We start from the raw sequence: 115343 nt of genomic DNA, 5'->3' as shown, positions 1-115343 counted from the left end.
GGCTCTGCGCGTCCACCAGCTCCGGGCTGCGCAGCTCGGCCAAGACCTGGCCGACCTCGACCCGCTCGCCCTCGGCGACCATAAGACTCTCCAGCACGCCGCTCTGCGGCGCCGCCACCACGCGCATCTGCCGGTTCGGCACCGCCACCTCGGCCGGGTAACGCCGGGTGAGGGTCTCGGCGGCCGGGAGCGGGGCGGTCAGGGTGATGCCGAACGCGCTCTGCTGGTCGGCATCCACGGCGATCAGGCTCGCGGATTGGGCGGTGCTGACCTGCGCCAGCATGGCCAGGAGCAAGCAGAGGGTCGGCGTTAGGGGGAGCCTCCAGCCTCCTGCCTTCAGCCCCCGGCCTCCTGCCTCCAGCCTCCTGCTGCTTTCCGCAAGCCGGATGGCGCGGCGACTCTGACGGGACCTGACCTCGGACACGACAATGCAGGCCAACCCCATAGCTGGAGGCTGGCGGCAGGGGGCTGGCGGCTGCTTCACCCCCATTCCTGCGTCGGCAACACGACTGAGAAGGCTCATTCCGGGATCACTCCTAAGGCTTGATTGAGCCGGGCCAGGGCGCGGCCCTGCTCCAGGCGACGCAGCTCCAGATCCATGCTCGCCTCGCGAGCGCGGTCCTCGGCACGCAGCAGCTCGGCGAGATCGGTCTCGCCGAGATCGAAGGCGCGGCGCATCAGACGCAACGCGTCCTGCGTGAGGGCATGGCGGCGCTCGGCCACGGACAGGGCCTCGGCCGCACCGAGACGCTCGATGTCGGCGCTGGTCAGGGTCTGCTCTGCTTCCAGCCGGTTGCGATGCAGCTCGTTGAGGCGCTCGGTGTAGGCGCGCTCGGCCGACGCCAGTGCAGGCGCGGATTGGCTGGCCAGACCGAAGGGCATGCTGACCTCGATCTGCAATGAGTCCAGGGTGTCTTCGCCGCGCAGCTCCTGCGCGCGCTTCCCGCCGATGCTCAGGGTCGGATGGCCGCGCCGGTCCGCCCCGACCTGCTTGCGGTCGGCGCGCGCACGGGCCAGGGCGCCGTCGCTGTCGGCCAACAGCGGATGGTTTGGCGGCAGCACGGGCGCTGTATCGGATGTCGGCGGCGGGGATTCGGTGAGCGGCTCGGGCAGGCTGTCGGCGCCGGTCAGGTGCCGATAGGCACCATGCGCACGCCGGGACTCGACCTGCGCAGACTGCAGATCCACTTCACGGCCGAGAGTCTCCTGACGGGCCAGTAAGAGGTCGACCCGCGCAAGCTCCCCGGCATCCGTGCGTTTGGCGACCGTTGCCTCCAGGGCACGGGAGGCATCCAGCGCGATCTCGGCCTGGCGCAGCCGGCCCTCGGCGAAGGCGGCCTCCCAGGCGGCCTGTCGAACCCGCCCGGCCATCTCCCAGCGCAGCAGACGTTCCAGCGTCCCGGCTTGGCTGTCGACCGCGCCGGCGACGGCTTGGCGGGCACCGCGCTGACCCGGTAGCCAGAGCGGGAGATCCAACATCGCCTCCCATTCATTCGCCCCGCCACCCTCGGTCAATTCATCGGACAGATATTTCACCCGCAGCGCGGGATCCTGCGCGACGAGACTCCCCGCCTGCGCGCGGATCGCATCCGCCTCCTGCCGGGCGGCCGTCACCCGCGGCGTCTGCTCGGCAAGCGCCAGCGCGGCGCCGATCGCCTCGGCGAGGGTCGTCGACGCGGCACTGCCGGCACCGGTCAGCAGCAGACCGATCAACGGGATGATGAGAAGGGGACGAGACATGGCTCCGATCGCGACCTGCATGAGGTGGGCACGAGGGAGAGATTAGGGGGTCAAACTGAATCGGTGCTGAATCCAAATGTGGTTTAGACGTGATATGGCGATCTGATATCGTTGGCAGATGAACCGACGCCAGCGACTGATCTTGTCCCGGATCTTCACGGACCCCGTTCCCGCGGACATCCGATGGAGCGAGATCGAGGCACTCTTGCGGGCGCTTGGCGCCGAGGTCAGTGAAGGCGCCGGAAGCCGAGTGCGGGTTGCTCTCAAGGGTGTCCGCGCGGTGTTTCACCGCCCGCACCCGAGTCCACAGGCGAAGCGCGGGGCCGTGCGGTCCGTACGGGAATTCCTCGAAGCGGCGGGAATAACACCCGCCGGGGAGCACGACGATGCTTGAATATAAGGGTTATGTGGGAACCGTCGAGCCGGACGAGGGCGCGTTCATCGGGCGAGTGGTCGGGCTTAGGGACGTCATCACGTTCGAGGGTGAGACCTATCGCGAGGTCGAGCAGGCCTTTCGCGACAGCATTGACGATTACCTCGCCTTCTGTGCGGAACGTGGTGAGCAGCCCGACCGCACCTTCAAAGGCAGGATACCGCTCCGGCTAACGCCCGAGGTCCATCGTCGCGCCGCCGCGCGAGCCGAAGCCGAAGGGTTGAGCCTGAATCAGTGGATCGCCAAGCGCATCGAGGCCGCGGTCTCAAGGCCCTGATGAGCCCCGGCTTTTCGTTGGGGCCTGAGCGCGGGGGCATCGGGCGCTTGGCTTGAGCGATCCGGTTCCCGCGTCAACCGATCGAGGCGCGCCGTGGCTTCACCCTCATTTGACTGCCGACAGCGCTTAGGTTGTGGTGCGCGGCAGCGAACCGCAACGTCGCCATCCCGGCTTAAAACGTGCGCAACGTCAACAAGCAGCAGTTGCACCGCGTCCACCGAATGGCGAAACTCCCAACCGACCACTTGAGACCGGCTCGAGACCTGTCGCAAGCGCTCGGGTGGCCCGTCTCAGTCTAGGCCGGACGTGGCCCATGCCAACCTAGAACGCGTTGAATTCACGAAATAGAAAGGCGAATCGATGCCCCAGAAAATTCGTGACCTCTTGGCGGCCCTCAGGGATGCAGGCTTCGAAGAGATACCTGGCGCAGGCAAAGGCTCCCACCGAAAACTTGTCCATCCAAAGTATGCAGGTGCGGTAACCGTAAGCGGCAAGACCGGTGACGATGCAAAACGCTACCAAGAAAAGCAGGTCGCGCAGGCAATCGACATGGTGAGCAAATGAAAGATTTCGACAAATACCACAAATGGGTGGAGTGGAGTGATGAGGATCAAGTGTACATTGGAAAGTGCCCTGATCTAATTACCGGCATACATGGTGACGATCCCATCGCTCTCTATGGGGAGCTTTGCGACGTCGTACAGGATGTCGTAGAACATTTCAAAGCGGAGGGTCGGGCGCTCCCGCCGCCACGGGTTCGCCCCATGAGTGAGGTTGCTTAAATCGCTAAAAAAAGCGGTCATAGCAGCCTGGCAAGTCCGCGTGTTCTAGCGGGTGGAACTCCCGCCTATGTGATACTGCATCAGTTGGGCCGGTGGCGCGACGAAATGCAGAGAGATCGGGCTTGGCACGTGGCGGTGCTTCGCATGCTTGGTCAAACCAATGAGCTTGCTCGACGTGCCCAGTCCGACCTTCGACACGGGCCCGCTCATTCCTTCAGCTCTGCAGCCTGGGCGACCAGGTCGACGACTTTCCACCCTTGATCCACGGCGGGGCCCATCAGAACCGTTGCTTCGGATTTGCGCAGCGCGAGGCCTAGCAACTCGCGCGGCCTGGTTACGCCTACGAAGACGTTTGTCGCGGCGGTGAGCCTTACCCCCGTAAAGAGCTCGTCGGTCACGCCGAACGCGTGTGGAAGCACCGCGGTCAGGTCGATGCATTGCTTGTCTGCGCTGCTGCCTTTCCATACCTCGCTCTCGACAACGAGAATTCCGTCTACGCTCTTGCCCTTGACCGAGTGGATCGACCCCAGCCGCAATGTGAGATCGTCGAATTGAACCTGTTTCGTGGAGCGGCGCTCGGGGTCGGCAAGATCGGCCTTCTGCTCATCGACAAAGATGCAAAAATCCGCGATGTCGCCCTCGGCGCCCTGAGGAGCCGGACTGAAGAGCGGAAGCAATGCTTCCCCGAACGCCCGCCATGCCGACTCTTGCCACACCGTATCGCCGACAAGCACATGGTCCCGCAGCAGTCGTCGTATGGTGCGTGGCAACGCGAGGTCGCGATGCGCTAGTGCCGCCCAGACGTTTTGCGCGGTGATCGGACGATCATTCGCTGTTTTCCAACCATGAGCCCGCGCCAGTCCAGACACGCCCGCGGCGAGCATCTCACTGACCTCTGCGGGCGGTCGCGCCGAGGCGTGGTGGACCGCAGCCTTCTGAAGCTGCCGGCAAAGGAGGTTCGCTTTCGATCGAGATCCGCCTTCGCTGCGATACGCGGGATGGTAGTCGACGAGACTCTTCGGCCGCCACGCCCCTTTTTTGCTGGCCGGATTGTGACGCGACGCGACCGCCCAGACGTCGCGCGTGCTGCAATCACTGCCCCACAGCGCTCGTGCCTCTTCAGCGAAGGCTCCGAAAACCCGTCCGATCGTAGCTTCATCGAAAAGGAACATCACCCGCGACGCCGGCCGAGCGCCCAGTCCTACGATTGTCTGAGCCTGTCGCGCGGTCAGCCGGCTTGCAAAACCGGCGATCTCCCCACCGAACCTGCGACTCGTATCAAGAGGGATACAACCGGGACCCGGCGCCCAATAGGCCGGCGCTGCTCCATCGTCCTCATAGAGCGTTTGATTGCTGTCCCCGAGGCGTTGGAACGCCGCCCCGTCCTGCTTGAAGACGTGCTCCAGTAGCCGGAGCTGGTCGCCATAGGTGTCCTGCGCCTCATCAAGAATGACGAGCGGGAAGCGATCGCGAAGCCGCTCGGCCAGAGCCGGGTTTTCTCGGAGCGCACGCCATGCAAGCGCGGTCATGTCGGCGTAGCGATAGAGCCCGCTCTTGACCATCGAAGCCTTGAGCTTTGCTAATGCCTTGCCGCAATTTGTATCAGCACCGTGCTGGCCCTTTTGCCGCTGCACTGTCAGGCTTGCGGGTTCATCCCTTACGTCATCAAAGGCTGGGTCGAGTGTGAGATTGCCAACCCATTTGACTACAGTTGCGCTAGCCCTCTCTGCTTGCTTCTTCAATGCCCAGAACGACGGATAACGCCGCAACGCCTCGGCCGCGAAGGCATCGTCGTCAATCTGGCGCACGTGCCAGCCCATGCCTCGAAGATAGGGCAAGGCGAGATACTGGTTGATGAAAGCCGTGACCGTGCCGGTGAAATGAGGATAGGCCATCAGCCGCGCCGCGGTCGGATGACGCGCGATCAAGTCTTCGACCTCCGTTCGCGCGGCATTGGTGTGCGAGATGACGCAGACGCCCCGCCTGCGGGTCGTCCAGTTGCGCGAAAGTAGCGCGAGCTTCGCCGCCAGCAGCGTCGTCTTGCCGTTGCCGGGCGCCGCCTGGACGTCACATGGAGTAGCCTTCGCAAGGAAGTCGATCTGGCTCGGATCGGTGAAATCGCAGCCGCCCAGCTCGTCGCCAAGTTCGGCGAGCAGTTCAGGTGTGAGCGGCAGGATTTCGAACATGGCGCTACACCTCCGCCGCGGCCGCGTCTTCCATCCCGGCGACCCCGATCTCTTCGACTTCCGCCTCCGGCTCGGGAGCGGGCGCCGGCGCACCGGGGATATAGCCACCCGTCACGTAGTCGATCGCTCGCACCAGATATGGCGGGAGCCGATCGCGCATCTGCTCCGGCGTATCGGAGCGTTTACGCAGTATTGCGGCAAGTTGCTCAGCGACCGCGGCCTTAGAAGCCTCTTTGTTATGGACAGGTTTATAGATCTTGACGGCGATCTCGGTCGCAGAGAGCCCAGCCTCTTTCCAGCCTGCGTAGGTCGCGCTGGCCGTCTCCAAGATCTTGGCAAGTCGCTCGGGCTTGCGACTGCTTGTCTTTGCGAGCTGAACCGCCTGGTGAACGCTCTCGGCAAGCTCGGGCCGGAGCGCGAGATCGAACTCGAGCGTCCAGCAATCGGCGATGAAAGCGTCGACGGGGTCCCCGACGTCGCGCCGCAGCGTCTTCAGTCGTGCTGCGATCTCATCTGGGGTCAGCTCGTTCTCCGTCTTGCGGTCGCCGACGAGGTCTTTCGCCTCGGGCGGCGGGATGTCCCTATCGGGGATCAGTGCCACGGGCACCGCGATCGCGTTCCCAGCTTTACGCTGCAGAATCCGGCTGTATCGGAACAGACCGCGGTGACCAACATTGACGATCGACACGCCGTGGCCGCTGAGTGGGAGTCCAAGCTTCTCGGCGATCGGGGGCAGCAACAAGTGCTCCCCGTCGCCCTCGACCACAATCAGCGCGCGGGCGAAGAACAGGTTGGCTTTGGTTGCGTCGAGGAACCGACGAAGGAACTCATAGTCGTCCGCTTCGAGCCGGGTATGGGCCATGCCCAGCGGAAAGGCGCGGTGACCGACGATCAGCGTCATGGTCTCAAGCTCGGCACCGGCCGCGAGCTGCGGACTATGAGTCGTGAGCAGGACCTGCACCTGCTGATGGGTCTCTCCTTTTTCGGGATCTGGTTTGGCAGCGCGGGCTGCGAGCACCTCCATGAACAGCGTCTGGTGCTGAGGATGTAGATGCGCTTCCGGCTCCTCTATCAGCAGGAACGGGATCTGATCGGGATGCGACTGAAGCAACAGCAGCTCAGCCGCCATGAATAGCAGGTTGTTGTAGCCCAACCCGCGCTGTACTCGCTCGGTGCCTGCCCTGGCGTTGAGGTAGAGCTCAAACCGTTCGAGGATCTGATCGAATGACCCGCCCGCGCCTAGGTCCAGTGTCGCCACGAGGCGATCATCCACGAACGACAGTTTGTCGAGAAAATCGGTGTTCACGCTGCTGGCGACGCCTCCTACGACGGTGTTCGAGCGGACCGCCGTGTCCGCGGCAGCCAGCGTGTCGTGGAGTGTCGCGTTGGCGCCCGGGGCCGCCGGCTTGCTCTGGGATCCCATCGTGGGCATGGCGCCGAGAATGCGCGACAGGCGCGATCGGCGGCCCGCGCGCATCTCGCGCTCGGCGTCCCGCAGAGGCTTGAGATAGGTGGCCTTCAAATACTCGCGCAGCTCGCCGTCGAGCGGCAGGCCTTCGCCCTCGGCACCAGCGCGGTGCTGGCTGGAGATGACATTGCCGCCGCCTGGTGAGACACGCCGGGCGCCGCGCATGCAAACGTGCAGGCGAAGGTTTCCCTTTTCGTTGGTGCACCATTCGAGAAAGCGGGCTTCTTCGTCCGGGCTGAGGTTGTCGAAGGTGCAGCGAACGAGGAAGTCGCATCCACGGATGCCGTCCCCGCCGACATGGAAGTCGTGTTCGTCGGGGCGGATGTAATCGTCGCCGCGTGTCCATAGGACATAGCGGGCAGCATCGATGATCGCGCTCTTGCCGGCGTCGTTTGGCCCCACGAGGATATTGAGACCAGGCGAGAGCTTCAACTGCAACGGGGCAGTCGGATCGAAACACCGGAAGCCGCTCGCGTAGAATTCTGAAATGTACACTGCCGCCTCCCAGCCCGAGGTTCTTCTTATTCTGCCGCGCTGTTCGCTCGCGTGGCTATGTCTGCCAGATCCGGGGACAGTTTACTTAATTCCCGAGTTCGCCCGAGAGGAAGAAGAGAAGAAGGGGATCTATTAACTCAGCGAGCGAGGCTCAAGTGTTGGCGCGGAATGTTTCCTTGCTCCCCGGCAGCATGCCGAGACCGAGAAGGGAATTCGGTAAGCCGTCCCGGTACCTGGCGCGGATGGCGGAGGAGATGGGCGACCCCGACACACGTCCGCGTCCATCTCGCGTGCGAACCAAAGCGCCCGACTTATGCGGGAACTCGCAAGCCCTCCGGGTCATCAAAGCGTTTCTCATTCTTGACAGTAGGGACTATTTGCCTAGAATGGGAAACATTATGCCCGCTCGACCTCCCCTAACCAGCGCTGCTGCGACCGCTAAGCTCAAGGTGCTTGGTGAGCAGATTCGTGTGCGCCGCAAAGCGCTCGGCGTGAGTGCCACGGTAGCGGCCGAGGCTGCCGGGATGTCGCGGGTCACGCTGCATCGAATCGAAAAAGGCGAGCCTGCGGTTACGATCGGTGCCTATCTGAACGCCATCGTGGCATTGGGTCTGGATTTCGGCATCCTCGCGCCGGATCAACCGGCCGCCGCCGTCGGTGACCACGCGAAACCAGGCTGGATTCCAGTTCGCATTCGGCTCCAGGACTATCCACAACTCAAGCGTCTGGCTTGGCAAATTCATGGAACGGACGCTTTGACGCCCGTCGAGGCACTGGGGATCTACGAGCGCAACCGGCGCCATCTGGACCTCGACGCGTTGGAGCCACGCGAACGGGAACTGATCGATGCGCTATGCCGTGCGCTCGGGGAGCCGCATAGCCTTGTTTGAGCGGCCACATCACCAACGCGTCGCGCAGGTGTTGTCCGCGCTCGATGGACCCCTGTTGAGAGAGAACAAGTGCCTGTTCGGCGGAGGCACCCTAATCGCGCTGCGTTACGGAGAGTATCGCGAGTCGGTCGACATCGATTTCATGGTTTCGGATCTCGCCGGCTATCGCACCTTGCGCCAATTGCTCACCGGACCTCGCGGCATCGCAGCGATTGGTCGTCGAGACGCGATACCTTTGAAGGAAGCGCGAGAGTTGCGGGCCGATCAGTATGGCATTAGGACAGCGCTGCTGGTCGGGGAGGAGCCGATCAAATTCGAGATCGTCTTGGAAGGGCGCGTGGAGTTGGCCGCGCCGACCCCGAGCGACGAGGTCTGCGGCATTGCGACCTTGACTCCGCTAGACATGGTCACCGGCAAGCTTCTGGCCAACTCCGATCGCTGGGCCGACGATGCCACGTTCAGCCGCGACCTGATCGATTTGGCAATGATGAGCCCACCCCTGGGCCTACTGCGAGAAGCGGTCGCGAAGGCGGAGCACGCCTACGGGGGGTCCATCCTGCAGGATCTCGAAAACGCGAAAAAGGGTCGGAGCCCTTCGCCGATATGATCAGAGTCCTTGAAGCTGCTCTGCTGGCCGTTTGCGTCAGGCGTTTCGTGCGGTGTGTGGACCGGTTTTTTGGCCGTCCCCGCTGCGTCCTCCCGAAGCATTTTTCCAGCGCCGCCTCGATGTGCTCTCGAAACCGGTCGCTTTTCCCCGACCCTTTTTTCTCACTCGTGCTTCGCGTTGCGTTGGGACAACCAGATCATGAACCTCGGCCGACCGGCCCATCTAGGCGACCTGGTCCAAAGGTTGCGGTCGAGCACGCTTGCTCACGGACAGGATTTCGATCCCAACTAAGTGCCCGTCGGCGTCATAGTCAGCGATGATCCCTGGCTCGATTGCTTTGGTCGTTGCGACTTCCGCCGGGGAGATCTCGAAATAGGCGGCATCCGCCGCGGGATCGAATTCGAGCTTCATAGATCGGTCACCTCGTCGTCAAAGTATGCCGTCACGATGGACACTGGATCGACGGTCTCGTTATACATCACGCGTACGACGTTGGGCTCAGGTTGCTCCATGGTTTGGGGTCGCAATGGCCGTTGGGTATCCGACGTCTGTCGGCGGCGTCGACGGAATTGTCGCGCCGTCGAGGCATCATTCACTCACCGGCAAACTGACCTCTACGCACAAGCCGCCGAGCGCGGACGAGCGACCGAAGGCGATGCGCCCGCGGTAGCTCTCGACGATCTCCTTGGCGATCGCCAAGCCGAGTCCGTGGCCGCTGACCTCCTCGTCGAGACGCACGCCTCGACCGGTGATGTCGGCGATCTCGGTGTCGGAGCAGCCGGGCCCGTCGTCTTCAACCCTGAAGACCAGTGCCTTACCCTCCGTCAGCAGGCTGCACCTTACCCGCGTGTTGGCCCATTTGCAGGCATTGTCGAGCAGGTTGCCGAGCAGCTCCAGCATATCCTCCCGGTCGGCATTGAGCGGGCCGGAGGTGCGGATATCGACCTGGATGTCGAGGACCTTCGGGGCGTGGATGCGGCCGAGGAGTCGAGCGAGGGTCGGCAGCTCTTCGTCCGGGTCGAAGCGCAGTCCGGCACCGCCGGCACCCGCAAGGCGCGCGCGTTTGAGCTGGCGCTCGGCGAGACGGTGCAGGCGCTCGACCTGCTCGATCAGTGCCTCGCGCGTGTGCGCATCGACCGACAGCGCGGGGTCGAGAAGCTGTTGTCGCAACAGACCGAGCGGACCCTTGATCGCATGCGACAGGTTACCCGCCGCTGTGCGCGAGCGCTCCAGGCGTTGCGCGAAGAGCAGCAGCAGCCGGTTGAGCTTGCGCACCAGGGGGAGGATCTCGCTTGGCACCTGCTCGGTCAGGGCGACGGTTTGGCCGGACTCCAGGCGGCCGATGTCGCGGTAGACGGGGATCAGGGTCGCGAAGGCGCGCCGGACGACGAAGCGCTGCACCAGCAGCATCAGGATCAGCCCGCCGAGGGCCATCGCGGCGAAGAGCCGTTCGTAGTGAACCAGGGCATGATCGAGCGGCGTGACATCCTCGGCGACCGCAAGGGAGAAGTCGTCGCCATCCAACCGGTAGCCGCCTCCCAGCACCAGCAGTCGCTGCCGCTCCGGGCCGACGGCGCGCCAGTATTCCGACACGCCCGGTCCGAGCGGCCGACCGGCGAGATCCTGATCCCAGAGCGAACGCGATCGCATGCGTTGCCCGTCGTGCGTCTCGATCACGAAATAGTGCCCGGAATAGGGCTGGTGGTAGACCGGGGTGAGTCGCTGCTGGCCCAGCTCAAGTCCCCCATCGGCGTTCCGGGACAAGGCGCCGACCAGGGCCTCGGCATCGTGCTCGAGGCGCGAGAGCACGAAGGCGTCGGCTGTGCGGTGCAGGGCCGCGTGACCGATCCACCAGACCGCCCCGATCAGGACGACCAGGCTGGCGGCCAAGCCGAGCTGTAAACGGCCTTCCAGCGATCTCATCGGCGCGGGAACAGATAGCCTTGACCGCGCAGGGTCTGGATCCGCTCCTTGCCGATCTTCTCGCGCAGACGCCGCACATAGACCTCGATGAGATTACTGCCCCGGTCGGCCTCCAGATCGTAGACGTGATCCATGATCTGGGGCTTGGAGAGAATCCGGTCGGGATTAAGCATCAGGTAACGGAGCAGTCGAAACTCGGTGCCGGTCAGCTCTCTGGCGCTGCCGTCGGCAAGGACGACCTGCTGTAGGTCTTCGTCGAGACGAAGTCCGCCGACATCCAGACCGCTGCGCAGATTGCCCGCCGCGCGACGTGTTAAGGCATTGAGGCGCGCGATCAGCTCTTCCATGTGGAAGGGCTTGCCGAGATAGTCGTCGGCTCCTGCCTTGAGCCCGTCGACGCGCTCGTGCCAGGCATCGCGCGCGGTGAGCACCAGAATAGGTGTCTTCACACCGCGCCCACGCCAATTGCGCAGTACCGTCAGTCCGGGCCGCCCGGGGAGCCCGAGATCAAGAACGATGGCGTCGTAGGGTTCGCCTGCGCCGAGCGCCTCGCCCGTGACGCCGTCGGCGGCGTGATCCAGGACGAAGCCGGAGGATTTGAGTGCCTTTTGCAACTCGGCCGCGAGGGCTAGGTCATCTTCCACCAGCAGCAGCCGCATTAAATCGCGTCCCGAGCGACAAATGGCGTTTGCCTAGCTCTCCGACTCCGGAGCGACGGGAGATTCTTGGAGTCGACGCGATTGAAGATAAAAGAATTCAATATCCTGAACCGCGTCTGCTGCGGCGTCTTTTGGTGACCGAAGGATTGCAAAAAGATACAGGAGCGCATGTCGTGCCGGACGCGGTTCAGCAAGGCTTACTTCTCCTTCCGCTTGATCACCTCGCCGGTCGCGGCATCCAGATAGAGCTTGTGGACGGTCCCGTCGGCGGCGAGGATCTTGATTTCGTAGAGATAGGCGCCGTCCTCGCGCTCGAGCTCGGCCTCGACGAGCTGGCCGGGCTGCACGGTTTGGGCGCTGGTCATGACCTCGCCCATCGGCAGGATCTGCCCCGTCTCGCGCAGTTGCTTGATCTCGTCGTGGTCGAGCCGATCACCGGCGATGGCACCGCCCGTGACAGACAGGAGTCCAATCGCGACGGTGATTGCCGTCAGCCGTGGTCTCTGCATGAGTCTGGTCCCCTTGGGTTGGATGAGTGGTCTTTGCGGCTCGTCTTCCCATTGAGGCGGAGCGAGCCGACTCGGTCGAAGGCGATCCAGGTGTCGTCTTCGACCCGGATGCAGTCTCGTTCCCGAAACTGAATTGGCGCTGAACTGGAGTTCAAATCGAGCGAGGAGGTGAACGCGGGTGGGTTGTATGCCGCGAGCCGCGGCGTTCCAAGGCTAACCTTCGGTCATCCGTCATGCCGCTGCGTACAGGATCACCTGGTCACCGTCTCCGCGATCAGCACCTCGGCGGGAATGCCGAGGTGCCGGTGCAGCCTGCGAATCATGGGCAGCGTCAACGGCCGTTTGCGATTGAGGATTTCGTAGACCCGGTTGCTCTTGCCGATGAGGGGTTCCAGGTCTTTTACGGAAAGGCCACTCTGCTCCATCCGAAACTTGATGGCCTCGACCGGGTCGGGAGGATCGATGGGGGCGTGCTTGGCTTCGTATGTCTGAACGAGCGTTGCCAAGATGTCCAGTCGATCGCCCTCGGGAGTGCCCCAATCCGGATCAGCCTCCATGAGAGCCGAGATTTCGTCGAGGGTGGCTTTGTAATCGGCTTCGGTGTGAATCGGGCGGATGTCCATGGTGTGCTCTAGGTCGATGAGGTGCTGTCAATCGTTTCCGCGTCCACGGCATCGTATTCCTTCACCCGAACAGAATGGCGCGGCCTGTCAAAAATCAAGCGACGCCCGCGCCCACAACTGTCGTCCCGGTTCGTTGACCTGCACCGGACCTGGGTTGAATGGATCGACGTTCGCGCGGTTCACGGCATAGGCGTAAGCACGATCGAAGAGGTTGTCCACGCCGAGACTGAGCGTCGCGAACTTGGAGAGCCGTGCCTGACCATAGAGGTCGAGGATCCACCAGCCGGGCGTCGGGCCGACGTCCAGACCGCTTCCGGTGAGCGGGTCGTCGTCCACGCGGTCCTGAGTGTCGTTCCAGCTCAGGGTGGTGCCGACGGACCAACGCTCGGCCAGATAGTCGAGACTGACGGTGCCGCCGAGCGGCGGGGTCTGGGCGATGGGTGTGGAGTCGGTGCGATTCTGAGCATAGACGTAGGCCAGCGACGCGCCGGCTCGCCAGTGCCGGGCAAATTCGACCGAGCCGGTCCATTCACCGCCGGTGAGCTCGGCATCGACGTTCCGATAGATAAAGGTGCCGTCGGCCAGCAAGATCCCCGGCTGGCCATGGGCGCGATCCCGCAGGATGAAATCGTCGACCCGGTCGTAGAAAAGGTCGAGCTGGGTGTTCCAGTGGTTGGCGACCTTGGCCAGCGTCACGCCGATCTGATGATGCGCCTCGGGATCAAGGCCGGGGTTACCGACCCAGCGTTGATTGTTCGCAATCGTCGAGGGTGCGGCATTGGAGGCGATATAGCGTTCGGTGGCATCGGCCGAGCGCAGGGTGCGGCTGACCCCGACTGAAAAGGAGAGGCCGTCGTTCAGGTTGTGCGCGTAGTTCAGGAATCCGCCCAGATTGTCTTCGTCCGTGTCTTCGGCGCCGATACCATAGTAGGCGCGATACAAATGCTCGGCGGAACGCACCCAGGCCGGTCCGATCGGCACAAGCGCGGCACGCGAACGCGAGACGCTGGCCTCGGTGCGGTCGTAGCGCAGCCCGGCGGTGAGTCGGGATTGCTCGGTCAAAGGGCGTTCGATCTCGATGAAGAAGCCGAGGTCTGAATTCACCACCTCGGGCCAGAGATACGAGTTGGGGACATCGACCGCGGCGGAGCGGTAGTTCCAAAAGCGCGTGGCGTCGCGATCGACCTTGAGATAATCGGTCCCGAGGGTCCAATTCATCCCCATGGCGTCCAAATCCGCAATCAGACGCCCACCTGCGGTGTCCGCGGTGCTGGGTGCGCGCATCTTGAACATCGCGGTGAGCGGCCGGAGGCTGTAGTTGTCCATCAGGTGATCGACCGAGACGCTGTAGAGCTCCGCCTTCACCGAGGCGAAGGGACCGATTGGGGTGTCCTGACCCAGCCGCAAACGCCACTGGTCGCTGTCGCTGTAGATGCCGTCCATCCCGGCGCCGGCGTAAAGGACGTTCCAGTCATGGGTATGGTCGTAGCTCAGAACGGCACCCGCGTTGTCGTTCGGGGTGAGGCCGAGCGACAGACCGGCGCCTTCGGTATTGTAGGCACTGCGTACCGGGTTGCCGTTGCCGTCGTCGTAATTGCCGGCGGTCTGATACTGGCCGGTGGCGCGGGCAAAGCCCTCGGGGATGCCGACGGTCACGTCCGCGCCCAGGTTGCCGGTGTGCGAGTTGTCGGTGATGCCGCCGGTGAAGCGTGCGCGGAAGACCTCGCCGGGATCGAAACGGGGGGTGTCGCGTTCGAACAGAACGGTGCCGCCGCTCCCGCCGCCGCCGTAACGGACCGTCTGCGAGCCCTTGATGACGGTGACCGAGTCGTAGTTGTCCAGATCCACATAGACGGTCGGCGGGTCCATCCGGTTGGGGCAGGCGCCGAAGGCATGGGCGCCGTCGATCAGGATATTGAGCTGCCCGGCGGTCTGGCCGCGGATGATGGGGTCGATGCCGAGACCGCCCATCCGCGAGCCGCTGACGCCGGGGACGGAGCGCAGGAGGTCGCCGCTGTCCGCCGGCAGGCCGGGTGTGACCTCGACGATGGGTGCGACGAAGGTCGCGGGCGGGAGAGCGTCCAGGCGATCCGCGGTCACCTCCAGCTCGGGCAGGACCACGCCGCTGTCGTTCGGGGTTTGCGCGGTCGCCGCTTCGGCCCGGAGCACGACCGAGAGCCCCGCGAGCATCACGATCAGGATGCTGGTCCCGGTGGCGTTCAGGTTGCCGAGCGGAGCCCTTCTCGGCACCCGTATTCCTGTCTTGTTCGCGACCTGAAGCCTCGCCGGGTTCGTGTCTCGGTTTCGGAGTCGATGACTCTTAAACCTTAATCTTATTGTGCTCATTGGATATGCCTCCGCGTCTCGTCTGCGTGATCGAGTGGCGGAGGAGCCTATCCAAGTTCATTCCCCGGTTGCCGGGATTTGGGGTTTTACTGATCGGAGACAGGAGGGAGCAGGTGATATCGCCGAACCTGTGCTCGATATCACGCAAAGCCCCGCTCGGCCACTCAGAGACGTCGTTCGGGAGAGACCAAGGCTCAACCGTTCTGTCGAACTCGAGGAGAGGCAAAGGCCGAGCACAAACCGGGCGTCATTAAACCGCGTCAAGAGCGTTCGCCGAGGCTGACCGGATCCTGATGAATGGTGATGTCCGCGCCCGGATGCATCTCGCAAATACGCGCCTCGACATCGAGGGCGACCTGATGAGCGGCCAGCAATGGCATCGTGTCGTCGAGCGCGAGATGCAGTTGAATGATCAGGGATTGTCCGGATCGGCGTGTCCGCAAGCCATGCACGCCCAGCACGCCGGGAACCGAAGCCGCAAGGTCCAGGATCGGGCCACGTGCATCTTCGGGGAGTTCGCGGTCCATCAGGAGCTGGACGGCATCGAAGCCGATCCGCAAGGCGCTGTAGAGGATGTAGGCCCCGATGGCCAGACCGAACAGCGGGTCGAATCCGGACCAGCCGGCAGAGGCGAGCAGCAAGGCCACGACGGTCGCGGCATTGGTGGCCAGGTCCGTCGCGTAATGCAGGGCGTCCGCGCGAATTGCCGCCGACCCGGTGCGGCGGATCACGTGACGTTGGAACGCCAGGAGTGCCAAGGTGACCAGGATTGCGAACCCGATCACGAGCAGGCCAACTCCTGCTTCCGCGACGGGTTGCGGATGCAGCAGACGGTCGACCGCCTGCACGCCGAGGAACACCGCCGAGGCGGCAATCAAGGTCGCCTGTCCGAGCGCGGCGAGGGCTTCGGCCTTCCCGTGACCGAAGCGGTGCTCGGCATCCGGCGGCATCAGCGACCAATGCACCGCCAGTAGATTGACCAGCGAGGCGCCCGCGTCCATCGCCGAATCCACCAACGAGGCCAGCACACTGACCGATCCCGTGACCAGCCAGGCCCCGAGCTTGGCCAAAATCAGCAGACAGGCCGTCGCGACCGAGGCGTAGGTGGCCAGACGCAGCAGCCGGTCGTTCGAGCTGGCGGATCGAGCGGATTTGGCGGATCTGGCGGTCCCGGGTGTGCTCGGACTCACTGGCTGCTCCTTTTTAAACCGCGTCCAGAGCGAAATGCGTCATTTTCATTTTGTGTTGAGCGTCGGAGACGTCCTTGATCTTGGCGAGACGCGGTTTAAATTTAATCTTTTTAATGCTCTAAACCGCGCCAGCTCCGACACTCGTCGGAGCTGGCGCGGCTAAGCCATTCCAACAAATGACGTATACCGCACCAGGCGCGGTTTAGGAACGATTCAAAAACAACCGAAACACGGATGGGTAGAGCGAAGCGAAACCCATCCAGTCCGCTCCAAGGGCATCAGACCGAAACCCGGCAGCGCGCCGGCCGAGTGATTGTCCCCGCCCGGGTCAACATCCACGCCTGTCAACCGCGACTCGACGCAGGAGGCAGGAGACTCTCTCGAGAAAGCCGACGCCGCGCGCCCTATTCCTCGAACACCAGCGCGAGCGGCTTCTGCATGAAGGCATGCCGGACCTGGGCATTGTCGAACACCGAGACGCCGAACGGGTAGGCCGCCGACAAATCCGCGAACTGCACGTCGGTCTCGCTGCCCGTGACCAGCTTGCGCCGCATCTCCATGGTCCAGACGCCGTCGCTCCAAGCCAGCCCGAGCGCGATATCGCCGCGATCGCCTTCGAAGGGGGCGATCATGATGGAGGCAACCTCGTCGCCGGGCTCGAATCGACTGTCGTCGAAAGGGGCCTTGTCGTCAGCCATGACCCAATAGGCCCCGCCCTTGTTGGCGGCCTTGCCGTCGCCGGCCATGAACTCGGGAATTCCATCGACCAGCGCGATGTCGGTATAGCCACCGCCCGTCTTGGCATCGGTTTTTCGCCCGGCGTTCTTCGCAGTCTCCGGATCGAAGCGGGTGTGGTCCAGCCACTGGTCGTCGACCTGTCCGACGGGGCCGGTGCGCACGCTCTTGATGTGCCACATATCGCCGCGCTCGCCGTCGTTCTCGGTGTACTTGTTGCCGTAGGGTTTCGGCGGCTCGTCGTCGTGACAGGCCGCGAAGCAGCCATCGGCCTCGAAATCAGGGATGGAGTTGTCGATCGGCCAGATCAGGGCCGCCTTGTCTTCGTAGTAACGGTTGTTGTCGCCGCCCGTGTCGTCGGGATCCTTGAGCTTCTTCCAGGATCCGTCGGCCTGTTTGACGTAGGGCGAGCGCCGCTCCGAATGGGTCGGATCCTCGTATTCCAAAAGCAAAAAGAGCTCGTCGCCCACGCGTGCTGCGCGAATGGTGCCGTCGGTGCGGCCCTTTTCGCCGAAATTCGCACCCTTTTTGAAATGGAGCTTGGCCGGCACGGCTGCGTTCCAAACCGCGTCGTCGGCAACGCCGTCCAGGGTCGGTGCCGTGTCGAAGGCGATTGCAGTCACCGTCTCAAGTGGCCGGGCGGCATATCCGGGAGCGGCAATCGTGCAGGTGGCCGCAAACATAACGGACAGGGCGGATATTCGGCTGTTGGGGTTGGTCGTCATCTTCTGATTCCTTTGGTGGTTGTCGTTATTGTTGTTGTGTTCCGATCCGGAACGACTCCGCGCTCACCAAGGACTCCAATTCCGCTGTCGGTATAAGAGTATAGCAGTCAACCAATCGGCTCCGGTCGGAGGTCCGGCGCCGTTGCCTCGGGCGCAACCAGCAGGACGCGCCCGGGCGGGATAACCATCGCAGCACCAAATCCCGGGTCGGTTAGACTACTGCGCTGGAAGGCGAGGCGGACGAGCCGGAGACGAAGAGGCTCGATGCATTCAACAACAAGCGAGCTCCGACATCTTGACCAAAGCCTTGGCCGGGTTCCTGCTCTCGATCCTGCTGCTCGGATCCGGGGCGGCATCGGCAGTGTCATCGGTGCCGCTCGGGTTCAGTGTTCTGCCCGAGCAGGTGCATGGCTGGGAGGAGGCTGTTTCCCTGGTCGTGAACCAGGATCTGCCGCCGGTCCGCACCGATATTCATCTCGGCCATCAGCCGCGTGCACGCTGGTTCGTTGCTTTGCCGCTCGGCCCCGACATCGCTCGGCTGCCGCCGGCGCCGATCCTGACCCTCAACGTCGCAAATCTGGATCTGGTGGAGCTGGCCTATCTCGCTCCGGACGGCACGCTGGCGCCGCCGCGCCCGCGCACCGGCGACACCCTGCCTTTGGGCGAGCGCGACGTGATCGGCGCGACCCTGGCGTTTCGGCTCGAGCCCGACCTCCTCGTCGACCATGCGTTGATGCTGCGCGTGACCACCATCGGCCAGCTCAGCCTGCTGCCGGGCGTGACCGATGCGGCCAGCTTCGCGCTGGGACAGGCCCGAAGTCTGCTGATCGGCGGAATGTTGGCAGCCTTGGCGGGCCTGTTTGCCCTGCTGATGCTGTTCGCGGGGGTAGCGACCCGCGACCGGCGTTTTCTTGCCTTCGTGATGCTCAGCGTGCCGTTCGGCGTGACCGGGCTTGCAAGCATCGGTCAACTGGCCTACTTCCTGCCATCCGTTCCCGCTTGGATGACCGGCCGCGTTTCCAACGTCCTGGCCTATCTGATCAGCGCCGCGCTGATCTTCGCGTTCTATCTCATCGTCCGGCCCCCGCCGTCGCGCTGGTGCCTGCGGCGATTCTGGTTCACCCTGGCCTGGCTTGCGCTGCTGTTGTCGCCGGTCGGTTTCACGGATCTGCACCCATCGATCGCCTGGTTCAACAACAGCGTCCAACTCGCCTTCATCGCCTTCGTTCTGATCTACGGGCCCTTGCAGTGGCGCGGAACCTCGGCGCTCGGACGCATCGCCTTGGCGTATCTGCTCGCGACCTGCGCGACCGGCATCGCGGTGGTGGCCAGAACCTGGTTCCCGGGGCTGGCAAGCCTTGCAGTGGCCTATTTCTGGCCGATCAACCTCGTGATGCAGTCATTGATGCTGATCGCGGTCCTTACGGTCAGCGGTCGTCTGCTGGCCGAGGTGCCGAAGCAGACGCGACGCCTGGAAGGGGCGCGGCAGGCTCGGTTGCGCCTCGCTGCCCTGGCGCGGAAGTTCAGCGGCTTGTTGAAAGTGGTGTCGCACGAGATTCGCAACCCGGCATCCTCGTTGCGGTTTGTCGCCACGAATCTGCGACGCGGCGTGCTGAGTCCGGAGGATGCGGCGACGGATCTGATCCGGATCTCCAATCAGCTCTCCGACATCGTGCGGGGCATCCAGCGGCAGCGCGACGCCTTTACGGACAGCACCGCGGCGGATTACACCTACGACCTGCGCGAGAAGGTGGCTCAGGTGCAGGGCACCTTGGCCGGACGCATCGATCCGGCCAGGCTCGACCTCGAGGTGTGCGCCGCATCCGGGGCGGCGACCCATTTGGTCGATGCCTCGCGTCTGGTGCTGGTGCTGACCAACCTGCTCGACAATGCCTTCAAATACGGTGGCCGGGGGCGCGTGCGCATGAGCCTGTCGAGCACGCCCGAGCGGCTGGAACTGGAGGTCGCGGACCAGGGGCAGGGCATCGCGGCGTCGGATGCCGAGCGCATCTTCGACCAGTTCTGGCGCGATCCGCGGCACAGCCACATCCCCGGGTGGGGTTTGGGGCTCTGGGCGAGTCGCAGCGCCGTGGAATCGCTCGGCGGCACCATCGAGTACATCCCTCGGCGTCCTCAGGGTGCCGGGTTTCGGGTTCTGGTGACCCGTCTTCGCAGCGCCGATTCGCACGCTTTTTAACGGGGGATTCATGTCGCGGCAGCCCGATGCACCGGAACGGATCGATTCGCCCAAACGCGTCCTCGTGGTGGAGGACGATGCCGTCGGCGGTCCTCAGTTGGCGCGTTTTCTGGAGAGTTTCGGGTACCGAGTCGATTTGGTCACCGGTGAGGATGCGGCGCGCGCGCACATGGCGGCCTGTCGGTTCGACGCGGTTGTTTTGGACCTGACGCTGGCCGACGGCGACGGCTATTCACTGCTCGAGGCATTACGTGTCGGCGATCCGCTGTTGCCCATCGTCTGCACGTCCGGTCGTTGCGATCTCGACGACCGCTTGAAAGGGTTGCGCTCGGGCTTCGATCATTATCTCACCAAGCCCTTCGAGCCCGAGGAGCTGGAGGCGTTGCTGGCGCGCGAGCTGTGCCGCTACGCCCATCGCGCGGGGACGGCGGAGGGGGGGCTGTCCGCGCCGATGGACAATCGCTGGGCCATCCATGAGGAGGCGCGCACCCTGGTTCTCGATGATCAGCTGGTCATCTCCTTGACCGAGACGGAGCTGAGGTTCGTCTGCCTGCTCCGCGGTCAGGCGCCCGAGGCCGTAAGCCGCGCTGCGGTCATCGCCGGTCTCGGGCATCGCGAAAGCTATTATTCGAGTGCCCGTCTGCACACCAGTGTCTCGCGCCTGAGGCGGAAGATTGCTCAAGCGACCGACCAGCCCGCACCGTTCGACAGTGTCTACGGCGCCGGCTATGTCTGGGGGCGATCCCGCTGAAGGCGACGCCTCGCCATCAATTGTCAGAATATTGTTAGAAGTCCCGGTCGACGGGGTTCCTATAATCCTCAAGTGTTGCAGGGTTTGCGGCTCGCCTTCGGTGAAACGGCGCTGGATTGCCGGTGCGGCCTCCGAGAATCCCTCTCTCTTTCCCGCCCGTCATTCCGCCCCCACGGCGCATCGATCCGCTTGTCGGTCTCGCCCCGCAGCATGACCCCGCGGCAGGCGTGGCTCTGTGTTCCCCCCACTGTTTGAGCCCCGCCTGCCTCGGCCTTCGGTCCGCGGCCCCGTCGTCCGGCCGACTACACGATCTCAAGAGGATGCGGGAGAGCCCTATGGCCAAGCACGCAGCACGATCAGCCCCCCGACAATCAACGCTCGGGGGCGCCGACCCGACGAATACGTTCAAACGGAACCCTCCGCAACGCCTGCGGCCGTCACTGACTCTGGCGCTGACCCTGGCCGTCCTCTTGCCGATGCTGCTGGCCTCATGCAAGGACGGGGACGGGTCGTCGTCGGATCCGAGCAATCCGACGAATCCGACCAATCCGACCAATCCGAGCGACCCCGACCCGCGCCTTCCGGTGGAGCCGGGCGCGCGACGGGCGATCAGTCTGAAAGGCTTCACCCCACGCTTTCCGGCGGACTGCGAGCAAACCTCGGCGTTGCCGTCCGAACAGGGCGGTCTGTGCCTGTTGGTCAGCACCAAACCGGGAGGCAGCGGTGAGTTCTACGTCCGTCCGGTCAAGGAAAGGGGCGCCGGCGCGCCCGAGAGCGGCATCCTGGTTTCGCCCAACCTGGTGCTTAACCTAGCGCCCGGTGCCTATGAGATCTTCAAGTCCACCGGGATCGACGCCCAGAATCCGGCCAAGGTGACCGTGCGCGCCGGGCGGGTGACATGGGTCAAGACCATGACCTTGTCCGTCCCCTCCAAACCGCAATGGCCGTACTCCCCTCGGACGTCGACCCAGACCTATAAGGTGCAGCGCTTCCAAGCCTTGCCCGGCACCAACAACGGCGGATGCACGGCGGAATTCATTAAAGCCGGTTTTCATTCCTACCTGCCGGGCAATTTCGTCGTCGTTCCCACCACGGATAGCGAGCAGTCGAGCCCGACCTGCGAAATCGGCGGCACCACCTTCAATGCGGTCTCCGGTCAGGGCTATACGATCGGCATCCAAGATATCGGCGCGCAGCTCCTGAGCGAGTTGGAGACCTACGTTCATCGCAATGGCGTCAGCGCGCTGACGGCGATGTCGCCGGCCATGCACGGCATTACCCGGATGGGCTGGCTCGATCTGTGGAGGTTGCATCAAGGGATCGCCAACCCGGACGAGACCGCGCATCCGGCGCTGGCCTTCTACGGACCCGGCAATTACACCTACATCGTCCCCTTCAAGTTTCGCTACAACGGCAAGGTCTGCGGTGTTTCGCTGGCGCAGGGCGGACTTCCGGAGTCAGACCTGTTGACCGACTGTACCTTCGCAAAAAGTCGGCTGACCGGTTTCAAGGTCAACAAGGGTACCTATTTCACCTACCACAACCTCTACGGAATGTCGGGCATTTCCGCCAATGCGATCGGCAACAGTTTCGAGGTCAAGAACGTCAACTTCAAGTTGCCACGAGGGTATTGACATGAAACGTCAACTTCAAGTTGCCACGAGGGTATTGACATGAAACGCCAACTTCTGATTTGCCTCGCGGCATCGTCGCTGTGCGGATTGAGCACCTCTTCAGGCGCCGATGGTTTCGCAACCTGGAATGCCAAGAGCGGCGCCTTGTCCTACTCGATCTTCAACCTCAGCGGGAATAACTGCACCCTGACGGCCTATGGGGCGACCCCGAATACGTCTACGACTATGGATTCCAGCTCAATGGCTGCTAGCGCAGGTTGGAACAGTCTCTTCGACGGCAACGTAATAACCCCTGGATTCTTCGGTCAATTCTCCCTCAACGGCCCTGGTATTAAGCCTTGGCCATACGTTGTCTTCTACGGAGACAGCTCGCCGATGCAGGAGATTTACAACTACTCGGGTTCGGGTACGGGCGTGAGTATGGGGGCCGCCCTAAACTATCCATATTCGCCAACTTCTATAGGCGTCGGCAAAGGCATCTCGTTCGTGGAACCCACGATCCAAATAGGCAGCCAGCCGAACCCTGCCGCGGCCGGCGATAGTTGGGAGATCAACTGTATCGGCGGTGATCCCATTGTGATGGCTAACCTCGCCTCGGCCGGCGATAGTCTTGGCTCCGGGCTGTTGTGGCACGCCCAAGATTACTTCGTGTCAAATGCCCTGATCAACCCGCCCGCGCCGCCCACGAATGTTGGGCCTTACTACAATCCACCCTCACCCTCGGGCAATGTCAACGGCCAGGGTTTTGTCAGCAGCGAGGACATGGTCTTCAACCTGAACCAGAATCCGGCCGACGCAAATTATGTGGGGACCGGTGGTCTCTGGTTGGGTATTGAAAACCCCAATACCCAAGGCGCCAATACCCAAGCTGTGTACAGCCTGGTACCGAGTATGTTCCCGGTCAATCTGTCCAGCTACACCCAACCGCAACAGGAAAACAACAACGGCAATACCCAGTGGCAGTCCTATATCTATGGCGCTCATTTGACCTTTGCCATCGGAGATCCCTTTATCATAAGCAGTTTTGCCGCAAAGACGCTCTGGTATCTGGCAACTTCGCAAAGCAATCTGCTGGGCGACAGTACCTTAACGAATGGTGATAACATCAGCACCATTAACCCACCAAACTTACCAACTGCAGGAGTGTTTCCATCGTCTTCCAATGCCCAAAACTATATCGATAGCCTGATGTACTCGACCGCCCAGGCGGGCTATGTCGTCAACGAGGCAATCACTGCCGCCAGCCAAGCCAACGACCATGAGAGCTTCTGGGGTAAAGTCTTTTCGGCGCTGTTCAATGTGACCATGACGGCAATCGATGTCGGTGCAGCGGTGGCGACCGGAGGGGCAAGCGACGCGGCCCAGGTCGGGATCCAGACCGCCGTCAATACCACCACCGGTGGCTTGCAGACGGCCGGGGACAACGCCATCAACAGCGCCTACACCACCAACACCACCATGGGTGCGCCGACGACGCAGACCGCACCCCTGGCCTACAACAGCACCTTCGCCTCGTCGAATCTGCTCGGCCTGATGCTGACTAATTTCTACGTTCAGTACCAAGTCAATTCCTTCACCTCGAATACCGGTAACCCCAATCCGTTATGGTCCAATGCACTGATATACACGACAGAGGCTGGTACTCCAGGAGCCTGCTCGGACATACAAGTGTCAGCGAACTTATTTAGCCCGAATACTGAATGCACATATCTTACCAGCTCTGGTAGTGTCAGTAGCGCCACGCAAGCAGGTGGCCAGTATTCCAACGTTTGCTTAAAGTATGGTTCGGGGGGTGATGACTACTGTAGCAATCGTGGTTTAACGGGGAACCAATTGAATATCTGGGATGCGGTCATGACTGGATCCACGGTCGGCACCGACAGCAACGGCCAGCTCGCGATTCAGAATCCCTCAACCTGGACCTTTCAGCCGCCGACTTTGATCAATAATGATACGAATATCGCGCAGATTTCGACGACTTTCAATCTAAACACAGGTGCGTTGACGCTTGTGAACTATGTTAATGCTTCGGCCCCCCCAACGACGCAGCCCGAAATCATAAACGCCACGGCGAGCTATGGAAGCCCTACCTGCGGCACGTTAACTTATGAACCGCTTAATGTGCAGTATGATTCGACAACGGGAATGCTGTCGAGTAAAGGCTGGCAATCGGGATGTGAGGGGGATCTTGATGTTAATCAGGGTTCCAATGCTGATCCTAATTACAATGCCTCCCTGAATGTGGCGACCTGTCAAGCGGGCTCGAATGTTAATTTTGTGATATCCGGAGGTGAGCAAAACGGAATTGAGGATGACTGGCGTGATGGGCCAAACAGTGTGTCGCTGGTGTGCGCAAGCCAGAATACTACTACGGCCGAGGTGGTCTTGGACTACAACAATTGTGTCCAGGACCAGAGCGCTACCGGCGGTGTCGTCGTAGGGTTGAATGATAATGGTAACGAGGTGGCTCTGGCATGCGCCTGCATTCCCAGCTATGTCAGCGGAGAGGAAAGTGAACCTGAGTATGGTTGCTACGCGACCTCCTCGGGGACAACAGGCACTCCTTGCGTAGGGACGGGGTCGTGCAGCAATAACACCACCGCGTCGAGTACGGCGGTCGATTAGGTCCGAGCCGTCGCACCGGGGTCAGTGGGATCGAGCGGGCAGATGAGATCGTTCTGCGATGCCGGAGCCCCACCCTACAGCCTGACCCTGCCGAAGAGTCGAGCCGGCGCTCCGCCGGCTCGATTGGTTCAACCTCTCATCGCTCAAGCAGCCGACTAGCCCGCGCCGTTCGATAATCCTAGAAAGAGCAGTCGGCTGGCCGTCACGGTACGTCCCGCGTGGTGACCGGCAAGGCGCAACCCGGCATCATCGCGGGTCTACGGCAGCGGGTTGCAACGCATTCCAGACGCCTCGGCCATCACGAGCGGCCATCAAGTGTCAGAATTTCGTTAGAAGTCGCGCCCGACGGGGTCCGTATAATCCGCAGGTGTTGCAGGGTTTGCGGCTCGCCTTCGGTGAAACGGCGCTGGATTGCCGGTGCGTGCCTTCGAGAATTCCCCTCTCCTTGCCGCACGTCATTCCCTCCCCGCGGCGCATCGATCAGCTTGTCGGTCTGCGCCCTGCAACATGACCCCGCGGCAGGCGTGGCTCGGGACGTCCCCATCGTGCGAGCCCAGCCTGTCGCAGCCCCGGCCCGCGGCCCCGTCGTCCGGCCGTCTACACGATTTCCGGCAGTTGACCGCTTCGTGCCGTATGCAAGGGTTTGATGCGGTTGATGATCTTGGTCATCTGAAGCCTCACCTGCCGGGTGATGACCGCTACGGTCCCTGGAGCACGCCTCGCGCGGCGCTCGACTGCGTTGCAACTCGTTGACGTAGAAGTACTAAGCGCCGCCTCGTTGCGCCTCGCCGGGCACCGCGCGGGACGCACTCCAGGGCCGTTCAACTGCCGGATCTAGGTTAAAAGGGTTAAGGTACTCATGATTTCTGTCCAATCCGACTGGTCCCCGCGGACGGACGACGTTCCTGCCGTACCCGGCCACACGGGATGCGGTCGAGGTCCGCTCTCGACGCAGTCCGAACAGGCGTTTAGTCCTCCCAGCGCCCATGACCGGGAATGGAGACCTGTTTTTCGTTGTAGATGCCCTCGGCGGCGCCGCGGTGGCAACTGTTGCATTGGCTGAAGCTGCCGACCTTCGGGTTGCCCGTCACCAGACGGGCCGGGATCTCGTCATGCTCATGCATGAAGTAACGGGTCTCGGTGATCCGCGGTAGCGACGTCCCATCGGCCTGCACCGATTGATTCGCGCTGACGGCAAAGGCCCGCGAGCGCGAACGCTCGGCTTGGTCGGCCGAGTTGTTGAGCAGGAACGCGGTGATATCGGTGCGGACCTCGTCGGTCAGCGAGGCGTCGTCGCCATAGTGGTTGCTCAACCCGGCGGGACTCATGATCTGCGTCCAGGCATCGCCGGGCAGCAGACCCGGCTGATAGGCCATGTGGCAGGAGCCGCACTCCTCGCTGTAGGTCGCATTCACGACCGGGGCGACATCCGGGCGCGACTTCACCCAACCCCCGCCTTTCTCGCGTTTCTCGTGATCGTCGTCGTCGGAATCGCCGAGGGCCAGGCCGACTGCGCCCAATGAAAGGAAGGCGATGGCCAGCATGGCGATCGTTTTTGTCGATGTCTGCATGGGAGTCAGCTCCTGATTACTGGGTTTCGATATAGCTGATGAAGTCGCTCTTCTCCTCGGGGGTGCATTCGCGCCCGAGGGTCCAACGACAATTGCGCAGCAGCCATTTCTCGACCTTGGCCTGATCCGTCAGACGCTGCGGATTGACCGAGGGCGCCAAGGGCTCGATGGTCTTGTTGGTGACCGCGTGTCGGCCGGGCTTGGTCAGGTCACGGTTGTGGCAGGTCACGCAGCTGCGCGCGGGCGAGCCGTCGGTTTGCGGGTATTCCTTTGTCCAACCCGTGGCGCCCGCCGTCGCGTCGCCGGCCAAGGACGCGATCGGAAGGGCCATCGCGCCGGACACGATGATCAGAATGGCGAGAATCGGTTTCATGTCGCGTTTCATTGAATTTCCTTCCGCTTCAGTCCGGTGATCATGCCGCCGATCAGGTTTTCCCGATGGGACAGGCTGGAGAAGATGACGCCGGCCACGTGGGCGACGATGAGGACGAGCGTGAGATTGGCCATGACCTCGTGGACCTCCTCGAAGAAGTGGCCCCAAGACCCCGGCAGAGCGCTCATCATCGGTGCCAACGGACCGGAGAGTTCTTCCGCGCCGTAGACCGCCAGACCGCTCAGTCCGGTCAAGACGACCGCGACCATCAGGGCGATCACCATGGCGCCCCCGGCCGGGTTGTGGCCGAGATAGCGTGGTGCGCGCAGCCGCAGGGCGTCCCGGACATAGGCCAGGACGTCGCTCGGCTTGCGCACGAAATCGCTGAAACGCGCGTGGCGGGTGCCGATCAGGCCCCAGACCAGGCGCACGGCGATCAGGGCCAAGACCAAGTAGCCGGCCCAGACATGCACGCCGAGGAGGTCGTCCTCGACGATGAAGGCGGTGGCGAATCCGCCGGCCAGCGCCCAGTGGAAGATTCGGACGAGAGGATCCCAGACGCGGACGCGTTCCGGGCTTTCGTGTTGGGTGATCGCCGGTGCGATCATGGCTTCGTTGGTCATCTCATTGCTCTCCTGATCTCTGCGTTGACAAGGGTTCGGCCGCGATCGGTCGTGGCCCGGGTGCAGATTACGAGGGAGAGCCTGACGAAACCCTGTGAGGCATTGTCAGCGAACGGTCAGCTTGGTTCGGTCCATAATGCATCCCATGAACACACTGCGCTTGCGTCGCCGACTCTTGGCCGCCGTCATGGTCTCGACCATGGCGCCTGCAATGTCCCTCGCGGGCCACCGTGGAAGCGAGGGCGCCGATCGTCATGATCACGACCGCGCCAGACAGGCGCTGCAGCAGGGCGAGGTTCGATCGATCGCCGAGATCCTGAAGCGAGTCGAGGCGCAGGTGCCGGGCGAGGTCATCGAGGTGGAGCTCGAGCGCAAGCGACGCTCCGGAGAAACGCGCTGGGTCTATGAGATCAAGCTCATCGCCCCGGACGGGCGACTGCTGGAGGTGTTGGTCGACGCGCCGACGGCGGAAATCCTTGTGGTGGAGGAGGACTGATGCGCCTGCTTCTGGTCGAGGACGACACGCGTCTTGCCGAGGGCCTGATCGCCGCACTGACGGGTGCGGGTTTTGTCGTCGAGCACGAGACCGACGGCGAGGTTGCCTGGTTCAAGGGCGATACCGAGGGCTACTCGGCCGTGATCCTGGACCTTGGACTGCCGAGCATGGACGGGCTCTCGATCCTGCGCAAATGGCGGGCGAACGGGCAGCGTTTTCCGGTACTCATCCTGACCGCGCGAGGCGATTGGCATGAGCGGGTCGAGGGTATCGACGCCGGTGCCGACGACTATCTGCCCAAGCCTTTCCGGATGGAGGAGCTGCTGGCGCGTCTGCGCGCCCTGGTGCGCCGGTCCGCCGGTCAGGTCAGCGCGGTGCTCGTCAACGGCCCGCTCGTTTTGGACACTCGGCGGATGGCCGTGACGGTCGAGGGTGTCCCGATTCATCTCTCCCCGCAGGAATACCGTCTCGTCAGTTATCTGATGCAGCATGCCGGCCGCGTCGTCTCCCAGCTCGAGCTCACCGAGCAGCTCTATGCCCAGGACTTCGAGCGCGAGTCCAACGCCGTCGAGGTTTTGGTCGGACGCGTGCGTCGCAAGCTCGGGGTCGATTTGATTCAGACGCGGCGTGGGTTCGGGTATTTGGTCGAGGATGCGTATTGAACCGCGTCCGGCCCCGCCGCTCTCTACGCGCCCGCCTCTGGATCGGAGCCGCACTTTCCATCACGCTGGCCCTGGCGGTGGCCGGTCTCGGTCTGCTGACCCTCTTCGAGCGCCATGTCGAGCGGCGTATCGGCGAGGAGCTGCGCGCGCAGCTCAACCAGCTTGCTGCGGCGATGACCATCACGCCGGAGGGGGAGGTTCAGCTCGCGCGTGAGCCGGCCGACCCGCGTTTCGCTCAGCCCTTGAGCGGGCTCTATTGGCAGATCGACGGCCCGGCGCGGCCGGGGTTGCTGCGCTCGCGCTCGCTCTGGGATCATCTGGTCGAGTTGACCGACGACGACCTGGATCCGGGCACCGTCCACGCCCACGAGGTCATGGGTCCGGACGCGCAGCGCTTGTTGGTGCGCGAGCGTCGGATTCGCCTGCAGGCGGCCGGCGGGCTGATGCCCTTGCGCCTCATGGTCGGGGTCGATCGGGCGGAGTTAATCGCGGCGCGGGATGCCTTCGCGGCCGACATGCTTCCCTATCTTGCCCTCATTGCACTGGTCTTGGCGCTGGCGACCTTCGTTCAGATCCAGACCGGTCTTGCGCCGCTCGACGCGGTGCGACGCGGTCTCGGCGAGATTCGCACCGGCCGGGCGCGGCGGCTCGCCGAGGGCTACCCGGACGAGGTCATGCCGCTGGTCGGCGAGGTCAACGGGCTCCTCGAGGCCCGAGAGCAAGCGATCGAGCGCGCGCGGGCCTGGACCGCAGACCTCGCTCACGGACTCAAAACCCCGCTGAGCGCGCTGGTGGCCGATGCACAGCGCCTACGCGAGCAGGGCAATGCGCCGCTGGCCGATGATCTGGAACACTTGGCGATGGGGATGCGACGGCGGGTCGAGCGCGAGCTGGTGCGTGCCCGGTTGCGCTCCGGGGCCGACATCCATCAGGCCGGCGCCGATGTGGTCGAGACCCTTCACCGACTGCTGCGCACGCTGCAACGCACCCCGGAGGGCGCGCGCCTCGACTGGCAGCTGGTCGCACCCGCGCAGGCCCGGGCCGCGGTCATCGGCGACGATGTGCTGGAGCTGCTGGGAAACCTGCTCGAGAATGCAGCCAAATGGGCGCGGACCGAGGTGGATATCCGGGTGAGCGTCGGCGATCGCATCGAGATCGATATCGAAGACGATGGTCCCGGTGTCCCGGCGGAGCAGACACCGCGGCTCGGCGAGCGTGGTTTGCGTCTCGACGAGCGCAGAGAAGGCAACGGCCTCGGACTCGCGATCGTGCGGGATGTCGTCGACGCCTACGGCGGGGTGCTCGACTTCGCGCGCGCGCGCACAGGAGGACTCTCTGTCCGGGTCCAGCTGCCGCGGGATCAGTCCGAATCATTCTCAGCGGATTCATGAGCGTCCGCAGCGCTTGGGTCAGCGGCCGTCCCGCTGGATGTCGCTTTCGAGCGGTTTTCCCGGATCTCTTCGCTGAGCTGATAGACGGCCATCGCGTAGAGGTTGCTGTGGTTGTACCGGGTGATGGCGTAGAAGTTGCTGAGCCCCACCCAGTATTCGTCTTCGACCCCGTCGAGCCGGATCAGGCTCGCGGGGACGTCGGCCGACAGGGTCTCGTCCCACGCGACCCCCGCGGCGCGTAGGTCGCCCGCGGTCGTGTCGGGCAGGGCGGGGCTCTTCTCGACCACCGTGATCCCGGCGGGGACGCCGGAGCGCAGCTCCGCCGCAAAGGCGACCGGCTCGCCGGGGCGCCATCCGTGCTGTTTGAAATAATTGGCGACGCTCCCGACGACGTCCGCGTTGCTGCCCCACAGGTCGCGCCGACCGTCTCCGTCGAAGTCGATCGCATAGTTGCGATAGCTCGAGGAGATGAACTGTGGCTTGCCCATCGCCCCCGCATAGGAGCCGACGGCCCCGAGCGGATCGAGCTGCTCTTCGCGACTGAGCACGAGAAACGCCTCCAGCTCCCGGCGGAAGAAGGTCGCCCGCCGTGGATAGGAGAACCCGAGCGTGGTCAGCGCATCGATCACCCGATGCTTGCCCACATTGGCCCCGTAGTTGGTCTCCACCCCGATGATGGCGACGATGATTTGCGGGGCGACGCCGTAGTCGGCCTCGACGCGCGCAAGCAGATCGGCGTTCTCGCTCCAAAAGGTCACACCGCCGGCGATCCGCGCGGGCGTGACGAACAGCGCCCGATAGTCGCGCCAGGGTTTGGCCTCGTAGGGCCGATTCATGGCGTCGACGATGGCCTGACTGTAGCGGGCATTCGCCAGCACGCCTTCGAGATCTGCCGAATCGAACCCGTGGCGCTCGACCATCTCGCGCGCGAACACATCGGCCTCAGCGGCATAGCTGGCCGGCTCGGCGTGCAGCTGCGACGCGACGAGCGCCAAGCATCCTGCGACGAGGCATCTTGCGAAACACAACTGACGGGCGACGGGCATGGAAGGCACCTCGTTGAATGGTGTTGACGTCGGACGCGACACGTCGCGCGAAGCGCTCCCGCCGGGGCTGCGCTCATCGACGCGTCGCATGGGTCGGGCCGCTGCCGAGACTCTCCGTACCATCGCAGGCGTCACCCGCGAGAGCGTATACGATGGGTGTGTATCCCCATGATGATGCCGAATCCAACCATCAGGGTCACCATCGAGGTGCCGCCGTAGCTGATCAAGGGCAGCGGAACACCGACAACCGGCAGCAAGCCGGTGACCATCCCGGTGTTGACGAAGACGTAGACGAAAAACACCAGGGTCAGAGCACCGGCCAAGAGACGCCCGAAGCGGTCTTGCGCCCGTGCGGCGATGACCAGACCGCGCAGGATGATGAAGAGATAAAGGGCGAGCAGGGCCAGGATCCCGGTAAACCCGAACTCCTCGCCGATGACCGCAAAGATGAAGTCGGTATTGCGCTCGGGCAGGAACTCCAGATGCGACTGGGTGCCGTTCAGCCAGCCCTTGCCGTCGATCCCGCCCGAGCCGATCGCAATCTTGGACTGGATGATGTGATAGCCGGACCCGAGGGGGTCGGACTCCGGATTCAGGAAGGTCAGCACGCGATCGCGTTGATAGTCGTGCAGACCGATCCAAACGAGCGGCGTCACGGCGGCGGCGACGGCCGCGAGCGCGAGGATCATGCCCCACCCCATGCCGGCCATGAAGAGCGCCACCACGCCCGCACTGGCGACCAACAGCGCGGTTCCCAGATCCGGTTGCTTGGCGATCAGCACGACCGGGATCAGGGTCAGCACGGCCGAGAGGACCACCCACACGAGCTTCGGCGGCAAGGCACGGGCGCTGAGCAGCCAGGCGAGCATCATGGGCACCGCGAGCTTCAGAAGCTCCGAGGGCTGAAAGCGCACGAAGCCGAAATCCAGCCAGCGCTGCGCCCCCTTGCCGATATCCCCGAACAGAAGCACCGCAATCAGCATCGCCACCCCGACCCCGTAGAGCAGCGGCGACCAGCTGCGCAGCCGCGCCGGGGGGATCTGTGCGACCGCGATCATCAGGGCGAAGGCAACCCCCAGCCGAATCAACTGCCGCTCGACCGCGACGGGATCCTGATCGCTCGCGCTGAAGAGCACCATCAGGCCGAAACCGCACAGCGCCAGCAGGGCCACCAGCAGGGGGGCATCCAGATGAATCCGTTGCCACAGACCGCGATGTCCCCGATACAACGCGTCATCCGGAAAATAGCTGCTCGATCTAATCGCCACGCTCGCCTCCGACATCGGTCAAGACGGTCGCGCCGCCCAGGTAGGCATCCATGATGCGACGGGCGACGGGCGCCGCGGTGGCGCCGCCCCCGCCGCCGTGCTCGACGATGACCGCGATGGCGATACGCGGATCTTCCACCGGCGCGAAGGCGACGAACAAGGCGTGGTCATGCAGGTGCTTGGGGAGTGTCGCGGCATTGTAGCGTTGGTTCTGGCCGAGGCTGAAGACCTGGGAGGTCCCGGTTTTGCCGGCGATGCGGTACTCGGTGCTGCGGATGCGCCGGGCGGTGCCGGATTCCACGACCTTGGCCATGGCGTTGACGATCTGGTCCCATTGCTGTTTCTCGCCGAGCTCGATGGTATGCGAGAGCATCGGCAGCTGCTCGGCCGCGGGCGCACCGGGAGCCTGTGCCGCCCGCGCCACCTGCGGACGAATCACCTTGCCGTGATTGGCGACCGCGGCCGTGGCGACCGCCAGTTGCAAGGGTGTCGCCAGGAAGGACCCCTGACCGATGCCCACGATCAGGGTCTCGCCCGGAAACCATGCCTGCTTGCGAACCCGTTGCTTCCATTCGCGCGACGGCATGAGTCCGCCCAGCTCGCCGGCGACATCGATCCCGGTCAAGGACCCGAAGCCGAAGTCCGAGAGAAACCCCGAGAGTCGGTCGATCCCCATCCGGTTGGCCAGATCGTAGAAATAGACGTCGCACGACTGCACCAGCGCCTGCTCGAGGTTCACGGCGCCGTGACCGCCGCGGCGCCAGCAGCGAAACCGATGCGAGTGTCCGGGCAGACTGAATGCGCCCGAGCAATAGGTCGCGCGTCGCGAGGTCGTCACCCCCGCGGCAAGGCCGGCGAGGGCGACAAATTGTTTGATGGTCGAGCCCGGCGGATACTGTCCGCGCACCGCTCGGTTGAACAAGGGCTTGTCCGGCGAGCTCAACAGGGCCTGATAATCGGTTTGACTGATCCCTTCCACGAACAGATTGGGGTCGAAGCTCGGGTTGCTCACGAGGGCCAGGACGCCGCCGTTGCGTGGATCGATGGCAACCACGGCCCCGCGCTCCTCGCCGAGCGCCTCTTTCGCCACCTGCTGCAGGCCGATGTCCAGATACAGATGCAGATCCTTGCCGGAGACCGGCGGGCGGCTCTCGAGGGTCCGGATCACCCGGCCGCGGGCGTTGACCTCCACCTGCTGGTAGCCGACCTGCCCGTGCAGTAGCGCCTCGTGAGCCTTCTCCAAGCCGCTCTTGCCGATGAACTGGCTCCCCGCATAGTTACTCTTGTCGATGCGGGCGAGCTCCTGCTCGTTGATCCGTCCGACATAGCCGAGCACATGAGCCGTGTGCTCGCCGAGCGGATAGGTGCGCACCAGCTCGGCGCGGATGTCCACGCCGGGAAAGCGGTGCCCGTCGACCGCGAACCGCGCGACCTCCGCCTGGGTCAGATTGAGCCTGATCGGCACGCCCTGGAAGCGCATGCGTTGACGCTTCTGACGCTCGAAGCGGTTGCGATCCTGTGGCTCGATCCGGATCAACCGGGAGAGTCCCTCGATCGTGGCCTCCAGGTCGCCGACCTTCTCGATCGTGATGTCCAACGAGAAGGACGGGTGGTTGTCGGCGAGCAGCACGCCGTTGGCGTCGTAGATGAGTCCGCGTGCCGGCGGCAACGGCTGGACCTTGACCCGATTGTCGCGGGACAGGACGGTGAAATGGTCGTGTTGATCGACCTGCAGATGGACCAGACGCACCACGACGAGCGACAAGGCGGCGATCGCGAGCAATCCGGCGATGAGCGCTCGGATCGAGACGAGGCGGGCCTCGCGTTTGCGGTCTTCCAGATTCGCTTCGAGCATTAAACCGCGCTCGGAGTGACGGTCGAGGTCGGTGGGCGGATCTTGCCTTTGCGGGTCCCATCAGCCTTGGAGTCGGCGCGGTTTAAGGATGTCAAATTCAAAATCATATATTTTTTAATATTTTAAACCGCGCCGACTCCAGAGGTCGACAAGTCCGGCGGGGCCGATCCCATCCAAGAACCTCGCGTACCGCGCCGGGCGCGGTTTAGACCAAACCGACACGGCGTCCGAGATCGCTTAGGATCACGAAGAGCCAGGGCCAGAGCAGCAGACCCAGCAGGGTCGACACCCAGTAGACCAGGGAGGGTATCGGCTGGCCGGTTGCCGCCACGACCCACAGGTTGAGCAGCCGCTCGACCAGCAACAGGACCCACACGAAGAGCGACTGTTGCCACAAGGGGAAAAGTCGGATCCGTTGATGCAGCTCGACCGCGGCATAGGCGACGAGCGAGAGCCCCAGCGCATGCTGCCCGAACAAAGATCCCGAGGCGACATCCAAGGCCAAACCCGCGGCGAAGGCCGAAAAGACCCCGAAGCGCTCGGGCACGGTCAGGCACCAATAGAGCGTCACGAGCGCGACCCAGGGTGGCCTGAAGGCATCGATCCCGGCCGGCATGGGCAGGATGGAAAGGAACAGGGCGACCAGCACACTGGCGAGGATCAGCCAGCCGCCGCGCGGCGGAGCGTCGGTCATCGTACGGCGCCTTTGCGCGTCTCGGCACTCGTTTCGGCGCCCGGCTCGGCGTCGGTGAGGGCTTGCTGGCGCATCTGCGGATCGAGGGTCCAGACCAACAGGACCTCGCGGCTGCGGTCAAGCCGGGCGGTTGGCTCGGCCAGCACGGTGGTAAAGGGATTATCCGGATCCTGACGCACCGTCGTGACCCGCGCCACCGGGTAGCCCGGCGGAAAGCGCTCGCCCATCCCCGATGTGACCAGCAGATCGCCCTCGCGGATATCGGCATTCTTGGGGATGTAAAGCAGCTCCAGCTCCTGTCCCACGCCTGACCCGGCGGCGATGCTGCGCAGACCGTTGCGATTGACCTCCACCGGGAGTGAATGATCCGAGTCGGTGATCAGCAGCACAATAGACGAGAAGGGATTGGTGCGGATCACCTGTCCCATCACGGCATTGGCATCCAACACCGGCTGCCCCACGAAGACGCCCGAGCTTGTCCCTTTGTTCACCATCACCAGCTGCCGCGAGGGCGTGAGATCCACCGCGAGGATCTCCGCGATGAGCACCCGCTCGCCGATGTTGAACGACGAGCCTAGCAGGTCGCGCAATCGCATGTTCTCGGCCTCGAGCGACTCGAACTGCTGCAGGCGAGCCTTCAGCAGCAGGTTTTCGCGATTCAGTGCGGCATTCAGGGTCCGCAGCTGTGCTGCGTCCGTGAGCTGCTCCTGCGTGGAGCGGATGAGTGCGGACGGCACGTTCACGGCCAAATGCAGCGGATGGGCCAAAACGGACAATAGCGAGCGCACGCGGTCGAGATGGTCGAACCGGTGGTCGGCGATGATTAGGCCCAGCGCGCATACCACAGCCAGGGTGACCCGGAGGGCGGGCGACGGACCGCGAATGAACAGCGGTTTGATGGGATCACTCGGTCGTAAAGAGATCGATTCCTCGTGCGTCGATCATCTCGAGCGCCTTGCCGCCGCCGCGCGCGACACAGGTCAAGGGATCTTCGGCCACGACCACCGGCAGCCCCGTCTCTTCCTCGATCAGACGGTCGAAATCGCGCAGCAGTGAGCCGCCGCCGGTCAACACGATGCCGCGCTCGGCCACGTCCGAGCCGAGCTCGGGCGGGGTCTGCTCCAAGGCCATCTTCACCGAGCCGACGATCGCCGCAAGCGGTTCCTGCAGGGCTTCGAGGATCTCGTTGCTGTTGAGCGTAAAGCTGCGCGGGATACCTTCTGCGAGATTGCGCCCGCGCACCTCGATCTCCAGCACCTCGTTGCCCGGAAAGGCCGAGCCGATGCTGTGCTTGATCCGCTCGGCCGTGGCCTCGCCGATGAGGGTGCCGTAGTTGCGCCGGACGTAATTGATGATCGCGTCGTCGAAGGTGTCGCCGCCGACCCGGATCGATGCCGAATAGACGATGCCGTTGAGCGAGATGATGGCCACCTCGGAGGTGCCCCCGCCGATGTCGATCACCATGCAGCCACGCGGCTCGTGGACCGCGAGTCCGGCACCGATCGCCGCCGACATGGGCTCTTCGATCAAAAAGACCTCGCGCGCCCCGGCCCCGGCCGCCGACTCCTTGATGGCGCGACGCTCGACCTGGGTCGAGCCGCAGGGCACGCAGATGAGCACGCGCGGGCTGGGGCGAATCATGCGCGACGCATGCACCTTATGAATAAAGTACTGGAGCATCTTCTCGGTGATCGTGAAATCCGCGATCACACCGTCCTTGAGCGGGCGAATCGCCGTGATGCTTTGCGGCGTACGACCGAGCATCAGCTTGGCCTCTTCGCCCACGGCGACGACCGTCTTGCCTCCGCCTTTGCGCTCGTGACGGATCGCGACCACCGACGGCTCGTTGAGGACGATCCCCTGGTCACGCGCAAAGATGAGCGTGTTGGCCGTACCCAAATCGATCGAGAGATCGTTCGAGAAGATTCCACGAAGACTTCTGAAGAACATCAGGTGCGTACCTTGCGGGAGAAAGAGGAGATCGCCGGCTCTCCCGCGGGCATCCTGGATCAGGATCCTCCGGGAAATCCATCGGAAAACGGCGAGCTAATCTAACAACGCAAGGGAGGATCGGCAAGGCGGGTGTTCACGACAAGACCGAAGCGCTCGGATCGGCGGCCGGCCCCGTTCGGATTGCCGGCGAACGCTGATGGTGCAGCACGGCAGATGTTTCGAGACCGCTTGTTGTCGTTGTCGTAATCGTGGTCGTATCGATGGTCGATTACGACAACGACAACGACAACGACAACGAAAATAATTTCGGACGGTCTCGGATTCTCCGCGCCGCTCCGCTAGCTTTTCGGCGGGACGTAACCCTCGGGCATCTCCGCGCCTTCGCCGAAGAAATATTTATCCATCTGCTCTTCGAGAAATTTGCGTGACTTGGGATCCATCGGACTCAGGCGATTCTCGTTGATCAGCATGGTCTGGTGGCGCAGCCAGTCCTGCCAGGCCTGCTTGGACACATTGGCGTGGATGCGCTTGCCGAGTTCGCCCGGATAGGGCGCCCGATCCAGGCCCTCGGCCTCGCGGCCGAGCTTGACGCAGTGAACCATGTGAGTCATGAGACGTCTCCGTGTGGTTGCGCACGAACGGGCGGTTGCGCTCGGCCGGCTAGAAAGTGGTCCAGGATGCCTTTCACCGGCGCGGGCGTACCGAGAGAAGCGAGATCGGCACGGTTCAGCCAGCGCCGATCGGCGTCGTCGGCAACGCGAGCGGGTGTCGCGTCGAGCTGCACGAGTGCGATCCGGATATCCAGATTGAAGTGGGAGAAGGTGTGACGGCGTGCCCCGATCATTTCAACCCGCGCGGGCGCAACACCGAGGCGAGCGAGACACCAGTCGCGCGGATCGGCGTCCGGCGCAATCTCGGGCAGACTCCAAAGTCCGCCCCAGATCCCGCTCTTGGGCCGACGCTCCAGCAGGATCTCCCCGGCCGGATCGACGAGGATCAGCATCAGGGTTTCGCGCTCCGGCGGGTTGCGGCGCGGGCGGGGTGTCGGGAGCTCGGTCTGACGGCCCGAGCGGCGCGCAACACACCGCTCCGAGACCGGACAGCGCTCGCAGGCCGGGGCGCGACGGGTGCAGAGCGTGGCGCCCAGATCCATCATGCCCTGGTTGTAGGCGCCGACCCGGTTCGCCGGCGTCAGCCGCTCGGCCAGTGTCCAGAGCCGATCGAGGACAGCACCTTGGCCGGGCCAACCCTCGACGCCGAAGGCACGCGCGAGCACCCGCTTCACGTTGCCGTCGAGGATCGGATGGGGCTGGTCCAAGGCGAGCGAGAGCACCGCACCGGCCGTGGAGCGGCCGATGCCGGGGAGCGCGAGCAAGGGCTCGATCGTTGCGGGGAAGACGCCGCCGTGCAGATCGCGAATCAGACCGGCGGCACGATGGAGATTGCGGGCGCGGGCGTAGTAGCCGAGCCCGGACCAGAGGGCCATCAGGCGATCCTCCGGCGCCTCGGCAAGGTCCGCCACCGTCGGAAACTGCGCGACGAAACGCTCGAAATAGGGGATCACGACCGCGACCTGCGTCTGCTGGAGCATGATCTCCGAGACCCAGACCCGGTAAGGCGTCGGGTCGCGCTGCCAGGGCAGGTCCTTGCGCCCGTGCCGATCGAACCAGCCGAGCACGGCCTCGCTGAACCACACCGAGGGGCCTGCGCTCATCGCCTCTCCCCATCCTCGGTGCGAGGAGACGGGGCTGTCGCCTTCACGATCCAGCCTCTTCGCGCGCCTGTCCGCAGTTCCAGCAGACATCGAAATCGCCGTCCACGGACTCTTCGCAACCGCTGCAATACCAGGTTGCGGTGCTGCTCGGACGCCGCGCATCGGCCTGAAATCGGCTGAGCAGCTCGCGGCCGCGTTCGAGGTCGTCGTCCTCCACGAGCCAGAGCGTAGGACCGATGTCGGCAGGCAAGCCACCCGCGGCACCCGCGAGATAGTCGCCCAAGATGACGGCTTCGACGAGATGCCGATCCAAAAAGTCCAACAGGAGTTGGGCCTCGATGCGATCTCGGGCCTGATAGAGTCGTTGCATGGGGCTACGGGACCGGCATGATCGCCGCGGAAGCGGGGTGCAGAGCGGGGGAAGATGGAGCGGGTGATGGGAATCGAACCCACGCTATCAGCTTGGGAAGCTGAAGTTCTACCATTGAACTACACCCGCTTTGATGGGTTAGTGTAGGCGCTGCACGCCGCGCAATCAAGAAGGGCCGTGGATGCGCCGAACGCCGAGCTCACTCGTAAAGTGAGCATCTCACTCTGGACGCGGTTTAGATCAGGCATCCATCCCGTACATCCCCTCGATCTCGTCGCGATAGCGTGTGACCACCATGGCGCGCTTCACCTTCATGGTCGGCGTCAGCAGGCCGTTGTCGATGGACCAGGGCTCAAGCGTCAGGGTCACGCGCCGGATCTTGGCATACCCCGGAAAATCGTGTAGCGCCGAGCGTATCCGCTGGAGGATCAGCTTGTTGAGCCGAGCGTCGCGCAGGCTTTCCGAGCGCTCGGGATCCAGGCCATGCTCGCGCGCGAGTCCGGGCCAGAGGTCTGCGTTCAACACCAACAACGCCGTGAGATAGGAGTGCCCCTCGCCGAGTACAACCACCTGCTCGAACAAAGGGTCCATCGCGATCGCCATCTCGAGGTCGGCGGGCGGGACCTTCTCGCCGTTGGACAAGACCAGAATGTCCTTGAGGCGTCCGGTGATGTAGATGTGTCCGTGCTCCAGACGCACCTGATCGCCGGTGTGCAGCCAACCGTCATGCGTCAGCACCCGGGCGGTGGCCGCGTGGTTGTTCCAGTAGCCGAGCATCACGTTCTCGCCCTTCACGAGCAGCTCGTCCTGTGCCCCGATGCGCAACTGAAGCCCACGCAGCGGCACACCCACGCTTTCCGGGATATTGTCGTTGAGCGGATTGAAGCTGATGACGGGACTGGTCTCGGTCAAGCCGTAGCCCTGCAGCAGGGGCAATCCCAGACCGATGAAGGTGTGCGCGACCGGGGCCGGCAGGGGCGCACCGCCACTTACGGCGACACGCAGCGCTCCACCGAGCTTGGCGAGGACTTGATCGGCGACCTTGCGGCGCAGCAACGGCCAGAGCAGCATCAAAGGGTGCCAGCCGCCGCGCCCTTGCGCACGCAGAAAGGTCCGCCACCCCGCGGCGACGGCGAGCCGGAACAGCCAGCGCGCAGGCGCCGGGCGAGCCTCCAACTGGTCCTGGATGCGCTGGTGGACCCGCTCGAAGACCCGCGGGACGGCGATGATGACGGTGGGACGAATACTCTGCATATCCTCGGCGAGCTGCGCGATCGAGCGCGCAAAGGCAACCGTTGCTCCGGCCATCATCGGCAGGTAATAGCCGCCCGTGCGTTCGAGCATGTGGGACAGCGGCAGAAAGGAGAGAAACCGATCTTCCTGATAGCAATCGATCACGGTCAGTGCGCCATGGGCGTTGCCCAGGATGTTGCGGTGGCTGAGCATCACGCCCTTGGGGCGCCCGGTGGTGCCCGAGGTGTAGACAATGGTCGCCAAGGCATCCGGATCGCCGTCACGTTGCACAAGCTCGGGCGCCGTCTCCGGAAGCCAATCCTCGGCGATCACCACCCGCGGATCCGCCGCCGCGATCTCGCGTGCCGCGGGACTCGACTCCAGGATCACGACGCGCGTCGGGAAGGGCGCATCGCCGAGACTTTCGGCCAGCCGCTTCCAACGCCCGGCATCGTGGATCAGCAACAGCTTGACCGCGGCATCCTGCAGGATATAGGCCGCGTTCTCGGCCCGATCATCCGTGTAGAGTGGCACCGTGACCAGCCCGAGCGACAGCGCTGCCTGATCGAACACCACCCAATCCGGACAGTTGCGCAGCAGGATGGCGACCCGGTCCCCGCTTTCGAGTGTCTCGCCCGCGAGCGCCCGATGCCAGCGTGCTGCACGCTCGCTCGTCTCGGCCCAGGTCAGCTCGGCCCACCCGCCGTCGCGCTCGAAATGGCGATAGGCAACCCGCGTCGGCGAGCGCCTGACGCGTTGAACGAAGAGCCCGTCCAGGGTCTTGGCGCGGTCGATCGGAATCAGGTCCTCGGACCATCGGCTCACGGGCTATCCTCCTGGTCTCGCCGACCCACGCAGAGAGGCGGCGTCTCGATTCTCCGGCACGGCCCGCCATCGGGGCATGACTGCTCGTGCACGGACATGCGAGCAGGACCGGGTTTCTGTTGTTTGCCCTATTGTCCCCGTGCAACGCCTTCGGCACCAGTGTTGCCTCGAGGCCAGGATGCGCAGCGCGGCCGAAGGACGGGGCATGCCGACGCAACCCGAAAATTCTCCGGCGACCGTCACGCCTCTGCTACCCTCCGATCGGATTGCGACAGCGCGTGTCTGCCCCCGATCCCGGTAACGCGCCGACTGGGCATGAGATCCGGAAAACGCATCGATCGCCTTGTTTTGCCAATAAATTCTGCTAATATAAGCAAAATCTAATATTTTAGAGGACCGCCACCATGCCCCTCGTCCCCTGGCTGATACCGGCACTCGCCGGCCTTGCGGTGCTTGCAGCGCCGACCCTGCAGGCCGCCCAGACCGCCGCCCTCGACACCGCACCGGCTGAATACCGGGTCTTGCCGCGCGAATACCGACTCGACGGTATCGTCGAGGCGATCAATCGCACCACCGTCTCGGCACAGACCACGGGCCAGGTCCAAGAGATCCTGTTCGATGTGGAGGATTTCGTCGAGAAGGACGTGATCGTCGCACGTTTGAAGGATACCGAGCACCGTGCGCGGGTGGCCCAAGCGGCCGCCGATTTGCGGTCCGCCTCGGCGCGATTGGAGCAGACGCAGGAGGAGTTCACGCGCGTCATCGGTCTATTCGAGAAAAAAAATGTCTCCGAGTCCGCCATGGATCAGGCGAAGGCGGATCTTGCCGCGGCCCAAGCCGAGCTCGAATCCGCCACCGCACGGCTCGAGCAGGCGCAGGAACAGTTGGAATACACCCAGATCCGCGCCCCCTACTCGGGCATCGTGACCCATCGCCATATCGAGGTCGGCGAGACGGCGAGCCCCGGTCAGCAGGTCATGAGCGGGATCTCGCTCGATCAGCTGCGTGTGATTGTCGACGTTCCTCAGAGTGTCATCCCCTCGGTCCGCGAGGGCGCAACCGCGCGCATCTATCTGGGTCCCGAGGAGATCCTCCAGTCGGATCGGGTCACCATCTTTCCGTTCGCGGACATGGGCTCCAACACCTTCACCGTGCGTCTGGATCTGCCGGAAGGTACGAAAGGCCTCTTTCCGGGCATGTTCGTGAAGACCGCCTTCGAGATCGGCGCCAAGCAGGAGCTGACGATCCCTTCGGAAGCGGTCGTGCAGCGCTCCGAGGTGACTGCCGTCTATGTGGTGGACACTGACGGGCGAGTCGGCTTTCGCCAGATCCGGCTCGGACGGGCCGTCGAGGGCGGTGTCGTCGTGCTCGCCGGACTCGGCGAAGGCGAGCGGGTCGCGCTCGACCCGATCGCTGCCGGCGTCGCTTTGAAGTCGCAGTCGAGCGCCGGCAGCGCCGAGGCGGGACAAGATCATGGCTGAGCAGCTCGGCATCTCGGGCAGCATCGCCCGGCGTTTTCAGAACACCGAGATCACCCCGCTGCTGGCCGTCGTCGGCCTGCTGCTCGGGTTGTTCGCGATCCTCGTCACGCCGCGCGAGGAAGAACCGCAGATCAACGTCACCTTTGCGGACATCTTCATCCCCTTCCCGGGCGCCTCGGCGAGCGAGGTCGAGCACTTGGTCGCCGGACCGGCCGAGCAGGTCTTCTCCGAGATCAAGGGGATCGAGCACGTCTTCTCGGTGTCGCGCCCCGGCATGGCCGTGGTGACCGTCCAGTATAGGGTCGGCGAAGACAATACCGACGCCGTGGTGCGGCTCTTCAGCAAGGTGCTGGCCAATCAGGATTGGCTGCCGCCGAACCTGGGTGTCGGCACCCCGATCGTCAAACCCAAAGGGATCGACGATGTTCCCATCATCACCGCCACGCTCTGGTCCCAAGATCCGGACGTCGGCGCCTTCGAGCTGGGGCAGGTCGCCCATGCGCTCGAGCAGGAGATCAAGCGCGTCCCCGGCACGCGCGACGTCTACACCGTCGGCGCGCCGTCCCAGATCGTGCGCGTGCTGTTGGACCCCCAAGCGCTTGCCGGCTACCAAATCGACCTGAGCGACCTGCGCCGTTCCCTGCAGGCCGGCAATGTCATCAGGGACAACCTCACGGTGACCGCCGACAACGAGGAGATCCTCGTGCAGGCCGGTACCTTCCTCACCTGTCCGGAGGAGCTGCATCAGCTGGTCGTCGGCCTGCACGGCGGTCGACCCGTCTACCTCAGCGACGTGGCGACCCTGAAGCGCGGCCCCGAACAACCCGCAGCCTATGTGCGGATGGGTTCCGGCGCGGGCGCGGTCCACACGGATCTCGACCTGTCCGGCAGCACCCCGGCCGTCACGATCGCGGTGGCCAAGCAGGAGGGTGTGAATGCCGTCGCCGTCGCCGAGCAGGTCATCGAGCGTTTCGCACAGCTCGAAGGCACCTTTATCCCGGACAACGTCCAGGTCACGGTCACGCGCAACTACGGCGCCACGGCCGACTACAAGGCGAAGAAGCTGATCACCAAGCTGGTCTTCGCGACCGCCTCGGTGGTCCTGCTGGTCTGGCTCGCGATCGGCTGGCGCGAGGCCATCATCGTCGGCGCGGCCGTGGTCGTGACACTGGCCCTGACGCTTTTCGCCTCTTGGGCTTGGGGCTTTACGCTCAATCGGGTCTCGCTCTTCGCACTGATCTTCTCCATCGGCATCCTGGTCGACGACGCTATCGTGGTCGTGGAAAACATCCACAGGCACATGGCGATGAGCAAGGCCAAGCTGCTCGACCTCATGCCCAAGGCAGTCGACGAGGTCGGCGGACCGACCATCCTCGCGACCTTCACCGTCATCGCCGCGCTGCTGCCGATGGCCTTCGTCAGCGGACTGATGGGGCCCTACATGAGCCCGATCCCCATCAACGCCTCAATGGGCATGCTGATCTCGCTGATCGTTGCCTTCGTCTTCACGCCCTGGATGGCGAACGCCATGCTCGGCAAGCGCCACGCCGCGGGCGCCGGACATGCGCAGCACGGCGATGATCCGGATGCGGCCCATGCGGGCGGGCGTCTCGGCAGCCTGTTCCACACCGTCATCGGGCCGTTCCTGGTCGGGCGCAAAGGGGTCCTCAACCGCTGGCTGCTGCTGGCCGGAATCCTGATTCTGATCGCGGGCTCGATCTCGCTCGTCACCAGCCGGGTCGTGATTCTCAAGATGCTGCCCTTCGACAACAAGAGCGAGTTCCAGGTCGTGCTCGACATGCCCGAAGGGACCAGCCTGGAGCAAACGGCGCGGGTGCTGGGCGAGATGGGCGATTTTCTGGCCGGCGTCGACGAGGTCACCGATTTCCAGGTCTATGCCGGCACCGCCGCGCCGATCAACTTCAACGGCTTGGTGCGCCAGTACTATTTGCGCGAGGGCGCACACCTGGGCGACATCCAGGTCAACCTGGTCGACAGCCATCATCGCGACCTCCAGAGTCACGCGATCGCCGCCGGCATGCGCGCCCCTCTGCAGGAGATCGCCTTGCGCTACGGCGGCAACGCCAAGATCGTCGAGATCCCGCCCGGTCCGCCGGTGCTCTCGCCCCTGGTCGCGGAGATCTACGGGCTGGACTACGATGGACAGATCCGCGTCGCCCGCGAGGTCCGCAAGATCTTTGAATCCACGCCCGACATCGTCGATGTCGACGATTCGGTCGAATATCCGTCACGCAAGCTGGTCGTGGTCGTGGATCGCACCAAGGCATCGCGCCTGGGTGTGCCCCAAAGCACGGTCGCCCAAGCACTGTCCACGCTCCTCGACGGCGAGGACATGAGCTATCAGCACTGTCAGAACGTGAAATATGCCGTGCCGATCCGTGTGGAGCTCAGCGAGGCCGACAAGGCCGATCTGGATCAGGTGCTGGCGTTGCGGGTGCTCTCGATGTCGGGTGCACTGGTGCCGCTCTCCGAGATCGTCGAGGTCCAGGAGACCGAGCGTGCGCACAGCATCTACCACAAGGATCTGATGCCCGTGGTCTATGTCACCGCCGACATGGCCGGCGAGACCGACAGCCCGCTCTACGGGATGTTCGAGATCTCGGATCGCCTCGCCGAGGAGCAGGGCCTCGAGCAGTGGTTTATCCAGCAACCGGCCAACCCCTACGAGTACAGCCTCAAGTGGGACGGCGAGTGGCAGGTGACCTACGAGACCTTCCGCGACATGGGCATCGCCTACGGGGTCGGACTGCTCCTCATCTATCTGCTGGTGGTCGCCCAGTTCCGCAGTTACCTGGTGCCGCTGGTGATCATGGCGCCGATCCCGCTGACGATTATCGGCATCATGCCCGGCCATGCGCTCTTGGGTGCACAGTTCACGGCGACCTCCATGATCGGCATGATCGCGCTCGCCGGCATCATCGTGCGCAACTCGATCCTGTTGGTCGACTTCATCAACCAGCAGGTGCGCGAGGGTAAAGGGTTCGAGGAGGCCGTCATCAACTCGGCCGTGGTGCGCGCCAAGCCGATCGCACTGACCGCCGCCGCGGCCATGGCAGGGGCGCTCTTCATCCTGGATGACCCGATCTTCTCGGGGCTCGCGGTGTCGCTGCTGTTCGGTCTGTTCGTCTCGACCCTCTTGACCCTGGTCGTCATCCCGGTGGTCTATTACGGCGTGATGCGCACGCGCGTGGAGTGGATCCGCACCGCAACGGGCTGATGGGATCGGGAGCCGGGTCGGGATCCGGGGCGTCCTGCCCCGGATCCCGATCTATTCGACATGTCCGGTCAATCCCCCTGAAGCAGGATCACGGCCGCACCATGCGTCCGCTCGATCCGCAGCCTCAGCTCCGTGTAGCCGTTCACCTCGAAGGGCTCGTCGCCGCAGCTGCAGCCGCCGACGATTTCGGTAAAGAACACCCCGACGACAACCTCGATCCGCTCGGCGTCCGCGCAACTCGACAGGAGGGTCAACCCGAGGGTCTCGGGATCGATCAAGCCGCCGTGCTCGCCCGCAATCGGCAGAACCCCGTCCTGCAGGGCTAGAAGCTCACGCCTCAAGACCTCCGGGAAGGCCGGGGTTCCGAAGGCAGCGACCGATTCGACGAGCATAAAGGCCGACCGAGAGCTCTCATCGCGGGACCGACGCTCGACCGACACGACTCAAGACACCGCCAGTCCTGCAAGATCATCCGGAAGATGGATCCGCAACCAGTCGAGGATCTCGTGGCGAGATCGCGCGCCGCTGAAACGCGCCAGCTCCTCGCCCCGATAAAAGAGGATCACGGTCGGGAAGCCGCGCAGCTTGTATTGACCTGCGAGCTTCATGTTCTCGCCCTCGTCGACCTCGATCTTGGCGAGCCCGATCCGCCCGTCGAGATCCGCGACGACCCTCCCCAAGTGCGGCGCCAAGGCATGACAGGGCGCGCACCAGTCGGCCCAGAAGTCCACCAGGACAGGTCGGACCGCGGACGCTTCGATCACCTCACGCTGGAAGCTCTCGAGGTCGACATTCACGCTGTACTGGGACTGATCGATTGAGATGGCCATATCGGATCTTTCGTTCTCGTTCTGCTAAACCGCGCCAGCTCCGACAGTCGTCGGAGCTGGCGCGGCCAAGCCATTCCAACACATGACGCATACGGCACCGGGCGCGGTTTACTCGGTCGGCGCCCACAGGTCGCTCAGGTCAATCGTGACCGCTTCGAACGGCGCAACCGACACCTGCGCACCGCCCGCAAACCGCCCGATCTCGCCCCAGGCGCCACCGTCCAGAGCGTAGGCTTCCAGCGTATGAGCCCGCGGATCGATCAACCAGGCGTAGGTGACCCCGAAGTGAGCATAGATCGGCATTTTCACCTCGCGATCCTTGCTTGCAGTCGACGGCGAGAGGATCTCGCAGATCCAATCGGGCACGACCGTAAACCGATGATCCTGCGGGATGCGCGGCAGTCTGCTGCGACGCCAGCCGGCCAGATCGGGGACATCGACCTCGGTGTCGTGGATGAAGTGCAACTCCGGCTCCGCTGCGATCCACCAGCCGCCGGGCCCTCCCCGACCCTTCTGGAACGGACTCACAAGCTCGTCGGCCAACGACGTCGCCGCGACCACATGCACACCGCTCGGGCGCGGCTGGGTGTAGAGCTGGCCATTGAGGATCTCGCCCGTCAACCCTTCGGGCAGGGCTTTAAGCTGGTCGTACAGACTGGGGCGAGTCGTCTGATTGGCGTGCATGGCTCGGGCTCCCTTGGCCGGTTGATCTGGTCTAGACCGCGACCAGAGCGAAATGTGTCATTTTCACGTTGCGTCTGGTTTTGAAGATATCCTCGATCTCGGCGAGACGCGGTTTAAAGCGCTTTTTTTTGCACATCGACAACCAGCCTACTGTCCACGCTGAACAGGTTCATAGGGTCTCCGTCTCGAAGCCGACCAGAGTACGACGCTCCCGGCTGAACTCGATCCCGATCAGGTGGATCGGCTCGCAGCGTGAGCGGTATTTGTCGGCGTAGCCACGCTCCTTGAGCTGTTGCAGCGCCCGGCCCTCGGGCGCCAGTTCGACGACCTTGAATTCAAACAACCAGATCCTGGCGTTGAACTTGAGCGTCAAGTCGATGCGACCGAGCTGGGTGGCGTCCTCGGCCGTGAGATCCAGGCCCAACGCGGCGAGATGGCTGTAGAAGACGCTGGCGTAGTAGCCCTCGAACCGCGCGATGGGGTTGGCGGTATGCCACTGATGGGGGATCGCCGCGAACAGGCTCTCCACATGGGCGCGCAGGGCGTCCAGGTCGCCGGCCACCAGCACGTCGTAAAGCCGGCTCGCCAGCTCGCTCGCTTGGCCCGGTTGTCCGATCAGCGCCTTGGCCAGGCTGTCGTTGAGCGCACTTTCGACCTCCAGATTCGGATACCCCAGGGTGTATTCGAGCCGGGCACCGAGCCGTCTCGACCCGGTAAAGGTCAGATAGCCGGTCTGCCATAACAGCGCCTCGGGGGTCAGATGATCGACGTCGAAGGCCGACAGGAGAGCTTCGTCGGCCCGCAGATGCGCAAGCCGGGGGGTGAAGAAGCCTCGCTCGGTCAGCAGATCAACGAGGAAGGTTGGCGTGCCGGTCTCGAACCACCAGGTGCGGAACTCGCGCGCATCGAAAAGAAGCAGCAGATCGAAGGGGTTGTAGACCGCCTCCCCGGTCCAGTTGTAGCCGTTGTACCAGGCGCGGATCTGTGCGCGGTCCAGGCCGTCCAGCTCAGGGGCGAAAACGGTGTCGACATCCTCTTCGGTATAACCGCAGAGCGCCGAGTAACGGGCGTCGACCGTGATGTCCTTCAGGTTGTTGAGCCCGGAGAAGATGCTGACCTTGCTGAATTTGCTCACCCCGGTGAGAAAGGCAAAACGTATGTGGGCGTCGTTGTCCTTGATCACCGAGTACAGATTGCGCAGTCCGTCGCGCATGGCGCTAGCGGTTTCCCGATCGGTTAAGTTGTCCAGGATCGGCTTGTCGTATTCGTCCACCAGCACGACCACACGCTGGCCGGTTGCGGCATGGGCCTGTTGGATCAATCGACCTAAGCGCCCGGACAGCGTTGACGCCTCGACCGTCAACTTCAGCCGCCCGGCATTGTCGTCCAACAGCTCTCGAATCTTCTCATCGAGTTCCGCCCGGCTGCGCACGACACCCCCGCCGAAACTGACGCGGATCACCGGATAGCGGACAGTCCAATCCCAGTGCGGATGGATCAGCAGCCCGCGAAACAGGGGCTCGTTGCCGGCGAACAGCTCAGCGATCGTATCGATCAGCAGTGATTTACCGAAGCGCCGCGGGCGCGACAGGAAATACTGACTGCCCTCCTCGATCAAGCGCCGGATAAACCCGGTCTTGTCGACATAGTAATGATCCGCTTCGCGAATCTTGGCAAAGGTCTGGATCCCGATCGGAAGTTGACGACGGTGCATGATGGTCCTCGGCCGCGCGCGGCCTGTTGGCATCCAGGCTTAAACCGCGCCCAGCGCGGTATGGGGTGTTTTTGGATGGGATCAGCCCGGCAGACTTGACGACCGCTGGAGCTGGCGCGGTTTAAGATTCTGAAAAATTTATTATTTTGAACCGCGCGCCCACTAACGGTTAAGGCTGCACCAAACGTCGAACACAATCGAAGACGAGCGTCTCGCTCTGGACGCGGTTTAGGCTCATCTACCCTTCACCGACCAGAATACAGCTGCTCGGTCGGCGGCCAGAGATCGCTCAGGTCGATCGTCACGGCATCGAACGGCGCGACCGCTACCGGCAAGCCGCCCACGCACCACGAGATCTCCCGCCAGTCGCCTCCGGGGCCGCCGCGCCCTCTTTGAAAAGGGCCGAACAGCTCGTAACCCAAGGCCGACGCTGTGACGACATGCGCACCGCTCGGCCGCGGCTGAGTGTAGAGCTGGCCATTGAGGATCTCGCCCGTCAACCCTTCGGGTAAGGCTTCAAGCTGCTCGTAAAGACTGGGGCGGGTCTTCTTGTCCGCGAACATGAGTCGGGCTCCCGTGTCGTCTTGATCTGTGAAGCATACTCGCCAACCTGGAGATATGCGGCGGTGGCGCGGGCCATCTCGGCATCGAGCGTGACGATGTATGCAGCCAATGACTCCGATGCACCCGTGAACAGCACTCCGCCCGCATCGAAGCAGGCCGCCACACTGGAGCCATCCGAGCGCCTGAGCTATTGTATCGGCCCTAAGCGCCGGGGTGGTCCCGGCCGCGCCGGAGCCGACCCCGAGGCCATCCCATGCCCGATCGTGACACCCATCGTGCCGCCTTCCCCATCACCCGCATGCGCCGGATGCGTCGCGACGCCTTCTCGCGTCGGATGATGCGCGAGACCACCCTGACACCGGACGACCTCATCTATCCCGTCTTCGTGTTGGAAGGCTCCGGGCAGCGCGAGGCGGTCGCCTCTATGCCGGGGGTCGAGCGTCTGAGCATCGATCTCCTGGTGGAAGACGCGATCGAGGTCCAGCGACTCGGCATCCCGGCCATGGCGCTCTTCCCGGTCACCCCGCCGGAGGTCAAGTCGCTCGACGCATGCGAGGCGTTCAACCCCGACGGTCTTGCGCAGCGCGCGGTGCGTGCGCTGAAGGCCGCGGTGCCGGATCTCGGGATCATCACCGACGTCGCGCTCGACCCCTTCACCACGCACGGTCAGGACGGCCTCATCGACGAGACCGGCTACGTCATGAACGACGAGACGGTCGAGGTGCTGGTGCGCCAGGCGGTCTCGCACGCCGAGGCCGGTGCCGACATCGTCGCACCTTCAGACATGATGGACGGGCGGATCGGCGCCATCCGAACGGCGCTCGAGGCCGAGGGGCACATCCACACCCGCATCCTCGCCTACTCCGCCAAGTATGCATCCGCCTACTACGGCCCGTTTCGCGACGCCGTCGGCTCGGCCGGCAACCTGGGCTCAGGCAACAAGTACAACTACCAGATGGACCCCGCAAACTCGGACGAGGCCCTGCACGAGGTCGCCTTGGACCTGGCAGAAGGCGCCGACATGGTCATGATCAAGCCGGGCATGCCGTATCTCGACATCGTGCGACGCATCAAGGACCAGTTCGGCGCGCCCACCTTCGTCTACCACGTGAGCGGTGAATACGCGATGCTCAAGGCCGCCAGCATGAACGGCTGGCTCGACGAGCGCGCCGTCGTGTTGGAAGCCATGGTCTCGATGAAGCGCGCCGGTGCCGACGGGATCCTGACCTATTACGCGAAGGACGTCGCTCGCTGGTTGGGGCGGTAGGATGCCGCCAGCCGCCAGCCGCCAGCCGCCAGCCTCCAGCTTCCAGCCTCCAGCCTCCAGCCTCAAGGATGAGGGTGAGACGCTGGTAGCTGGCGGAGGAGGCAGGAGGCAGGAAGCAGGAGGCAGGAAGCAGGAAGCAGGAGGCAGGAGGCAGGAGGCAGGAGGCAGGAGGCAGGAGGCAGGAGGCAGGAGGCAGGAGGCAGGAGGCAGGAGGCAGGAAGCGGCCGAAAGCTCCAGCTCGATTCACCACCAGAGGCATCACACGCCCATGCCGGACCACTACGCCGTCATCGGCAACCCTATCGCCCACAGCAAGTCGCCGCTGATCCATGCCGCCTTCGCACGTGCGACAGGCCAAGATCTCGACTACGGGCGTATCCTCGGCGATCCGGATGATTTCCCCGGCGAGGTTCGGCGTTTCCTCGCCAGCGGCGGTCGCGGACTCAATGTCACGGTGCCTTTCAAGGAGGCCGCCTGGGCGCTCGCGGACGAACGCTCTCAGCGTGCCGAGATCGCCGGCGCGGTCAACACCCTGATTCGGCTCGACGACGACAGACTCCGCGGCGACAACACCGACGGGGTCGGTCTTGTCCGCGATCTTGCGGACAACCATGGCTTTCGTTTTCCGGGCGCGCAGGTTTTGCTGCTCGGGGCCGGCGGTGCGGCGCGCGGCGTGTTGGTGCCGCTGCTCGAGAGCGGACTCGCCCGCCTGATCATCGCCAACCGAACCCCGGGCAAGGCCCAACAGCTTGCGGATCTCGGTGCCCCTTTCGGACCTGCACAGGCGCGCGGCTTCGATCAGTTGGAGGGCGAGCGGTTCGACCTCATCATCAACGCTACCTCGGCGGGTTTGAGCGACGCGGTCCCGGCCATCCCCGAGGACTGTCTCGCCTCGGGCGGCTGGACCTACGACATGCTCTACGCCGACACGCCGACCGCCTTCCGTCGTTGGGGACAACGACACGGCGCTGCCCGGTCACTCGACGGACTGGGGATGCTGATCGAGCAGGCGGCCGAGTCCTTTTGGTTGTGGCGCGGCGTCCGTCCGGACACCGCAGCCGTCATCGCAATGCTACGACACCCGGAGTAGAGATGATGAAGACCGCCGTGTTGGGCCTGGGTCTGATGGGTTCGGAGATCGCCCTGAGGCTGAAGCGACAAGGGCGGGAGGTCATTTGCTGGAACCGAGGTCAGCCCAATCGCGACGCCGCGGAACGTCGTGGACTTGAGCTGGTACAGACACCCGCAGATGCCGTCGCGGCCTCCGAGCTGGTGGCCCTCGTACTGAGCGACGCCGCCGCAATCACGGACACCCTGTTGGATCCGGCGGATCTGATCGACTTGCGCGGGAAAGTCCTGATCCAGATGGGCACGATCGCCCCCGCCGAGAGCCGAGCGATCGCCGAACGGGTCACCGCGCTCGGCGGCAACTACCTGGAAGCACCGGTGCTCGGAAGTCTGCCCGAGGCGCGCGAGGGCACCCTGATCCTCATGGCCGGAGGCGACCGGGATCTCTTCGAGCGCTGCCGGCCCCTGCTGCGCGACCTCAGTCGCGACCCGCAATGGATCGGCCCGGTCGGTCAGGGCGCCGCCCTCAAGCTCGCCATGAACCAGCTGATCGCGGGGCTCACCGCCAGCTTCGCGACAAGCCTCGCCTTGGTACGCCGCGAGGGCATCGATGTCGAGCAGTTCATGACTCTACTGCGCGGAAGTGCGCTCCACGCCAAGACCTTCGACAAGAAGCTCGACAAGTATCTGAGCCACGACTACGCCGGCGCGAGCTTTCCGCTCAAGCACCTGCTCAAGGATGTGCGCCTGTTCGCACGCGTCGGCGAGGCATGGCAGGTGGACACCCGAGTGATCTCGGCGATCGAGGCGGTCTGCGCCGACGCGGCGGCCGCGGGTCTCGCCGATCAAGACTACTCCGCGCTCTACGAGACGATCAGCTCTTCAGCACCCTCGAAGGGGTGACCGGTGGCCGAGGCATATGATCCCTCGGAGCAAAGAGCGCGGAGGATGAGCACCGACATCAGGCCCGCAGCCACCTACCGCGCTACGGAGTGTCGGATGACAGGTTGCGCGAACCCAATCGCCGACGAGACAGAAAGGCGTCAGAATCCCCATGGAGCTCCCCTTCACCCACAAACCCGGTCGACGCGAGCGTCATCTGAGACGTCGACACGAGAACCCGCTCTTCGCCTGGCCACCGCAAGAGGTCCCACCCGAGGATCTGCTGGCGGCCCAGCAGGCGGATCATGAGGAGATGGAAGCCTTCCGCACGGACTTCCGCGCGCTCGTTCAAAAGGCCGTCGAGCTGCCGCCGGACGCCGGCAGCGAGATCGTTCTGGGTCTCAAGGAGGCGTTGGAGCGACATTACGAGCAGTCCTTCGGTCTGCCGGAGACCCACACCGAGGAACGCAAGGCGATCCGCAAGCTCATCGCCCTCATCATGCAGGCCGTCAAGCGCGCGGCGGGTGTCGATCCGCTCGCTAGGCAGGAGCTTGCCGAAGAGGAAGAGGCCCGCGAGATCCACTTCCGCCTGCTCAAGCAACCGCTGGTGGCTGATCTGCTCCACCCCGAGTCGCCGATCGGCCCGGACCAGCTTACGCCGGCCGTCCTTTCGGCGACGCTCGACGAGGTCGCTGCGGTACTGCAGATCCTCGACCCCGAGCAATGCGCCGAGCTCGCGGATCAGGCGATCCGTCTGCTCGAAGACCGCGCCGCCCATGGCGTCGATGTGGCGCCGGCGCGGCGGCGTCTCGATCTGATCCTGACAAGTCTCGGGGTGGAAGACGCACCGCGCCACTGAGTCCGGAACACGGCCCCGACGGCAGATCCTTCAAACCGCGTCGCTCGCTCCGGACGGATCGCTATAGATCGCCGCCATCTTGCCCGCCTGCACCGCCACCACATGGCGCAAGTCCGGCGGGGAGAGTACCTCCAGATTATCCCCCGCCCCGAGCAACCAGCGCAGCAGCTGCCCCGTCGAGGGGACGCGGGCGGATACCCGCAGATCGAACATGGAGCCCTCCGGCTCGTCCTCGAACCACTGCCCGGGTGCGAGCGGGCAGGCGGCCAACACCGTGGCCAGATACCCGCGGACCCGCAGTTCCAGATCGATCAGCTCGCCCTGACCGAAATCCGCCTGACCGCGCGCGATCGCCTGGTCCAAGTCGAACCCCGCGGCGGCCCGCGCAGGCGTGTCGCTCGCGACCTCCGCCCGCACCATTCGGTGCAGGGCATAGAGACGCACGGGCGCGTCCTCGTCGTTCTTCAGTGCGAAGAGATAGGGGATCGGGCCGCGCTGAAGGAGCGCCTGCGGATGGATGCGCACCGGTGCGCACAGGTCTTCGGCGTTGCGATAGGTGATGTCCAGCGCACGGCCTTTCGCCAAAGCCTCGATGGCCGCGCTCAACACCTTCGGATGCAGCTCCACGGGTTGCAGCCGCAGGGTATCCGGAACGATCCGCAACCGCGTGCGATCCAGCACCGGACCTTCGACCTCGGTGAGCACGCGCTGCCAGAACCGATCGAGCTGGCGCAGGGGCACATATTCGGCGATCAGGTCGCGGACCTGCTGCAGCGCGTATTGCAGGACCGGCGGGTCGTCGTTCACGTTATCCGTCAGGCGCCGATACCGCAGCGGCTTGCCGCCGGGATTGACCGCCTCGATCCGCCCGTCCGTCACCAACTCGTCCAGATCGCGCTGCAGCTTGCGAAGCCGCGCCGTGTCGCTCTTGGCGGTGTAGGCATCGCCGAGGATGGCGAGCAGCCGCGCACCGTCGGGAGCGGAATCGACGGAGGACACCTCCCGCGGCAGCAGCTGCTCCAGGCGCTTGAGACGCTCGATTCGAGTGGTGTGGATGGCGCTCATGCGCCGAGTGTACGACAGTGTGTGACGCATGCCCATGGTGAAATGGACCTTGTCGCCGCATCCGCCCCACCGACGAGGTTTCCAGCATGTCCCGACACGACCGTTCACTCTCCTCGCGCGAGCTGCTCGCCCGCATCGGCTTAAGCGACGAGCATCCGCAGGACCTGCTCGACAACGAGCCGCTTGACGATCTCTCCGGCGACATCGGCGCGGCACTCGCCGCCCGCTGCCGTTCCTTCCAGGAACGCCACACCTTCGCGGTCGGCGATCTGGTGACCTGGAAACCGGGTCTGAAGAACCGCCGTATCCCCCGCTACGGTCAGCCCGCCGTGGTCATGGAGGTGCTGGACCCGCCCGTCGTCGATGGCGAGCGCGAGTCCGGGAGCACCTATTTCAACGAGCCGCTCGACCTGGTCCTGGGCCTCTTCATCGACACCGGTCCGGCGCGCGGCGAGCTGCTGACCTGGCACTTCGACGGTCGCCGTCTGCAACCCTGGACACGGGAGGTCTGAGCATGCCCCAACCCCGCACACTTTGGCGCACGGACGTCACCGCCGTGCCGGCCGCGACATGGCGGGCCGCGCGCTATGCCCTGCAACTGGTCCGCGCGCACCCCACGCTCGAGGACCGCTCCACACTCGGCGCGCTCTGGACCCTGTGTCTGCCGCTGTTCGAGCCCGAGCAGGTGGCGGCCTTCCTGGCCAACGCCGCCGGCCGCGATCCGGACGAGGCTTGGGCGGACGCCGACGAGGACGCCGCCCTGCAACCGCAGGACGACGCCGTCCTGCGCGGGCGTCTGCGTCGGCTCTTCCAACGCATCCCGCGCAGCGTCCTGACCCGTCTGGCGTCAGCCGACACGGCGGAGCCGACGCCGCCCGTGCTCGCGATCCTGGGCGAAAGCCTGGGACTGGATCGGACCGACCTGCAGATCCTCGCCTATCTCGACGCATACGACGCCCACGAGCCGCTGCGCACCCTCCTGCGCCGCTACGGGCAGACCGCCGCGCGCGTTAACCTGGTCCGTCTGAGCGCGGCCCTCGCAATCCCCGAGCACACCCTGCGCGAGGCGCTGACCCGCCAAGCCCCGCTGCGTCGACTCGGTCTGCTCGACTACACGGGCGACCCCTGCGACCTGGAAGATTTCGTCCGCCCGACCAGCCTGCTGCGCGAGCTGCTGGCTGCCGAGCCCACGGATGCCGACGCACTCCTCGCCATCCTGATCGAGCCTGCACCCGCCGCCGCCTGGCCGCTGACCGCCTTTCCCCACGTCGCCGACGCGGTCGCGCACCTCAAAGCAGTCCTCGGCCGTGCCGCGACGACCGGCGCGATCGGCGTCAACGCCCTGCTGCACGGCGCACCCGGCACCGGCAAGACCGAGCTCGCCCGCGCCCTCGCGGACACCTGCGGGCTGCGCGCCTATCAGGTGCGCAGCGCCGACGAGGACGGCGACGGGCTCTCGCGCAAGGGCCGCCTCTCGGCCTATCTGCTGGCCCAACGCCTGCTCGCCCGGCGTCGCGATGCCCTGCTGATCTTCGACGAGGTGGAGGACGTCTTCGACACCGGCGACGATCTCTTCGCCCTGCTGCGCGGTCGGGCCGGTTCGGGGCACCAGAAGGGCTGGATGAACCGCACCCTCGAGGACAACCCGGTCCCCGCGATCTGGATCACCAACAGCACCGAGGGGATGGATCCGGCCTTCCTGCGCCGTTTCCTGCTGCCGCTAGCCTGTACCACCCCGCCGCGCTCGGTGCGCCGACGCATCGCCGAGTCACACCTCGGCGACTGCGGCCTGCCGCCGGCCCTGCTCGACGCGCTGGCGGACGATGCCGCCCTGGCCCCGGCACAATTGGGCGCGGCCCGGCGCCTGCTCGAGCTGCGCCCGGACACCGCCCCCGAGCCGACCGTGCGCCACGGTCTCGCCGCGATGCGCAGCCTCCTGCACGGCTCGCCGACCCCGCCGCGGCGCCGCCCCGGCATCGCCTTCGACGTCGCCTACCTGAACCTCGCCGGCGGCATCGCCCCGAGCGCCATCGTCCAGGCACTCGATCGCACCGGCCACGGCAGCCTCTGCTTCTACGGCCCGCCCGGCACCGGCAAGACCGCCTTCGCCGAGATCCTCGCCGAGGCGCTGGATCGCGAGCTGATCGCCCGCCGCGCCTCCGATCTCATCTCCCCCTACGTCGGCGAGACCGAGCAGAACCTCGCACGGCTCTTTCGCGACAGCGACCCCGCCCACAGCCTGCTGCTGCTCGACGAGGTCGACAGCTTCCTCGGCGACCGACGGGACGCCCGCCACAGCTGGGAGCGCACCCAAGTCAACGAGCTGCTCCAGCAGATGGAGCACTACCCCGGCATCTTCGTCGCCGCCACCAACCTCATGTCCGGGATCGATCCCGCGGCGCTGCGACGGTTCGACTTCAAGCTGCACTTTCGGGCGCTCGCACCGACTCAGCGGCTTGCGCTGTTCGCGCGCGAGGCGCTCGGGGATGTCGCCCTCTCGGTTCCGGCCGATCTCGCACGGCACCTTGGGGCACTGGAGGCGCTTACACCCGGCGACTTCGCGACCGTGGCGCGGCAGCGTACACTCCTCGGCGAGACGTTGACACCGGAGCAGTTCCTGCGGCGGTTGGCCGGGGAGTATCGGATGAAGGGGGAGGCGCAGCACAGCGTGGTCTAACATCCGTGGGGCGCGGGAGCCCATCATCATGATCAAGGGCGATCATGCCGGCGTGGAGCAGATCCACGCGGCCGAATCACGGACCCGATAGGTTTTGGGATGGACGTCGCGAAGCAAACCAATTAAGGGAGAATTACGGGGATGAGACAGTACCCACCAGCAACCGGTCATCGACAATCGTTTGATGATTGGGTCTCACGATGAACGAAGACAAACTGTTGGAACGCATCACCGTCAATCGCGCCATCTTCGAACGTAAACCGATCATTCGCGAGCGATGGCGGTAGAGCATGTCCTGGGAATGCGTACGGCCGGTGACGATTTCGAGACTGTTTTCTACGGTTACCTCTAGTTGGAGCAAGCCAAAGGGCCAAAGCTCGCAATCATCCAATAGGAGATTGCGACACCCCTACGCACTGAAGCCGAACATCAAGAACCCCCGAATACGAACTATAGGAAGCATTGTTTGACATGGCTAACAAAGCGCTACTTATCCTTGAGAGCCCCTGGTGGGATCTAAACAATTCCAATGGCAACCAGGCATCGGTTCTACCTTTTTTTGAAGGGTTGGCCAGATTGGACCAAGACCTCCAAGTTTATTACACGATGTTTGTCGACTCAAAGAGCTTTGAAGGCTCGCTAAAACATTTATTGACAGCACCTCAAGAACGCCTTTTCCTGTATGTCGCATCTCACGGATATGGTGGTCGCATAGCAAACTCGAATTTTTCCAATATCAGCAAACTCCTCGTTGATAAGCTACAGCGCGACGGAGGCAAACGAGTAGAAGGGATTATTTTCGGCTCTTGCGAAATCGGAGGAGCTCAAAACGACGTCCACCTATATCTCTTGACAGATGCCGCAAAAGTCGTTTGGGTTTTCGGGTACAAGACCCTGATTAATTGGACACCGTCCGTCTTGATTAACATGAATCTCGTAAGCAACTTAGCTCAGATGGATAAAGATGGTCTGTCTACGCGAGATTCGATCATGGAGGCAGCGACCTCCGCTTTAAACCTATTCAATCCAGACGTCATGATCGGATGGAACAGACGCCATGATTCCGAAAATGATCCTCCCGATGTTGCTGTTAAGGATGCCGTACGTTTTATTGTCCGGCCCCGTGGTCGAGGAAACGTATCGCAAGACAACACTTTAGCGTTATTCTAGAAAAGTAAATTGCAAGTTCTCCGACACATTTAGGATCTAAGAATGGCATCTTTTCTTCGTGCATGGATGCTATAATGAGACCTGATTAGAAAGAATCTTCCGCCAGGCTCACGGAATGAGCCACCGGCCGGCGCAGACTGGTCTCAGGTCCACCATCCGACGGAGGCTGTCATGGCTATGAATCGAATTCAGTTCCAGCACGGGATGTCGCTGTGAGAGCATTCCCAACAGTTCGGTACCGAGGCCCAGCGCGTGGCGGCACTCGAGCGCCTGCGCTGACCGGATGGGTTCCGCTGTCCGAGCTGCGGCGGGTCCGCGCACTGCGTGCTGCGCGGCGGTACCCGCAAGACCTTCCAATGCAACGCCTGCCATCACCAGACCTCGCTGATCGCCAGGACGCTCTTCGAGGCCACCAAACTGGGACTGACCGTGAGGTTTCTGGCCATTTATCTGATCGGCGAAGCCAAGACCGGGCTCTCGGCCTTGGCGCTGAAGCGCGACCTCGGGGTCAGTTACCCCACCGCTTGGCTGAGCCACCACAAACTGATGCAGGCGATGGTCGAGCGCGAGGCCGCCACGGTGCTGTTCGGAACCGTGCAGGTCGACGACGCCTACCTTGGCGGTGAGCTCGTCAACGGTGCCGCGGGGCGTGATTCGGAGAACAAGGTGTCCTTCGTCGGCGCGGTCTCGCTCAACGACCAAGGCCATCCGCTGCGCGCCAAGTTCACCTCCTTGTCCGGCTTCCCGACCGTCGTCGGGACACGCAAACCCAGGGACTTACCGATGTTTCGCTGGGTCAACACCGTCTTGGGCAATCTTAAGACCAGCTTCAACGGGGCTTACCACAGCTTCGATTTCAGCAAGTATGCCGCCCGCTACCTCGGCGCGATCGCCTTTCGGTTTAATCGCCGCTTCGATTTGCGCACCCTGCCGACCCGCCTGCTGGTGGCGGCGACGGCTTGCGGCCCCCGCCCCGAATCGTGGATTCGGCGCGTAGCTGACGTTCCTTGCTAATCAGGAGCTTCTGATGCCGAAGCCGAACAATGCCAAAGCAGGTGGTAAGTCCAGCGGCCATGCCACTGCTGGGTGAGCTTTTTCACGATCAGCGAGAAGAGCGTCCTTCTTGCGTGAAAGTCCGCCGGCGCATGCATGCCGGTTAAGTCGCTCAGGCTCACCTTTGCTATTGCTCGTCACAAGCGGGAACGTATCGACACAATTTCTTTCCGCGATCGCGTCGAATTTGAGAATGTGGGCGCCCCAAATGCCCTCATCCGGGGTGCCGTAGAGGCAAACCCATTGATCCGCAGTTCGTTGATTGACCCAGTCCAGCATTGGCTCGAATACATGCGCCTCCCACAGCGCGGCTCGCGAGGGATAACGAGCACCGTCCTGGCACCACCCGCAACGATAGCGACCGTCGGGTGTGCGCACCTCGGTGACGTCGAAGTCGCCGATGATGTCCCAGTAGACGCCGCGCTCATCGTGAATCATGAGCTCGGCACTTCCCTGCCGTTGACGGATCTGGAAGCTCAACTGTGGCGCCAGCCCTACGAAACGCAGCGCAAAGCCGTTCTTGCGGGACTCTACGATCCAGGGCGGATACCGGAATCGCCGGGCGTGCTCGCGGATCCATGCGTCGTAAGTGCAACGGACAAAGTTCTTCGGCATTTTGCAATGCACTCCAGCGGATCGATAGATGGATCAACCGTACGCCCCTCCATCCAGGTGTCGGTGGAGGTGATCTCATGGGCAGCTGCCACCCATCCTTTGGCGCTCGTTGGTTTTCGTTCTGACGTGTCAGCTTGCGACAGCTTTGCGAACCCCGCCATCCTCCGATCAACGATTGCGCAGGCAATAATCCCCGCTGCTCGACCAACCCGACGGGCACCCGGCGCCGATCTTCGGCACCGCCGGCCGCGCCTGAGTCCCCGCCAAACAATAGGCACCGCTGGTTGAATAGCCGCTCGGGCACGATCCGCGTTTCTCCAACGCCGCACGGGCCTTCGCGCCGGGCTTGCAGTAGGCGCCGCTGGTGCTGTAGCCGCTCGGACAGGTGCCCGACTTGGCGATCGGCTGCACGGGCAACGCCGAATCTGCCGATGCGGCGAGCGGGATCAGAACAGCGCCGAGGAGCGAGCATCTGATGGTCGCGATGAAGGTCATGGATGCACTCCTGTGTCGTGGTGTCGAAACGTCGGACGATGCCGCAGGGATGCGACACGACCTGTCGTAAAATCCCGGATCATACTCGGGACCAAAACCTACAACTGCTCGCGACACCCACTCCGCAATGAAACGCAGAACCTTCATCCACGCGATGAGCGCCGCCGGTGCGCTCGGGCTGACCAGCCATTGGACACTCGCCGAGGCCGTCGGTCGTGCGGCGAGGGCCCAACCGCTGACCCCGGTCTTCGACCGCCTGCCGAGCCTCCTTGCGGCGGCAGCCCAAGCGCAACAGTCTCCCGGTCTCGCCGGGTTGCTCACCGACGGCATCGATCAAAGCCGCGCCGCGCGCGACCTCCTCGATGACTGGGACACCCACCTTCACCCCTTGGTGATCGCCCTTGGACCCGCGGCGGAACGTATCCTGGACCGCCTTCCCGAGCGGATCGCGATCCCCGCGGATTGCGGTTTGTACCGCACCGGTTCGATGCAAAGTGGTCAGGCGGCCGAAGCGTTGGCATTGCGCCTGGACCGATGCGCCAGCACCCTGCTGCTGATCGACCCCTCGGATGATCAGGCGCGACGCGATGCGCCGATCTGGACCCGACACCTGGCTGCATCCGAGGTCTATCTGCGCGCGGCGGTCGTCCTCGACACGCCGGCCGAGGGTCTCGATCCCGATTGGCGCGCAACCCTGGATGGCCCGGTCATCGAGATCGGCAGGGCGTGCGGCGATCTGGATACGGCTGCGCTGATCGAGGCCATGCTGCCCGGTCTGCCCTTCTTCCAACCGGCGATGATCTGCTGCGACCCGGTCGATGTGCGCACCATCCTCGCCTCGGGACCATTCGCCCGGACCACGGCGGTGCGCTGGACGCGCCCCGAGGAGCGCATCGCCGCCATCGCCGAAGTCTGCGCCGACCTGGTGTCGACCCGCAGCCGCGGCGCCCTGGGCTGGCTCCATACCGACCTGACGATCACGATCGACGAATGGGACATTCTGAACACCCTGCTGACCGAGCGGCTCCCTCCGAACGCGGATCTGTTGTTGACGCCGTTTCCGAATCCGAAGCGAGGTCACGGGGAGCGCCTGCTGAGCTTGACGGTCGTGGGGGATTGAGATGGAGCCGCGCCGGGCGCGACATGCGCTGTTCGATGTCGTTCCTGGACGGTTTTAGACTGGCCCCGCGATTCGTCCCAGAATCAAAGACACATTGTCGGGCGCACCCGCATCCAAGACCGCATCGAGATAGACGGCGGCCTGCTCCTCCGGTGGACGCTCCGCACGATAGAGCGCCTCCAACGCCTGCTGCCCCAGCGTGTCGTGCAAACCGTCCGTGCAGACCAGAAGGGTGTCCCCCGGCGCCCAATCGCCCAGCCGCCAATGAATCGCGAAGTCCTCCTCGGCCTCGTCGGCGATGAGCATGTGCTCGAGATCCTGATAGAGCTGACCGACGGACTGGTCCGCGGCGACCTCCCCGCGCTCGACCATGGAGTTAAAATAGGTGTGATCCCGCGACAACTGCTGCCAGCGACCCGCGCGGTCGATGCGATACACCCGCGAATCCCCGACGTTGAGCACGCTGAACCGCCCCGCGCGCCATTGCAGCAGCGCCAAGGTGCAAGCCGACCCGCGGGTGCGGCGATCCCCGGCGAGCGCTCGGCACAACGCGGGATGGACGTGCCTGCGAATCAGCCGCGGCCCGATCCAGCCGTCTTGCAGTAACCCGTCATGCTGCGGGCCGATTTCGCACAGGGCCTCGAGCACGGCGCGGCTTGCACGCTGCGGGCAGGGGCTGATCGCGACGCCGTCGGAGACGGCGCAGAGTCCGTCCTGGCTCTCGGAGATGACCGGGCGCGTGCGAAGATCGGGAGATTGACTCACAGCACCCGCGACCAAGAGCGCATCTTGCTGATCGCGGGCGAGCAGGCCACGGTGTTGCGCAAACGCGAGCTCGATACCGTGGCTCAACTGCAGATCTCCGGTGGGCCGCAACTGAGAGGCGACTTTTCAAGCGGGGCCACGCGCACGATCGACCGCGATGTTGCGGCAGCAACGATCCGCAGACCGATCGTCACGGCAAAATCCTTTCATCCCAGGCCCGATTCCCGTCGTCCGGAATATGCGCCAACGCCCAGGCGGCGAAATTGAACGACGGGCGGGGGTCGGCGGGGGTCGGGGTCGCGGCGGGGGGGCGGGGTCGGGTCTTGACTTTTGCCTCAGCAAAAGTCCGACCCCCGCACCCGCCCCACCCCGTCCCCCGCACACCCGGCAGAAGTCAGCGGTCCGATTCGGCCACGAGGGCCACGATCAGATCCTCGCAGAGCCACAATCCCGCGCCTTGCAGCTGTCGGAACGCATCTTCCACCGACGCGATCAAACCTTTGCGCTTGGCAAGCACGACGATGCCAGATGTACTCATTGTTCGCACTCCCGGAACGCGAGCGCATCGCCTTGCCGCGCGGTCATCGACGATGGCCCCGAAACCCGAGCTGTGCAAGGATAAGGAGAGCACGGCGGTTTCACCTGCACCCAAGCCCATACGGCAACGGCCGGGTCGGCCGTGGGCGCTGTCTTCGGTGCCCAGACTGACTCCGGTCGACCGCGCGTTGCCGGATCGTCGTAGATTCGGCTAACCCCCTCGTTCCACACTGCCTCGGGAACCGACAACTCCGAAAACAGTTTCGTAAGCACCGGGTTAAGTCCCGTCCGCAACAGGGTGATCAAGGGCGATGCATTGAACACGACTCGTATCAATCGGCATATTGTAGCTCCGCCAAGACCTCATCGGCGGTGTACTGGAATGGGCTGACCTTGTATCGACCGAGTGCCGTGATGAACTCGGCCCGTGTCACCCCCGCGATTTCCGCCGCGCGGCCTTGCGAGACGAACTCCAGCTCATACCATTTGACCGCGGCAGCAATCCGCAACTCGCGCGTAAACTCCTCGGGGTCTTTACGCAGGGTCGCAAAGACTTCCTTGGGCGTGTCCAGGGTCAGTTGTGTCATCGTCAACCTCCGTATCATCCGCGACCGTGTTCGGCGCCGATGGCCAGTCGCTCCAACGTGCCCGATGAGCGTCCCAATGCCGATTGGTCGCAGTGATCTCCTCATGGTAGGACAGGATCGCGGCGAGCCGGTTGCCGCGCAGATTCTGGAAATCGGAGTAGTCCGCCCGATGCTTTGCCGCGCGAGTCCGTGTTGGCACCCAGCCTGCAATTCGAGTCGAGGAATTCGCGAGACTCCGCTTCGGTCAGAATCGCGGGCACAGGGGTCTTGAAATCACTTGCCCAGTGAACCGACCTTGATACAGCCGATCCGCCGACTACGCGCTCGAACCAGCACACTGCGCGACTGACAATGCAGCAGGGACATCTAATTCGCTTAAACCGGGAATAACGGATCTGAAGACCCCGGATTAAGCGTCGGCCGGCCCACTTTGCCAAGGTCACGCCGTCAGCGCTCGCCGAAAAAGGGAGCCGACAAGCGGGATTTCTCAGCTTCGCCACCGCCCCGGCGCCGACCACCGGCATGTTCGCCGGATCGAGCAGGCGGATGTCGGGTAGCAGGGTGACCTTACGGTCACCCCGCCCCCTAAGGTAGGGTCGAGAACTGGCGCGCCGAGGTTAGGGTCCGGTGGATCCTCCAGCGCTTTCGCGCTGGCCCTCAGTCCGGCTCCCATGATCACGTTTCCAGCCCCCGCCACGTCAAACCCGGCGTGCCGTTTTCCGGCACCGGGCTTTCCTGCCGACTTCACATCCAGGGTTATGAGACCGCTTGCACTGGGAGCGCTTTCGGCTTACGCAGCCCGATTCGGTACCCGTCGTAGAGCCCGAGCACCTCGTATAGCCACGTCCTACTCCACCTCTTCCAGCCAAAGCCCTGACGCTGCCGCGCGCGCATCAGATGGCGCCGAATCTTCTTCTCCACCCAATCTTGGACATACCCGAAACAGCGACTGGAGTGCCCCACCCGAAAGTAGCCTACCCACCCCCTGAGGATCGGATTGATCAAGGCGATCACCCGATCGATCGGCTGCGAGCGGTAGCGGCGGAACACGTCCTTGAGGCGTTGTAGGATCGCGGTACGCGCCTTCATCCGTGGCGTGTAACGCGCGCCCCAGACCCCGCGCCGAGTCTTGGCCCGGCGGAAGTCAAAGCCCAGGAAGCTGAATGCCCCTCCCCGGCTCAGGTCCAGCCGTCGTGTCTTGTCTTGATTGAGTTGCACATCGAGCTTGGCCAACTCCTCGACCAAGCGTCGCCAGGCCGCGTCCTTGAGCCAGTTCCACCGGCGATACCCATCGACCAAGATCACCAGGTCATCGGCATAACGGGCATACTCGATATAGGTATAGCGTCCGTTGCGGGTGACCTCCTTGGCCCGCTCCAGCATCCGGTCGACCTCGTTGAGGTAGAGGTTACTGAGCAGGGGTGAGATCACACCGCCTTGCGGAACGCCCCGCTTGCCACTGGCCTTGAGGATACGCTTGAGCAAGCCCAAGACCTGATCATCGCGGACCCGCTCCGCCACCTTCCCCAAGAGGAGATCGTGACGAACCGTGTCGAAGTAAGACGCCAGGTCCACATCAATCACATAGGTCTTGTTGCTCACAATGGCCTCGGCCACGCGCTGCACGGCTTGATGCGCCGTGCGCTTGGGTCGGTATCCATAGCTTCCATCCTGGAAGTCAGCCTCGAAGATCGGCTCCAGAATCAGCTTGAGCGCCCCCTGGACCACGCGATCGCGAATGCAGGGAATCCCCAGGACGCGCATGCGCCCGTCTCCCTTGGGAATCTCCCGGCGGCGATTCGGTTGCGGTCGGTAGGTTCCGATGACCAGCTCATCCCGGATGCCTTTCAGAAACGCCTCCACGCCAGCCGCCTCGATGGCCGCGAACGTCACCCCGTCACTGCCGGGGGCACCGTTGTTCGCTTTCGCCATCGCATAGGCCGCGTGCAGGGTCTCCTCTTTGCACACGTGGACGTAGAGTCCCCAGAAGCGCCAGGCCGGTTCAGCCTTCGCCTTGATGTAGATCCTCTTCCTCAGGTCTTGCAGATCGATGGGCGTCGTTGTCATCTCGCCCCTGCCTCCCATCTTGTTCAAGGATTGCCAACAGTAGGGCGCCTTCGCTCCACGGACATTACCCCGCTTCAGCGCTACTACGCGCCCATCCGCCACCCGCTCGCCTTCGGTCCACTTCCCGGTGTCGCCGGTTATAAGACCTACCTTGCTCCGGGGATTTCGCCCCGGGGCGAGACGGGCTTCTCCAGTTGCTTAGCGTGCCCTTGCCACCATGCCGTCGCTACTCACCCCGCCGAAGTGGTCGGATCGTCTCGGTCAGATTTCGACCCGCCATGCTGCCTTCGCCCCACGGTTGCAGGCTCGGCCTTCGGAGCTACGCATTGTCGAGGCCATCATTGCGTTCACTGTTGTTACGGCCTGGTGACTCGCCACCTCCCCAAGGAAGGTGCTGTCGATCGGCTTCAGAGTCTTGGTCTCCCGCCACCCTGCGATCCAAGCTACGGGGCTCCTGACTGTTACCCCGGCAGGACTGTCTCCTGCTGAACACGCCAGCCTTCGCTGGACACACAACCGTGCTTGCGACTTTCACCGCACACGGCTCAAGCCTTGAAAAGGCACCGTGAAGCACCCGGCGATCAACGGGGGTTCGGCTAAGACGCGTCACGCGACGAGCCATGCAGGAGCCTGCACGGGTAGCCGTCCCCGCTGACGCCCGCGACGCTCGACGAAATAGTCGGCCTGTTGCGGGTCGTAGGGGTTGGCGTCGCCGCGGATCTTCACATGGCGTCGAATCGGGATACTCGCCATCCGAAAGAGCGTGACCGATCCGTCCGTGAACACCCAGTCTCGGCCGTCCTTGTGGGCATAATAGCGATCCTTGAGCCACTTGCGGCCTTTTTGGGGATGTCGTCGTTTGGCCCAATTCCATGTCATGCACCAGATCGCGTGATCGATGTCGCTGAAGGTCTCCTTGCTCACGACATGGCGGTAGTAGAAACCCCATCCCCGAATGACGGGATTGAGGCGCCGGATCAACACATCCTGCGACAGGCTGCCGCCCGCTTCGAGGAGGGTCCGGACCTTTTCCTTAACCGCGGCGATACTGGGTTTGGCCGGTGTGATGAGCAGTTTTCCATGATACTTGCGCAGATTGAAGCCGAGGAAGTCGAACCCGTCGTCGATATGCACGATCCGGGTTTTCGCTTCGGACAGCTCCAGGCCTCGCTCCATGAGGAACTGCTGCACCAGGGGTTTGACCTCATCGGCCAGCAGCGCCAAGGACGCGCCGGTGATGATGAAGTCATCCGCATAGCGGACCAGGTTGACCTTGTCACGGGGGTGGAACCGCGCACGCAGGCGCTGCTCCAGCCCGTCGAGGGCCATATTGGCCGCCGTCGGGGAGAGGATCCCCCCTTGCGGAGTGCCTTGCGTCGTAGGACGGAAGACCCCGCGTTCCATGAAACCGGCCTTGAGCCAGCCCCGCAGCTTCCCTTGGTTCGTCGGGACATGTTCGAGGAGCCACGGATGTGACAATTCATCGAAACAGGCCCGGATATCCCCTTCCAGAATCCATTCGGCGCAGTTGCGTCGACACAGTGCGAGAAAACACCCGGCGATCGCATCATGCGCCCCGCGCGCCTTGCGAAAGCCATAGGAGCACGGGTCGGCCAGGGTTTCCGACACCGGATCCAGCGCCAGCAACTCCAGGGCCTGTTCGGCCCTGTCGGCGTGCACCGGAATGCCGAGCGGGCGGCGTTTTCCGTTTTTCTTGGGGATGTAGATCCGTCTAAGCGGTTTTGGCCGGTAGTCCCTTGCATTCAACCGATGGGCTTGTCGCCACTTGCGCGCGGGGGTATTCAACAGCGCACCATCGACCCCCGGCGTGTTCTTGCCCCGATTGGAACTCACCCGCTGCACCGCCAAGAGTTTGGCGGCGAGCGAGTTGGCGAGCAGGCGTTGCAGCGACCGCACGCGGTGCCACTTGCCGGCTCTGACCGCCTTCACGATTCGCGCTTGGAGTCGGCCGACGAGACGACGTATCCTGGACCAGTCGATGGCAAACCAGGGCGCCGTCCCATCCCGAGGGCCTTCAATGATGCCGAGGGCAATCATCGTCTAAAGAAACCCGTCGGGTTGAGCCTGTCGCAGGCGTGTTTCGTGAGTCAAGACCCGCCGGAAGTCTGCCCCCTTTCGGGGTAGGGCAAAGCTTGAACCCCTATCCGACCCATTACGGATCGGCATTCGCTTTCTCCGGCATCCTTTACCCGCTCGCCCGCGGGTCGACCCTTGCGGGCCGCTGTCCACCGTCCTTGTGGGAGCGATCGGGCTTACCACGTTTCGCATGTGTACCATTCCCGAAGGGGTTAGGCTCCGCCTCTCCGCCGGCAGCGCGACATCTGCGCGGGGCCAACATTGGAAGCCCCGACCTGACTGCCCACCTTTTGGTCCATGCCTGGTCAGCCTCTTTGGCATGTTCTTAGTAACGACGGCTCAACAGCGATTCACCTGAGTTAGCCTTGCCCTTCAACCCCGGCTCCCGACCGCCTCGAGGCTGGCAGTCGCGACCTCCCCTCGCGGTTTGGTCGCCCGTCTGATCGACGGAGGCTACCGTGTCCCGGACGCTTCGCACCTCGGGGTTACCCCCGACGCACGGCCCGGTAGGGTACCGGCGGCAGAACGCCGGATCTCTTTGATCTCCTTGATAAATACACATGCGACATCGTGTCGCACGAATGTCGTTAAGTTAGCGTTTTTTGAATCATAACCCTCTGACAATGTTAGAATAGTTCTGTATTCACAACCCGATGCGAGGGCACCCAAATGGTACTCAAACCCAAGGCGACTGACTTCACCCCCACTGAAATCGCACACATAACGGGGATTTTCTTCTATCTATAGGGCTATAAGCAATACTTTGGCATCGTCGGACTTCATGGAGCGCCACCGGGTCGGGGAGAAAGCGTTCACGCGCGATCGTAAGCTGCCGCTGCCGCAACTGGTGAGGTTTTTGCTGAACTTACGCAAAGGTGCCAACCAGGACGAATTGGATCGCTTCTTCGAGGTCGTGTGCGAGCAACCGCTGGCCGACAGTGTCTCCAAGTCGGCTCTGACCCAAGCCCGCGCCAAGCTGCGTCCCGAGGCGTTCAGCGAACTCAGTGATGTGCTGGTGAACGAGGCGATGCGTACGCTGCCGATGCGCCGCTGGCATGGTTTTCGGCTGCTGGCGGTGGACGGGTCGACGTTTCTGTTGCCCAAGGAACCGGCGATCGTGGAGGCGTTCGGGCAAACCGGAGAGGTCACGCCGCAGGCGCGTTTCTCGCGGCTCTACGACGTCCTCAATCGTGTCATCGTGGCGGCGGACATCGAGCCGTTGAGCGTCGGCGAGCGCATTCTGGCCGGCGAGTATCTGCCGGCGACCCGGGTCGATGATCTGCTGCTCTACGATCGCGGCTATCCGGCGTTCTGGCTGTTTGCCTCCCACGCCGTCGAGCAACGCCACTTCTGTGTCCGTGTGCCGCGCGCCTTCTGCACCGAGGTGGAGGCGTTTGCCGCCGGTGGCGCGCGCAGCGCCGTGATTGAGCTGACGCCCTGCGATGAAGCGCGTCGCCAATGCCAAGCCTTTGGCTTGCCGACCGAGGCGCTGCGGCTGCGCCTGATTCGGGTGCACCTGAAGAGCGGGGAGGAGGAGTTCCTGATCACCTCGCTGCTCGACGAGGAGGCATTCCCCACGCCGCTGTTCAAGCACTTGTACCATCTGCGCTGGGGCATCGAGGAGGGGTACAAAACGGAAAAATCCCGGGTCGAGGTGGAGAACTTCTCCGGGCGCACGGTGCACGCACTCAAGCAGGACGTCCTCGCCAAGATCTTGACGCTCAACCTCACGGCGATCCTGGTGTGGGTGGCGCAATGGATGACCACGCGCCTGTATCAGGAGCGCCGACGCGGCTATCAGGTCAACTTCGCCAATGCACTGTCGAAAATGAAGGACAACGTCGTGCGCCTGCTCTCTTTGGAGCCACCGCCCGGCCTCCTTGAACGGCTCCTCTGTGCCATGGCACTGGAGGTGGAGGCGATCCGGCCCGATCGGTCGTTCCCGCGTAACATCAAGTCCACGAAGCCAAAACGCTTCCATCCCAACTACAAGCGCTGCCGCTAGGGCTTAAATTAATGGCATTGGCAGGCGGATCTGCACCAGCACACTTGCCTGATCCCAGTGGATGTGCTCGTACGACACCTTGCCATCCTCGATGCCGCCCATGACCCACGGATTCATTCAGTCACGAGCTCCCCGAAAAGGTAGCGGATGGTGGTCCAGAATTCGCCAAAGTGCCCGAATACGTCTCGCTGTAAATAGCCGGATACGAATGTGCTGATCTCGTCCTGTGACAAGTCGCTATCCAAAAAGGGCTCAATCGCGTTGGCTCGAAGGGCGTTGAGCTTCGGGATGTCCAGTCCGAGCTTGGTGATGGTTGTCGAGGCGGCCTTGTCGCCATCCGACGCTGGTCTGATCTCGCCGTCTCCGGTGAACCGGAACCGAGCTTCGCAACCATGATCCAGCGGCGAGATCAGCAGATTCGGATCGAACCACTTGTCCTTCCGGTTGCCGCAGTGTCGCGGCTCACCCTTCTTGATCCGACTCTGGCAGGAGCACAGCAGATTGTCGAAATCCAGCGGATCGACCGCCGGGTCATGCTGGGGCCTGAAGTGCTCGATGTGGGAGTCGTCCGAGGTCAGCCGACGCTCGCAGTAGCAGCAGATGCCCCCTTGCTCCGCCACCAACGCCTGCTTCAAGGCATCCTTGGGTGAGCCGGACAGCACTCCGTAGGTGGGTTGCCAATTCGTATTGGCCATCGCCTTCCAAGCCGTAAGCTCCTGCGGCTCCGCTCCTTTTTGAATGTGCTTCACTTGCCGATCAACTCCTTGCGCTTGATGAGCACCCCGGCCTTGGACAGTTCCGGGTCGTTGCCGATCTGCCGCCCCAATTTGGCAATCTCCTGGTTGGCACGGCCCAGGTCTCCAGTGTCGATCTGCTCATAGATCGCGCGAAGTGCGTCTTTGACCTCGTCGGGGCGTGTCGTCTCCAGTCCCATCAGATCCTCCAGCACCCGCTCGACGGTCTTCCCGTAGGACTCCTCTGCACGTAACGCCGTCAGGCCGTGCTCTCCCATCGCCAGGAGGAACAGATTCTCGGGCCGGACATGGGTGATCACATGAGGCGAGTGGGTCGAGATCAGAAACTGGCAGTTCGGAAAGGTCTCCGTCAGCTTCGGGATCAGCATGCGCTGCCATTTGGGGTGGAGGTGCAGATCGATCTCGTCAATCAAAACGACGCCTTCGCCGTCGAGCGAGTTGTCACGAACGGGATTGGCGATGGCCATTCGGCGCGCCAAGTCGCCGATCATAGCCATTAGGCATTTCTCGCCATCGGATAGCTGATTGACGGTCAGCCGTTCGCCGTTCTTGTCTACTTCCATTCGCAGCGGATTCCGCCGCACGCTCAGATTCCTGAAATCCGGCATGAACCGGGATAGCGCGGTCCGCACGGCTTCGAGCTGTGGATCCGGAAACCTAACCGCGGAGTTGTCGGAGAACAAGGACTGCTGATCCCGCCTCGCCTCGTTCTCCAAGTCCTCTCTCTCCCGGAACCACTCGAAAAAGGTTCGAAAGTTGGCGCCGCTCGTCAAGGACTCATCGTAGGTGTCCAAGAGGCCGAAATGATGCTTTGTGCGAATCCGCAGCGGGATATCGACAACCGCGCGATTCACTGGGTAGTAGGCAATCAAGGGCAGATTGACCTGCTCCTTTCGGTCCGTGATTTCGTTCTGGATGCGCTTCGCGGCCTCCGTAGCAAGGATCAAAATCGACGCCGGTTCCTGTTTCCGATGTCCAGACCGCACCTTGGCCAGGTTCCAAATATACGGCTTTTCTTGGACGACAATCTTGAGCCAGAGATTCGCCGAAGGCTCGCCGGTCTTGATGTCCATTTCCTTGATGGGTCGCCCCGACCCACTTGAAGACTTGATCCGATTGACAAGCCACGACAGCAAGAGCGCTACGGCATCCAGTACGCTCGACTTGCCGGCGCCATTCACGCCAACAAAGACGTTCAGCCGCTCATCGAAATCAAGCAACAGATTCTGCGCTCCGCGAAATCTCTCGAGTTTCAATTGCTCGATGTACAACGGGATGACTCCTATGCATCACTTACCCAGTGGATCGACTCCGATGCATCCGATCCGGCGACTGCGCGATTGAACTGAGGTTCCCCCGAAATTTAGTCTTCCAAAGGTGACGTAGACTGTCTGTCACACTGGAGACGATGATGCAGAAAATTCCGAAGCAAGAGTACACCGCCGAGTTCAAGGAACACGCGGCGCAAGCGAGCTGGAATGAATGGTCGGCTCACGCCTGCCGGAGCCGTTCTGCGGCTCGAATCTTGGACTTACGAACCAGATGCTCGATGTACTGGTAGTTTCGCCATTGCCGATCCTCGTCGTCCGATAGGTCGCCTTCGCGGCTGCGCTCGAGAAGCGTGTCGATCTGGGCCTGGAGCGCTTGGCTTGTGCGGAGCGCCATGATCTGCTCCGGTGTGGGCAGGCTGGCGAGAAACTCCATGACGTCCGCCAATCCAGAGAATCCGGCAGCGCCTTCGGCGTCGAGCTCGCGCAAACCAAGGCTTAGAATGCGCGGAAGGCCCTCCTTGCGGGGCGTGAGCGCTGCCGCAAGGTCGTCCGGTATTTGCAGGGTCAGTTGCATGTCGCCTTACTCCGTTTAAAGAACAGGCTTTCTCGAATGGCTGTCCGGAGTATTCGGGCCAGCCAAGGGGGACGTCAAGTTGTAGCGGCCTGTTTCGGAAGCCTGGCCACCAATCGATCTCCGATTCGGTTGGTCCTTCATCGGCACGGTCGACCCGTCGACCTTCACAAATCGGGCCGGTATCGCGTAAGCGTACGGCCCCACAAGGCTGCTGCAAATCCTGGAATGACCTTGCCGAAGCGGATCCCGCCCGGATCCGCTTCGGCGCCGACCGGAGCGACTCGACCCCCTCCGGGATCACGCCGCCCTGACCATCTCCTCCCCCTTCAACCGGCACTCCGCGATCAGCCGGCGCAGGAACTGCTCCGGTGTCGGGGTCTCGCCGAGCAGCTCGCGCTGGCGGCAGACCGTGGCGAAGTCGCCCGGTGTCAGGGTCTCCAGCGCCGTCAGGTACCGTGCGATCTCCGGCGGAACCGGGGCGCCGGCGTCGCCGAGCGCCTCGCGGGCGAACAGGGCGAGGCGCTGGGCCGGCTTGAGTGCACGGAAGTGCATCTTGAAGTCGAACCGCCGCAGCGCCGCGGGGTCGATGCCCGACATCAGGTTGGTTGCCGCGATGAAGATGCCGGGAAAGCCTTCCATCTGCTGCAACAGCTCGTTCACCTGCGTGCGCTCCCAGCCGTGGCGGGCCGCGCGCCGGTCGGCCAGGAAGCTGTCGACCTCGTCCAGCAGCAGGACCGTGTGCGCCGGGTCGCAGTCGCGAAACAGGCGCGCCAGGTTCTGCTCGGTCTCCCCGACATAGGGCGAGACCAGGTCGGAGGCCTGTCGCGCCACCAGCTCGCGGTCGAGCGCCTCGGCCAGCACCTCGGCGAAGGCGGTCTTGCCGGTCCCCGGCGGGCCGTAAAAGCACAGGCTGCCGTGTCCTCGTTCGGCCAGCGCGCGGGCGATGGCGCCCGGCGTGATGTCGCCGGCCAGGTTCAGATAGGCGACGTCGAACACCGTGCCCGTCCGGCGTCGGCGCGGCCCCGGTGTCCCGTGCAGGAGGCTGCGCAGCGCCCCGATGCCGTCGCGGACCGTCTGCTCGGCCGGCGCCTGCGGGTGCAGGTCGAGCAGACGGCGGGCCGCGCCCAGCTGCGCCGGCGCCAGAGCGGCGTCCGCCGCCAGCTCGTCGAGCAGCGCCGGCGGCAGCGCCCTGTCCCCCAGATGGCGCTCGGCCATCCGGCGCCGGACCGACCGCGGCGGGGTCGTGAAGGCAACCGGCAGCAGAAAGCGCCGCAGGAAGGCCGGATCCATCCCGTCGGTGCGGTTGGTGATCCAGATCGCCGGCACCGGGTTCTCCTCCAGGATGCGGTTCATCCAGCCCTTCTGCCGACCCGTGCTGCGCTCCCCGCCGAGCCACGCGAGCAGACCGCCGCCCTCGTCGAACACGTCCTCGACCTCGTCGAAGATCAACACCGCGCCGCCGCGCCGTCCGAGCAGGCGCTGCGCAACCAAATAGGCCGACAGGCGCCCGTCGCGATCGAGCCCGTCCGCGTCCTCGTCGGCACTGCGCACCTGATAGGCACGCAGCCCGCACGCCTCGACCAGGGCACGCGCCAGCTCGGTCTTGCCGGTGCCGGGCGCGCCGTAAAAGAGCGCGTTCACACCGACCGCCCCGGTGGCCGCGGCGCGCGCCAGGGTCGCGCTCAGCCGCGCGCTCTCGGCGGCCAGATGCGGGAAGGCATCCAGGCGCCAGGCACCGGCGGGTGCCGGCTCGATCAGGAGCGCAAGCAACGCCTCGCTGTCCCGCGGCGCGGCATCGAGCACCTCGCGCAGGAGGCTTTGCGGGGCCAGGAAGTCCTCCAGGTCGGACTCGTGACGGTGCTGTCGGTCGAGAAGCCCGAGACTGCACAGCGGGGCGCGCTTGGCCAAGGCCTCGCGCAAGGCACTGGGTTTGATTCCAAGAACCCCTGCCAAGCGCTCCAGATTGGTCCTCCCGCTGCCTCGGCTGCCCGCACGCAAGACACAGCGCAGCGCCTCGGATTGCTCGCGCTGGTCCAGAAAATCGAGCACGCAAAGGCTCGTTTCGTCGAGCCCGAGGACCTCGCCGAGTACGGCGATGGTCGTCGAGACCGGCGTCCGCCCGTCGGCCTTGGCCAGGCGCGTCAAGACAGCGCGCGGCAGTGTCTTGAAGAAGACGTGGACGCGATGCCGGTGGCGGTGATCCAGCGCCTGATCGTCGTCACCCCGCCGGTCGATTTCGATGTGTTTCGAGAGCTGACGGACCATTTCCGACTCGTATCGGACGTCGGCATCGTCGTCCGGCGACTGTTCGTCACTCGGCGGCGGCAACCAGCCCGCGACCGCGTCGGGTGCGAGCAGCGGTAGGGTCAACCGCCACATCGCTTCGAGGGTGTCGTCGGCTCTCAACGCGGCGCGCGCGGCCGGAAAGCTGTCGAGCCACTGCAGGGCGAGACGGGCGAGACGACGCTCGGCGGCCGGGACGGCGCCGAAGTCACGACACCACAGGGTGCGATGCGGGTGTTGACTCATGGTTCTTTGCTCTCTATGTCAAGATTGGAGGCGTCGACCGTCGACGGGCCTGTGCCGGACCGCGTGATGACCGTGCGGCGGTCCGCCGGACCATGGTCTTCGTGGCTCGGGCGACCGGTGACCGGCGACTCTCGATCGGTCGAGCGTCGGTCGAGCGAGGAACCTCGTTGATCGCGTTTTACGGCGAGCTTTTTTTCGAGCGGATTGGATCCGGGTGAAGGGCGTATTGGATCATCCGGATGCCAAACTCCGGCCGCACGCCCGGGTACGCCGACTTCAGTCGGCTCCTGGGGAGGCGGACTTCAGTCCGCCGTGCGAGCGCGCCCAGGCGACTGAGGCCGCCCGAGCGCGGGAGCCGACTGAAGTCGGCGTACCCGGGCGGCGATCTGGACACTTCCGATGTGGCCGAAACGGTGGCCGAGGCCGAGCAGAGCCAGGGTCTCCATTGCTCATCAGACGATAGCAGAGGGTCGCGCTCAGACCAGCATGCTGCGCTCGAAGTCCTACGACGACGTGTTTGTCCTTCGGAAAACTACCGGGAGCGCCCGACGAACGTTGATGTACGGCGCGCCGGTCGGGGCCGAAAGTCGCGCAGCAGATCGGCGAGCGCGGTCAGGGCGTCGTGCGGATCCCCCGGTCCGTAACGCGCGGGGATATAGAGATCCATGAAGCGCTCGACCGTCGGTGCGAGATCCGGCCGTTGCGCGACGACGCGTCCGGCGTAGTCCCTTGGTCCTTCGTTGGGCAGACGGTCGAGTCCGATGCCTGCGAGGCGTTTGCAGAAGCGGGCGTATTCGGCTTGGAGCGGGTCGAGCGGTTTGCGTTCGCGGATCGAGGCGAGCACCAGGATGCCGAGGGTGATGCCGAGGGCGGCGAGCATCAGTGCGACCAGGCCGTACTCGCGCAGCTCGCCCAGCCGCAGCCGCTGCAGCAGGGCCAGTTGATCCTCGACCGAGAAGCCCAGGACCCAATCCTGCCAGGCGGCATCCAGGCTGTCGGCGAAGAGGCGCATGTTGCGCGCGAAACGGGCGAGCGCATCGGCCTGCTCCAGGGTGAAGCGCACCGAAGGGCCGGCGCCGAGCATGCGCGAGGCTCCGCTGTTGTCGACGCGCGAGGGATCCACGGCGGCGGTGGGGTCGACCCGCACCCAGCCGCGTCCGTCGATCAGGACCTCGACCCAGGCATGGGCGTCGGACTGCCAGATCATGTGATAACCGCCGACGCGATTGAGCTCGCCCCCGAGATAGCCGAGGACAATGCGCGAGGGGATGCCTGCCATGCGCATCAAGACGGCGAAGCTACTGGCGTAATGCTCGCAGAAGCCGCGTCGGGTCTCGAAGAGGAACTCGTCGGTCGGGTTTGCGCCGAGGCGCGGCGGCATCAGGGTGTAGTGGAAGGACTCGCGGTTGAAGAACCGCAGACCGGACTGGACCATCTCCCAATCGGTCTCCGAGCGACTCCGCCAATCGTCGGCCAGGCGGCGCATGCGCGGCGTGACGTTGTCCGGGACCTGCAGCCCGGCGGCAAGCCGCGCCGGATCCGGAGGCGCGGTCCGATAGTCGAGCGCTGAGGTCACCCGGTAGCGCTTGACCGCGCTCACGACCCGGCGTGCGATCAATTGGTGATCCGGGCTCAAGGAGGCCCCGTCCGGGACGCTGTCCGGCATGTCCAGCGCGAAGAGCCAGCGTTGATCGGTCGGCTCCAAGGTGACCTCGTAGTCGATCGGGCGAGCCGCTTCCAAGAGCGCGCCGGGGCCGTCCGTGCTGGCGATATCCTTCCCGACCGACCAGCGGCGCCCGTCGGTCTCCCAGAGAACGGGGCCGCGCCAATAGAGCTGATCGGCAGCCGGCGGCATGCCGTCGAAACGGGCGCGAAACGCCAGCTCGCCGTTGAGCACCAGCTCGCTGATCGCGCCCGGCTCGAGACTGTCCGAGATCCCGGTCGTCGCCTTGCTCGGGTCCAAGCCCAGGCTCCACAGCGGGGCACTGAGACGCGGAAACAGCAGGAAGAGGATGAGTGTCAGCGGGAGGGCCTGGAGCGAGAGCCTCACGGCGACGGCAAAGGCACCGCGCCGACGTGCCTCCCCGAGCCCGCCGTTGAGATCGACGAGGAGGGCGATGCCCCCCAAGACCACGGCGCCCAGATAGAGCACCAACCAAGGCGACTGGTCGAACAGGAATTCAACCACGACGAGAAACCCGATCAGGGTCGCGACCAGACGGATATCCGACTTGCGCCGCAGCTCCATGAGCTTGAGCGCCAGCATGGACACGAAGAGCGCCGTGCCGGCATTCTGCCCCGACCAGCCCTGATAGGTCACCGCGGCGTTGGCGACGCCGATCAGGGTCAAGGCCGCCAACGGCCAGGTGCCCGGCAGGACCGCGGGCCAGCGCAGCGACGCAAGACGGATCGCGAAGAGCAGCCCGACGAAGGCGCTGATTTGAAGTGCGAGCTGGCCCCCGAGCGGGAGATAGGCCGCGAGCAGGACCAGCGTGACCCAGAGGACCTGGGCCCGTTCAGGCCGCTCGTTGGAGGGGATCGTTCGCTTGGACATCGTAGAGCGCCAGATGCGTCAGGCAGCGTTGAAGATGGCCGGCGCCACGCCCCGGCGCTTCTTCGAGACCGGGCAGCCGCAGCCCGAAACGGACTTGGGCCTCGGCCGCGTCGAGGACCTGGCGCGTCATCAGGCTGATCCTGGCCTCCGGGTCCGCCGAGGTCAATTCGGCCCAATCGATCCAGACCTCTTCTCCTTGATCCCCTCCGAATTGCTTCACGACGAGCCCGCGCTCGCGTGCGAACGCCTTCCAGTCAATCTGCCCGGGTGAATCGCCGTCGCGATAGGGCCGCGGACCCAGATAATCCTCCATCCCCTCCGGACCTTGCCGGCGGCTCGGCTCGGTGTCGCCCGCAGCGGATCCGGGCTCGGGCGCGACCTGTGCCGGCTTGGGGTAGACCAAGGTCGTCGCATCCGTCCGCACGTAACACCAGGCGCGAAAGAGGTGCAGCGGGAAGCGTGTCTCGACCGTCACCTCGTCGAGCCCCGACAGCCCGCGTCGCAGTGTCGGTCGAGTGATGCGGATCGTGCCGCAGTCCCCGCCCGGGATCGCGATCGACTGATGCCGCGTCTCGCCCGCCGGAATTCCGATGTCGTAACGCGCCCGCTTCCCTTCCGTGCCGACGACGACCTCGAAGCTCGCATCGTCCCCGGCGAAGACCGGAGGTCCGCCACGGGCCTGAATTGAAAGCCCGAGCAGGTTGAACCAGGTGTGGTGCATCGCCACAAGCGCGACGGAGGCGAGAAAAAAGGTAAAAAGCAGCCCCAGGTTGTTCTGATAATTGAGCGAACCCAGCAGCATGACGAAGAGCACCGCAGCGAAACGCAGCCCGTTCCCCGTCGGCAGGATATAGATCTGACGACTGCCGACCCGTGCAACCCCGTCACCCCCACGCGCCACCCGGCGAAACAAATGACTCAACCGTTTAGCCTTAAAGCGCGTCCAGTCGAACATGCCTGATCCTCACCCGAAAAATCCTCGCTTAAGCGGTGTCAACCACGACGGTGATGGACAGTCCCGGCGGTCGCGTCTCCTCGCGATGTCGTGGATAACGCAGGACGCAGCTTAAGCGAGCGTGACATGATCCAGGATCGCACTCACCACCGCCTCTTCGTCGAGCCGCCCCCCGTACTCCGACGCCGCCAGCCGATGCACGACGCAGGACGGCAGGACGGCTTGGATATCCTCCGGGATCACGTAATCGCGGTCGGAAAGCAGCGCCCACGCCTTCGCCGCGCGCAGCATCCCGAGCCCCGCGCGCGGCGAGAGTCCGAGCAGAAACCGCTCGCTGCTGCGCGTGAGCGCAAGGATGGCGTGGACATACTCGATGATGGCGGGAGCGGCATGGACCTCGACGACCTGCTGCTGCAACGCCATCAATTGCGCGCCGGTCAGGGCCGGCTGTTGACGCGCCACCATGGTGCGCCGATCCTCGCCCGCCAGGAGGGCCTTTTCCTGCTCGGCTGCGGGATAGCCGAGCCGGATCCGCATCAGGAACCGATCCAATTGGGATTCCGGCAACGGAAAGGTTCCGACCTGAAAGAGCGGGTTCTGGGTCGCGATAACGAAGAAGGGCTCCGGCAAGGGCCGGGTTTCGCCTTCGACCGTGACCTGGCGCTCTTCCATCGCCTCCAGGAGCGCGCTTTGCGCCTTGGGTGTCGCGCGATTGATCTCGTCGGCGAGCACCAACTGCGAGAAGACGGGGCCGGGATGAAAACGAAACGACTCGGAGGCCCGGTCGTAGACCGACACCCCGATCACGTCGGCCGGCAGCAGATCGCTGGTGAACTGGATCCGGGTGTACTCCAGACCGAGCAGCCGTGCGAGCAGGTGTGCCAAGGTGGTCTTGCCCACGCCGGGCACATCCTCGATCAGGAGATGCCCGCGCGCCATCAGACAGGCCAAGGCGAGCCGCAGCTCGCGGTCCTTGCCGAGGATCACCAGACGTGCAGCCTCGAGCACCCGTTCCCCGAGACCGGCCGAGTCGCTTGAGACCTGCCGGGTCAGATGCATCGCCATAGGGGTATCCGTGAAGGTATCTGGGTTAAACTGACTGGTCTCATAGACTTGGGTTTCCCTTCATGATGGTCGGTGATCCTTACGACGTGGTGGTGGTGGGCGGTGGTCACGCGGGTACCGAAGCGGCGCTTGCGGCGGCCCGCTGCGGTCTGCGCACACTCCTGCTGACCCAGAATATCGAAACCGTCGGCCAGATGAGCTGCAATCCGGCCATCGGGGGCATCGGCAAGGGTCATCTGGTCAAGGAGATCGATGCGCTCGGCGGCCTGATGGCTCGCGCGGCGGATCGCGGCGGTATCCAGTTTCGCATCCTCAACGCCAGCAAGGGACCGGCGGTGCGGGCGACACGCGCTCAGGCCGATCGCATCCTCTACAAGGCTGCGGTGCGCTCGGCGGTCGAGAACCAAGCCGGGCTCACCCTGTTCCAACAATCGGTCGAAGACCTCCTGATCGAGCAGGACCGGGTGGTCGGCGTCGAGACTCAGATGGGGTTGCGCTTTCGCGCGCATGCGGTCGTGCTCACGGTCGGGACCTTCCTGGGCGGTCGCATCCATATCGGACTCTCGAACTATGAGGGCGGACGCGCCGGCGATCCACCGTCGAATGCACTCTCGCGACGTCTGCGCGAGCTGCCGTTTCGTGTGGAGCGCCTCAAGACAGGTACGCCGCCGCGTATCGACGGGCGGAGCATCGATTTCGCGCGTCTCGCCGAGCAGCCGGGCGACGTGCCGGTGCCGGTCTTCTCCTATACGGGCAGCGCCAGCGATCATCCGCGCCAGGTGAGCTGCTACATCACCCACACCAATGCACGCACCCACGAGATCATCCATTCGGGCCTCTCGCGCTCGCCGCTCTACACGGGCGTCATCGCCGGTGTCGGACCGCGCTATTGTCCCTCGATCGAGGACAAGGTGGTGCGCTTCGCCGAGAAGACGTCGCATCAGATCTTCGTCGAGCCGGAGGGGCTCGAGACCCATGAGGTCTATCCGAACGGCATCTCGACCAGCCTGCCTTTCGATATCCAACAGGCATTGGTGCGCTCGATCGTCGGTTTCGAGCACGCGCACATCACCCGTCCGGGCTATGCGATCGAATACGACTTCTTCGATCCGCGAGATCTCAAGCCTTCGTTGGAGACGCGCCATATTCAGGGCCTCTACTTTGCCGGCCAGATCAACGGAACGACCGGCTACGAGGAGGCCGCGGCGCAGGGCCTGCTGGCCGGCGTCAACGCAGCCCTTGCGGTGCAGGGCCGAGACCCCTGGCTGCCGCGTCGCGACGAAGCCTATCTCGGTGTCATGGTTGACGATCTCATCACGCGCGGGACGGCCGAGCCCTACCGGATGTTCACCAGCCGGGCCGAGTATCGGCTGATGCTGCGCGAGGACAACGCCGACCTGCGCCTGACCGAATCGGGCCGACGGCTCGGCTTGGTCGGCGATGCGCAATGGCGTCGTTTCGAGGACAAGCGCGAGGCGATCGAGCGCGAGCGCCAGCGCTTGCGCGAGACCTTCGTGCGTCCCGAGCGGATCGATCAGGCGCTCGCCGAGCGCATTCTCGGCGAGCCGCTGCGGCGCGAGGTGCGCGCCTCCGAGCTGCTCGCCCGCCCGAACGTCGGCTATGCGGGGGTCGTGGCCCTCGCCGGCGATCCGCCCGAGCCTCTGCCCGCCGAGGTCACCGAGCAGCTTGAGATCCAGGCGCGCTATCAGGGTTACATCGAGCGCCAGCGTGACGAGATCGACCGCCATCGTGACCAGGACGCCCGAGCGCTGCCCGAGGATTTCGACTTTGACCAGGTGCGCGGTCTCTCGACCGAGGTGCGCGAGAAGCTCAATCGGGTGCGACCGCACACCCTGGGTCAGGCCGCACGCATCCCCGGCGTGACCCCGGCGGCCGTGTCGCTGCTGCTGATCCATCTGAAGCGGCGCTGCGCCTGATGGCGAGCGCACCCCTCGTCGCTGTCGAAGGTGCATCGGATCTGTCCGGGCGGCTGTCCGCAGGCGCAACGCAACTGGGTCTCGCGCTGGACGTAACGGCGCAAGAGCGCCTGCTGCATCTCATCGCCCTCCTGGCGCGCTGGAACCGGGCCTACAACCTGACCGCGGTGCGCGATCCGCTTGAGATGGTCTCCAAACATCTGCTCGACAGCCTCGCGGTTGCGCCGTTCTTGTTCGGCGAGAGCGTACTGGACCTCGGCACGGGCGCCGGTCTGCCTGGTCTGCCGCTGGCGATCGTCGAGCCGCAACGGCGCTTTTGGCTGCTCGACAGCAACCAGAAGAAGCTGCGATTCGTTCGCCAGGCGGTCTTGGAGCTGCGGCTCGACAACGTCGAAACGGTCCATGCTCGGATGGAGACATACCGGCCGGGGCGAAACTTCAGTACCATAGTGAGTCGTGCCGTCGCGGCCGCCGATCTGCTCGGCGCCGCTCACCGGGATCTGCTGGCGCGTCCGGGCCGATTGCTCCTGATGAAGGGGCGCGACCTCGACGACGTCGCGCGCATGCAAGACCTGTCGAACGGGTCCGTGCACGTCCACCCGCTGCAAATCCCCTTCCTCGACGTCGAGCGCCACCTGATCGAGTTTCGGAGTGACTGAGTCCCCTATGGTCAACATCATCGCCATTGCCAACCAGAAGGGCGGCGTCGGCAAGACCACGACCGCGGTCAATCTGGCGGCCTCGCTGGCCTCGCTCAAGCGGCGCGTCTTGCTGGTCGACCTCGACCCGCAGGGCAACGCCACCATGGGCTGCGGGGTCGACAAGCACAACCTCGCCAACTCGACCTGCGATCTGCTGCTCGGCGACGTGACGTTGGCCGACTGTCTGTGTCGTGTCGAGGACCCCGCGCCGGGCTTCGATCTACTGCCGGCCAACGGGGATCTGACCGCGGCCGAGATCGGGCTGCTCGACTCGCCGGACCGCGAGCGTCGTTTCGCGCGGGTGCTGGCCGATGCGCTCCAGGACTACGAGCTGGTCATCGTCGACTGTCCCCCGTCGCTCAATATGCTTACGGTCAATGCGCTGGTCGCGGCCGGGGGCGTCCTGATCCCGATCCAGTGCGAGTATTACGCCTTGGAAGGCCTATCGGCCCTGATGGACACCATCGAGCAGATCCGCGCCAACCGCAACCCGGAGCTGCGGGTGGAGGGGATCCTGCGCACCATGCACGACCCGCGCAACAACCTCGCCAATCAGGTCTCGACCCAGCTCGTCACCCATTTCAAAGATCAGGTCTATCGCACCATCATCCCGCGCAACGTGCGTCTGGCCGAGGCGCCCAGTCACGGTCTGCCGGCCCTGCTCTATGATCCGGCGTCCAAGGGCGCAGTCGCCTATCTTGCGCTCGCCAGCGAGCTGCTGCGTCGTCGCGAGACGCGTAAGTCCGCGGCCTGAGGCGGGTGACCATGGACAGCGAGCAGAAAACGCCACCGAAGAAAAAGGGGCTGGGACGCGGGCTCGATGCCCTGCTCGGGGCGGCCCGCGCACCGATGGTCGCGGTGTCGAGCCCGGAGGAGGAGCCATCCGCCCCCATGGTCGGCGAGCACGGGAGCGAGCGCGTTACCCGCTTGCCCGTGGAGTGCATCCGGCCCGGACGCTACCAGCCCCGCCACGACTTCGACCCCGATGCCTTGCGCGAGCTCTCCGATTCGATCCTCGCGCAAGGCGTCATCCAGCCGATCGTGGTCCGCCCGCTTGCCGGGGAGAGCTACGAGATCATCGCCGGCGAGCGGCGCTGGCGGGCCTGCCAGCTCGCCGGTCTCGCCGAGATCCCGGTCGTGGTGCGGGAGGTCGACGAGCAGGCCGCGCTGGCGATCGGGCTCATCGAGAACATCCAGCGCGCCGACCTGAATCCGCTGGAAGAAGCCGGTGCGCTTGAGCGCCTGCTCAAAGAGTTCAACCTGACCCACCAGCAGATCGCCGATGCCCTGGGCAAGTCGCGCTCGATGGTGACCAACCTGCTGCGTCTGCTGGATCTCAACCCGGATGTCCGCGACTTTCTCGAGAAGGGCCTGCTGGAGATGGGTCATGCCCGCGCACTGCTTGGCCTGCGGGGGCACGATCAGAGCACGACCGCGGCTCAGGTTGTCAGGGGCGGACTCTCGGTGCGCGAGACCGAGCGCCTGGTGCGCCGGATCCAGCAATCCGGCGAGGCCCTCGGGGCCTCGGAGCACAAGCCCGATCTCGATCCCAACATCCGCAGGCTTCAGACCGACCTGACGGACAAGCTCGGCGCGCGTGTCCAGATTCAGCAGGGCAATCGCGGCGCCGGCAAGCTGGTGATCGCCTACAACAGCCTCGACGAGCTCGACGGCATCCTGGCCCACATCAAGTGATTCGTTTCCCCCCGGAATTTCCGACAGGCCCGAGTCGGCCGTGCGCTCGGTCTATTGCCTTGCTCAATCATGAGGATCGTTTCCGGCTGCGTTCGGAAACGCCGACATCGCGTTGACCCTATATACGTGACCCCTTATACTGCGCGCCGGTGAGCGGTGTGCTCAACCAAACCATGACGATCTGATGCATCAGCCGGACACGCTCCAGGCCAAAAGGGTCCTGAAACTCCAGAGTCTCCTTGGCTTGGCCTCGGTGGTATTCGCCCTCCCGTTCGGCGTCTCGGTTACCGTCTCGGTCCTTGTCGGGGCCGGCTCTTGCTTGGTGGCCAATGCCTTGTTCGCGGCCCTGGTCTTTCGCGGTTATCGCGCCCGGGAGCCCGCGCGGCTGGTCATGCGCATTTATGGTGCCGAGATCCTGAAGATCGTCTTGATTCTAGGCTTGTTCACGATCGCCTTCGTGACCCTGGACGACCTTAACCTCCCGGTGTTGCTTGGCGCCTATCTCGCGGTCCAGGTCATCCCGACCCTGATTGCGGCTCAAACGCCCGAACGAACCACGAAGTGAGAGACGATCGATGGCTGCTTCCGAAACGCTCACCTCCCAGGATTATATCCAGCATCACCTCACCAACCTGACACTCGGGGTTCATCCCGAGCAGGGTTTCGGCTTCGCGCGTTCCAGTGCCGAGGCAGCCGAGATGGGATTCTGGGCGATCAACGTCGACACCATGTTCTTCTCCATCCTTCTCGGATACCTCTTTATTTGGTTCTTCCGACGCGTGGCCGAGAAGATGACCGTCGGCGTGCCGAGCGGGGCTCAAAACTTCGTCGAGTGGATCGTTGATTTCGTCGAAGAGAACGTCCGCGGCTCGTTCACCGCGAAGAACCCGCTGGTCGGGCCTCTTGCCCTGACGATCTTCGCCTGGGTCTTCTTAATGAATCTGATGGACCTGATCCCGGTCGATCTGATCCCGCATCTCTTCGGGCAGCTCATGTCGCTGTTCGGTGCGGACCCGCATCATGTCTTCCTGCGCATCGTGCCGACCACCGACCCGAATGCGACCTTCGGCATGGCGCTCGTGGTCTTCGGTCTCGTGCTCTATTACAGCGTCAAGATGAAGGGCATCGGGGGCTTCGCCGCCGAGCTGACGATGCAGCCGTTCGGCAAGTGGGGCATGCCTGCCAACCTCCTGCTCGAAGGCATCAGTCTCCTCTCGAAGCCGCTTTCGCTGGCACTGCGTCTGTTCGGCAACATGTATGCGGGCGAGATGATCTTCATCCTGATCGCGCTGCTCTACGGCAGCAGTATGGTGTTGAATATCACCGGCGGAATGCTGCAGTTCGTCTGGGCCGTGTTCCATATCCTCATCATTACGCTGCAGGCTTTCATCTTCATGGTGCTGACCGTCGTCTATCTCGACATGGCCCACCAGGAGCATCACTAACCCGTTTTTCCTGCTCTAACACTGTTCATTACTGGAGAGAATCATGGAACTCGAAGTCGCTAACCTGTTCGCCGACGTCATCAAGTTCATCGGTGCAGGCTTGATGCTGGGTCTCGGCGCGGTCGGCGCCGGCGTCGGTATCGGTATCCTGGGTGGTCGCTTTCTCGAAGGCGCAGCCCGTCAGCCCGAGCTGATCCCGATGCTCCGCACCCAGTTCTTCATTGTTATGGGTCTGGTCGACGCGCTGCCTGTCATCGCGATCGCCATGGGTCTGTTCGTGATGTTCGCTGCCTGACACCCATCCCACTTCCGCCGGGGTCGAGGCTCCTGGCCCTGTTCCCGGACGCGGTATGAGGCATAGGCACGAGGCAACGCTATGAATATCAATCTGACCCTGTTCGCCCAGATGATCGCCTTCGCGGTGTTCGTCGGGTTCTGTATGAAGTTTATCTGGCCGCCGATCGTGAATGCGTTGGCGGAGCGCAAAGCGAAGATCGCCGAGGGTCTCGCCGCGGCCGAGCGCGGTCATCAAGAGAAGGCGCTCGGGGAGCAGCGCGCCCTCGTCCTCATCAAGGACGCCAAGGCCGCTGCCGCCGATATCGTCGCGCAGGCTCAGAAGCGGGCAACCGAGATCGTGGAAGAGGCCAAGGTGGACGCGCGCAGCGAAAGCGGCCGTGTGGTCGCCGCCGCCCAAGCCGAGATCGACCGGGAAACCAACCGTGCCCGCGAAGAGCTTCGCGAGCGGGTTGCCACGCTTGCCGTCGCCGCCGCCGAGAAGATCCTCCAGAAGGAGATCGACATCAAGGCGCACAAGGGCCTCGTCGAATCGTTCGCCAAGCAGCTTTAGGGAACACCCATGGCCGGAGACATCACCACCATCGCGCGGCCTTACGCAGAGGCCGTGTTCGAGCGCGCGAAAGAGGTCGGTCAGTTGGACGCCTGGTCGCAAGCTCTCGAGATGCTCTCGGCCGTCGTGGGCGATCCCCAGATGGCCGAGCAGATCGCCAACCCGAACGTGCCCCGCGAGCGCATCCGCGACATCATCCTCGAGGTCTGCGGCGATGATCTCCTGCCCGAGGCATCCAATCTCCTGGGGTTGCTGACCGAGAACGCCAGGCTTGCGGCATTGCCCGAGATCACAAGACTCTTCGAGGCGAGCCGGACCGCCGATCAAGGCGTGCGCCATGTGCTGATTCGCAGCGCATTCGACGTGAGCGAATCCGAGCAGGCGGCGGTTTCCGCCGCGCTCGCGAAACGCTTCGGCGGGCAGGTCGAGGTCACCGTCGAGACCGACAGCACCCTGATCGGCGGGATCGAGATTCGCGCCGGGGACCTTGTCATCGACGACTCGGTCCGCGGCAAGCTCAAGCAACTGGCTCACGCATTGCAATTCTGAACGGGACACCGCCATGCAACTGAATCCTTCCGAGATCAGCGATCTCATCAAACAAAAGATCGAGAAGCTCGATCTTCAGACCGAGGCGCGGACCGAAGGCACCATCGTCAGCTTGACCGACGGGATCGTGCGCGTGCACGGTCTCTCGGACGCCAAGTATTACGAGATGCTGGAGTTCCCCGGCGACGCCTTCGGGCTTGCGTTGAACCTCGAGCGCGACTCGGTCGGCGCGGTGGTCTTGGGTGAATACACCCATTTGTCCGAAGGCGATTGGGTGCGCTGCACCGGACGCGTCCTCGAGGTGCCGGTCGGCGAAGGGCTGCTCGGGCGCGTCGTCGATGCGTTGGGCAACCCGATCGACGGCAAGGGACCGATTCAGGCATCCGGCACCGCCCCGATCGAGAAGGTCGCCCCCGGCGTCATTGCCCGTCAGTCGGTCGACGAGCCGGTTCAGACCGGTCTGAAGGCAATCGATGCGATGGTGCCGGTGGGTCGTGGACAGCGCGAGCTGATCATCGGCGACCGCCAGACCGGTAAGACCGCTGTCGCCGTGGACGCCATCATCAACCAGAAAGGCACCGGCGTTAAGTGTATCTACGTCGCCATCGGGCAGAAGAACTCCTCGATTGCCGCGCTGGTGCGCAAGCTCGAAGAGCACGGCGCGATGGATCACACCATCATCGTAGCCGCTGCCGCCGCCGAATCGGCCGCGATGCAGTACATCGCGCCCTATGCCGGCTGCACCATGGGCGAGTACTTCCGCGACAAGGGCGAAGACGCCCTGATCGTCTACGATGATTTGACCAAGCAGGCGTGGGCCTATCGCCAAGTTTCGCTGTTGCTGCGTCGTCCTCCGGGTCGCGAAGCCTATCCCGGCGACGTCTTCTATCTCCATTCCCGCTTGCTTGAGCGCGCCGCACGCGTCAACGCACACTATGTGGAGCAGGCCACCGGCGGCGCCGTGAAAGGCAAGACCGGATCCTTGACCGCGCTGCCGATCATCGAGACGCAGGCCGGCGACGTCTCGGCCTTCGTCCCGACCAACGTCATCTCGATCACGGATGGTCAGATCTTCCTCGAGACCGACCTCTTCAACGCCGGTATTCGACCCGCCATCAATGCCGGTCTGTCCGTGTCGCGTGTCGGCGGTGCTGCCCAAACGAAGATCATCAAGAAGCTCGGCGGCGGTATCCGTCTCGCGCTCGCTCAGTATCGCGAGCTCGCGGCCTTCTCGCAGTTCGCGTCCGACCTCGACGAAGCCACCCGCAAGCAGTTGCAGCGTGGCGAGCGCGTCACGGAGCTGATGAAGCAGTTCCAGTACTCGCCCATGAGTGTCGGTCAGATGGCGGTATCGCTCTTCGCGGCCAACGAAGGCTATCTCGACGATGTCGACGTCAAGAAGATCGTCGACTTCGAGCAGGCGATGCAGAGCTACATGAAGTCGGCCCAGGCGGCGTTGATCGAGCAGATCGATACGACCGGCGATTACAGCGCGGAGATCCAGACCGCGCTGCACGAGGCCATCAAGGCATTCAAAGCCAACAACACCTGGTAGGGCAGCCGCCAGCCATCAGCGGCCGGCCTCCTCAGGGGGGCCTCCTCAGGGGGGCCGGTATAGCTGGCGTTGTGCGTCTTGACACGTATCGAACCTTCACCACCTCGGCGCTCGCGCCGGAGGCTGGCCGCTGAAGGCCGGGAGCTAACATATGGCAGCCGCCAAAGAAATTCGCACGAAGATTGCGAGCATCAAGAGCACGCAAAAGATCACCGGCGCCATGCAAATGGTGGCGGCTTCCAAGATGCGCAAGGCGCAGGACCGGATGGCGGCGTCGAAGCCTTATTCCGAGAAGATGCTTCAGGTCATCAGCCATCTGGCGCGGGCGACACCCGAATATCGTCATTCGTTCATGGCACTGGAGCGACCGCACAAGCGTGTCGGCTACATTGTGGTCTCGTCCGACAAGGGGCTCTGCGGCGGACTCAACAGCAATCTTTTTCGTCGCCTTGTCATCGACATCAAAGAGAAGCGCACGGCCGGAACCGAGCCCGCATTCTGTACCATCGGATCCAAGGCGCTGGGCTTTTTCAAGCGCTTCGGCGGGGACGTCAAGGCACAGGTCACCAACCTCGGCGACAAGCCGCACATCGAGGACTTGATCGGACCCGTGAAGGTTATGTTGGATGCCTTCGAGGCCAAAGAGCTCGACGCCATCTATATTGCGAGCAACGAATTCGTCAACACCATGACCCAGCGTCCCATGATCCGGCAATTGGTGCCAATCATCGGTGAAGAGCAGTCCGCGATGCCCTATCACTGGGATTACATCTACGAGCCCGATGCGCACACGGTGCTCGATGCCCTGTTGACCCGTTATATCGAGTCGCTCGTCTACCAAGCGGTGGTCGAGAACGGCGCCTGCGAGCAAGCCTCGCGCATGGTCGCGATGAAGTCGGCCTCGGACAATGCCGGCGACCTGATCGGCGAGCTTCAGCTCATTTACAACAAGGCCCGACAGGCTGCGATCACCCAAGAGATCTCCGAGATCGTGAGCGGCGCGGCCGCCGTGTGATCGCCCGATAGGTCGCAGTCGCTCGCGCCCAGCGCTCGGACATCGAGTGCTCGCATACAAACAGAATCGCTATTGGCCGGAAGGCATAAGAGGAAAAGACTATGAGCTCTGGTAACGTGGTGGAGATCATCGGAGCCGTCGTGGACGTTCAGTTCCCGCGCGGCGAGATACCCAAGGTCTATGAGGCGCTCAAGATCGAGTCGACGGGGCTGACCCTCGAGGTTCAGCAACAGCTCGGCGACGGCGTCGTGCGCGCGATCGCCATGGGATCCACCGATGGTCTGCAGCGCGGCATCCCCGCACTTGCCACCGGCGCACCGATCCAGGTGCCGGTCGGGCAGAAGACGCTCGGCCGCATCATGGACGTGCTGGGCAACCCCATCGACGAGCTGGGCGATGTCGAGTCCGAGGAGCGCTGGTCGATCCACCGTTCCGCACCGCCGTTCGAAGACCAGGCGACCTCCACCGAGATCTTGGAGACCGGCATCAAGGTCATCGACCTCATCATGCCCATCCCCAAGGGCGGCAAGGTCGGCCTCTTCGGCGGCGCCGGTGTCGGCAAGACCGTGACCCTGATGGAGCTGATCCGCAACATCGCCGCCGAGCATTCCGGCTTCTCCGTATTCGCCGGCGTCGGCGAGCGCACCCGCGAGGGCAACGACTTCTATCACGAGATGAAGGAGTCGAACGTTCTCGACAAGGTGGCCCTGGTCTACGGCCAGATGAACGAGCCGCCCGGCAACCGTCTTCGCGTCGCGCTAACCGGTCTGACCATGGCCGAGTTCTTCCGCGAAGAGGGCCGGGACGTCCTGCTCTTCGTCGACAACATCTACCGCTACACCTTGGCCGGAACCGAGGTCTCGGCGCTCTTGGGCCGCATGCCCTCCGCCGTAGGTTACCAGCCGACACTGGCCTCCGAGATGGGCGCGCTGCAGGAGCGCATCACCTCCACGCGCACCGGCTCCATCACCTCCTTCCAGGCGGTGTACGTCCCCGCGGACGACTTGACCGACCCGTCGCCGGCGACCACCTTTGCGCATTTGGACGCGACCCTCGTGTTGTCCCGTCAGATCGCCGAGCTGGGCATCTACCCGGCCGTGGATCCGCTGGACTCCACCAGCCGAATCCTCGACCCGAACGTGGTCGGCCAGGAGCACTACCAGACCGCGCGTGCGGTGCAGGGCACCTTGCAGCGCTACAAGGAACTCAAGGACATCATCGCCATCCTCGGTATGGACGAGCTCTCCGACGACGACAAGCTCGCCGTGTCGCGTGCCCGCAAGATCCAGCGCTTCCTCTCGCAGCCCTTCTTCGTGGCCGAGGTCTTCACCGGCTCGCCCGGCAAGTTCGTGTCCGTCAAAGACACCATCAAGGACTTCAAGGCGATCGTGAGCGGCGACTACGATCACCTGCCCGAGCAGGCCTTCTATATGGTCGGCGGCATCGAAGAAGCAGTGGCCAAGGCCGAGAAGATGGGTAGCTAAAACGCGGCCTGAGCGACGTGCGCTGTTCATGGCCTTGGTCGAGCGGCGCACTTCTCGACAGATGTCGGAGCTGCCGCGTTTTAGGATTTTATTTTTTCATTTTAAACCGCGTCGGCACAGAGGGACTGAAGTCCGCTTCGGACCGATTCCGCGAGAACGTCATGTTTGACAACATGACGCGGTTTAATAGGGGTGCACTATGGCGATGACAATTCACGTCGATATCGTAAGCGCCGAAGGGGCGATTCATTCGGGTCAGGCGACCATGGTGTACGCGACCGCCCAGCTGGGCGAGGTCGGTATCGCGCCCCGGCACACCGCGTTCATCAGCCGTCTGAAGCCGGGTGACGTACGGGTCGAGAACGAGCACGGCGAGCAGGAGCATTTCTATGTCTCCGGCGGCATGCTCGAGGTCCAGCCGCATGTCGTGACCGTCTTGGCCGATACCGCGATCCGTGCGCGTGACCTCGACGAGGCCGCGGCGCTCGACGCCAAGCGCCGTGCCGAGGAGGCATTAGCCGGTCAGACCGCTCAGTTCGAGTACGCCAAGGCCCAAGCCGAGCTGGCCGAGGCGATCGCACAGTTGCGAGCGATCGAGAAGCTCCGCAAGATGAAGGGCTGATCCGTCCGGATCGCTTCTTGAGTTTACGAATTCATAGGCCCGCTCGGACACGCGCGGGCCGTTCGTTCTACGAGGCATCGCCTCGACCCTCTTCCTGCTCCCCTTGTTCGCCACGCCGCACCGGCGACCCGCAAGGGGGCCCCGCCGGCCCATCCTGACCCGGAGGCGAACCCCATCATGACCGAACAGCTCATCAGCGCCGGCAAGCTTGTCGCACTGACCTACCGAATCGAGGACGGGCAGGGCAACATCCTGGAGCAGACCGATATCCCGGTCAGCTATATTCACGGCGGTCAGAACGAGCTGATCGGCGGCATGGGTGCGGCCGTCGACGGGCGCCGCGCCGGCGACGCGGTCGAGCTGGTTCTGGGACCGGATCAAGGCTTCGGCGCGTATGATCCCGACCTGATCTTTACCGACACCTTGGAGAACGTGCCGACCGAATTCAGGTTTGTCGGTGCCGAGGTGCAGATGGAGAACGAGGCGGGGGAAACGCGCCAGTTCCACGTCACCCGGATCGAGGACGGCAAGCTCATCCTCGACGGCAACCATCCGCTTGCCGGCAAGACGCTGCGCGTGCATGTCCGGATCGAGGAGGTGCGCGAGCCGACACATGCGGAGTTGACGGCCGACCTTGGCGGGGGTGGTATGCTCCCGGGTGGCGGTCTGCACTGATCCGACGTTCGAAGAGGGCGAAGCGATGAGGCTTGGAGTCGTGATCTTGGCGGCGGGGCTCGGCAAGCGGATGCGCTCCGCTCTTCCGAAGGTACTTCATCCCTTGGCCGGGAAGCCGCTGCTTGGCCATGTCATGGACACCGCCGAGTCGATCGGCGCCGCGCGCATCGTCACCGTGTACGGTCACGGCGGCGACCAGGTCCGCACCGCGTTGGCCGATACCGGATGCCTCTGGGTCGAGCAGGCCGAGCAATTGGGCACCGGACACGCCGTCATTCAGGCCATGCCCCAGGTCGCGGACATGGACCGCGTCTTGATCCTCTACGGCGACGTGCCGCTCATCACCGGCGAGACCTTGAATCGTCTGCTCCAGGTCGCGGTCGATACCGATCTCGGGATCCTGACCGCCGACGTTCCGGATCCCGCCGGTTACGGACGGATCCTGCGCGACAGCCGCGGTCAAGTCATCGGGATCGTCGAGGAAAAGGACGCGACACCCGAACAGCGCACCATCACCGAGATCAACACAGGCATTCTGGTCGCCGACCGATCGAAGCTCGACGGCTGGCTCGCCCGCATCGGTAACGACAACGTTCAGGGAGAATACTATCTCACCGACGTCACCGCGCTGGCCGCAGCCGAGGACGTGGCGGTTGCATCGACCCGGCCCGGCCGACTCGCGGAGGTCGCCGGCGTCAACGACCGAGTTCAACTCGCGGCCCTCGAGCGCGACTATCAGCTCCATGCCGCCGAAGACCTGATGCGCTCCGGCGTGACCTTGGCGGATCCGTCGCGGTTCGATCTGCGCGGCGTCCTTCAGGCCGAGCCGGATGTCGTCATCGACATCAACTGCATATTCGAGGGCGTGGTTCGGCTGTCGAGCGGCACACGTATCGGCCCCAACTGTCTTCTGAAGGACTGCAGCATCGGTCCGGACACTCACGTCCTGGCCAACTCGGTGATCGAGGGTGCCGTGGTTGGGGCCCAAGCGCGGATCGGTCCGTTCGCGCGACTGCGTCCCGATACTCGACTTGCCGACCACACCCATGTCGGAAATTTCGTAGAGATCAAAAAGACCAGCCTCGGCGCCGGCAGCAAGGCCAATCACCTGAGCTATCTCGGCGACGCCGAGATCGGCGCCGGCGTGAATGTCGGCGCGGGGACCATCACCTGTAACTACGACGGTGCCAACAAATCGCTCACCCTGATCGAAGACGGCGCCTTTATCGGATCCAATACTGCTCTGGTCGCGCCCGTGCGGGTCGGCGCCGGAGCGACCATCGGCGCCGGTTCCGTAATTGCGCGCGATACTCCGCCGGACCAGCTCACGCTGACGCGCGCCCCGCAAAGGACGATTCCGGGATGGACGCGGCCTCGGAAGCGGCCGGTCACCTGATCGGCTCGGATCGGTCTAAACCGCGCCGATTCCAACGATCATCAAGTCTGCCGGGGCCGACCCCTTCCCAAAACATTGCATACTGCGCTGGGCGTGGTTTAAGACAAACGAGGGACAAGTCATGTGCGGTATCGTCGGTGCGATCGCTCAACGTCCGGTCTCGGCCATCCTGCTGGAAGGGCTGAGGCGTCTCGAGTATCGGGGCTACGACTCCGCCGGCATCGCGGTCCTCGAGGCACCTTGCAGGCTCAATCGCGCCCGTACGCTCGGCAAGGTCGCGCGCCTGGCCGAGGCGGTCGCCGAGCGGCCGTTGCCCGGCACGCTGGGCATCGCGCACACGCGTTGGGCGACCCACGGCGAGCCTGCGACCCGCAACGCCCATCCCCATGTCTGTCGCGACCGCTGCGTGGTCGTGCACAACGGGATCATCGAGAATCACGAAGACCTGCGTCGCGAGCAAACCGCTGCGGGCCACCGTTTCACGTCCGAAACCGATACCGAGGTCGTCGTCCACGCCGTTTTCGACCAGCTCGAGGCCGGCCATCATCTGCTCGATGCCGTGCGTCTGGCGACGACACGCCTGCGCGGCGCCTATGCCCTCGGCGTCATCGATGCGCAGGATGGCGAGCATCTCGTCGCGGCACGCCAAGGGAGCCCTCTGGTCATCGGGGTCGGATTCGGCGAGCATTTCATCGCCTCCGATGTCTTTGCCCTACTGCCCGTCACCCATCGCTTTATCTTCCTCGAAGAAGGCGATATCGCCGAGCTGACCCGCGAATCGGTCCGCATCTGGGACCGCGACGGCAACCTCGTCGTGCGGCCGGTGAAGACCTCCGCCGTCTCGGCCGATGCCGCCGAGCGGGGCGAGTACCGCCACTTCATGCTCAAAGAGATCTTCGAGCAGCCGCGTGCGATCGCCGACACACTCGAAGGTCGCCTGGCCGGCAACCGCGTCCTGCCCGAGAGTTTCGGCAATCTGGCCCCCGAGATCTTCGCTCGGGTCAAGGCGGTGACCCTGGTCGCCTGCGGCACCAGCTATCATGCCGCCTTGGTCGCACGCTACTGGATCGAGGCCCTCGCCGGTCTGCCGTGCACCGTCGAGGTGGCAAGCGAGTACCGCTATCGCAAACAGGTGGTACCGTCCGACGCCCTGTTCGTCACCCTCTCCCAATCCGGCGAGACGGCCGATACCCTGGCGGCGCTGCGTCTGGCAAAGTCCTCGGGCTACGCGGCGACGCTCGCCATCTGCAATGTTCCCGAAAGCTCCTTGGTACGCGAGTCGGACCTGGTGCTGCTCACCCATGCCGGCCCCGAGATCGGTGTGGCCTCAACCAAGGCGTTTACCACCCAACTGGTGTCCTTGTTGCTGATGACCGTGGCGCTCGGCCATGAAAACGCCCTGAGCGACACCGCCGAGGCCCATGTGGTCGCGCTGCTGCGGGCGCTCCCTGGCAAGGTCGAGGCCGTGCTGGATCTCGACGACCGTATCGCCGCCCTTGCCGAGGTCTTCGTCGACAAGCAGCACACGCTCTTTCTCGGGCGCGGCGAGCAATACCCGATCGCCATGGAAGGCGCGCTCAAGCTCAAGGAGATCTCCTACATCCACGCCGAGGCGTACCCGGCGGGCGAGCTCAAGCACGGCCCCCTCGCACTGATCGACGAGCAAATGCCCGTGGTCGCCGTCGCGCCCAACAATGCCCTGCTCGAAAAGCTCAAATCCAATCTCGAAGAGGTCCGCGCACGCGGCGGCCAGCTCTACGTCTTCGCCGACCTGCATGTCCCCATGGTCGAAGAGGAAGGCGTCACCGTCATCCGCCTCCCCGAGACCGACGATCTGATCGACCCCATTATCTTCACGATCCCCTTGCAGCTCCTTGCCTATCACGTCGCCGTGCTCAAGGGGACCGATGTGGATCAGCCCCGGAATTTGGCCAAATCGGTGACGGTGGAATAAGTCGTCCAGGAAACGGCATTTGTGTTTCCTGACCGTGAAGGCGGTCCGCTTGGCTTCGGATCTGATGCCAGGTGCGATAATTGAACTGAATCGTTCGGGCGCGGCCTCGGATGTCGACGCGAAGGCCCGCTCAAGCTCCTGCGCATCGCTCATGATCCGGAAACGCCGCTGGGCGTCCGGATGCGCGAAGGGGTCTGCATCGGGCGTCGCGACGGGGCGGGAGAGGGGCGGCTGCTCGCCGGTTAGGCGATTTCCGAGAATGGGCATCCCGTCTGCGCATGCCGGGAAGACCTGTAGGGACGGTAGGGGTGAATGCATTCGCCTCTGCACGCCGGTAGATCCTTTCCCGGAAATCACCTTATGCCAATTCATACTCGCTCGGATCATTGAATTCACGCTTCTTGCCATGAAACGATTCGTAGAGCGCCCGGTGCCTTGAGAGCCCATATTCGTCCGTACGGCTCTCGTAGGAGTTAACCCATTGGAGCAGGTTTTCTAGATTTTCGTCTTGTTCTTGGCGTGAGCTAAACTTTTCCGGCTCCCACGGTCTTGAGCGGCAGTGTGCAATGCACGCATCTACCCCGGGGTTGAGGAAGATAAGTTCATCACAGCGCTCCAATACGGGCTCAATAATGTCGGCGTAACAGCCTTCGATGATCCAGCTTTCGTTGCATGCAATCCAGTGTTTCACATCCTCAATGCTGTCTTGAAGAGGGCGTCTTTCCGTACCACCTTGAAAAGCCACCTCATCCAGCGACAGCCGGGCGGCGGGATGCTTGGCCATCAGTTTTCTGGACAGGGTGCTTTTACCCGCTCCAGCGTTTCCAAGAAGGATAACTTTCATGGTGCTCTAATCTCTTCGGTATAACGACAGAACCCACCGGCGGCAACGAAGCGTAGCGGAGTTGCAGTCCGAGTGCAGCATCTTGTTAAGCGGTATATTGTTATCACTGCGTAGACATCGAAACCAGTTCTTAGTCAATTGCATGGTCTTGATCATCGTTTCGGCCCCATCGGCAGTGTCCAGGTCGCCGACCGCGACCGCCCGGGTACGCCGGATTCATCCGGCTCCCGGGGACGGGCGGCTTCAGTCGCCCGAGCGCGCTCGCGCTGCGGACTGAAGTCCGCCTCCCCGGGTGCCGACTGAAGTCGGCGGGCCCCGGCGCGCTGTCGCGATCGATCCGTTCGAGCGGATTCCTGACCAGGCTGCTTAGATTTCCGGAAGCCTCGACGCTTGGATTTCGGACTTTCTGACTCTCGACGACGACCCGATATCCTCGACCCGCGGCATCGGTTTCGGACCTGCCCTATACTTGCCTTCAGGTCGACCCCGCCGGCGTTTGAGGCTCAGCTGCCGTCATCGTGCCGAGTCCACGGCATCTCGGGGGTCGATGTCGGCAAAGGATGCCTCCGATGCCGCAACGGTGCGGCTGAACATTCGAGACCTGCATCCATGGCCGACACCTCCACCACCTCCTCAGCTCCTCCGCTCGAGACGCCCGACGTCGTCGCGGGCCTGACACCGACGGATGCGGCCGCACTGCTGAGCGGGTGTCGCGACCGCCTTGCGCACGGTCTGGCGACCGTGTTCGCGCAGCATCTCGGCGGGGCGAGCGAGGATTTTCTCGGCATGGCCGACCGCGCGACCAGCCTGGAGCAACAGCAGCTCTATTTCTCGGCGATGGACTTCCTCGACAACCGAGGGCAACAGCTCCTGCAGCAGTTCCGCAGTACCTACGTCGCCTGCTTCGACGCGAGCGTCGCGGCCTTGCAGTCGAAAGAGGCCGCGACGGTGATGCACGAGACCGACGAGCTGCGTCTCGTGGATACCGACGACTTCGAGCGTGATCTGGCCATCGGCAAACTCTCGGCCCGCGCGGCATGTAACTGCTCGCAGCAGCTCACGGCGCTCGACCGCCGTCTCGCCGCACTCCTGCGCGTGCCGCGGATCAGCCAGGACGACAATCCGCTGTATCCGCGCACCGTCTTCAGCGCCATGCTCCAGGCCCTGAACGACCTGGATGTGCGCGAGCAGCTCGCCTTGATCCTTCTGCACGAGTTCGAGCGTCAGACCTCCGTCGAGCTTCCCGGCGTCTACGCGGATCTGAATCGTTTTCTCGTTCAGTCCGGCGTGCTTCCGACCATCCCGCTTGCAGGCCCCCTGTCGGCTCCGCGCAGCGAGACCCCCGACCAGCCCGGCGGCAGTATCGGCGGGATGTCGGGGTGGGCCGGTTTCGAGCCTTCCGAGGATCCGGGATTGACCGAGCAGGAAGAGCAGAGCCTTGTCGAGCCGGGTGCCCGGGTCCACACGCGGGTGGATTTCGAGCGCCTTCCGCGCCTGGCGAACGACGACGTCTTCGGCCAGTTGGCCCGCGCGATCCAGACCGCGAGTCGCGGCCGACTCTCCCGGACGACCGCTGCGCCCGGTGCGCCCGGCGCGCCCGGCGCGTCCAAGGGCGGCGCCGCACCGGGCGGTCCGGAGACACCCGCGCTTGGCCTCGCCCAGCTGATCGAGGCGTTGAACGCGCTCCAGCGAGGGTTCACGGATGTTCGGCAGATTCCGGGCCTGAGATCCTCGAACATCGATCCGCGGCGTGGGAATGTGCTTCAACAGATTCGCGCCGCTCCCATGATGATGTGGTCGCGGCCGCTCGATGCCATGACCATCGACATCGTCGCACGGCTCTTCGATGCCATCTTCAACGACCCCGAGCTCTCGGCGACCGTGCGCGCGGAGTTGGCCAAGTTGCAGATTCCGGTGCTTAAGGTCGCGTTGGTCGACAAGTCCTTCTTTTCCGATCGCAGGCACCCGGCCCGTCGGTTGCTCGACGTGGTCGCGAGCTCCGGAATCGGGCGCAACGAGAAGGACGAGCCCCGCCTGGTCGATAAGGTCCGGGAGATCGTCGATGCCGTCGTCGAGGGGTTCGACGAGGACCTGAACGTCTTCGCGGTTCAGACCTACAGGCTCGAAGAGTTCCTGCGCGAGGAAGAAGAGCACGCGCAAAGCAAGTCGCAGCGTGTCTTCGATCAGCTTGAGCAGCGCGATCGCCAGGAGATTGCGGCCACGCGAGTGGGCGAGGAATTGGCGACCCGGACCGCCGACGTTGCGCTTCCCGTGCTGGTTGCGTCGTTTTTCGATCGGTTTTGGCGTCGGGTGCTGATCGATGTCTTTATCCGCTTCGGCGATGCGGCCGAGCCGTGGCGCGAAGCACTGGCGACGATGGACGACCTGATCTGGAGCGTTAAGCCCAAAGACACGGCCCAGGAGCGCAATCGTCTCCTCACGGCGCTCCCGGATCTCCTCAAGCGGTTGCGCCGTGGCCTGGAAACGGTCCATCTCGAGGAGGCATGGGATCCCTTCTTCGACCGCCTGATCCGGCTTCACATGGGCGCCCTGCACAAGGAGCCGCCGCCGGGGAAACCGTTGGACCAGGATGCCTTCGCGACCTCCGCATCCGAGTTGCTGCAGACCTCCGGAGCGGCAAACGCACCGTCCTTCGCCGCGGAAATGGCGCGCGGCGAGGACGCGACGCCGGCGTCCGAGGAGACCGCACCGCCGGATCAATATCTGCTGCTCGCCCGATCGCTCGAGGTCGGCGATTGGGTGGAGTTCCAGAGTTTCCGGGGGACGCGCAAGACCTTGCGGCTCGGCTGGGTCAGCAAGTATCGCGGGGTCTATCTCTTCACCAACCGTCAGGGGGACAACGCCTTGACCCTGGCCACGACCAGCCTCGCAGGCCATCTGCGCAAGGGGACGGCGCGCGTCTTGAGCCAGGATCCCCTGACCGATCGCGCGGTGGCCCAAGTGCTTGAGCAGGTCATGCCCGAGACGACGGGTGATTCCGGCTGACAGGCGCTCCCTCTGCCGGTTTTGCGAAGCCACGCCGATCCGCCTCGTCCGATCGTGCGGACCGAATGTCTCATTCCTCGGCGTCGGGCATGTTCGACAGAGCCCTGGCCAGATGCGGGATCTCGGCCTTGAGCGTCTGTCGCGCCCGAAAGCCCAGGTCGCGCTCGATCTTCGCCGAGGAGAACCAGGCATCACCCGTGAGCTTGCCGAGCCCGTCCAGGGTCAGCGGCATGCGCCGTCGGGTCAGGCGTTCGCCGAGCGTACCGATGCCGGCCGCGAGACGCAGAACCGGGAGCGGGGTGGTCCAGCGCGGCACGGGCCGGCCGAGTGCGATGAGGCTCTGCTCGTAGAGCCAGCGGGTGGAATAGTCTCGGCCGTCGGTGACCAGGTAGACCTCGCCGGCCGTCTCGGGCCGGCCGGCGACCAGGATTGCGGCGGCGACGGCATCCTCGACATGGATCGCTGCGCGGTGATTCTCGATGCGAGGCCAAGGCGGGAAGCGCCCCGCCGCGACCGCCTTGACCATGCGCGCGATGTTTCCGTTGTCCCCGAGGCCGTAGACCATGGGAAGCCGCAGAACCACGGTGTGTCGGCCGGTCGCGCGTCCAAGTTCCAGGACACTGCGCTCGGCTGCGAGCTTTGCGCGACCGTAGAGACTGTCCGGCGCCGGGGCAACCGACTCGTCGGCGGGTCGGCCGAGCGCACCGGCCCGGTCTCCCATCGCCTTGATGCTGCTTAGATAGACGACACGCCGAATCCCGGACGGCTCGACGCGGGCCATCAGAGTGGCGGTGCCCTCGGCGGTCACCGGCCAGTGGGAGGCTGCCTCGTAGATGTCCGGCTCGTCCGGACGCGGCGAGTAGCTCGCCAAGTGGAATAGGGTGTCGATGCCGTCGCAGACCGATCCGAGGCTCGACGGGTCGGTCAGGTCGGCGGCACGGATCTCGGGACCCGGCGCCGGTCCTTGCTCTGGCCAGAGTGTCTGCGCCGCATCAGAGGATCGCGTGACGATCGCCACGCGGTGGCCGGTCCGCAGCAGCTCCGCGACCAGCCGTCGGCCCACCTTGCCGGTCGCTCCGGTGACGAGGATCGATCCGAGCCGCGCGCTTGCGTCTTGGTCCATGATCAGCCCCTCTTCCCCGATCTCGGGCGATGGAACAGTCGGCTCAGGGTGTCGATGAAGACCCGGCTCCAGAAATGGACCCGGATGCCGAAGATAACCAACCCATTGAAGAACATTGGATATTCCCGAGCCTGGAACTTGCGGTAAAAGCGCTCCATCCCCCGATGCTTGTGCCGCTCGACCTCGATCGGGTGGCGTCGGCTGCAGGCACCTTTGTGATGGATCACGCTGACATCCGGGACGAGCGCGATCGTCCAACCGGCCTGTCGAAAACGCACGAACCAGTCGAGATCCTCGCAGTGCAGGAAATAGCCCTCGTCGAGCGGCCCGACCGCGTCGAGCGCCCGCCGGCTCACCAGCATGAAGGATCCGGAGATCGCCTCGACCGCGACCGGCTCGGCGGGCAACGGCTCATGATGAAGGTTCAGACGGCGCCCGCCCCGATCGGGCAGGAGCCGATCGAGCCGCAGGATGCGTTTGAGCGCGATCCAGGGGTCGGGAATCGTGCGGCGGCTCGCCACCTGCTCGCTCCCGTCCGGGTTGCGCACGATGCAGCCGGCCATACCGACGTCCGGGCGGCTCTCCATGAAGGCGAGCATCCGCCCCAGTGTGTCGGGTCCGACCAGGCAGTCCGGATTCAGAAACAGCAGGCGATCGGCCCGGACCAGCGGCAAGGCGCGATTGTTGGCCGCGGCGAAGCCCAGATTAGACCGGTTTTCGAGGATGCGCAGGCGCGGATCCGTGCCGAACATCGCGCGCAGATGCTCAAGGCTCCCGTCGTCCGACCCGTTGTCGCTGACGATGACCTCGACCGGCACATCCGCTCCGAGGACCGCCCCGACACACTGGGTCAGCAGATCGCCCGCGTTGTAGTTGACGACGATCACGCCGATGGCGGGGACCGATGCGGCCGTGCTCACGTGCCGTCCTCCAGATCGAGCGCTTCGCGCAGCGCCTGCTCGGCGGCGGCGAAGCCGAAATGGGTCTCCATCACCCGGATGCCTCCGTCGGAGAGACGCTGCCAGAGCAGTGGATCCCGATCGAGCCGCGCGATCGCCTCGGCGAAGGCGGGCGCGTCGTCCGCGATCAACACCGATTCGCCGTCGACCAGATGCATGCCCTCCGCGGCGACGCGGGTCGCAACGACGGGCAGCCCGTGGGCCAGACTCTGGTTGATCTTGCCCTTCACCCCGGCGCCGTAGCGTAAGGGTGCGACCGAGGCACGGCACGCGGCGAAGAAAGGCTCGACATCGGGGACGTGTCCAAGGATCTCGATGTCCGACCCGGCGCAGGCGAGGACCTCGCGCGGCGGATCCGCACCGATGATGCTGAGCCGGCTGTCCGGGACGCGCACGCGCAGCAAGGGCATGATCTCGCGACAGAGAAAGAGGACGGCGTCGGTGTTCGGCGGGTGTGCGAAGGCGCCGATGAAGAGGATCCCGCTCCGCGCATCGTACGGCTTAGCCGAGCCGAAGACCCGGTGGATGTTGGAGACGACATGGACCCGGACATCCGGCGCCTCAACGGCCAGGATGTCACGCTCGGCCTCGCTGACCACGAAGGTCAGATCGGCCCGACGCATCAGGTCTAGCTCCTGCGCCTTGCGCCGCTCGGCGACACGCAGGGTCGCGCGATCGCCTTGCAGCTGCGCGAGTCGGTGCTCGCGCAGGAAGTGCAGATCGACCGTATCGAAGACGATCCGTGCCCTGGGGCAGTGGGTCCGGGCCGCGTCGAGCGTGGCCGCCGCAGCATCGGCACGGCTTAGGATCACCAGGTCGTAGTCGGTCCCGTGACGGGCCAGATGGTCGCGGATCCGGCGCACGTAGGGCCGGTAGAGCACCTCCACACCGATGCGCTGCAGGTCGGCGACATAAGGCTCGGGTGCCTCCAGATTCGCCGCCGCGAAGGTCACCTTGAAGCCGAGCCCTTGCAGGATGCGGAACAGGTTGATCATCCGCACCGAGCCGGACTCGCGATCCGGCGTGACCATGTAGTTGTCGACCACCAGGACCCGGCGTCGTACGGCGCGCTCCTTCGCCCGCTCCAGATCCTCGCCGCGCTCGCCGAAGCCGGCCAAGACCTCGGCCCAACGCGTGCGGAAGGTCTCGGCATTGATCCGCTGATATCGCTTCAAACCCGTCTGGGTCTGCTCGTCGCGCCCCGCGCTGATCCCCTCGAAGTGCACGACGCGCGACAGCGGCTGGTAGTAGACCGTGCGCCCGGCTGCGCGTACCCGGAAGGCCAGATCGGCATCCTCGTAATAGGCGGGCGCGAAGGCGCTGTCGAATCCGCCGAGACGCCTGAAGAGCGCGGTCTCGATGGCGAGTGCGGCGCCCGAGCAATAGTCGACGGCGCGGCGATAGCTGTATTGGGGCTTGTCCGGGGCGTCCAGGTGGCCGTAGTTCCAGGCCGTGCCGTCCGCAAAGAGGATGGCCCCGGCCTCCTGCTGGCGGCCGTCCGGATAGAGGAGGCGGCTGCCGACGATCCCGGCATCCGGTGCGTCCTCGAAGGTGTCGATCAGCGCATCCAGCCAGCCGGGTTGGACCTGGGTGTCGTTGTTCAGAAAGACCAGATAGGCACCCTGCGCGGCCTCGGCCCCGCGATTGCAGGATCCGACGAACCCGAGGTTCTCGGGGTTGCGGATTAGGCGCAAACCGGGGTAGCGCACGAGTCGCTCGCCGGTCCCGTCGCTTGAGCAGTCGTCGACCAGGATCACCTCGAAGGCCCGCTGGGCGCCGACGTGGGCCAGCGCGGCGAGACAGTGATGTGTGTAGCCGAACTGGTTGTGGACCGGGATCACCACCGAGACCAGCGGCGCCGCGCCCGGCGTCAGGTCGACCGGGTCGAAGGGCTCGGAGAGCGCGAGCAGACGCGGCGGGTCGGCCACACGCAGCGGCGTGGTGCCTAGACGGCGCTTGAGCTTGCGCAGCAGGACGGCGACGCCCTCCGTGCGCAGGACATGGAGGGCGCGGGGGAAATAACGGAGGATGATGTCCAGGGCGTGCGTTCCGGCAGTCGATCCGACGGCCGTCATCCTACCATCTACCAGGAGACGGCGGCCTCCGAGATCCCCTTGAGCATGTCCGCGACCTTGGCCATCGCCGGGCTGGATTCGACCTGATCGGCGGGGATCTCGCGGTGGGCGACATAGGTCGTCCCCGTCTCCTCGGGCAGGGTGTAGACGGCGATGATGAAGGGACAGTTCACCACATGGACCGGGTTCTCGGTGCTCATCTCGCGCGAGAGCACGGCACTGCAGAACTCGATGGACTCGGCTTGCGCGTAGAGCGGCGTATCCGTGCCGAGATCCTTGCCGGTGCGTTCGAGCATCTCGCCCATGTTCATCACGTTGTTGATGTACATGCCGCGCTCTTGGATCGCCATCTTGAGCCCGTCGAGCACGTCTGCGAATTCGGAGTCGCTGGTGTAGACGGCGTAGCCGCTGCCGAAGGCGGCTTGGGACAGGAGTCCGCCGGCCAACAGCAGTCCGGCGAGGCCGCGCTTGAGTGTGATCATGCGTCTGAATCCCTCTTGATGGGCCGTCTCGCAACGCCGATCACGGATCGACACCGCGCCCCGTGCGAGCGGCAAAACCCCGCCGGATGGCGGGGTGCTGACCGACAAGGCGTCGCCTCGCCGAGGCGTCAGTATTGGTTCATCGGGCGGAAGGCCGGTGCGGACGGCCAATCACCGGCAGGCGGTGCCGGCGGTGGAGCGGACCGCTGCTGCTGTTGTGCCGCCTCGAGCTCCTCGACCCGCCGCTTGAGCGCTTGAACCTCGGCGCTGTCCACGGGTGCCGCACTCGCGGCAGGCGCCTGGGCCGCAGGAGCAGGCGCGATTCCGGGGACTGCAGCAGGTGCGACCGGGTAGCCGGGTGCGGCATAGCCCGGGGCAGGTGCAACGAAACCGGGGGCCGCATATCCGGGTGCACCGTAACCGGGTGCGTAACCGCCGTAGGGGTAACCGAAGCCCGGACCACCGTAAGGACCGCCGTAATAGCCATCGTCGTAGTCGTTGTAGCGGTCGCCGCCCATCCAGCGGCTCGGATTCATCATGTTGCCGAAGTTGAAGGCTTGGCTGACGGGGGCATAGACGGTCAGCGCAGCCAGTGCGGCGAGTGAAACGGCGGACAGGGTCCTGATCGGTTTGATCGGCATCGGGCGTTCCTCCTGGGTTGGTGTGATTTCTCTCGTGTCGCGCATCCGGAAATCTTCGCGGGTCGCCGTCTATCGACGGCGACCCGGCCACTAATTACACCCTACGGCAAGGCGTCGCAAGAGGCTCAATCCTGCTCATGGGCGTGCGTGTGGTGGTGATGAGCGTGGTCATGCGCATGGCCGTGCTCATGGTCGTGATGATGGGTGTGGCCATGGCCATGATGATCGTGTGTGTGTCCGTCCGCCGCATGACCATGCAGCCGAGCCCCGTCCGGTTGAACCGAGGGGCGAATGGTGCGCCCCAGTTCAAGGCGCGAGCGCTGGGCCGCGAGTTCGTCGCTCAGCCAATTCAGCCAGGGCTCGATGTCGCCCTCGCCGCGCGTGGAGACCGACTCGAACGGCACCACGCTGGCAAGCTGGCGCAGATGGTGCTCGGCACGTTCGACCGAGAACTCGGGCAGGACGGTGAGCAGATCCGATTTGGTGCAGAGCACCAGGTCCGCCGCGCGGAACATGACCGGGTATTTCGCCGGCTTGTCGTCGCCCTCCGGTACGGACAGGAGCGTGACGTTACGGTGCTGCCCGAGATCGAAGCTGGCCGGACAGACCAGGTTGCCGACGTTCTCGATAAAGAGGATGTCGACCTCGTTGAGATCCAACCGATGCAGGGCGTCGTGCACCATGTGGGCGTCCAGATGGCACGCCGTGCCGGTGGAGATCTGCACGGCCGGGACACCCTTGGCGCGGATACGCTCGGCGTCGTTCTCGGTCTCGAGATCGCCCTCGATGACGGCGATGCGCACCTGACCCGCAAAGGCGTCGATGGTCCGTTCCAGCAGGCTCGTCTTGCCGGCACCGGGCGAGGACATGATGTTCAACGCCAGCACCTGGTGACGATCGAAATGCTCCCGATTGTGGGCCGCCTCGTGATCGTTCTCCGAGAGCAGGGCTTGGAGCACGGTCACCGCCGCACGGCCGTCGGCGGTTTTGGAGTGCTTGCCGTCCGCCCGAACCAGATGCTCGTTGCCGGGGGTGATGTTGCAGCCGCAGGTATCGCACATGAGTGATGGCTCCATAGACGCCGCCCCGCCTTGCTGTCCAGGTGGGGCCGGGGCATTCGGATCTCGACATCGCGCGAGGTCGACTCCGGATTCGTCGCGCATCGCCGCTCCGGGCGAGCGCATCATCCCGAGTGTACGCTTCTAAAACGCGTCAGGCATTCTATGCGCGCTGATCGCTCGGGGCTTGCCTCGATAGCCACTCACAACCTCGGAGAGTGACGCGTTTTAGAAAATTTTTCGTTTCGTGTCCTAAACCGCGTCGCGCCGGCGTTTCGGATTCATGCGAGGTCGCGATCAACGCCAAACGAGGCCGAAGAGTTTAAAACGCGGTTTAGTCCGGAATGGTCAGCTCCAGGTTCGCCAACAACAACTCATCCCCGCTCACCAGGCGCGTCTTATAGCTGCCGCAGTCTCCGCACAACAGCCGGTTCGGGGTCGCCTCCGTCTCCGCACCGCAATCGCTGCAGGCCACCCGAACCTGGGCCGTCTCGATCACCAGCTCGGCGTTCTCCGCGACGGTCCCTGCCGCGGCCAGCGGAAAGGCGTGACGGAGCAAAGATCCCTCGACACCCGAGAGCGGCCCGACCCGCAGCAGGATCCGCTCGACCGCGCTGGCCCCGTGCTCGACGGCGATCCGCTCGACCTGATCGAGCAGCGCCTGACAGATGGAAAGCTCGTGCATGGCTCAGCTGCCCAGATAGGTGTAGCCGTAGAGCCCGGCCTTGAGCTCGACGAAGAATTGCTCGCGGGTCGGCCGGTCCAGACCGGCGGCGTCCAGCTTGCGTCGATAGTGCGCGAGCAGGGTCCGCGGCTCGAAGTGCACATAGCTCAACAGCTCGTCGGTGGAGTCGCCGCGCTCGGCATCGAGCAGACGGTAGCCGCCCGGCGCGCTCGCATCCAGCTCGACATTCACGGCATCCGTGTCGCCGAAGAGGTTGTGGATGTCGCCGAGGATCTCCTGATAGGCGCCGACCATGAAGAATCCGATGAGATAGGGTGCCCCCGACCCGGCGCCGGCATGCACCGGCAGGCTCGCCTCCACGCCGCCCTCGTCGACATAGTGGTCGATACAGCCGTCGGAGTCGCAGGTCAGATCATGCACCATCGCCCGTGCCAGCGGCAGCTCGTCGAGACGCTGGATCGGCACGATGGGAAAGATCTGATCGAGTGCCCAGACGTCCGGCATCGACTGGAACAAGGAGAAGTTGCAGAAGAGCTTGTCGGCCAGAAGGGCGTTGACCTCGTCGGCCAGCTCGCGATGGCGGCGGATCGCCGGGTCCAGCCGTCCGGCCAGTCGCCGACAGATGGCGAAGAAGAGCTCCTCCGCGCGGGCCCGTCCGGTCAGGTCGAGTCGATCCGCCGCAAAGCGCTCGCGCGCGGTCGCCATCAGCTCGCGTGCCTCCGAATAGACCTCCTGCGGCGGTGCCTCGTCCGCGGCGCGAAGCTGTCCGGCCAGCGCATCGAGCAGCGGATCCCCTTCGTCGGACGTGGGCTGAACGCCTTGGCCGCCGGCCTCCTCGCGATCGATCACGTTGGTGATCAAGACGGCATGATGCGCGGTGAGCGCCCGGCCTGATTCACTCAGCAGATCCGGCTCGGGCAGGCCGCGTCGGCGACACTCGGCCGCGACACTCTCGACGATCGCGCTCGCGTAACCCGCGAAGCTGTAGTTGACCGAGCAGTAGTTGCGCGTGCGGGTTCCCTCGTAGTCGACACCCAATCCGCCGCCGACATCCAGGATGGTGATCGGCGCACCCAGGCGGCGCAGCTCGGCGTAGAAACGCACCAGCTCGGCAACACCGGAGCGAATGTCCTGAAGATTCGGGATCTGAGAGCCCAAGTGCGCATGCAGCAGATTCAGCCAGTGCAGCCGTCCGGCAGACTCCAGCGTGCGGACCAGATCCAGGATCTGATTGGCCGAGAGCCCGAACTTGGCCTTCTCTCCGCCGCTGCTCTGCCAGTTCCCCGCCGCCGCGGCGGCGAGCCGCGCCCGCACGCCGAGCAGGGGCTCCACGCCGAGCCGCTCGGCCTCCTCGAGGATGAGCCCCACCTCGGATGGCTTCTCGATCACGATCTGCACCCGCAGACCCAAGCGTCTCCCGATCAGGGCGAGCCGGATATACTCGCGGTCTTTGTAGCCGTTGCAGACCACCAGACCCTCGGGCGGCGAGAGTGCCAGCACCGCCATCAGCTCGGGCTTGCTGCCGGCCTCCAGACCCGCATGACCGGAGCGCAGGATCTCGCGCACCACGCCGGCCTGCTGGTTGACCTTGATCGGATAGACGGGTTGATAGCGACCGCTGTAACTGCTCGCCGCGCTCGCATCCACGAAGGCCTGGTGAAGCGACGCGACGCGATGGCGCAGGATATCGTTGAAGCGCACCAGCACCGGCAGCGACAGGCCCTCGGCGTCGAGCTGCTCGGCCAAGAGGGCTAGATCCACCTCGGTTGCGCCGTTCAGGTTCGGTCGCGCATAGAGATGACCTGCGGGATTGATCCCGAAATAGCCCTCGCCCCAACGGTCGATGGCATAGATCTGATTACAGCGCTTCACACCTTGGTCCATGACGACGGGTCTCGTTCGGTGATGTCGATAGGAGGATGGTAAGGCATGAACGCGAAATCCGTGCGGTTCCGCCGTCGTCTGATACTGCTCCTGATCCCGATCGGTCTATTGCTTGCGGTCGCGCTCTGGACCTGGTGGGCCGAGGGGCATCCGCGCGAGGAGCGGCGTCTGCGGGTGCTCGTCCACGACAAGCTCGATGCCTGGTTTCCGCAGGCGATGGCACCGCTGGACGGCTGGCATGGCCTCATCCCGCGCATCCAGGTCGTCCCGGACGGGGCCGAGCCTGCCCTGCCGCGGGTCCTGCTCGTCCACGGACTCGACGAGCCCGGCGACATCTGGGACGACCTCATCCCCGTGCTCGGCTCTGCCGGTTTCGAGGTCTGGGAGTTCCGTTACCCCAACGACCAAGGCGTGGACCGCAGCACGGACCTCCTTGCCGCACATTGGCCCGAGCTGCCGTCCGACCGGCCGGTCGTGTTGATCGGGCACAGCATGGGCGGGCTGATCATCCGCGATTTCATCACCCGCTGGCGCAGCCCCGCGGGGGCACCTGCGCCCGTCGAGGGTGCGCCCGTGCACGGCGTCATCCTGGTCGGCACACCCAATCAGGGCTCGGAATGGGCGCGTCTGCGCATCTGGCTGGAGCTGCGCGACCATCTGGCCGCCGGTCCGGAGCGGCGCTTCTCGCTCTTCGCCGGGCTGCGCGACGGCACCGGCGAGGCCAAGATCGACCTGCGACCCGGCAGCGCCTTTCTGGAGGATCTGAATGCGCGGCCTTGGCCCGAATCCGTCCCCGTCCGGCTGATCGGCGGTTTGCTGACGGAACCACCGGCGTCGATGGCCGCGAGTCTCGAAGCCATTTCCGCCGAGATCGGATCGACCGATCTTGCCCCCGATCTCGCCGAGGTGCTCGAAGACTGGTGGTCGAGCCTCGGCGAGGGTCTAGGCGACGGCGTCGTGCCTCTCGACTCGCTGCGGATCCCCGGCGCTCCGCCGCCGGTTCTCGTGCGTGCCTCACATCGCGGGATGATCGCACGTTTGTTCCCGAGCGACCCGGAGCCTGAGGCCATCCCGCACATCGTCACCATCCTCAAGGAGTGGTCCAGGGATGAGCCCCGGGCAAGACGGAAAGCCTACATCCCGTAGGTCGGGTTAGGCGCGCTCGGTGTGAGCTCTCTGGCTCGCTCAGAGGCTTATGCGCGCCGTAATCCGACATGAGGCTGGAGTGTCGGATTACTAATCCGACCTACGCATCATGGTTTCACCTGATTAGTAAGGAGCTTAAGCCACGCGCCGAATCGACGATTCGGGGCGCGCCGGGTAAGTATCAAGCAACCAAAGCCATTGTGGGAGAACATGGCGAGTGGCGTTGCGGCAGTTTGTGTCGAGTGTCGAGCGCCATCGGCGCGTCAGAAGTCAGCCCGGGGCAGCGCCCCGGGTTTCGATCAACCAAAACCAATGAGCCCTGAAAGGGCGGTCTAAAGATCCGCCCTGCCATGGCGTTTGTCACCGTTCGGCGCCTCCCTGAAACGCTCGCCTAAGATCGACACATCAAAGCGTTGGGCCGCCCCTTCAGGGCTAAACTGGATGGGGATCGTTATCCCGGGGCGTTGCCCCGGGCTCGCGTGGTAAGCCCCGTTGGGGCAGCCGGAAACCCCTGGCTTCGAGTCATGGCCATGGCAGGCTCCGCCGGATGGTGGCGCCGAGAGCAGTCTGCGTCGATCGGTGGCGCATTCCGTGAGCCTGGCGGAAGATTCTTTCTAATCAGGTGGTTTCATGGCCGCTCCGGTTGTAACGCCGTCTGTAGGCCGCGATACGGCCGTCGAACCGGACACCACCGACGTCCCGGCGCAGGTTCGAGATGTCTCAACCCAATGTAAAAATGATGAAATGATGGCCAAACCACCGGAACGGAAAGCGGACATCTCAGCGGACATTAGGGCCGACGCGGAGCCGGCCGTCGATCGGGGTGAGTCCGTCGCCCTGATGGAGCCCCTCCTCATCGGCGAAGGTGCGAGGCAACGCGCCGCTTTGTCCGACCTTGCCATCGAGCTGGCAGCGAAGTCGGCCGGCCTTCGACGGAGCCTACCGCCCGGCATCGTTGGCGCCTTGGCCGATCTGGTGCGGTCGATGAACTGCTACTACAGCAACCTGATCGAGGGGCACGACACCCATCCGGTCGACATCGAGCGCGCGCTCAAGGGTGACTACAGCGGCGACCCGGAGAAACGCAACCTCCAACTCGAAGCACAAGCCCATATCGCCGTGCAGGCATGGATCGACGCGGGCGAGCTCGATGATCGTGCCTTTACGGTCGCCGGGTTGTGCGAGCTGAGCAAGCGGTTCGGCGAGCGGCTTCCGGATGAGCTGCTTTGGGTCACCGAGCCCGAGACCAAGGCGCGCATGCGTGTGGTGCCGGGCGCGTTGCGCACTCGTGACGTTCGTGTCGGCCGCCATATCGCCGTCAGTCCGGGCGCCGTCCCGCGCTTCCTCACCCGCTTCGAAGACGCCTACGCCAACCAGGGAGCGACGGGCGCCATCCTGGCTGCGGCGACGGCGCACCACAGACTCTTGTGGATACATCCGTTCCTGGACGGGAACGGTCGGGTTGCGCGCCTCATGTCCTACGCCGTTCTGCGTCGGACCCTGGAGACCGGCGGTCTCTGGTCCGTTGCCCGCGGATTGGCCCGCAACGAGGGCACCTACAAGTCACTGCTTGCCAACTGCGATCTTCCGCGTCGCAACGATCTAGACGGGCGCGGACATCTCAGCGAGGAAGCCCTTGTCGACTTCACGGCCTTCTTCCTGCGAATCTGCATCGACCAAGTCGACTTTATGGATGGCTTGGTTCAGCCCGAGCGACTTCGGGATCGCATCCGGGCTTGGGCGGAAGACGAAATCCGTGCCGAACGCCTGCCTGCAAGGTCGGGAGCCCTTTTGGAGGCGGTACTCTACCGAGGCGAGCTGCCGCGCGGCGATGTTGCCGGACACCTCGGGATCGGAGACCGTCAAGCTCGCCGGATTACCTCCACCCTGTTTGACCGGGAGGTCATCGCGTCGGAAAGCACCCGCGCCCCCCTGAGACTGGCATTCCCCGCCGCCCTCGCACCCCGCTGGATGCCCGGACTCTTCCCCGACCGGCATTGAGCGTGGTCCGATCGCGACTCAGGGCGCCCGCATACCCTGCTGGTGATGCTGCGCCTGAGCGGCGGCAAATTCGTCGGGTGTGATTCGCCCGTCACCGTTCAGATCGATCGCCTCGAACGACGGCGCGTTTGCAAGGTTTCGCATCGGATAGCCCTGCTGAGAGCGCTCTTTTATGCGGTTGGCACGCCCCTCGTAAAACTCCTGCTCGGTCAAAGCGCCGTCGCCGTTCAAATCGAATTCGGCGAAGGCGGGCATGTTTCGCCTCATGCCTGCGCCGGGTCCCATCCCTATGCCCGGTCCCATACCCCCACCGGGCCGTCCCTGCATTCGGGATTGCTGAACCGTTGCGAACTCCTCCGGCGTCAGCCGCCCGTCGCCGTTCAGGTCGAATTCCGAAAAGGCCGGTGCATTGGCCGCCCCACGCATCGGCGCTCCCTGAGCGGCACGCTCAGCCATGTGCTGAGCCCGCGCGGTATCGAACTCCACCTCGGTCACGATCCCGTCGCCGTCGAGATCGAACGCCGAGAAGGTCATTGGGCCGCGCGGCGGCGCAGGTTGCTGGGCGAGTGCCAAGGGCGCGGCGAATGCCGCCGCGACCGTCACTGCCATGATGGATCTACGCATCGTCGTCTTCATGGAAACCTCCGTGGTTCGATCGGGTGAGGGTCCGCGTCGGTATCGGCGTGACCCGCTCACTTCCAAACCGCGTCCAGAGCGAGATGCTCACTTTCGAGTGGGCTCGACGTTTGGTGCATCCACGGCCCTTAGCGTAGACGCGGTTTAAAATCATATTTTTAATCTCTTAAACCGCGCCGTCTCCAGCGGCCGTCAAAGCTGCCGGGGCCGATCCCATCCAAAAACATCGCATACCGCACTGGGCGCGGTTTAATCCTTATTGAAGCACCTGAAGGTGCAGAGAGTGTGAAAACGCAGCGGTGCCGGACGTCAGGCGTCAACCTTTCGAAAGAGCACGAAATAATTCAAACGCAGCTTGATCGGCTCGTCGATCAGCTTGAAACCGGCCTGCTCCACCTCGGCGATCACCTCCTCCCGACCGGCCCGCACGTGCCCCAGGATCCAGCGATTGCTCACCCCCGGCTCACGCCTGAAGTCGATGATCGCCAGTATCCCGCCGGGCACGAGCGCCGCGCGGATCGAGTCGAGCATGGCGCGCGGATACTCGAAGTGGTGATAGGTATCCGAGGTGAACACCAGATCCACACTCCCGGGCGGCAGCTCGGTGCTCTTCTGTTGGCTGAGCACCGGGAGCACATTGCCGAGGCCCGCCTGCGCCGCGCGAGCCGCGATCGCCGTGACGAAGCTCTCCGAGATATCCACCGCGAAGACCCGTCCGGTCGGACCGGCCGCCTCGGCAAACAGCATCGTGTAGAGCCCCGAGCCGGCCCCCACGTCCGCGATCCGCATGCCGGGTCGGACCTTCAGCGCCTCCAGGATCTCGAAACGCCGATCGTAGACCTCCCGCCCGTCGCTCTCGAAGATGTCGCGCCACCGGTCATGATCGGCCCCGTGATAGTAGGCGTTCATGTCCGGGCCGACGGCGGGGGCCTCGGCGTATGCGCTTAGGTGGCCGAGGAGAATCAGCGGAAGGAGGAGGATCGGGAGAGAGCGGGGTAAGGACATGCGGGCGACTCCGTTGGATATGGCCGCGTTCAGATCGCCGGCCCCTTCGATGACGTTGCGTTGTATGGACAAGCGCAGCTCGATCCGCCAGCGCCGGCAGCGCTCAACTCGACCGGTTCGCCGCGGCGAGCCGGTCGAGACGCAGCCGCTGGCGGTCGTCGAACAGACGGCGCGAGCCGATCCAGACGGCGGCCATCGAGCCGAGTCCGGTGCCGGCGGCGATGAGGAACATGATGAGGAGCTGGTATTTGGCGGCTTCCATCGGCGGGCTGCCGGCGAGGATCTGGCCGGTCATCATGCCGGGGAGGCTGACCAGGCCGGCGGTGGCCATGGCGTTGATGATGGGGATCAGGCCGGAGCGCAGGGCGTCGCGACGCACCTCCTCGATGGCGTCGTCCCAGGTGCCGCCGGCGAGCAGGCGTGCCTCGATGCGTCCGCGCGCATCCCAGGCCTGGCGGGTCAGGCTGTCGAGCGCGATGGCGATCCCGCTCATGGTGTTGCCGAGCAGCATGCCGAGCAGCGGGATCAGATACTGCGGCTGATACCAGGGTTCGACCCCGATGATGACCGTCAGGGCGAGCAGTGTGACGGTGAAGGCCGAGAGGAACATCGAGAGTGCGCCGATCCCGTAACCCCAGACGCCGCGGTACCGGCGCTTCTGGCGCTGCATCACCTCGTAACCGGCCACCGAGAGCATCACCAGGGCCATCAGCCCGATCAACGGCAGGCTGGTCTGGGCGAAGAGCACCTTCAGCACCAACCCGACGAGCATGAGCTGGACCGTGCTGCGCGCCGCCGCGATCAGGACTCGCCGCTCGATCCCGAGGCGCAGCCGCCAGGACATGGCGGCGAGCAGGAGGACCAGGATGGAGGCCAGTCCCAGATCGAAGGGGCTTAGATAAATGAGGGTCACGCTTCGGGCTCCAGACGCTCGCTGCGGATGACCAGCGAGCGCCCGCCGATCCGGCGGCGTTGCTCCGGGTCGTGACTGACCCAGAGTACGGCCGCACCTTGCGTCGTGCGATAGGTCTCGACGACGGATTCCACGCGTGCGCCGTTGCTCGGATCCAGGTTGGCGGTGGCCTCGTCGAGCAGCAGCGCCTCGGGTGTTTGTGCGAGCAGGCGCACCAGCGCCAGGCGTTGACGCTCGCCGGTCGAGAGGCGCGTCACCGACCAGGCGAGGACGTCGGGTGCGAAGCCGAGGTGGACCAGCCAGTCGGTGATGGTCGAGGGGTCCGGCAGGGCAGGGTGGTTCGAGACGCGTCCGGGCGGGCGACGAAAGGGTTTGGGCAGACGCAGGATGGCCGGGCGAAGCGTTGGCGTGGCCTGATCCGCATGCGTGCTCAGGGTGACCGGCAGATGCTCCCCGACGGTCTCGGCCCACCAGAAGGCTTCCGCAGGGAGAAGACCGACCCGCCGACGCCAGGTCGCGGGGGCGATGCCCGAGCGTGGCTCCTCGCCGAGCCAGACCTCGCCCTCGTGCGGATCCAGGTCGGCGACGGCGCGCAGCAGAAGGCTCTTGCCCGAGCCGGACGGGCCCGACACGAAGACCAGCTCGCCAGCAGCGACCGTGAGATCGAGCGGCCCGAGTGCGCGCGATCGGATCCCGTCGAGTCTGAGTCCGGACATCGGCGCCCCGGTCTCAGCGCCGGCGAAACATCAGGTCGCGGACCCGATGGCCGAGACGCTCGCCGCGTTGCTCGAAGCGGGTGAGCGGACGTGATGTCGGGCGGGGCGAGAAGCCGCCGAGTCCGGCGAGATTCTCGAAGGGTTCCGAGGACGCTTCCAAGATCTCCAGCATCTGCTCGGCGTAGGGCTCCCAATCGGTCGCCGCGTGAAAGACACCGCCCGGGCGCAGGGCGTGCGCGAGGAGCCCGATCAGCTCGGGCGTCAGGATGCGACGCTTGTGATGGCGGCGCTTCGGCCAGGGGTCGGGGAAGAAGAGCTGAACGCGGTCCAGGCTGCCGGGCACGATGCCTCGGGCGAGGACCTCGACCGCGTCGTGCCGAATCAGCCTCAGATTGGTCAACCCGCGCCGCTCGATCTCGAGCAGCAGGTGCCCGACACCGGGGCGATGGACCTCGATCCCCAGCCAATTGCGCTGCGGATCTTGCTCGGCCATCTCGGCGAGCGAATCGCCGTTGCCGAACCCGATCTCGAGGACGACGGGGTGCGCGTTGCCGAAGAGCCCCGCGAGGTCGATGGGCGCGGGCTGCGTCCAATCCACTCCGTAGAGGGGCCAAAGGTCTCGAAAGGCCCGCTCCTGCGCGGAGGTCAAACGACCTTCGCGCAGGACGAAGCTCCGGATGGGGCGCAGGAATTTGGGTGTCGTCTCGGCCGTCATGAGGTCTCTACAACTGGCCTCTCGGCCGTACATCACTCGACCGCTTCCGCGGCCGGCGCGCCCTGGGGCGATTTCCGTGAAGAGGCATCCCGACTTCGCATGCCCGGAAGATGTGTAGGGGCGAATCAATTCGCCCCTACACGCAGGTACTTCCTTTCCCGGAGATC

The 115343-nt window shown here is 64.3% G+C and carries 102 protein-coding genes, 1 tRNA gene and 1 pseudogene (1 of these 104 only partly in view); 43 read left to right on the top strand and 61 right to left on the bottom strand.

What is annotated here, in order from left to right:
- A protein-coding gene (locus BDD21_RS06970; protein WP_120796539.1) for an efflux RND transporter periplasmic adaptor subunit crosses the window boundary here: on the bottom strand, positions 1–523 show its 5' end (the start). It extends 776 nt beyond the left edge of the window; only the first 523 of its 1299 coding nucleotides appear in the window; its start codon is at positions 521–523; its stop codon lies beyond the left edge, outside the window.
- Positions 520–1740: a TolC family protein gene (locus BDD21_RS06965; protein ID WP_120799791.1), complete on the bottom strand. Its 1221-nt coding sequence runs from the start codon at positions 1738–1740 to the stop codon at positions 520–522. Before BDD21_RS06965 ends, BDD21_RS06970 begins: the two co-directional genes overlap by 4 nt.
- A gap of 118 nt (positions 1741–1858) precedes the next feature.
- Between BDD21_RS06965 and BDD21_RS06960 the strand changes: the two genes are divergently transcribed.
- From BDD21_RS06960 to BDD21_RS06950, 3 genes are all read left to right on the top strand, one after another.
- Positions 1859–2134: a type II toxin-antitoxin system HicA family toxin gene (locus BDD21_RS06960; protein WP_120796538.1), complete on the top strand. Its 276-nt coding sequence runs from the start codon at positions 1859–1861 to the stop codon at positions 2132–2134.
- On the top strand, positions 2127–2450 hold the full coding sequence (locus BDD21_RS06955) for a type II toxin-antitoxin system HicB family antitoxin (protein ID WP_120796537.1): 324 nt from the start codon (positions 2127–2129) through the stop codon (positions 2448–2450). The genes BDD21_RS06960 and BDD21_RS06955 overlap by 8 nt, the downstream gene beginning before the upstream one ends.
- 360 nt (positions 2451–2810) lie before the next feature.
- Positions 2811–3014, top strand: a complete 204-nt coding sequence (locus BDD21_RS06950) for a type II toxin-antitoxin system HicA family toxin (protein ID WP_120796536.1) — start codon at positions 2811–2813, stop codon at positions 3012–3014.
- 424 nt (positions 3015–3438) lie between these two features.
- Here BDD21_RS06950 and BDD21_RS06940 read toward each other — a convergent pair whose 3' ends face one another.
- Together BDD21_RS06940 and BDD21_RS06935 are read right to left on the bottom strand one after the other, a co-directional pair.
- Positions 3439–5418, bottom strand: coding sequence for a UvrD-helicase domain-containing protein (locus tag BDD21_RS06940; RefSeq protein ID WP_120796534.1), 1980 nt, complete (start codon positions 5416–5418; stop codon positions 3439–3441).
- 4 nt (positions 5419–5422) lie between these two features.
- Positions 5423–7381, bottom strand: a complete 1959-nt coding sequence (locus tag BDD21_RS06935; protein WP_120796533.1) for an ATP-dependent nuclease — start codon at positions 7379–7381, stop codon at positions 5423–5425.
- A 398-nt stretch (positions 7382–7779) separates the two neighbouring features.
- Here BDD21_RS06935 and BDD21_RS06930 point away from each other — a divergent pair, with 398 nt between their 5' ends.
- Positions 7780–8271: a helix-turn-helix domain-containing protein gene (locus BDD21_RS06930; RefSeq protein ID WP_120796532.1), complete on the top strand. Its 492-nt coding sequence runs from the start codon at positions 7780–7782 to the stop codon at positions 8269–8271.
- Complete coding sequence (locus BDD21_RS06925) at positions 8264–8878, top strand: nucleotidyl transferase AbiEii/AbiGii toxin family protein (RefSeq protein ID WP_120796531.1); 615 nt, start codon at positions 8264–8266, stop codon at positions 8876–8878. The genes BDD21_RS06930 and BDD21_RS06925 overlap by 8 nt, the downstream gene beginning before the upstream one ends.
- Positions 8879–9100: 222 nt before the next feature.
- Here BDD21_RS06925 and BDD21_RS06920 read toward each other — a convergent pair whose 3' ends face one another.
- From BDD21_RS06920 to BDD21_RS06880, 8 genes are all read right to left on the bottom strand, one after another.
- Positions 9101–9289: a DUF2283 domain-containing protein gene (locus BDD21_RS06920; RefSeq protein WP_120796530.1), complete on the bottom strand. Its 189-nt coding sequence runs from the start codon at positions 9287–9289 to the stop codon at positions 9101–9103.
- A 177-nt stretch (positions 9290–9466) separates the two neighbouring features.
- Positions 9467–10801, bottom strand: a complete 1335-nt coding sequence (locus BDD21_RS06915; protein ID WP_120796529.1) for a sensor histidine kinase — start codon at positions 10799–10801, stop codon at positions 9467–9469.
- Positions 10798–11460: a response regulator transcription factor gene (locus BDD21_RS06910; protein WP_120796528.1), complete on the bottom strand. Its 663-nt coding sequence runs from the start codon at positions 11458–11460 to the stop codon at positions 10798–10800. The genes BDD21_RS06915 and BDD21_RS06910 overlap by 4 nt, the downstream gene beginning before the upstream one ends.
- 197 nt (positions 11461–11657) lie before the next feature.
- Positions 11658–11969 carry a PepSY domain-containing protein gene (locus tag BDD21_RS06900; protein ID WP_120796526.1) on the bottom strand — a complete coding sequence of 104 codons (312 nt, stop codon included), beginning with the start codon at positions 11967–11969 and terminating at the stop codon, positions 11658–11660.
- A gap of 251 nt (positions 11970–12220) precedes the next feature.
- Positions 12221–12592 (bottom strand): helix-turn-helix domain-containing protein, encoded by a 372-nt coding sequence (locus BDD21_RS06895; RefSeq protein WP_093034072.1) that lies wholly within the window; start codon positions 12590–12592, stop codon positions 12221–12223.
- A gap of 87 nt (positions 12593–12679) precedes the next feature.
- A complete protein-coding gene (locus BDD21_RS06890; protein ID WP_245969448.1) occupies positions 12680–14842 on the bottom strand; it encodes a TonB-dependent copper receptor in 2163 nt (720 codons plus the stop codon).
- 356 nt (positions 14843–15198) lie between these two features.
- The gene (locus BDD21_RS06885) at positions 15199–16128 is read right to left on the bottom strand and encodes a cation diffusion facilitator family transporter (RefSeq protein WP_342769596.1); all 930 of its coding nucleotides are present in this window, start codon (positions 16126–16128) and stop codon (positions 15199–15201) included.
- 404 nt (positions 16129–16532) lie between these two features.
- Positions 16533–17588: an ethylbenzene dehydrogenase-related protein gene (locus BDD21_RS06880; RefSeq protein ID WP_120796524.1), complete on the bottom strand. Its 1056-nt coding sequence runs from the start codon at positions 17586–17588 to the stop codon at positions 16533–16535.
- 295 nt (positions 17589–17883) lie between these two features.
- Between BDD21_RS06880 and BDD21_RS06875 the strand changes: the two genes are divergently transcribed.
- From BDD21_RS06875 to BDD21_RS06860, 4 genes are all read left to right on the top strand, one after another.
- The gene (locus tag BDD21_RS06875; RefSeq protein ID WP_120796523.1) at positions 17884–19785 is read left to right on the top strand and encodes a sensor histidine kinase; all 1902 of its coding nucleotides are present in this window, start codon (positions 17884–17886) and stop codon (positions 19783–19785) included.
- A 10-nt stretch (positions 19786–19795) separates the two neighbouring features.
- On the top strand, positions 19796–20536 hold the full coding sequence (locus BDD21_RS06870) for a response regulator transcription factor (protein ID WP_120796522.1): 741 nt from the start codon (positions 19796–19798) through the stop codon (positions 20534–20536).
- A 335-nt stretch (positions 20537–20871) separates the two neighbouring features.
- Positions 20872–22170, top strand: a complete 1299-nt coding sequence (locus BDD21_RS06865; protein ID WP_120796521.1) for a hypothetical protein — start codon at positions 20872–20874, stop codon at positions 22168–22170.
- 39 nt (positions 22171–22209) lie between these two features.
- Positions 22210–24795, top strand: a complete 2586-nt coding sequence (locus tag BDD21_RS06860) for a hypothetical protein (protein WP_120796520.1) — start codon at positions 22210–22212, stop codon at positions 24793–24795.
- 968 nt (positions 24796–25763) lie between these two features.
- Here BDD21_RS06860 and BDD21_RS06855 read toward each other — a convergent pair.
- Genes BDD21_RS06855 through BDD21_RS06845 form a run of 3 tightly spaced genes read right to left on the bottom strand, consistent with a single transcriptional unit; the run spans position 25764 to position 27362 of the window.
- Entirely contained in the window at positions 25764–26366 is a 603-nt protein-coding gene (locus tag BDD21_RS06855; RefSeq protein WP_120796519.1) for a diheme cytochrome c, read from the bottom strand.
- Between the two features lie 16 nt (positions 26367–26382).
- Positions 26383–26697: a DUF1924 domain-containing protein gene (locus BDD21_RS06850; protein ID WP_425470278.1), complete on the bottom strand. Its 315-nt coding sequence runs from the start codon at positions 26695–26697 to the stop codon at positions 26383–26385.
- Positions 26698–26747: 50 nt separating this feature from the next.
- Complete coding sequence (locus BDD21_RS06845) at positions 26748–27362, bottom strand: cytochrome b/b6 domain-containing protein (protein WP_211334987.1); 615 nt, start codon at positions 27360–27362, stop codon at positions 26748–26750.
- 145 nt (positions 27363–27507) lie between these two features.
- Here BDD21_RS06845 and BDD21_RS06840 point away from each other — a divergent pair, with 145 nt between their 5' ends.
- The 3 genes from BDD21_RS06840 to BDD21_RS06830 are packed head-to-tail and all read left to right on the top strand — an operon-like array spanning position 27508 to position 29911.
- A complete protein-coding gene (locus BDD21_RS06840; RefSeq protein ID WP_342769595.1) occupies positions 27508–27858 on the top strand; it encodes a PepSY domain-containing protein in 351 nt (116 codons plus the stop codon).
- Positions 27858–28520 carry a response regulator gene (locus BDD21_RS06835; protein ID WP_120796517.1) on the top strand — a complete coding sequence of 221 codons (663 nt, stop codon included), beginning with the start codon at positions 27858–27860 and terminating at the stop codon, positions 28518–28520. Before BDD21_RS06840 ends, BDD21_RS06835 begins: the two co-directional genes overlap by 1 nt.
- Entirely contained in the window at positions 28517–29911 is a 1395-nt protein-coding gene (locus BDD21_RS06830) for a sensor histidine kinase (RefSeq protein ID WP_120796516.1), read from the top strand. The genes BDD21_RS06835 and BDD21_RS06830 overlap by 4 nt, the downstream gene beginning before the upstream one ends.
- Here BDD21_RS06830 and mltB read toward each other — a convergent pair.
- The 11 genes from mltB to BDD21_RS06775 all read right to left on the bottom strand — a co-directional run bounded on the left by mltB (position 29881) and on the right by BDD21_RS06775 (position 40869).
- Positions 29881–30957, bottom strand: a complete 1077-nt coding sequence (gene mltB, locus BDD21_RS06825) for a lytic murein transglycosylase B (RefSeq protein ID WP_120796515.1) — start codon at positions 30955–30957, stop codon at positions 29881–29883. The two genes, BDD21_RS06830 and mltB, sit on opposite strands and share 31 nt — an antisense overlap.
- A gap of 131 nt (positions 30958–31088) precedes the next feature.
- Entirely contained in the window at positions 31089–32225 is a 1137-nt protein-coding gene (gene rodA / locus BDD21_RS06820; RefSeq protein ID WP_120799787.1) for a rod shape-determining protein RodA, read from the bottom strand.
- Positions 32215–34080, bottom strand: coding sequence for a penicillin-binding protein 2 (gene mrdA, locus BDD21_RS06815; protein WP_120796514.1), 1866 nt, complete (start codon positions 34078–34080; stop codon positions 32215–32217). Before mrdA ends, rodA begins: the two co-directional genes overlap by 11 nt.
- A 205-nt stretch (positions 34081–34285) precedes the next feature.
- Positions 34286–34774: a rod shape-determining protein MreD gene (gene mreD, locus BDD21_RS06810; RefSeq protein ID WP_120796513.1), complete on the bottom strand. Its 489-nt coding sequence runs from the start codon at positions 34772–34774 to the stop codon at positions 34286–34288.
- Positions 34771–35658: a rod shape-determining protein MreC gene (gene mreC / locus BDD21_RS06805; protein WP_281269174.1), complete on the bottom strand. Its 888-nt coding sequence runs from the start codon at positions 35656–35658 to the stop codon at positions 34771–34773. Before mreC ends, mreD begins: the two co-directional genes overlap by 4 nt.
- Before the next feature lie 19 nt (positions 35659–35677).
- A complete protein-coding gene (locus tag BDD21_RS06800; protein ID WP_120796511.1) occupies positions 35678–36724 on the bottom strand; it encodes a rod shape-determining protein in 1047 nt (348 codons plus the stop codon).
- A gap of 341 nt (positions 36725–37065) precedes the next feature.
- A complete protein-coding gene (locus BDD21_RS06795; RefSeq protein WP_007194860.1) occupies positions 37066–37338 on the bottom strand; it encodes an oxidative damage protection protein in 273 nt (90 codons plus the stop codon).
- The gene (gene mutY / locus BDD21_RS06790) at positions 37335–38441 is read right to left on the bottom strand and encodes an A/G-specific adenine glycosylase (protein ID WP_120796510.1); all 1107 of its coding nucleotides are present in this window, start codon (positions 38439–38441) and stop codon (positions 37335–37337) included. Before mutY ends, BDD21_RS06795 begins: the two co-directional genes overlap by 4 nt.
- A gap of 43 nt (positions 38442–38484) precedes the next feature.
- Positions 38485–38811 carry a putative signal transducing protein gene (locus BDD21_RS06785; protein WP_120796509.1) on the bottom strand — a complete coding sequence of 109 codons (327 nt, stop codon included), beginning with the start codon at positions 38809–38811 and terminating at the stop codon, positions 38485–38487.
- Positions 38812–38866: 55 nt separating this feature from the next.
- Positions 38867–38940: transfer RNA gene (locus tag BDD21_RS06780), tRNA-Gly, on the bottom strand.
- Positions 38941–39051: 111 nt separating this feature from the next.
- Positions 39052–40869, bottom strand: a complete 1818-nt coding sequence (locus BDD21_RS06775) for an AMP-dependent synthetase/ligase (RefSeq protein WP_120796508.1) — start codon at positions 40867–40869, stop codon at positions 39052–39054.
- A gap of 404 nt (positions 40870–41273) precedes the next feature.
- Here BDD21_RS06775 and BDD21_RS06770 point away from each other — a divergent pair, with 404 nt between their 5' ends.
- Together BDD21_RS06770 and BDD21_RS06765 are read left to right on the top strand one after the other, a co-directional pair.
- A complete protein-coding gene (locus BDD21_RS06770) occupies positions 41274–42350 on the top strand; it encodes an efflux RND transporter periplasmic adaptor subunit (RefSeq protein WP_120796507.1) in 1077 nt (358 codons plus the stop codon).
- Positions 42343–45588 carry an efflux RND transporter permease subunit gene (locus BDD21_RS06765; protein ID WP_120796506.1) on the top strand — a complete coding sequence of 1082 codons (3246 nt, stop codon included), beginning with the start codon at positions 42343–42345 and terminating at the stop codon, positions 45586–45588. The genes BDD21_RS06770 and BDD21_RS06765 overlap by 8 nt, the downstream gene beginning before the upstream one ends.
- Positions 45589–45656: 68 nt before the next feature.
- Here the strand turns inward: BDD21_RS06765 and BDD21_RS06760 are convergent, their stop codons facing one another.
- The 5 genes from BDD21_RS06760 to BDD21_RS06740 all read right to left on the bottom strand — a co-directional run bounded on the left by BDD21_RS06760 (position 45657) and on the right by BDD21_RS06740 (position 49379).
- Positions 45657–45980 carry a glucosamine--fructose-6-phosphate aminotransferase gene (locus BDD21_RS06760; RefSeq protein ID WP_147431004.1) on the bottom strand — a complete coding sequence of 108 codons (324 nt, stop codon included), beginning with the start codon at positions 45978–45980 and terminating at the stop codon, positions 45657–45659.
- A gap of 51 nt (positions 45981–46031) precedes the next feature.
- The gene (locus BDD21_RS06755) at positions 46032–46418 is read right to left on the bottom strand and encodes a thioredoxin family protein (protein ID WP_120796504.1); all 387 of its coding nucleotides are present in this window, start codon (positions 46416–46418) and stop codon (positions 46032–46034) included.
- Positions 46419–46526: 108 nt separating this feature from the next.
- A complete protein-coding gene (locus BDD21_RS06750) occupies positions 46527–47102 on the bottom strand; it encodes a Uma2 family endonuclease (RefSeq protein ID WP_120796503.1) in 576 nt (191 codons plus the stop codon).
- Positions 47103–47271: 169 nt separating this feature from the next.
- Positions 47272–48816, bottom strand: coding sequence for an ATP-binding protein (locus BDD21_RS06745; protein WP_120796502.1), 1545 nt, complete (start codon positions 48814–48816; stop codon positions 47272–47274).
- A 245-nt stretch (positions 48817–49061) separates the two neighbouring features.
- The gene (locus BDD21_RS06740; RefSeq protein ID WP_120796501.1) at positions 49062–49379 is read right to left on the bottom strand and encodes a hypothetical protein; all 318 of its coding nucleotides are present in this window, start codon (positions 49377–49379) and stop codon (positions 49062–49064) included.
- A gap of 254 nt (positions 49380–49633) precedes the next feature.
- Here BDD21_RS06740 and hemB point away from each other — a divergent pair, with 254 nt between their 5' ends.
- The 4 genes from hemB (at position 49634) to BDD21_RS06720 (ending at position 53456) form a co-directional block, all read left to right on the top strand.
- Positions 49634–50647 (top strand): porphobilinogen synthase, encoded by a 1014-nt coding sequence (hemB, locus tag BDD21_RS06735; protein WP_120796500.1) that lies wholly within the window; start codon positions 49634–49636, stop codon positions 50645–50647.
- A gap of 268 nt (positions 50648–50915) precedes the next feature.
- Positions 50916–51737: a shikimate dehydrogenase gene (gene aroE, locus BDD21_RS06730; RefSeq protein ID WP_120796499.1), complete on the top strand. Its 822-nt coding sequence runs from the start codon at positions 50916–50918 to the stop codon at positions 51735–51737.
- A gap of 5 nt (positions 51738–51742) precedes the next feature.
- Positions 51743–52618, top strand: coding sequence for an NAD(P)-dependent oxidoreductase (locus tag BDD21_RS06725; protein WP_120799786.1), 876 nt, complete (start codon positions 51743–51745; stop codon positions 52616–52618).
- A 151-nt stretch (positions 52619–52769) separates the two neighbouring features.
- Positions 52770–53456 carry a hypothetical protein gene (locus BDD21_RS06720; RefSeq protein ID WP_120796498.1) on the top strand — a complete coding sequence of 229 codons (687 nt, stop codon included), beginning with the start codon at positions 52770–52772 and terminating at the stop codon, positions 53454–53456.
- A 30-nt stretch (positions 53457–53486) separates the two neighbouring features.
- Here the strand turns inward: BDD21_RS06720 and BDD21_RS06715 are convergent, their stop codons facing one another.
- The gene (locus BDD21_RS06715) at positions 53487–54521 is read right to left on the bottom strand and encodes a helix-turn-helix transcriptional regulator (protein WP_170164698.1); all 1035 of its coding nucleotides are present in this window, start codon (positions 54519–54521) and stop codon (positions 53487–53489) included.
- A gap of 86 nt (positions 54522–54607) precedes the next feature.
- Between BDD21_RS06715 and BDD21_RS06710 the strand changes: the two genes are divergently transcribed.
- From BDD21_RS06710 to BDD21_RS06695, 4 genes and pseudogenes are all read left to right on the top strand, one after another.
- Complete coding sequence (locus BDD21_RS06710) at positions 54608–55033, top strand: hypothetical protein (protein ID WP_120796496.1); 426 nt, start codon at positions 54608–54610, stop codon at positions 55031–55033.
- A 2-nt stretch (positions 55034–55035) separates the two neighbouring features.
- Entirely contained in the window at positions 55036–57198 is a 2163-nt protein-coding gene (locus tag BDD21_RS06705) for an AAA family ATPase (RefSeq protein WP_120796495.1), read from the top strand.
- 471 nt (positions 57199–57669) lie between these two features.
- On the top strand, positions 57670–58368 hold the full coding sequence (locus tag BDD21_RS27380) for a hypothetical protein (protein ID WP_147431002.1): 699 nt from the start codon (positions 57670–57672) through the stop codon (positions 58366–58368).
- 171 nt (positions 58369–58539) lie between these two features.
- A pseudogene (locus BDD21_RS06695) lies at positions 58540–59382 on the top strand (IS1595 family transposase).
- Here the strand turns inward: BDD21_RS06695 and BDD21_RS06690 are convergent.
- Positions 59383–60036 (bottom strand): hypothetical protein, encoded by a 654-nt coding sequence (locus tag BDD21_RS06690; RefSeq protein ID WP_120796494.1) that lies wholly within the window; start codon positions 60034–60036, stop codon positions 59383–59385. It lies immediately after the preceding pseudogene.
- Between the two features lie 168 nt (positions 60037–60204).
- A complete protein-coding gene (locus tag BDD21_RS06685; RefSeq protein WP_120796493.1) occupies positions 60205–60531 on the bottom strand; it encodes a hypothetical protein in 327 nt (108 codons plus the stop codon).
- 127 nt (positions 60532–60658) lie between these two features.
- On the opposite strand from BDD21_RS06685, the gene BDD21_RS06680 reads away from it, so the two are divergent.
- A complete protein-coding gene (locus BDD21_RS06680; protein ID WP_120796492.1) occupies positions 60659–61651 on the top strand; it encodes a hypothetical protein in 993 nt (330 codons plus the stop codon).
- A gap of 54 nt (positions 61652–61705) precedes the next feature.
- Here BDD21_RS06680 and BDD21_RS06675 read toward each other — a convergent pair whose 3' ends face one another.
- The 6 genes from BDD21_RS06675 to ltrA (BDD21_RS06650) form a co-directional block, all read right to left on the bottom strand.
- Entirely contained in the window at positions 61706–62503 is a 798-nt protein-coding gene (locus BDD21_RS06675; RefSeq protein WP_120796491.1) for a PP2C family protein-serine/threonine phosphatase, read from the bottom strand.
- Positions 62504–62810: 307 nt separating this feature from the next.
- Complete coding sequence (locus BDD21_RS29365) at positions 62811–63068, bottom strand: PIN domain-containing protein (protein WP_484421905.1); 258 nt, start codon at positions 63066–63068, stop codon at positions 62811–62813.
- Positions 62951–63277, bottom strand: coding sequence for a hypothetical protein (locus BDD21_RS29360; RefSeq protein WP_484421900.1), 327 nt, complete (start codon positions 63275–63277; stop codon positions 62951–62953). Before BDD21_RS29360 ends, BDD21_RS29365 begins: the two co-directional genes overlap by 118 nt.
- Positions 63278–63285: 8 nt before the next feature.
- Positions 63286–63540: a UPF0175 family protein gene (locus BDD21_RS06660; protein WP_120796488.1), complete on the bottom strand. Its 255-nt coding sequence runs from the start codon at positions 63538–63540 to the stop codon at positions 63286–63288.
- Between the two features lie 756 nt (positions 63541–64296).
- Positions 64297–65607, bottom strand: a complete 1311-nt coding sequence (gene ltrA / locus BDD21_RS06655) for a group II intron reverse transcriptase/maturase (RefSeq protein ID WP_170164696.1) — start codon at positions 65605–65607, stop codon at positions 64297–64299.
- Between the two features lie 606 nt (positions 65608–66213).
- Complete coding sequence (gene ltrA, locus BDD21_RS06650) at positions 66214–67665, bottom strand: group II intron reverse transcriptase/maturase (RefSeq protein WP_120796487.1); 1452 nt, start codon at positions 67663–67665, stop codon at positions 66214–66216.
- A gap of 802 nt (positions 67666–68467) precedes the next feature.
- Between ltrA (BDD21_RS06650) and BDD21_RS06645 the strand changes: the two genes are divergently transcribed.
- Positions 68468–69709, top strand: coding sequence for an IS4 family transposase (locus BDD21_RS06645; protein WP_120796486.1), 1242 nt, complete (start codon positions 68468–68470; stop codon positions 69707–69709).
- 113 nt (positions 69710–69822) lie between these two features.
- Here the strand turns inward: BDD21_RS06645 and BDD21_RS06635 are convergent, their stop codons facing one another.
- From BDD21_RS06635 to BDD21_RS06605, 7 genes are all read right to left on the bottom strand, one after another.
- Positions 69823–70458 carry a retron system putative HNH endonuclease gene (locus BDD21_RS06635; protein WP_120796485.1) on the bottom strand — a complete coding sequence of 212 codons (636 nt, stop codon included), beginning with the start codon at positions 70456–70458 and terminating at the stop codon, positions 69823–69825.
- Entirely contained in the window at positions 70455–71735 is a 1281-nt protein-coding gene (locus BDD21_RS06630; RefSeq protein WP_120796484.1) for an AAA family ATPase, read from the bottom strand. The genes BDD21_RS06635 and BDD21_RS06630 overlap by 4 nt, the downstream gene beginning before the upstream one ends.
- Before the next feature lie 220 nt (positions 71736–71955).
- A complete protein-coding gene (locus BDD21_RS06625; RefSeq protein ID WP_120796483.1) occupies positions 71956–72309 on the bottom strand; it encodes a hypothetical protein in 354 nt (117 codons plus the stop codon).
- A 297-nt stretch (positions 72310–72606) separates the two neighbouring features.
- Positions 72607–74838: an AAA family ATPase gene (locus BDD21_RS06620; RefSeq protein WP_120796482.1), complete on the bottom strand. Its 2232-nt coding sequence runs from the start codon at positions 74836–74838 to the stop codon at positions 72607–72609.
- Positions 74839–75370: 532 nt separating this feature from the next.
- Positions 75371–77392 (bottom strand): transglutaminase TgpA family protein, encoded by a 2022-nt coding sequence (locus BDD21_RS06615; protein ID WP_120796481.1) that lies wholly within the window; start codon positions 77390–77392, stop codon positions 75371–75373.
- On the bottom strand, positions 77355–78347 hold the full coding sequence (locus BDD21_RS06610; protein WP_120796480.1) for a DUF58 domain-containing protein: 993 nt from the start codon (positions 78345–78347) through the stop codon (positions 77355–77357). The genes BDD21_RS06615 and BDD21_RS06610 overlap by 38 nt, the downstream gene beginning before the upstream one ends.
- A 111-nt stretch (positions 78348–78458) precedes the next feature.
- Positions 78459–79406, bottom strand: a complete 948-nt coding sequence (locus tag BDD21_RS06605; protein WP_120799785.1) for an AAA family ATPase — start codon at positions 79404–79406, stop codon at positions 78459–78461.
- 68 nt (positions 79407–79474) lie between these two features.
- Here BDD21_RS06605 and mnmG point away from each other — a divergent pair, with 68 nt between their 5' ends.
- From mnmG to glmS, 16 genes are all read left to right on the top strand, one after another.
- Positions 79475–81349 carry a tRNA uridine-5-carboxymethylaminomethyl(34) synthesis enzyme MnmG gene (gene mnmG, locus BDD21_RS06600; RefSeq protein WP_120796479.1) on the top strand — a complete coding sequence of 625 codons (1875 nt, stop codon included), beginning with the start codon at positions 79475–79477 and terminating at the stop codon, positions 81347–81349.
- Positions 81349–82008 (top strand): 16S rRNA (guanine(527)-N(7))-methyltransferase RsmG, encoded by a 660-nt coding sequence (gene rsmG, locus BDD21_RS06595; RefSeq protein WP_120796478.1) that lies wholly within the window; start codon positions 81349–81351, stop codon positions 82006–82008. Before mnmG ends, rsmG begins: the two co-directional genes overlap by 1 nt.
- Before the next feature lie 7 nt (positions 82009–82015).
- Complete coding sequence (locus BDD21_RS06590; protein ID WP_120796477.1) at positions 82016–82804, top strand: ParA family protein; 789 nt, start codon at positions 82016–82018, stop codon at positions 82802–82804.
- Between the two features lie 11 nt (positions 82805–82815).
- Positions 82816–83745 carry a ParB/RepB/Spo0J family partition protein gene (locus tag BDD21_RS06585; RefSeq protein WP_120796476.1) on the top strand — a complete coding sequence of 310 codons (930 nt, stop codon included), beginning with the start codon at positions 82816–82818 and terminating at the stop codon, positions 83743–83745.
- A gap of 184 nt (positions 83746–83929) precedes the next feature.
- Positions 83930–84310 (top strand): ATP synthase subunit I, encoded by a 381-nt coding sequence (locus BDD21_RS06580; protein ID WP_120796475.1) that lies wholly within the window; start codon positions 83930–83932, stop codon positions 84308–84310.
- Positions 84311–84320: 10 nt separating this feature from the next.
- On the top strand, positions 84321–85190 hold the full coding sequence (gene atpB, locus BDD21_RS06575) for a F0F1 ATP synthase subunit A (RefSeq protein ID WP_120796474.1): 870 nt from the start codon (positions 84321–84323) through the stop codon (positions 85188–85190).
- 43 nt (positions 85191–85233) lie between these two features.
- A complete protein-coding gene (gene atpE, locus BDD21_RS06570; protein ID WP_007193473.1) occupies positions 85234–85485 on the top strand; it encodes a F0F1 ATP synthase subunit C in 252 nt (83 codons plus the stop codon).
- A gap of 81 nt (positions 85486–85566) precedes the next feature.
- Positions 85567–86037 carry a F0F1 ATP synthase subunit B gene (locus BDD21_RS06565; RefSeq protein WP_120796473.1) on the top strand — a complete coding sequence of 157 codons (471 nt, stop codon included), beginning with the start codon at positions 85567–85569 and terminating at the stop codon, positions 86035–86037.
- Positions 86038–86046: 9 nt separating this feature from the next.
- Positions 86047–86586, top strand: coding sequence for a F0F1 ATP synthase subunit delta (locus tag BDD21_RS06560; RefSeq protein ID WP_120796472.1), 540 nt, complete (start codon positions 86047–86049; stop codon positions 86584–86586).
- Positions 86587–86599: 13 nt separating this feature from the next.
- A complete protein-coding gene (atpA, locus tag BDD21_RS06555; protein ID WP_120796471.1) occupies positions 86600–88141 on the top strand; it encodes a F0F1 ATP synthase subunit alpha in 1542 nt (513 codons plus the stop codon).
- Positions 88142–88292: 151 nt separating this feature from the next.
- The gene (atpG, locus tag BDD21_RS06550) at positions 88293–89156 is read left to right on the top strand and encodes a F0F1 ATP synthase subunit gamma (RefSeq protein ID WP_120796470.1); all 864 of its coding nucleotides are present in this window, start codon (positions 88293–88295) and stop codon (positions 89154–89156) included.
- 101 nt (positions 89157–89257) lie between these two features.
- Positions 89258–90640 (top strand): F0F1 ATP synthase subunit beta, encoded by a 1383-nt coding sequence (atpD, locus tag BDD21_RS06545; RefSeq protein ID WP_120796469.1) that lies wholly within the window; start codon positions 89258–89260, stop codon positions 90638–90640.
- A 199-nt stretch (positions 90641–90839) separates the two neighbouring features.
- A complete protein-coding gene (locus BDD21_RS06540; protein WP_120796468.1) occupies positions 90840–91262 on the top strand; it encodes a F0F1 ATP synthase subunit epsilon in 423 nt (140 codons plus the stop codon).
- A 177-nt stretch (positions 91263–91439) separates the two neighbouring features.
- Positions 91440–91937, top strand: coding sequence for an FKBP-type peptidyl-prolyl cis-trans isomerase (locus BDD21_RS06535; RefSeq protein ID WP_120796467.1), 498 nt, complete (start codon positions 91440–91442; stop codon positions 91935–91937).
- A gap of 25 nt (positions 91938–91962) precedes the next feature.
- Positions 91963–93333: a bifunctional UDP-N-acetylglucosamine diphosphorylase/glucosamine-1-phosphate N-acetyltransferase GlmU gene (gene glmU, locus BDD21_RS06530; protein ID WP_120796466.1), complete on the top strand. Its 1371-nt coding sequence runs from the start codon at positions 91963–91965 to the stop codon at positions 93331–93333.
- 121 nt (positions 93334–93454) lie between these two features.
- Positions 93455–95287, top strand: coding sequence for a glutamine--fructose-6-phosphate transaminase (isomerizing) (gene glmS / locus BDD21_RS06525; protein ID WP_120796465.1), 1833 nt, complete (start codon positions 93455–93457; stop codon positions 95285–95287).
- A gap of 358 nt (positions 95288–95645) precedes the next feature.
- Here the strand turns inward: glmS and BDD21_RS06520 are convergent, their stop codons facing one another.
- Complete coding sequence (locus tag BDD21_RS06520) at positions 95646–96131, bottom strand: AAA family ATPase (protein ID WP_120796464.1); 486 nt, start codon at positions 96129–96131, stop codon at positions 95646–95648.
- 609 nt (positions 96132–96740) lie between these two features.
- On the opposite strand from BDD21_RS06520, the gene BDD21_RS06515 reads away from it, so the two are divergent.
- Positions 96741–99137 (top strand): DUF1631 domain-containing protein, encoded by a 2397-nt coding sequence (locus BDD21_RS06515; RefSeq protein WP_120796463.1) that lies wholly within the window; start codon positions 96741–96743, stop codon positions 99135–99137.
- Between the two features lie 70 nt (positions 99138–99207).
- Here BDD21_RS06515 and BDD21_RS06510 read toward each other — a convergent pair whose 3' ends face one another.
- The 8 genes from BDD21_RS06510 to speA form a co-directional block, all read right to left on the bottom strand.
- Positions 99208–100260: an NAD-dependent epimerase/dehydratase family protein gene (locus BDD21_RS06510; RefSeq protein ID WP_120796462.1), complete on the bottom strand. Its 1053-nt coding sequence runs from the start codon at positions 100258–100260 to the stop codon at positions 99208–99210.
- A gap of 2 nt (positions 100261–100262) precedes the next feature.
- Positions 100263–101180 carry a glycosyltransferase family 2 protein gene (locus tag BDD21_RS06505; protein WP_120796461.1) on the bottom strand — a complete coding sequence of 306 codons (918 nt, stop codon included), beginning with the start codon at positions 101178–101180 and terminating at the stop codon, positions 100263–100265.
- Entirely contained in the window at positions 101177–103294 is a 2118-nt protein-coding gene (locus BDD21_RS06500) for a glycosyltransferase (RefSeq protein ID WP_120796460.1), read from the bottom strand. The genes BDD21_RS06505 and BDD21_RS06500 overlap by 4 nt, the downstream gene beginning before the upstream one ends.
- Before the next feature lie 8 nt (positions 103295–103302).
- Positions 103303–103776: a DUF302 domain-containing protein gene (locus BDD21_RS06495; RefSeq protein WP_120799784.1), complete on the bottom strand. Its 474-nt coding sequence runs from the start codon at positions 103774–103776 to the stop codon at positions 103303–103305.
- Between the two features lie 128 nt (positions 103777–103904).
- Positions 103905–104417 carry a hypothetical protein gene (locus BDD21_RS06490; protein ID WP_120796459.1) on the bottom strand — a complete coding sequence of 171 codons (513 nt, stop codon included), beginning with the start codon at positions 104415–104417 and terminating at the stop codon, positions 103905–103907.
- 125 nt (positions 104418–104542) lie between these two features.
- Positions 104543–105478, bottom strand: a complete 936-nt coding sequence (hypB, locus tag BDD21_RS06485) for a hydrogenase nickel incorporation protein HypB (RefSeq protein ID WP_120796458.1) — start codon at positions 105476–105478, stop codon at positions 104543–104545.
- Between the two features lie 331 nt (positions 105479–105809).
- Positions 105810–106160 (bottom strand): hydrogenase maturation nickel metallochaperone HypA, encoded by a 351-nt coding sequence (gene hypA, locus BDD21_RS06480; RefSeq protein ID WP_120796457.1) that lies wholly within the window; start codon positions 106158–106160, stop codon positions 105810–105812.
- Positions 106161–106163: 3 nt separating this feature from the next.
- Positions 106164–108044, bottom strand: a complete 1881-nt coding sequence (gene speA / locus BDD21_RS06475) for a biosynthetic arginine decarboxylase (protein ID WP_120796456.1) — start codon at positions 108042–108044, stop codon at positions 106164–106166.
- Between the two features lie 45 nt (positions 108045–108089).
- On the opposite strand from speA, the gene BDD21_RS06470 reads away from it, so the two are divergent.
- A complete protein-coding gene (locus BDD21_RS06470; RefSeq protein ID WP_120796455.1) occupies positions 108090–109190 on the top strand; it encodes an esterase/lipase family protein in 1101 nt (366 codons plus the stop codon).
- 840 nt (positions 109191–110030) lie between these two features.
- Positions 110031–111191 (top strand): Fic family protein, encoded by a 1161-nt coding sequence (locus tag BDD21_RS06465; protein WP_120799783.1) that lies wholly within the window; start codon positions 110031–110033, stop codon positions 111189–111191.
- Between the two features lie 18 nt (positions 111192–111209).
- Here BDD21_RS06465 and BDD21_RS06460 read toward each other — a convergent pair whose 3' ends face one another.
- The 5 genes from BDD21_RS06460 to trmB all read right to left on the bottom strand — a co-directional run bounded on the left by BDD21_RS06460 (position 111210) and on the right by trmB (position 115176).
- Entirely contained in the window at positions 111210–111827 is a 618-nt protein-coding gene (locus BDD21_RS06460; protein ID WP_120796454.1) for an EF-hand domain-containing protein, read from the bottom strand.
- 309 nt (positions 111828–112136) lie between these two features.
- Complete coding sequence (locus BDD21_RS06455) at positions 112137–112904, bottom strand: class I SAM-dependent methyltransferase (protein ID WP_245969444.1); 768 nt, start codon at positions 112902–112904, stop codon at positions 112137–112139.
- A 31-nt stretch (positions 112905–112935) separates the two neighbouring features.
- On the bottom strand, positions 112936–113745 hold the full coding sequence (locus BDD21_RS06450) for an ABC transporter permease (RefSeq protein ID WP_120796453.1): 810 nt from the start codon (positions 113743–113745) through the stop codon (positions 112936–112938).
- The gene (locus BDD21_RS06445) at positions 113742–114461 is read right to left on the bottom strand and encodes an ABC transporter ATP-binding protein (protein WP_120796452.1); all 720 of its coding nucleotides are present in this window, start codon (positions 114459–114461) and stop codon (positions 113742–113744) included. Before BDD21_RS06445 ends, BDD21_RS06450 begins: the two co-directional genes overlap by 4 nt.
- 13 nt (positions 114462–114474) lie before the next feature.
- Positions 114475–115176, bottom strand: a complete 702-nt coding sequence (trmB, locus tag BDD21_RS06440) for a tRNA (guanosine(46)-N7)-methyltransferase TrmB (protein WP_120796451.1) — start codon at positions 115174–115176, stop codon at positions 114475–114477.
- Positions 115177–115343 lie beyond the last annotated feature (167 nt).

The sequence above is a fragment of the Thiocapsa rosea genome, from assembly GCF_003634315.1.
In the GTDB taxonomy this organism is placed as follows: domain Bacteria; phylum Pseudomonadota; class Gammaproteobacteria; order Chromatiales; family Chromatiaceae; genus Thiocapsa; species Thiocapsa rosea.
The sequence above is the reverse complement of the archived record's forward strand: the minus strand, read 5'-3'. Positions and strand labels throughout refer to the sequence as shown.

Bases quoted from the DNA above. Each gene is read 5' to 3' on its own strand.
- ltrA (WP_170164696.1), bottom strand. From the start codon at position 65,607: ATGACAACGACGCCCATCGATCTGCAAGACCTGAGGAAGAGGATCTAC.
- BDD21_RS06770 (WP_120796507.1), top strand. From the start codon at position 41,274: ATGCCCCTCGTCCCCTGGCTGATACCGGCACTCGCCGGCCTTGCGGTG.
- BDD21_RS06965 (WP_120799791.1), bottom strand. From the start codon at position 1,740: ATGTCTCGTCCCCTTCTCATCATCCCGTTGATCGGTCTGCTGCTGACC.
- mutY (WP_120796510.1), bottom strand. From the start codon at position 38,441: ATGAGCGCAGGCCCCTCGGTGTGGTTCAGCGAGGCCGTGCTCGGCTGG.
- BDD21_RS06895 (WP_093034072.1), bottom strand. From the start codon at position 12,592: ATGGACATCCGCCCGATTCACACCGAAGCCGATTACAAAGCCACCCTC.
- BDD21_RS06680 (WP_120796492.1), top strand. From the start codon at position 60,659: ATGAAACGCAGAACCTTCATCCACGCGATGAGCGCCGCCGGTGCGCTC.
- BDD21_RS06955 (WP_120796537.1), top strand. From the start codon at position 2,127: ATGCTTGAATATAAGGGTTATGTGGGAACCGTCGAGCCGGACGAGGGC.
- glmU (WP_120796466.1), top strand. From the start codon at position 91,963: ATGAGGCTTGGAGTCGTGATCTTGGCGGCGGGGCTCGGCAAGCGGATG.
- BDD21_RS06685 (WP_120796493.1), bottom strand. From the start codon at position 60,531: ATGACCTTCATCGCGACCATCAGATGCTCGCTCCTCGGCGCTGTTCTG.
- atpA (WP_120796471.1), top strand. From the start codon at position 86,600: ATGCAACTGAATCCTTCCGAGATCAGCGATCTCATCAAACAAAAGATC.
- BDD21_RS06660 (WP_120796488.1), bottom strand. From the start codon at position 63,540: ATGACACAACTGACCCTGGACACGCCCAAGGAAGTCTTTGCGACCCTG.
- BDD21_RS06900 (WP_120796526.1), bottom strand. From the start codon at position 11,969: ATGCAGAGACCACGGCTGACGGCAATCACCGTCGCGATTGGACTCCTG.
- BDD21_RS06865 (WP_120796521.1), top strand. From the start codon at position 20,872: ATGGCCAAGCACGCAGCACGATCAGCCCCCCGACAATCAACGCTCGGG.
- BDD21_RS06870 (WP_120796522.1), top strand. From the start codon at position 19,796: ATGTCGCGGCAGCCCGATGCACCGGAACGGATCGATTCGCCCAAACGC.
- mnmG (WP_120796479.1), top strand. From the start codon at position 79,475: ATGATGGTCGGTGATCCTTACGACGTGGTGGTGGTGGGCGGTGGTCAC.
- BDD21_RS06585 (WP_120796476.1), top strand. From the start codon at position 82,816: ATGGACAGCGAGCAGAAAACGCCACCGAAGAAAAAGGGGCTGGGACGC.
- BDD21_RS06565 (WP_120796473.1), top strand. From the start codon at position 85,567: ATGAATATCAATCTGACCCTGTTCGCCCAGATGATCGCCTTCGCGGTG.
- BDD21_RS06710 (WP_120796496.1), top strand. From the start codon at position 54,608: ATGTCCCGACACGACCGTTCACTCTCCTCGCGCGAGCTGCTCGCCCGC.
- mrdA (WP_120796514.1), bottom strand. From the start codon at position 34,080: ATGCTCGAAGCGAATCTGGAAGACCGCAAACGCGAGGCCCGCCTCGTC.
- BDD21_RS06500 (WP_120796460.1), bottom strand. From the start codon at position 103,294: ATGACGGCCGTCGGATCGACTGCCGGAACGCACGCCCTGGACATCATC.
- BDD21_RS06850 (WP_425470278.1), bottom strand. From the start codon at position 26,697: ATGGCCCTTCCGATCGCGTCCTTGGCCGGCGACGCGACGGCGGGCGCC.
- BDD21_RS06590 (WP_120796477.1), top strand. From the start codon at position 82,016: ATGGTCAACATCATCGCCATTGCCAACCAGAAGGGCGGCGTCGGCAAG.
- aroE (WP_120796499.1), top strand. From the start codon at position 50,916: ATGCCGGACCACTACGCCGTCATCGGCAACCCTATCGCCCACAGCAAG.
- BDD21_RS06940 (WP_120796534.1), bottom strand. From the start codon at position 5,418: ATGTTCGAAATCCTGCCGCTCACACCTGAACTGCTCGCCGAACTTGGC.
- BDD21_RS06535 (WP_120796467.1), top strand. From the start codon at position 91,440: ATGACCGAACAGCTCATCAGCGCCGGCAAGCTTGTCGCACTGACCTAC.
- BDD21_RS06515 (WP_120796463.1), top strand. From the start codon at position 96,741: ATGGCCGACACCTCCACCACCTCCTCAGCTCCTCCGCTCGAGACGCCC.
- BDD21_RS06580 (WP_120796475.1), top strand. From the start codon at position 83,930: ATGCATCAGCCGGACACGCTCCAGGCCAAAAGGGTCCTGAAACTCCAG.
- BDD21_RS06960 (WP_120796538.1), top strand. From the start codon at position 1,859: ATGAACCGACGCCAGCGACTGATCTTGTCCCGGATCTTCACGGACCCC.
- atpG (WP_120796470.1), top strand. From the start codon at position 88,293: ATGGCAGCCGCCAAAGAAATTCGCACGAAGATTGCGAGCATCAAGAGC.
- ltrA (WP_120796487.1), bottom strand. From the start codon at position 67,665: ATGATTGCCCTCGGCATCATTGAAGGCCCTCGGGATGGGACGGCGCCC.
- BDD21_RS06445 (WP_120796452.1), bottom strand. From the start codon at position 114,461: ATGTCCGGACTCAGACTCGACGGGATCCGATCGCGCGCACTCGGGCCG.
- BDD21_RS06510 (WP_120796462.1), bottom strand. From the start codon at position 100,260: ATGGACCAAGACGCAAGCGCGCGGCTCGGATCGATCCTCGTCACCGGA.
- BDD21_RS06855 (WP_120796519.1), bottom strand. From the start codon at position 26,366: ATGCAGACATCGACAAAAACGATCGCCATGCTGGCCATCGCCTTCCTT.
- atpE (WP_007193473.1), top strand. From the start codon at position 85,234: ATGGAACTCGAAGTCGCTAACCTGTTCGCCGACGTCATCAAGTTCATC.
- BDD21_RS06720 (WP_120796498.1), top strand. From the start codon at position 52,770: ATGGAGCTCCCCTTCACCCACAAACCCGGTCGACGCGAGCGTCATCTG.
- BDD21_RS06615 (WP_120796481.1), bottom strand. From the start codon at position 77,392: ATGTCCAAGCGAACGATCCCCTCCAACGAGCGGCCTGAACGGGCCCAG.
- BDD21_RS06750 (WP_120796503.1), bottom strand. From the start codon at position 47,102: ATGCACGCCAATCAGACGACTCGCCCCAGTCTGTACGACCAGCTTAAA.
- BDD21_RS06715 (WP_170164698.1), bottom strand. From the start codon at position 54,521: ATGAGCGCCATCCACACCACTCGAATCGAGCGTCTCAAGCGCCTGGAG.
- BDD21_RS06840 (WP_342769595.1), top strand. From the start codon at position 27,508: ATGAACACACTGCGCTTGCGTCGCCGACTCTTGGCCGCCGTCATGGTC.
- rsmG (WP_120796478.1), top strand. From the start codon at position 81,349: ATGGCGAGCGCACCCCTCGTCGCTGTCGAAGGTGCATCGGATCTGTCC.
- speA (WP_120796456.1), bottom strand. From the start codon at position 108,044: ATGGACCAAGGTGTGAAGCGCTGTAATCAGATCTATGCCATCGACCGT.
- BDD21_RS06795 (WP_007194860.1), bottom strand. From the start codon at position 37,338: ATGACTCACATGGTTCACTGCGTCAAGCTCGGCCGCGAGGCCGAGGGC.
- BDD21_RS06785 (WP_120796509.1), bottom strand. From the start codon at position 38,811: ATGCAACGACTCTATCAGGCCCGAGATCGCATCGAGGCCCAACTCCTG.
- BDD21_RS06950 (WP_120796536.1), top strand. From the start codon at position 2,811: ATGCCCCAGAAAATTCGTGACCTCTTGGCGGCCCTCAGGGATGCAGGC.
- BDD21_RS06495 (WP_120799784.1), bottom strand. From the start codon at position 103,776: ATGATCACACTCAAGCGCGGCCTCGCCGGACTGCTGTTGGCCGGCGGA.
- BDD21_RS06740 (WP_120796501.1), bottom strand. From the start codon at position 49,379: ATGTTCGCGGACAAGAAGACCCGCCCCAGTCTTTACGAGCAGCTTGAA.
- mreD (WP_120796513.1), bottom strand. From the start codon at position 34,774: ATGACCGACGCTCCGCCGCGCGGCGGCTGGCTGATCCTCGCCAGTGTG.
- BDD21_RS06920 (WP_120796530.1), bottom strand. From the start codon at position 9,289: ATGAAGCTCGAATTCGATCCCGCGGCGGATGCCGCCTATTTCGAGATC.
- hypA (WP_120796457.1), bottom strand. From the start codon at position 106,160: ATGCACGAGCTTTCCATCTGTCAGGCGCTGCTCGATCAGGTCGAGCGG.
- BDD21_RS27380 (WP_147431002.1), top strand. From the start codon at position 57,670: ATGGCTAACAAAGCGCTACTTATCCTTGAGAGCCCCTGGTGGGATCTA.
- BDD21_RS06605 (WP_120799785.1), bottom strand. From the start codon at position 79,406: ATGCATCTGACCCGGCAGGTCTCAAGCGACTCGGCCGGTCTCGGGGAA.
- BDD21_RS06460 (WP_120796454.1), bottom strand. From the start codon at position 111,827: ATGAAGACGACGATGCGTAGATCCATCATGGCAGTGACGGTCGCGGCG.
- BDD21_RS06620 (WP_120796482.1), bottom strand. From the start codon at position 74,838: ATGAGTCAACACCCGCATCGCACCCTGTGGTGTCGTGACTTCGGCGCC.
- atpB (WP_120796474.1), top strand. From the start codon at position 84,321: ATGGCTGCTTCCGAAACGCTCACCTCCCAGGATTATATCCAGCATCAC.
- BDD21_RS06845 (WP_211334987.1), bottom strand. From the start codon at position 27,362: ATGACCAACGAAGCCATGATCGCACCGGCGATCACCCAACACGAAAGC.
- BDD21_RS06755 (WP_120796504.1), bottom strand. From the start codon at position 46,418: ATGGCCATCTCAATCGATCAGTCCCAGTACAGCGTGAATGTCGACCTC.
- BDD21_RS06800 (WP_120796511.1), bottom strand. From the start codon at position 36,724: ATGTTCTTCAGAAGTCTTCGTGGAATCTTCTCGAACGATCTCTCGATC.
- BDD21_RS06465 (WP_120799783.1), top strand. From the start codon at position 110,031: ATGGAGCCCCTCCTCATCGGCGAAGGTGCGAGGCAACGCGCCGCTTTG.
- BDD21_RS06930 (WP_120796532.1), top strand. From the start codon at position 7,780: ATGCCCGCTCGACCTCCCCTAACCAGCGCTGCTGCGACCGCTAAGCTC.
- BDD21_RS06765 (WP_120796506.1), top strand. From the start codon at position 42,343: ATGGCTGAGCAGCTCGGCATCTCGGGCAGCATCGCCCGGCGTTTTCAG.
- BDD21_RS06915 (WP_120796529.1), bottom strand. From the start codon at position 10,801: ATGAGATCGCTGGAAGGCCGTTTACAGCTCGGCTTGGCCGCCAGCCTG.
- BDD21_RS06860 (WP_120796520.1), top strand. From the start codon at position 22,210: ATGAAACGCCAACTTCTGATTTGCCTCGCGGCATCGTCGCTGTGCGGA.
- glmS (WP_120796465.1), top strand. From the start codon at position 93,455: ATGTGCGGTATCGTCGGTGCGATCGCTCAACGTCCGGTCTCGGCCATC.
- hypB (WP_120796458.1), bottom strand. From the start codon at position 105,478: ATGTGCGATACCTGCGGCTGCAACATCACCCCCGGCAACGAGCATCTG.
- BDD21_RS06520 (WP_120796464.1), bottom strand. From the start codon at position 96,131: ATGAAAGTTATCCTTCTTGGAAACGCTGGAGCGGGTAAAAGCACCCTG.
- atpD (WP_120796469.1), top strand. From the start codon at position 89,258: ATGAGCTCTGGTAACGTGGTGGAGATCATCGGAGCCGTCGTGGACGTT.
- BDD21_RS06835 (WP_120796517.1), top strand. From the start codon at position 27,858: ATGCGCCTGCTTCTGGTCGAGGACGACACGCGTCTTGCCGAGGGCCTG.
- BDD21_RS06690 (WP_120796494.1), bottom strand. From the start codon at position 60,036: ATGCCGAAGAACTTTGTCCGTTGCACTTACGACGCATGGATCCGCGAG.
- BDD21_RS06560 (WP_120796472.1), top strand. From the start codon at position 86,047: ATGGCCGGAGACATCACCACCATCGCGCGGCCTTACGCAGAGGCCGTG.
- hemB (WP_120796500.1), top strand. From the start codon at position 49,634: ATGCCCGATCGTGACACCCATCGTGCCGCCTTCCCCATCACCCGCATG.
- BDD21_RS06910 (WP_120796528.1), bottom strand. From the start codon at position 11,460: ATGCGGCTGCTGCTGGTGGAAGATGACCTAGCCCTCGCGGCCGAGTTG.
- BDD21_RS06760 (WP_147431004.1), bottom strand. From the start codon at position 45,980: ATGCTCGTCGAATCGGTCGCTGCCTTCGGAACCCCGGCCTTCCCGGAG.
- mltB (WP_120796515.1), bottom strand. From the start codon at position 30,957: ATGCCCGTCGCCCGTCAGTTGTGTTTCGCAAGATGCCTCGTCGCAGGA.
- BDD21_RS06490 (WP_120796459.1), bottom strand. From the start codon at position 104,417: ATGCCGATCAAACCGATCAGGACCCTGTCCGCCGTTTCACTCGCCGCA.
- BDD21_RS06470 (WP_120796455.1), top strand. From the start codon at position 108,090: ATGAACGCGAAATCCGTGCGGTTCCGCCGTCGTCTGATACTGCTCCTG.
- BDD21_RS06705 (WP_120796495.1), top strand. From the start codon at position 55,036: ATGCCCCAACCCCGCACACTTTGGCGCACGGACGTCACCGCCGTGCCG.
- BDD21_RS06880 (WP_120796524.1), bottom strand. From the start codon at position 17,588: ATGACGACCAACCCCAACAGCCGAATATCCGCCCTGTCCGTTATGTTT.
- BDD21_RS06625 (WP_120796483.1), bottom strand. From the start codon at position 72,309: ATGCAACTGACCCTGCAAATACCGGACGACCTTGCGGCAGCGCTCACG.
- BDD21_RS06745 (WP_120796502.1), bottom strand. From the start codon at position 48,816: ATGCACCGTCGTCAACTTCCGATCGGGATCCAGACCTTTGCCAAGATT.
- BDD21_RS06725 (WP_120799786.1), top strand. From the start codon at position 51,743: ATGAAGACCGCCGTGTTGGGCCTGGGTCTGATGGGTTCGGAGATCGCC.
- trmB (WP_120796451.1), bottom strand. From the start codon at position 115,176: ATGACGGCCGAGACGACACCCAAATTCCTGCGCCCCATCCGGAGCTTC.
- BDD21_RS06610 (WP_120796480.1), bottom strand. From the start codon at position 78,347: ATGTTCGACTGGACGCGCTTTAAGGCTAAACGGTTGAGTCATTTGTTT.
- BDD21_RS06540 (WP_120796468.1), top strand. From the start codon at position 90,840: ATGGCGATGACAATTCACGTCGATATCGTAAGCGCCGAAGGGGCGATT.